Source organism: Georgenia sp. EYE_87 (assembly GCF_023148685.1).
Lineage (GTDB): Bacteria > Actinomycetota > Actinomycetes > Actinomycetales > Actinomycetaceae > Georgenia.
Genome location: NZ_JAHXNL010000005.1, coordinates 1 through 113278, shown reverse-complemented (window position 1 = coordinate 113278; position 113278 = coordinate 1). Strand labels below are relative to the sequence as shown.

Below are 113278 nucleotides of genomic sequence, written 5' to 3'. Positions count from 1 at the left end.
CTTGCCGAGCTCCAGGCCAAGAACGAGGGCTCTGGCGTGCTGTTCAAGCTCAAGCATGATCCGCGCGTGACGCGGGTCGGACGTATCCTGCGGAAGTTCTCCCTCGATGAACTACCCCAGTTCTGGGACGTCCTCACCGGCAGCATGAGCGTTGTCGGGCCGCGCCCACCTCTCGCCCGCGAGGTAAAGGAGTACGAGTCCCACGTCTACCGCCGACTCCTGACGAAACCGGGCATCACGGGTCTGTGGCAGGTTAGCGGGCGATCCGACCTGTCGTGGGAGGAGAGCGTGCGGCTCGACCTCCGCTACGTCGAGAACTGGTCCATCAGCGGCGACATCATCTTGATCCTGAAGACTGTCCGGGCAGTACTGCGCCCGGACGGGGCGTACTGATCTCACGCAAGGGTTCCCGCCCCCAGCGAATTAGGGCGTGCTTATGGCACGTCCGCCTGGACGAGGGTGCCGACACCGTGGCCGCGGAGACGGCCCTCGTCTGCACGGACGAAGACGGCGTCGCCACAGGCTAGGACCGTGGAGTCGTACTCCGACTCGAGCTCGATGTTGCCGTCGAGGCACAGGAGGATGCGCGGCCCACGCCCGGGCAAGGGGCGGCCTCGACCGTCCGTGCCGTCGAGCGTGGTGACCGCGAGCTCGAAGTCCTCGACCGGTGCGTAGAACATGTGCGTCGCGCCGTGGAAGGTCTCAGGAGCGATGCGGATCGGCGGCGCGGCCACGTAGTCGACGCACTCGAGCATCTCCGCGACGTCGATGTGCTTGGGCGTCAGACCCGCGCGCAGGACGTTGTCCGAGGCTGCCATGACCTCCACGCCGAGTCCCGAGAGGTACGCGTGCACGCCGCCGGCCGGGACGAACAGGGCGTCGCCGGGCTGGAGCGTGACGGGGTTGAGCAGCAGGGAGACGACGACGCCCGGGTCGCCGGGGTAGGACTCGGCCAGGTGGACCACGGTCTCGTCCGCGCGCGGGGACGGTGACCAGTCTTCGAGCCGGCGGGCGCAGGCGTTGGCGACGGCGTGGACCTGATCGGGGGATGGGCTGGTGGCGGCGTCGAGCAGATGCGTGAAAGCGGCCCGGACACCGTCCGCCGTCGGGTCGGCCCGCAGCATGGTGTAAAGGTGCTGGGCGAGCGGAGCGTCGAGGCCGGCCAACAGCTCGGCGGCACGGCGCGGTGCACGGAACCCGCACATGGCCTGGAATGTGGTGAGCGCGTAGACCAGCTCGGGCTTGTGGTTGGCGTCGCGGTAGTTGCGGTGCGGGGCGTCGAACGGGATCCCCGCCGCGTTCTCGGCGACGAAGCGCTCTAGGGCCCGCTCGCGGGTCGGGTGCACCTGGAGGGACAGCGGCTGGGCCGGGGCGATGAGCTTGAGCAGGTAGGGCAGCTGAGCGCCGAACCGTGCGGCGACGTCCTCGCCGAGGGCTCCGACGGGGTCGGCGGCCACGTGGGTGCGGAGGTCGCCGTCGCCGTCGGCGTCCGCCAGGTTGGCCGGGGCGTCGGGGTGGGTGCCGAACCACATCTCGGCCACCGGGCCGCCGGGCGGTTCGGTCTGCAGCAACGACGGGATGGCGTCGAGCGAGCCCCACGCGTAGTCCCTCGCCACGCCTCGAATGCGCTGCACGACGTTCCCCCTCTAGCGATCTGGCCTCCAGTCATGCTAACCGGACGAGATCGTCCTCTTTCGGCCCCGATCGCGAGGCGCCGCACACTTCCGGCCGCCGGTTCCCAGAAGTTGCGACTCAGATCTCGTCCTGCCCGACGATTTTCGTCCGTAGGATCGGGGATGTGCCGGACGCCGCCTAGCGGCTGCGGCGCCCACCCCCTGACTTGCAGGCGAACTGGCCTGTGCGTGCCCCTGAGGAGTTTGACGTCCGGATGATCATCGCGGTTGCGGCAGTCCGCGCCTTCGGCCGTCGGGCGTTCGCCACCTCGGCCGCACTGCTGCTGTGCGCCCTCGCTACTGTCGCCCTCTCCGTCCCCTCGTCCGCCGTCGTGGTCCAGGGCGGCGAGGCGGGGAGCGTCGCGGGCGCCGAGGCGTCCGTGGTGACTACCGGGCTGACCACCGGGCCGACGGAGGCTCGCCTCGTCGTCGGGAGCCCCGCTTCCGTCGGCTCGGGTGCGGCGGCCATCGTCGGGGGAGCGGTGCTGCTCGCGGCCGGCGCCTACACCGTCGGCCGGTGGCAGCAGGACCAGCGCCTCGCCGCGCAGTCCGTCACGTGGGGGCCTTCCTTCACGGACAGGGCCTGACCTCTCCAGCCGTCCGACGGGCTCGAGCTCACGGAGCAGCGGCGATCAGAACGGGCAGCGGCCCGCGAGGATGGTCCGGGCATTCCGCTGGTCCGCCGGGGTGACGGTGACCCACGGCTTCGTGGTCCCCTGGAGCGCGTCGGCGAGGGCGTTCGCGAGCGGCTCCAGGCGCGGCAGGTCCATCCGCCCGCAGGCTTTGTACTGCAGCGAGTGACCCACCTCGTGCCAGGCGGTGTGCTCCTTCCTCGCCGTCGACCAGCCCGCCATGCGGGTGGGGGAGATCCAGATGTACGAGCGGTCGAGGCCGTAGCAACCGGCGGCGGTGGGGGAGCACCTCTCGGGCCGTGGCGAGTAGCGCACCGACATGCCATAGGCGGCGGCGATGCGCTCTGTGCCGTTCCTGGGCGCCGTGATGGCGTCGCGGCGGCGGATCCCCAGCGAGTCCTTTCCGTCGCCGTCCCAGTCGCCGACGATCGGGGCGTCGCCCGGCCGGCCGTACGTGGCAGTGAAGTGCGGTGGGCCCGTCTTCAGGATGTTCCGAACGTAGTAGGTGGCGCCACGAGGGATAGCGAAGGTGTCCTTGCCGTCGCCGTCCCAGTCGCCCACCAGGATGGTGTCGCTCGCCCGCCCGTAGGTGAGGGTGAGCTCGGGTGGGCCCGTGAGGCGGTTCTTGACGTAGAAGACGTTGCCGCGGCGCACGGCGAAGGTGTCCTTGCCGTCGCCGTCCCAGTCGCCGACCAGGACGACGTCGCCGGGGCGTCCGTAGGTGATTCTGCGGTCCGCTCTGGTGGCGCACGGTGTGTTGCTGATGGCGATGGTCCTGCCGCGCCGCACGGCCAGGGTGTCGGTGCCGTCGCCGTCGAAGTCGCCGACGAAGGTCTCGTCGTTGACCCGGCCGTAGGCCTGGTTGCAGCGCCCCAGCAGGTACGTGGCGCCGCGGCGGACCACCACGGTGTCGCGGCCGTCGCCGTCGAAGTCGCCGGTGTAGACGCGGTCGTAGTGGTTGCCGACGACGACGGTGCGGTCGTGGGCGGCGTCCCAGCCGTTGTTGAGCAGGTACGTCCTGCCCGTCGGACCGCGGGTGACCGGGTTGCGCGCCGCGGGATCGTCCACCGAGCCGCCGCGGAACGCGGCGACGGGCCCGGCGAGGCCGAGGAGTATGGCGGTGGTGGCGACGACGACGCCGAGGATTGTCGGTAGCGGCCGCCGTGCTGCGTGGTGCTCCATGGCACCTCCCGGTCCGCGCTGGTGCGGGCCCGGAGGGCAGGGCCCGCACCGTCAGGGAACCGCGGGACCCGGGTGGGCGGCGACCCCTGTCGCGGGGACATCGCGGATGATCGTGCGCCGGCCAGCAGGGTGAGTGACGTCACCCTCCTGAGGCGTCCGGTTCGAGGGCGAATGCTTCCCGGTGTTAGGTGCCGCAGCCCGTGGAGGTGATCGTGAAAGCGTCCTCGGCCGGGCCCGGGGTCATCCGGGTCAGGAGCTCGCCGGGCAGGCCCGAAGCCAGCGTGATGTCGTAGCCGAGGGTCACCGACTCGCCCGGGCCCACCCGCACCGTGTGCGCCCCGACGGCAAGGTCCTCGTGGACCTGGGGCAGGTAGCTCGCGTCGTCCGCCGACGACCGGGCGTCCGTGATGGCGCCGCCGGTGGGGGCGTACACGGTCACCGTCGTCTCCATCGCGCCCTCCGGCACGTAGTTGCCGCCGCCGGTCACGTAGTCCGGGAGGCTCGCGACGTCGTCGGGGACGTCCGAGCCGACGGCGACCTCGAGGGTGAGCTGGCGGGCGCCGTCGGGTCCGCAGTCCGTGGTGACCACCTCGGCCGCGACGCGCTGGTAGTACCCGATCTTCGCGCCGTTGCGGTCGTTGAGATAGACGCCGAGCACGGGGGAGGTGCCGGTGTTCCCGCGCAGCTCGCCGCCCAGCTTTGTGCCGGCGAGCAGGCGCTGCTCGTCCTCGTGCGCGGACCAGACCAGCAGTCGGCCCTTGTCCGCGGCGGCGTCGAGGGCCTCGATGGTCGCCTTCGGGTCCACGTCGCCGCCGACCACCTGCTCGAAGATCGTCGCGGCCGCGGTCTCGAAGAAGGCGTCCTGGTCGGCGGGCTCAGGGAAGCGGGCGTAGACGTCGCTGAGGAGCACCTTCGCGGTGTTGTCGGCGGTGAGCTGCTCGCCCCCCGGCAAGGTGACCGGTCCGGTGACCGCGAGCAGCCGCTGGAGGGCGACGGGATCGACCGAGAGCACGCCGTCGACCTCCGTCCCGGTCTCCACCCGCCACATCTCGCGCGCGAGTTCGGCGATGCGCGGAAAGTCGGGGGTAAAAGTGACGTCCTGCATGTACTGGCCGAGCAGCGGGCTGTACAGGCCGAGCTCGGGATCCGTGAGCGGCAGCACGGGCTCCTCGTAGGGGCCGAAGTCGCTGGCCGGGCGCTGGCCGACCAGCTCGACGGCGCCGCCCGCGGCACGTAGGTGCACCACGGCGCCCGGGATGCCGCCGGTGGCGCGCGGTTCGGCGTTGTTCTGCACGAGCAGGAGGTAGTCCCGTGGGCCGTCCGAACCCATCATCGCCGGCACCAGCCGGGCGGCGCGGGCGGCGGTGTCGCTCAGCGCCCGCATGGTGTCCACCTCCCGGGCGAGGCGGGCGAGCGGCTCACGCAGCGGCTCGGCGAGCGCGGCGGCGTCGATGCCCTTCACGCGCGAGTCGGCCGCGGCGAGGGCCTGCGCCGCGGACTCCAGCCGCGGGGCGGCCCCCGCCAGCGGGGCGACGTCCACACGCCCCTCCACCGGCGCGAGGCTGGCCGGGTCGACGACGGCGACCACCCCGAGCAGATCCTCGAGCGGGCCGGACGCGAGCTCGTCGGCGACGACCGACACGGTCTGCACCGCCTCGACGTTGGGGCCGAGGCCGGGCACCCGGCCGGCCAGCCACCAGTGCGGGCCGTGCAGCGCCTCGCGCGCCGCGGCGGCGTCGGCCCGCATCCGCGTGGCCGTCTCCCCGGCGCCGTCGACGTCCCCGGCCACGACCCGCTCCTGCAGCACCCTCGTCCCCTCGGCCACGGCGGTCAGCCGCGCGTAGGCGGTCCGGGCGTCGAGCGCGAGGGCGACGCCAGTGACCACCGTCAGCGCGAGGAGGGCGACGGCGGTCCACACGACCGGGCGTCGGCGACGGCGAGGGCTCTGGCGACGGGGTGCAGGACTCTCCGGCGGCATGGCGACCTTTCTCAGGGGCACGGCACGCAGGCCCCCGCGAGCGTTCGCGGGGGCCTGCGCCGTCTGTGGGTCAGGAGTCGAGCGAAAGGCGCCGGCGCGCGACGAAGAACGCACCCGCGCCCGCCACGAGCAGGCCACCGGCCCCGAGAACCACCGGGTCGATGCCGGCCGGGGTGGTCATGTTTCCGGCGGCAGCGGTCGATGCGGCGTCAGTGGACGCGGTCTCCGCCGTGGCGGCGTCGGCGGTGGTCACTACCGCCTCCTGCACCGTCCGGCCGTCGGCGTCGAGCGCGGCGAGCTTGTAGGTACCGGCCTCGTTGAGGGTGACGTCGAAGGTGGCGACGTCGCCCTGCACCTGCGGCGCGAACGCCTGGGCGCCCGCGACCTCGATGCCGTCGACGACGACGCTGCTGCCGTCGGCGGTGACGAGGATGACCTGCAGGGTGACGACCGAGCCGGCCTCCGGTCCGGAGATCGTGATCTGGAACGGCACGCCCGGGGTCACCCGCGGCGGCACGTTGATGTCCTGGCCCGGACCGGGGTAGCCCCCGAAGCGCGGCGAGGAGTGGCGGTCGTGCCAGGGACCCTTCGGGTCGTTGCCGGGCTCTGCGAAGGCGGCGGTCGGAGCCGCGACGATCGCAGCGGCGACCGCTGCGGTGGCGATTGTTCGGCGAATCATCTGTCCCCCAGATATTCGTGATTCGGGCAGGAAGCCGGGCGCCGTCGGCGGCCCGGTCGTCTCGACGGTAGGCCCGGCGGGTCGCCACGCGACAGCCCTAAGGGGCGATAAACGTCCGAATTCACCGACTGTTCACCCGGAGCTCCGTCTCAACCGGTCGTCACCGGTAATCGTCCCCACGCGGGTGGGTCGTAAGGGCGCCGACCTGGGTGGGGCAGGGCGATGGGGCACCACCGTGTCGCCGCGCGGGGTTACGTTGGCGGTATGCCGAAGGTGAGCATCTACCTCCCCGACGAGCTCTACCGCCGGGCGCGCGAGAGGGGCATATCCCTGTCGGCCGTGGCGCAAGAAGCCGTCGAGCGCGCACTGGGCGCCTCCGACGTCGCCGACTGGCTTGCCCGCGAACGTGCCAGGCCTCCGCGCGCTCGGCGGCACGTCGACGTTGCCAGCCTCAAGGACGAAGTGCACGGGGAGTTCGGCGCCTAAAGCGCTGCGAGGTCGCTGCCCGCCCGTGGCGCACCGCGCAGCAGCGGAGTCAGGCGGGCGTGATCACTCGGAGCCCCGACGCCGCCCCCGCGAGCGCCCGGGCCAGCCGGCGGTCGAGCGTGACCAGGTCTGCACCGATCAGCTCAGCGAGCGCGACGTAGGTGGCGTCGTAGGCGGAGAGCTTGTCGCGCAGCTCCCACACGCGCCCCAGGAGCGGCTCGCCGGGCCACCGTTGCGCCGGCAGGTCCGCAAGATCCTCGAGCGCAGCGGCGCCACGCTCGGCCGTGAGCTCTCCGCGCCGCACCCAGGCACGCAGGACGGAGACCGTCTCGACCGCGCACAGATGAGGTAGGTGCACGCTCGCACCGCTCTGGCCCAGCAGATCCGCGACCGCTCGGCCCGGGGCGCTCGCCACGAGGTACTCGGCCAGCGCCGAGGCGTCGAGCACGACACTATCGGTGCCCGTCGGCGTCGCGCTCGTCCCGGAGGATGTCCGCTGCCCGCGTCGACGGGCCCGCACCGCCCCGAAGCCGGACCCGCTCGGACAGCTCCGCGATCGTCGGCTGTCGGGCGGACTGGATCAGCTGCGCCAGCGCGTACTCGGACAGGCTCTGCCCGGCCGCTGCCGCGCGCACCTTGAGCGTGGTCCTGACGTCCTCGGGCACGTTCCTGATCTGCAGCGTGGCCATGCACATCACGGTACGCGCATGCACAGTGCATGCCACGCCGGAGGGGGCGTTCAGGCGGGCCTTGGGAGGCTGATCGTGCGTACAACGACCGAGGCGCCGGAGGATCCCCTCCGGCGCCTCGTCTCGTGACGGCCCTACGGCCGCCGGTCAGTTCAGCGGATCTCCCACGTGGCCCGCTCGGCCTCGTCGAGGGAGAACAGCGGCTCGATGGCGAAGCTGCCGCCCTCGATCGCCTCGGCCGGGACGTCCAGGCACACCTGGTAGTCCGCCGCGTCGCCGGTGGTCAGGGCCGGCACGTTGACCACGGAGTTCGGTTCGATGGCCATGCAGGTGCCGTCGTCGTACTCGGCGCCGTCGGCGCCCTGAAGGATGTAGGACAGGTCCATCCAGGGGTTGCCCTCCTCGGTGCCGTTGTAGACGACGGAGACCTCGGCCAGGACGTACTGCCCGTCCGGTGCGGGGTTCGTCGCGTCCGCCGCGGCGATCGCCTCGTTCGCGTCGAGGTCCAGGCCGGTGACGGCGATCGTGTAGTCGCCGACCTCGGCGGCCTCGCCGAGGGGCAGGGCGCCGCCGGCCGCGGCGGCCGGCTCCTCCGTGTCGACCGTCTGCTCGTCGGCGGTCCCCTCGGACTCGGCCGGCTGGACGGCGGGCGCGACGGCGCTCTCGGCGCTGTTGATCGCCTCGTCGATCGCCACGCCGAGGAAGACGTTCACGACGATGGAGAGCACGAGCGAGATCCCGCCGAGCACGGTGCCGGCGATGGCCATGCCCTTGCCGCCGGCGACGCCGCGGTTGGCCTTGCGCAGCGCGAGGACACCGAGGACGACGGCGGCGATCCCGCCCAGGATCGATACGAAGTTGACCACCGGGACCCAGGCGAGCACGAACGAGATGATGCCGACGACGAGCGCGGCGATCGCCAGCCCGCTCGACGGGCGCTGGCCGCCGGGGAACGGGGCCTGGCCGGGGTAGCCCTGCGCGTACGGCTGGGCGGGGGCGTAGGGCTGGCCGGACGCGTAGGGGTTCTGCTGCCCCTCGGCCGGTGGCACGTACGACGGCTGTCCGGACGCGTACGGGTTCTGCTGGTCCTCGCTGGGCGGGACGTACGACGGCTGGCTGCCGGCCGGGGGCGGGGGGATCGGAGAAGACATGGGGGTCCTTCGTGAGAGCTCTGGGGGTGAGCGGCAAGATGCCGCTTCGGCAAGTTTACCGACACCGTCGTCAGGAAGTTCACGCTGGACGCTGTCGAGGCCGCACCGGGTCGTGCGGGTCAAGGTGAAGTCTCGGCGAGGAGCCGCTCGACGCTCCCGAGGAGCAGTTCGAGCGAGCCGGGCATGAACGGCCCCGGCGAGCCGTAGTACCGGTGCGCGTCGGTCACTTCGTACCCGCCCGCGTCGTACTCCTCTCGCGGCGGCAGATAGCCGGGGCAGCCGTTCGAGTAGCCGGCGACGAGGGCGACGACCCCGGGGGATGTCCGCTCGACCGCCTCTCGCGCGGCGTGGGCGGCCGCGGCGAACGGCTCACCCGGCAGCGTGACGACGACGGCGGGTCCCCACCGCAGGACGGTGACCCTCACTGGGCAGGGCTCGGGCGCCGGCTCGTGCTGGCGTGCGGCCCAGTCGATCCACGTCGTGAGCAGGGCCACCGTCGCGGGGTCCGCGGTGCGGCGCTGTGCTCGCCAGGTGGCGAGATCGGACCCGAGGGCGTCGTACCCCGCCACGTCGTATGCGAGCGCCACGTCGGAGCTGCGGGCGTCGACGTGCCCGGTGCTCCGCCCGAGCTCGGCCCGCAGCACCGCGTCGGCGATCACCGTGCCGACCCGTTCACACTCCTTGAACGTCCGGTCCGGGGTCGGGGTCGTCGAGATCGACGCCGCGGCGGTGTGGCCGGTGTTCGCGTCGCCCGCGCAGCCGGTGAGGAACAGCACGGGAGCCCCGGTCGCCTCGCCGACCCGACGTCGTAGCACGCCGGGGTAGTCGGCGGTGATCAGTGTGTTGTCCGCACCCAGGACGACGGGGTGGCAGGCGTAGGACACCACGGTCGCCAGAGCCGCGCCCCCCTCGCGCTCGAGCCGGACCACCGGGAGGGCGTGGTCGACCGGCCCGCCGGGCCGACGGCGGTTGCGCGCGACCCCGGGTGCCGGGGCGTACCCCGCGCGGATCGTCACCGGAACTTGGGTCCGCCGAGCCTCCGCCACGGCGTCCGCGCACGCGTCGACCACCCGGTCCCACCACAGCTCGTCCCGCGGATGGCCGAGCCGCCCGCGCATGCTCACCGGCCCGCCGTGCGTGTGCGTGGCGTGCACCACCACCCGGTCCTCCGGCAGCGGGCACCGCGCCCGGATCGTGGCGCAGTCCTCCTCGTGCAGCCCGATGACGTCGACGCTGACGACCGCCGTGTCCCCCACCACCACGGCCTGGACCAGCAACGGGTCGTGCACGCCGGTGGCAGCCGAGGTGCGGGCGGCGAAGCCCGACATGCGGCATCCGGCCGCCGGTGTGACGTCCCGGACAGCGACGCCCGCCGTCAAGGGCGACCGACTGCGGCGCGCGCGGCTCCGTGGTCCTGCCGTCATGCCACCATCCCTCGTGCGACCACCTGCCGCAGCGTCAGCGAGTGGTCGCCGGGGGAGAGGTCGAAGAGGACGAGATCGGCCGACGCGCCGGGCGCGAGGCGCCCGCGCCCAGGGACGAGACGGCGCGGGTTCGTCGTCGCGAGCCGTAACGCGTCCGCGAGCGGGAGCCCGGCGAGACGGCAGACCTCCGCCACGCCGTCAGCCAGCGATCGGGCTGCCCCCGCCAGGTACGGCGTCCCCGCCACGCTCAGCCGGCCGTCCTCGGAAAGCTCCACGCGCCCTCCGACCGGCGTCTCGTACGCGCCCGCCGGCAGACCCGCCAGGGCGACCGAGTCCGAGACCAGGAACGACCGGTCCAACCCCTTCGCCCGGAGCATCACCGTCAGGGTGTCCGCGGGCAGATGATGGCCGTCGGCGATGAACCCAGCCGTGAGCCGGTCCTCCGCCAGCTGTGCCCAGATGTAGTTAGGGTGCCGGGGCAGGACGGCGTGCGCACCGTTGCCCAGGTGCGTCGACAGCGTCGCGCCGGCGTCGACGACCGCCCGGATCTGCTCCGGGCTCGCGTGCGTGTGGCCGACGGCGACGACGACGTCCGCGGCGACGAGAGCCTCGGTGTACTCCACCGAGCCGGCATGGTGCGGCGAGATCGTCACGACGCCGACAAGTCCGTCCGCCGCCGCCTGCCAGCGCCGAAACTCCTCAACATCCGGCGGGCGGACATGCTCGAGCGGGTGGGCGCCGCGCGGCCCGTCCTCCGGGCTGATGTGTGGGCCCTCGAGGTGAACGAACGGGATGGCGTGGCGCGTCGCGGGGTCCCGCCGTCGGGCCTCGGCGACCGCGCGGAGCGAACGCTCGAGGTCGGCCTCGGAGGCGGTGACGACGGTCGGGACGAACGTCGTCGTCCCCGCCCGGGCGAGGGCGCCGGCCAGAGCGACGACGTCGTCGGGCACCACGTCCGGACCGTTGACGTCGTGGCCGCCGAAGCCGTTGACCTGGAGGTCCACGAGGCCGGGGGCGATCCACGGCAGGTCCTCGGCGGGTTCGGCGGAGGTGCGGACGTGGGCGATGACGCCGTCCTCGACCTCGACGACCAGCCGACGGCCTGTGGCCGGGTCCCGGCCGGCGTACTCGTTCACAGCGACCGCACCCGCCCGCGGAAGCGAGCGAGGAAGCGGGCGTTCGCCTCGTCGCCGCCCGGCGCGTTGCCGCTGCGCCACACCGGCGGCTCGACGCCGCGGGCCACCAGCGCCTCGACCGTGGCGAGGGTGAGGCAGTTGAGGACGTACGCGTTGGCAAAGGTCGAGACGGCGGCGATGCGCTCCGAGGCGCCGGGCACCTCCATCACGGCGTCACCCACGGGCACCTTGCAGTCGATGGCGACGTCGACGAGGTCGTGCAGGTTCGCACCCGTGGGGTGGCGGGCGGGGTGGTCCGGGGCCGTCTGCTCGGCGTGGCTGCGCGAGCTGATGCCGACGAGGGTGACGTCGCGCTCCCGGGCGGTGAGCGCGGCGTCGATGAGGGCGGCGTTGATGCCGTAGGCGTTGACGAGGACGAGGAGGTCGTCCGGGCCCAGGTCGCGGTCCTCGATCACGACGCGGCCGTAGCCTGGCGTGCGTTCCATGGCCATGGACCGCAGGGCTCCGTTGGAGAGCATGGTGCCCTCGTCGAGAACGGCTGCGATGTGCATGAGGCCGCCCGCGCGGAAGAACACCTCCTGCGCGGCGAGGTTGGAATGGCCGCCGGGCCCGTAGACGTGGATCAGCCGGTCGGCCGCCACCTGGTCCGCGAGGAGCTCCGCGGCCCGGCGGATGTTGGCAGACTCCTCGGCGAGTATCCGGTCGAGGTGGGTGTCGATCCTGGCCCGGTAGGCGGCGAAGGTCGGGTCCGTCACGAGGTGACCTCCGTCGCGGGGGAGGCGCCGGCCGGGGTCGCGTCGGTCGCGACCACCTCCGGGCGCGGTGCCGACTCGACGTCGACGTACAGGATCACGTCCGGGTGGGTGCGCAGGGCGGTGGCTGGGTGTGCGGCGGAGATCGGCTCGGTGAGGGCCTTCTCGACGGCGTCCCGCTTGGCGGCCCCGGGGACGACGCAGAACAGCCGGTCCGCGGCAAGCAGGCGCGGGATGGTCAGGGTGACGGCCCGCTCGGGGACGTCCTGCAGGGCCGCGAAGCACTCGTCGTCGACCTGCTGCTGGCGGCAGGCGTCGTCGAGCTCGACGACCTTGACGTCGAGGGGGTCGGCGAGATCGGCGACCGGCGGGTCGTTGAACGCGAGGTGGCCGTTCTGACCGATGCCGAGGCAGACGATGTCGATCGGGGTCTCGGCGAGGAGGCGCGCGTACTCGGCCGCCGTGCGCTCCGGGTCCTCACCGGGCTCGATGAGGTGCACGGCCTGGAACGGCAGGTGGTCGAAGAACGCGGCGCGCAGCCACATCGAGAAGCGCTCCGGCGCGCCCTTGGGCAGACCGAGGTACTCGTCCATGTGGAAGGCGACCACACGGGTCCAGTCGACGCCGTCCGCGACGCGCAGCGCGTCCAGCATCTCGCGCTGGCTGGGCGCGGCGGCGAAGATCATCCGTACCCGGTCCTGGCGGGCCAGCCTGCTGCGCAGCTCGGCGGCGACGTCCTCCGCCGCGGCCCGGCCCAGGGCGGCCCGGTCGTCGAAGACGCGCAGGCGCGGTCCCCGCCTCGTCGTGGTGGTCATTTCTCCTCCTGGAGCTCGGGGCCGGCGTGCTCGAGCTCGGTGAGGAGCAGGAGCGCGCGGGCCACGTGGAACGGGTCCTTCACCGGCAGGGCGACGGTCTTCTCCAGCGGGGCGCCGGTGCGGTCGCGGATCTGGGTCCACTCCCGTCCGGGCCCCTCGGGGAAGGTCGCGAACGTGTAGTCGTGGACGCGGTCCGCCCACGCCTTCATGGCCGGGTCGTCGGTGACCTGCGCCAGCAGGCGGGTGGTGTAGAGCGCCTCCGCGTGCGGCCACCACAGCTTGGTGTCCCAGGTGGCCCGGACGAGGCTCTCGTAGGGGTCGGGCGAGGGGGTGCCGCCGGCCAGCGGCGCGCCGCGCGGCTGGCCGCCGTCGACGTCGGTGTAGCGGAACAGCCCGCCGTGCTCCTCGTCCCAGCCGGTGCGCAGCGCCCGCCCGGCGATCGGCACGAGGCCGGCCGGGGCGGCGAGCGGCCCGTCCAGCAGGTCACGGGCGTGGTGGAGGAACCACAGCGCCTCCAGCGTGTGCCCGGGCGTGCGGTGCCGTGCCAGGAGCGTGTCCTCCTGCCCGGCGGGCATCTCGACGACGTCGTCCCCGCGCAGGTGGTGCTCGATGATCTCGGCGGCGGCGGCACGGACGACGCCGGCCGCCTCGGCGGCGCCGGTCGCCCGGAACACCTGCTCGCCGACACCGACGAGGATCATCGGCAGGCCGAGCGAGCGATGCCCGGCGGGAACGGGGTAGGGCTCGGAGCGGAACGAGCCGTCCTCGATCCGCTCCGCCGAGCGCAGCAGCGTGACCAGTGCAAGGTCTCCCCAGCCCTCACCGTCGTCGAGCGTCGCGGCACCGGCCCAGCCCAGCGCCGCGAACAGGTCCGCGAAGACGGACGTGTGCAGCCCGCCGTCGGTGACCGGCTCGAACGGGGTGCCCTCACGGTCGGTGACGAACGCCGTCGTTCCGTCCGGGAGCAGGGCGTGGTCCCGGACGAACCGTGCCGCTCGGAGGCTCTGCTCGGCGTACGGGCCGCCGTCGACCCGGAGGCGGTCGGACGACTGGGCGACGGCGGCCGTCAGCCACGCCCAGCGACCTTGCGACCAGGTGTACTTGTCGTGGGAGACCAGGCGCGTGCCGGCGTTGTCCCAGCACGTCAGGACGCCGCCGTGGTCGGGGTCCGGCCCATGGGCCATCCACCAGGCCAGGACGTCGTCGACGAGGTGGTCGCGGTAGGGCGGCACGTCAGGCGGTCCCGGTCCGCACCGTGTCCGACGGCGGTGTCCTCCCGGAGTCGTCCGACGCGTCCTCAGCCGGGTCCACCGCGATGGCGTCGACGAGCTCGTCGGACTCCTCGTTCTTCCAGGGGAGCACCAGACCGATGAGCATGAAGACGATGATCGCAACCACCACGGGACCGCCGACCTGTACGGCGGTGAGCTGGTCAGGGGCCAGCTGGGTGAGCGCGTCGTCGACGACGTACCGGGTCAGCACGAAGACGAGCAGGCCGACCGCCCACGACGAGATGGCGGCCAGCGGTCCGCACCGCTTGAAGGCGGGCAGCAGGCCCAGCAGCATGGGGATGGCGATCGGGCCGACCAGTCCGCCGAACCACAGAATGATCAGGCCGAGCACCCCGCCGAAGCTTTCCGCTGTCAGGGCGATGACCATGCTCAGCGCGATGAACGTGAACACCGAGATCCGACCGATCGTGAGCTCGGTCCTGGTGCTCATCGCCTTCCCGCGCCGCCACACCGCGGGGATGATGTCCCGGGTGACGACGGCGGAGATGGCGTTCGCGTCCGAGCCCGTCATCGCCATCGTGTGGGAGAAGATACCCGCGAGCACGAGGCCGACGAGCCCGGCGGGCAGCAGTTCCTGCGTGATGAGCGCGTACGCCTGGGAGGTGTCCTCGAGGCCCGGCAGGATGATCGGCGCCGCCCACATCGGGAAGAACATCACCAGCGGCCAGACCAGGTAGAGGGCGGCCGAGAGGAGAGCCGCGCGGCGGGCGGTGCTGCCGGTCGGGGAGGCGATGAAACGCTGCGCCAGGTTCCAGGTGCCGCCGTTGTAGGACATCGTGTTGATGAGCAGGTAGACCATGACGAACAGGACCGTGTACTGACCGTTGAAGAAGCTCGCGTTCCCCTCGGGCAGGTCGCCCCACATGGTCCACACCGTCGAGACGCCGTCGAGGGTGACCAGGACGGTGACGAACATGACGATCCCGGCGACGAGCTGAATGACGAACTGCCCGAAGTCCGTCAGGGCATCGGCCCAGAGGCCGCCTATCGTGGAGTAGACGAGCGTGATCCCGCCGGTGAGCAGGATGCCCACCGGCAGGGACACCCCGGCGAAGACGTTGAGCAGGATGGCGGTGGCCACCCACTTCGCGCCGACGTCGAACACCTTCAGAGCGGTGCCGCTCCAGGCGAGAAGCTGCTGGGTGGGCAGGTTGTAACGGATCTTGAGGTACTCCAGCGGGGAGATGATTCCAAGCCGCTGGCGAAGCCGCGGCCAGCGGGGCACGAAGACGAAGGCGCCCAGCAGCATCGCGAAGGTGATGCCGAGAGCCCACCACACGTAGAGCACGAAGCCTTCGTCGTAGGCGATCGCGGCGTAGCCGACGAACACGGCGGCGCTGTAGCCGGACATGTGGTGCGAGATCCCCGACAGCCACCAGGGCATCTTCCCGCCGGCCACGAAGAAGTCGCGGGAGTCGTGGATGCGGGACTTCGCCCACACCCCGATCGCCACCATGACGAAGAAGTAGCCGCCGAGCACGAGCCAGTCGAGAACATCCATCGTCCTGCACCTCCTCTGTATGGGGGCGCCACGTTGCGTCCCCGTGCCCGGGATCCTCACGTGCAACCGTTTGCACGTCAAGTGTGTCGCTCTTTAGAGTGCCCGTGTGGCTCGAAGAGGCGGACGACCGAGCGCCCCGACGCTGAAGATGGTGGCAGCCGCGGCCGGCGTCTCCGCGTCCACGGTGTCGCGCGCCTACTCCCATCCTCACCTGCTGCGGCCCGACACCGTCGACCGCGTGCGAGAGATCGCCGACGAGCTCGGCTACGTGCCGCACTACCCGGCTCGTGCGCTTAGTACAGGACGGCTGGGCACCATCGCCGTCGTCGTCCCGGACATCGCGAACCCCTTCTTCCCGCCGGTCATCAGAGCGGTGGAGGCTGCGGCCGGACGGCTGGGTGTGAGCACGCTCCTGGCGGACACCGACGAGGAGCCGCAGAAGGAGGCCGACCTCCTCCTCGCGCTGCAACGGCGTACCGATGGCGTCGTCCTTGTCTCCTCGCGTCTGCCGGAGGCGACAGTGCGGGCGCGCTCGCTCGTCCACCCGCTGGTGCTGGTGAACCGGGACGTCGAGGGCGTGCGACGGATACTCATCGACACGGCAGTCGGCATGCGGGAGGCGATCGACCACCTCGCCGGGCTCGGCCACAGGCGACTGGCGTACGTTGCCGGGCCGGCGTCGTCGTGGTCGGACAGCGAGCGGCGCCGTGCGCTGACCGCACGTGCACGGGAGCTCGGGGTCTCGCTGAGCGTCTCGGGTCCGCACCGCCCCGAGCACGAGGAGGGCCGCGCCGCCGCCGCCCAGGTTCTGCGGACCGGGGCGACAGGGGTGATCGCGTTCGACGACGTGCTCGCCCAGGGCATGCTCGCTGGGCTCCTCGAGGCCGGAGTCGCCGTTCCGCGCGACGTCTCGCTCGTCGGTTGCGACGACATCCTGGCCGTGCGCACGGTGCCACCGCTCAGCACCATCCACGGGCCGAGTGCCGAGGCCGGGCGTGCCGCGGTCGACCTGCTGCTGGCACACATCGACGGCGCCGGCGAGGACGACGCCGCGGCAGCGGTCAGCATCTCGGCCCATTTCGTGCACCGGGCCAGCACCGGGCGGGCACCACGCCGAGCGTGATGCCCAGGGCCAGGGGGCACCGCCCATGTCCGGAACCGTCGTGAGTGGTCCCGGGCCCTGCGGATAGACAAGATGCCGCTTCGGCACGTTTACCGACGTCGCTGTCGGCCACCCGTCACCTCCGCCCGCATCTGGGTCCCGTCAGGGGATTGGCGGGGGTGGAGTCAGCGTGTCTCGTAACACCGACGTTTCGGACTTGTATCTCTTGGAAGACGTTTGACGGAAACCCTTGACCGCAAGAGACGAAGGTCCTAGGTTCGGGGCATGAGAGGGCGTTATCAGGCTCTGATAAGCAGCCCTCGGCTTCATTCCTGAGGTCCGGAGGAGAACTCGTATGGTCTCGAGCGGTATTTCGGCGCACGGCGTAGAGATGAGATATGGGCGCGGGGCGGGTCCTCTCATTCTGGAGAATCTCGACATCGAAATCGCTGCGGGCAGTTTCGTCACGCTCCTCGGGCCATCCGGTTGCGGCAAGAGCACCCTGCTCAAGATTCTCGGCGGCATCCTCGAGCCCACGGCCGGTTCGGTTCAGATCGGCGATACCGAGGCCGGGGCCGCCGTGAAGAACCGCCAGATCGGCCTGGTTCCTCAGCGTCCCGCCCTGCTGCCCTGGAAGACGGCACTGCAGAACGCGGCGATGCTGCGCGAGATCGCCGGCGGCGGGCGGGGTCGTCAGGTCCAGGTGGCAGCGGAGGACGCTCTGCGTCTGGTCGGCCTCGACCACGCGAAGGGAAAGCTCCCGCACGAGCTGTCTGGTGGGATGGCGCAACGTGTCTCGATCGCGCGGGCCCTCGCCATGGATCCGGCGATTCTGCTCATGGATGAGCCGTTCGGGGCACTGGATGCGATCACCCGGGACGAGATGAACGAGAAGCTCGCCGAGATCTGGGCGAGCACCCGGAAGACCGTCGTCTTCGTCACCCACTCGATCTCTGAGGCGATCTTTCTCTCGGACGTGGTCCATGTGATGGGCGTCAACCCCGGTCGGGTGGTGGAGACGGTCGAGATCGAACTGTCTCGGCCCAGGACCCGCGACGTCTTCGACGCCCCGCTGTTCGCCGAGTACTCGAGCCACCTTCGCGACCGGCTCGAGCCCAGGGTGGCGGCCTGACGTGGCGGCGACGACCGAAGACCCGAGACTGACCACTGGAGACCCCGACATGGCAGTAGTCGAGACCAAGAGCCCTGCACGGTCCGCGCAGGGTGCCCGTATCGAGACCAGTGCGTTCGCGGCGTGGCTGTCCCGCACCTGGCCGAGCGTCATCGTCTTTTTCGGTGCTTTCCTGGTGTGGGAGCTGCTGGTCGAGCTTCTCGACGTCTCGAGCTTCGTCATCGCGAAGCCGTCGGAATTCATCTCTGAGGCGTGGATCTCCCGCGAGATGCTTCTCGCCGCGATGTGGGTGACACTCCAAGAAATTGTCTACGGATTCCTGATCGGCGTCGGTGTGGGTGTGCTGCTCGCCGTTCTTATTGCGCGGTTCCAATTTCTCGAGCGAGCGATATACCCGCTTGTGGTCCTGTTTCAGGTCGTACCCAAGGTGGCGTTAGCGCCGATCTTCATCCTGTGGTTCGGCTACGGGCTTGCGCCCAAGCTCCTGCTGATCGTCGTCATCGTCTTCTTCCCCATCACGCTCAACATGCTCGTCGGCCTGAAGAGCATCGATCAGGACCTTCTGCTGCTGATGAGGTCTGTGGGCGCCAGCCGCAATCAGATCCTTACGAGGATCCAGATCCCCACCTCACTGCCGTACCTCTTCGCAGGCCTGCGCATCGGCATCACGTTCGCAGTCATCGGAGCCGTGGTGGCGGAGTTCGCCGGCGCGGCGGACGGGCTGGGGTACCTCATCCAGTTTGCGTCCACCCAGCTAGACACCCCGCTGATGTTCGCCGCGCTCACGATCATCTCGCTCCTCGGCCTCGCCCTCTACTACGGCATGTCACTCGCCGAGACCGCTCTGCGCACGAGGTTCCCGCACATCCAGTCCGACAACGTCGTCGCCTGACCCACCAGCCAGCCTCATCGAAGGAGTTCAACCATGTCCGCATTCAGGAAGTCTCTGATCCTGGGAACCTCGGCCGTCTCGGTGCTCGCACTGGCGGCCTGTGGCTCCGAAGCCTCGAGCGCCGACGGCGGCAGCACCGCCGCCGGTGAGCTGGACGAGGTCACGGTCCAGCTCGACTACACGATCCGCGGGAACCACGGGATGTTCTACGTCGCCGACGAGCTCGGCTACTTCGAGGACGAGGGGATCGACGTCACCGAGATCAACACCGGGAGCGGCTCGCCCGACGCCCTTCGGCTCGTCGGGACCGGGGGAGCGGACTTCGGGTTCGCGGACCTGCCCTCGCTGGTGACCGCGCGGACGCAGGACGTGCCGGTCAAGGCGCTGGCGGCCGTGAATCAGGTGTCGCCGCTGGGGGTGTGCACCCTCAAGGAGAACACCGAGCTGAGCTCACCGGCGGACCTGGTCGGCCTGCGGATGGGCGTCCACCCCGCGGGATCGACCTACATCTTCTACCAGGCCCTTCTCTCGGCCAACGGCATCGATCGCGAGCAGGTCGAGGAGGTCACGGTCACTCCGCCCTACGAGAACTACCTCATCCAGAAGCAGGTCGACGGGGTCATCTGCTACGTCGACGCAGAGGTCCCGATCCTCGAGGATGCCGCCGGAGGCGAGGGTTCGCTCAGCATCCTCCTCGGCTCGGAGGCGGGTTACGACGCGTACGGATCGGGCCTGTTCACCACCGACGAGATGCTCGAGAGCGACCCCGACCTCGTGCAGCGCTTCACCAACGCCTACCTCAAGGCCTTCGAGTACGTGAACGAGAACCCCGAGGAGACCGCGGAACTTCTCACAGGGGTCAGCGCGGAGCTCGAGGGCAAGCAGGAGCTGTTCACGCGCCAGCTCCAGGCCGACATCGACAAGACGTTCTCCAGCCCCACCACCGAGGAGAGCGGTCTCGGCGCCATGGACGAGGAGATGTGGCAGTCGACCATCGACATCCTCGCCGCTCAGGGAGTCCTCAAGGGCGAGCCGCCGGCTGCGGCTGACGTCTACGACCCCACGTTCGTGGACGCCTACCACTCCGAGAAGTGATCCGGCCTCCCCGACCTGCAGAAGGAATCGATGACGATGGCATCTCAAGTTGAGTGGAACGGCCGGCACGCGGAGGTTGCCGGAGCGGGTTTCGCCGGTCTGACTGCGGCGGCCGCGCTGGCGCAGCGCGGTTGGACGGTGCGGGTCCACGAGAAGGGGCACGAGCTTCGCGAGCAGGGTGCCGGCATCGTGCTGTGGCACAACTCGCTGCGAGTCCTGGACGCGCTGGGCGCGACCGACGCGGTCATGGCGGACTCGATGACGCCCCCGTTCTACGAGACCCGCGTGCAGGGAACGAGCGTCTCGCACGAGGACTTCGGAAACCTGCCGTGGCGGACCATGACGAGGCCGCACCTCTACAAGGTGCTCCTGGACGCGGCGCTCGCCGCCGGCGCCGAGATCAGCACGGACAGCGAGGTCGTCGCGGCGGATCCTCGCGGGACGGTCACCCTCGCCTCCGGTGAGGTGCGCCGGGCCGATCTCGTCGTCGGGGCCGACGGAGTCAGGTCCAACGTGCGCGACTCCATCGGGTTCGAGCAGGAGCGATGGAAGACCCGGGACGGGATCACCCGGTTCCTGGTCCCACGGCACAAGGCGGAGCTCGGCCCCGGCGAGTGGGACAACGTCATCGACTTCTGGAACCTCGAGCCGAGATATCTCCGGGTCCTCTATGTCCCGTGCAACGACCGGGAGCTCTACATCGCCCTGGGCGCGCCCCGGGCGGACGAGCAGGGCAGTCGCACACCGATCGACCTCGACCTCTGGACCTCGGTCTTCCCGGAGCTGACGCCGGTCCTGCGGTCCGCGGCGGTGGCGCCGGACCCGAAGTACTACGGCTACCAGACGACGAAGCTCGAGCACTGGTCGGCGGGGAGCGTCGGCCTCGTCGGGGACGCGGCGCACGCCATGTGCCCCGCTCTGGCGCAGGGCGCCGGCTGCGCGATGGTCAACGCCTACACGTTGGCCGTCGCGGCGACAGAGGCGGCCGACGGCGAGCTCGAACAGGCGTTGGTCGACTGGGAGCGTCTCGAGCGCCCGTACACCGACCGCTGCCAGCAGCGGTCCGCCGACTACGCCGCCACCCGTGGCATGGCGCAGGGCAATCAGTTCACGACCGAGAACCTGGAGACCGCCTTGTACGACCCCACCGATCCCACCCGGCACGCCCTGGCTCGAGGAGCGGCCCGATGAGCGCGCTCGCCGACTTCCAGATCCGCCGCTTCGTCGGCTTCGTCGAGGAGATCTGGCACGACGGCGGCCCCGTGCCCGCCGAGCCGCTCGTGAAGGCAGCCGCCGGCGTCGTCATCAAGAACCCCTTCGCCGGGACGTACGTCGAGGATCTCTCGACCCTGACGGGGAGCAGCCCCGCTCTGGGGACGGAGCTCGGTCGGCGCGCCGTGGCACTCCTCGGCGGGCGGGCCGTCGAGAGCTACGGGAAGGGCGGCATCACCGGCCTCGCGGGCGAGCAGGAGCACGTCGTCGCCTGCATCACCACCGTCTTCGGCAACGCCTTCCGCGAGGCGGTCGGTGGCGGTTCCGCCTGGATCTCGTCCACGACCAAGACGGCCGCGGCGGGCGCCTCCCTGGACATCCCGCTCGCCTTCAAGGACGAGGTCTACGTCCGCTCCCACTACGACACCGTGACGCTGCGGGTCGAGGACGCCCCACGGCCGGACGAGCTGCTGCTCTGCGTCGCCGTCGCCAGCGGCGGGCGGGTGCATCAGCGCGTGGGTGGCATGACCGCCGCCGAGGCACGCCGAGAACTCGCCGCGACGGGCGCCTGAGGGCCTCTCTCAACGACAAGACGAAAGGACAGACGTGACTCACAGCGACGTCATGTACAGCCAGGACGACTCCATCGAGAACGTCCTCGAGAACCTTGCGCGCGCGCACCGGATCCTCGAGATGGAGGGCCATGGCGACATGTCGATGGGCCACCTGTCGTACCGCGACCCGCACGGTCGTGGCATCTGGCTCAAGCGAGGGAACCTCGGCATGGAGGAGGTCCGTGGCGCGGACTTCATTCTCATCGACTTCGACGGCAACGTCCTGGAGGGGCAAGGGCTGCGGCACCTGGAGTGGCCCCTGCACACCGAGATCTTCCTCGCCCGTCCCGACGTGAACTTCGTCGGGCACTCCCACCCCTTCTACACGACCGTCTTCGCCTCCACCGAGGCGAAGCTGGAGGCGTACAGCAACGAGGGTGTGTGGTTCGCGGAGCACGGCGTCCCGCGATTCACCCTGACGAGCAACATCATCACCACCAAGGAGCTGGGCAAGGCCCACGCCGACGCACTCGGAGAGGCGGAGGCCCTTCTGCTCCGCAACCACGGCGCGTCCTACGTCGGTCGCACCCTCAAGGACCTGACCCTCGGCGGGATCTTCCTGGAGAAGGCGGCGAAGTTCCAGCTCACCCTCGCCACGTCCGGACTCCCACACCAGCCGCCGAGCGACGAGGAGACCCAGGAGAAGATCGAGACGATCTATCCGGAACGGGCGAGGAACAACTTCTGGATGTACTTCAACCGCAAGCTCGACCGCGTCGAGGCCGGGGCCTGAGCCCCGCACGCACCGCTCCTCAACCAGTTCACGAAAGCGAGTCACCCATGAGCATTCCCACCATCAGCGCGGTCATCGGATCGGGCAGCATGGGCCCGGGCATCGCAGCCCTGCTGGCCCGGTACGGATCCCAGGTCCGCCTCAACGACATCAGCGAGGAGGCCCTGGCCCGGGCCGAGCAGGTGTGTGCCGGTGCCACCAAGGCTCTGGACGCGCTCGACGTGCCCGTCGTGCCGGGCGGGTCGGTGACCTTCGAGCTCGACCAGGCCACGGCCCTCGACGGCGCCTCCCTGATCATCGAGGCGATCCCGGAGCGGATCGACCTCAAGAAGACCGTGCTGCAGCAGATCGAGGCCGTGGTCGCGGAGGACGCGATCATCGCGACCAACACCTCCGGCATCCCCATCTCGGACATGGCCGTCGCCATGGCGCACCCTGAGCGCTTCATCGGGATGCACTGGTCGAACCCGCCGCATCTCATCCCGATGATCGAGCTCATCAAGGGCGACAGGACCACCGACGAGGTGCAGGACACCCTCATCGAGATCGTGGAGGCCTTCGGCTACGAGGCCGTTGTCGAGAAGGAGAAGGCCGGCTTCATCGAGAACCGGGTGTTGTACGCCGTCCTGCGCGAGTGCCTCGCACTGCTCGAGGAAGGAGTTGCGACCCAGCGCGACCTCGACACCTGCGTGAAGTGGGGCGTCGGCTACAAGCTCGCAGTCATCGGGCCCATGCGGCTCGTCGACATGGCGGGGCTCGACATCTACGAGGCCGTCGCCAGCTACCTCAACTCCGACCTCTCCAACGAGACCGGGGTCTCGGAGCTGGTGACCCGGCTGACGAAGGACAAGAAGCTCGGCATGAAGACGGGGCAGGGCCTCTACGAGTACAACAACGGTGAGGTGGCCGAGAAGCGGGCCGACATCGTGCAGGGCCTCATCACTGTTCGCAAGGCTCTCTCTGCCATCAAGCCCGTCTGAGTGCCATGACTCGAGGACTGAGGCTGCAGCAGGCGGGTGCGATCCGGATCTGCATCCGGGATGCCGGCGACGGTCCGGCGGTGGTGCTGCTGCACGGCACCACCGCCAACCTCGGCGTGTGGGACGCCGTCGTCGAGATTCTCGGCACCGACGTCCGGACCATCGCCGTCGACCAGCGGGGTCACGGACGAAGTGACAAGCCGTCCAGCGGCTACGGGATGAACGAGTACACGCACGACCTCGTTGAGCTCGTCGAAGCGCTCGACTGCGGCCCCGTGGTCGTCGTCGGCCACTCGCTGGGGGCCCGCAACGCCGTCGTGCTCGGGGCGAGACGCCCGGATCTGGTCGCCGGCGTCGTCGCGGTCGACTACACGCCGTTCGTCGAGCCTGAGGTTCTCGACGATCTCCAGGCGCGGGTGGCGGGGGGCGACAGGCACTTCGCCACTCGAACCGAGCTCATGGAGTACCTCCGTGACCGATACACGCTCATTGCCGACGACGCCGTCCGACGACGCGCCGACTACGGGTACGTCGCCGACGAGCGGGGACTCAGACCCCTCGCCGCGCCAGGTGCGATGGAGCAGACCGTGGACGGTCTGCGCACCGATTTCCTGGAGGAGGCTCGGACGATCGGCGTCCCGGTGACGCTGATCCGAGGCCAGCTGAGCCGCATCGTGTCCGACCAGGCGTTCGCCCGGACCCGGACGCTTCGCCCCGACTTCCACGCTCTCGAGCTGCCAGGCGTCGACCACTACGTCCCCGAGGAGCGGCCCGACGTCGTCGCCGAGGCGGTCGCTCAGATGCTCGCGCGAACACCGGCAAGTCGCACAAGCCGGCCGGTCCCGACCAGCCAATCCTGAACCCGACGAACGAAGGACAGACATGCCCCTGAACATCAAGGACCTAGCCATCAGCTCGCCCGACATCCACGCCGGCGAGCGGGTGCCCGACAAGCACGCCGCCGACCACGGCAACGCCGAGCCCACGCTGACGATCAGCGGCGTACCAGAAGGCGCCGTCGAGCTGGCCGTCATCGCCCACGACCCAGACGCGCCGCTGCCCCACGGCTTCACCCACTGGGTTCTGTACGGGCTGGAGCCCACCGACGGGACCGTGAACGGGTCGCACCGGACCGGCCCCAATACGATCGGTGAGAGGGCGTACTCGGGACCGCAGCCGCCTCCGGGCCATGGCGTGCACCACTACTACTTCTGGGTCTACGCCCTCGACCGGCCGGTGAAGGGCGAGCCCACTCGCGAGGAGTTCCTGACGGAGTACGCCGACAGCATCATCGAACAGAACAGGTTCGTCGCGACCTACTCGTCCTGAGTCACGCCGCGATCAGCCGGAGGGAACACCTGGGAGGGGGACCGGTGTCAACACACAAGGGGCGCACGCCCGGGGTGGACAGCGCTCGACGCGTGCTGAACGTGCTTCTGCTCTTCGGGGCGGAGAAGCCGGAGCTGACGGTGGAGGAGATCGCCGAGCGGGTCGACATCTCGGTGCCGTCCGCGTACCGCTTCCTCTCCCTGCTCCGAGAGCTCGATCTCGTCGAGGAGAACGGGAGCAACACGTACGCCCTCACGCCCAGGGTGTTCGCTCTCGCCTCCAGCGCGGAGCGTGCGTTCAAGCTGGGGCCGGTCCTCCGACCTGTGCTGCAGGAACTCTCCGCCGAGACCGGCGAGGCGGCTCTTGTCATCCGCCGGGTTGGCGATCACGCCACCTGCGCGGAGCTGGTGCAGATCGAGCACACGATCAGGTTGTCCTTCGTGCCGGGTCAGATCATGAGCCTGCACCGTGGGGCAGGGCCGAAGGTTCTGCTCAGCAGCATGGGGCGAGAGTGGGCAGCGCACTACCTCGACCGTGTTCGACCGGACGCCACAGCGCAGTCGCGGAAGAGCCTCCTGGACGAGCTGACCGTCATCGAGGAGCAGGGCTGGTCGATGAGCTCGGCAGAGGTCGACGAGGGGGTGTGGGCCGTGGCGGCGCCGGTGAGGGCGGGCGGACGGACGCTCGCCGCGTTGTCGGTCGCGGGGCCGCAGTACCGGATCGACGATGCGCGGGCGAAGAGCATCACGGAGGCCGTGATCGCCCACGCGACCGCGGTGTCCCAGAGGCTGACGCGCGGCTAGCCGCCGGGGAAGCGCGGCCCGTGCTTCCCCCTATGCAGAAGGGGGCAGGTGACTGTGGCTGACAACGCACAGGAGTACATCGACGACATGGCACGCAAGCGTGGCTACGTCCTCGACTATCACAAGGTCATGGCCAAGCAGGACTTCGAGGTGCTCCAGGCGGCCAACGGACTGGTGTCGGCGGCCTATCTGGACGAGCGCACCCTCGACCGGCGGACCAAGGAGCTCATCTTCATCGTGAGCCTGACCGTGATGCGAGCGTCGAAGGGGCACATCCAGAGCCACATCAGGGTGGCGCTCGACCTGGGGGTGACAGCGCGGGAGATCCTCGAGGCGATCGAGATCGCGCTTCCCGAGGCGGGGATCGTCGCCTTCCAGGTCGGGTTCGAGGCGTGGCAGGAGGTCGTCGGCGCGGACGGCCTGGAGCCGACGGTCACCGCGCACCAAGGTGGACGCGGGTGACCAGCGCGATGGTCGAGAGGGCGTCGTCCGAGCGGACGGACCGGTGACGGCTACGCCGTCGCCCCGGCCCTCTCCCGAGACCTGAACTGGGACGGCGACATCGCCGTCCGCGCGCGGAAGACGCGGTTGAAGTGCGTGACGTTGGCGAACCCGACCGCGGCGCTGATCTGGCTCACCGGGTCCTCGGTCTCCTGCAGGAGCCGCTCGGCCCGGCCCACGCGGAGCCCGTTGACGTAACCGATGATCGTCGTGCCGGTGTGCTTCTTGAACTCGCGCGACAGGTAGAACGGGCTGATGAAGAACCGCTCGGCGAGCGTCGTGAGGTCGATCGGCTCGGCGTAGTGGTCGTGCAGATGGTGGATGACGTCGGCGATCCGGCCCTCGCGCGGCGCCATCCGGGCGTCCCGGTGCTCGCCCCGGAGGAGCTTGACGAGCAGCTGGGTGATCAGCAGCCGCATCTCCTCCTGCGAGCCGTCGCCCAGCACGTCCTGCGTGGCGAGGAGCTGCTCGACCACCTGGCTCACCCCCCGCAGGCCCGGCCCCTCCGGCCGGACGACCGTGACCGGGGCCCGGATCGCGTCGAGGACGTGCGGGTAGAGGACGGCCTCGGGGGTGAAGTACAGGACGACCCGCTGGAACGGGACGCCGTCGTCGGCGTACGAGAAGTGCTCGACCCCGGGCGGGAAGACGATGAGCTCGGGCGGCTCGATCCGGTAAAGGGTGTGGTCGGCCCAGTGGTACCGGCTGCCCGCCTCGAGGTAGTAGATCTCGAAGTAGTCGTGCCGGTGGGGCCGCATCATGTTGTCGTCGACGCCCCGGATCCGGGCCACGGCCACGTCGCGGCCGCTGGCCATGAGATCGCCTGCGAAGTCCAGCATCTCTCTTCCCTAGTTTCCTGAGCGTCGGGCCGGGGCGGTCCGGCGGGCTGCGGGGTCGCAGCCCGCCGGCCGGGTCCGTGTCTCACCGCACAGCTGGCTCCCGCCTACGCTAACGCGGCGTGGCGACGGACGCGCCGTCACCCGAGCAGGCCCATCCATCCCGGTATCCCGAGGGAGAGCGCCGGGACGAACGTGATGGCCAGGAGCAGCAGGACGAGGCCGACGAAGTACGGGACGAGCCTCGGGACGACCTGCTCGATCGTCACCCCGCTCACGCCGCTGGCGACGAAGAGCACGGAGCCGACCGGCGGGGTCATGGTGCCGATGCACATCGCCAGGATGAGCACCATGCCGAAGTGGACCGGGTGCATGCCAAGCTCGGTGGCGATGGGCAGGAAGATCGGGGTGAAGATGAGGATCGCCGGCGTGATGTCCATGAACGTCCCGACGACGAGGAGCACGGCCACCATCAGCAGCAGGATGATCGCCCTCGAGTCGGCCACCGAGAGCAGGGCGTCCGTGATCGCCGCGGGGATACCGGTGTAGGCCATGACCCAGGACATCGCGGACGACGCGGCGATGAGGAACATGACGACGCCGGTCGAGACGACCGTGCGGACCACGACCTCCTTGAAGTCGGTCCACGACATGCTGCGGTAGACGAGCGACAGGACGAGGCAGTAGAGCACCGCGGCCCCGGCGCCCTCGGTGGCGGTGAAGACGCCGGCCACGATGCCGCCGACGACGACGATGATCAGCAGCAGGCTGGGGATCGCCCGCAGGAGGACCAGCGCGGCCTCGCCGGCGCCGGCGCCCCGCGTCGTCGCGTACCGGCGCTTGCGTGCGTAGAGGTAGGTGATGAGCATGACGACGAGGCCCATGAGGATGCCCGGGACGTAGCCGGCCATGAACAGCGCCGAGACCGACACGCCGCCGGCGACCGTCGAGTAGACGATGGCGGCCGTCGTCGGCGGGATGAGCAGCCCCGTCGACGCGGAGGCGATGTTGGCGGAGGTGCTGAAGGCCGGGTCGTAGCCCTCCTTCTTCTGCCGCTCGTGCAGGGTGCCGCCGATGGCGGCGGCCGAGGCGACGGCGGAGCCGGAGAGGGACCCGAAGAGCATGTTGCCGAGGATGTTGGTGTGGGCGAGCGCCCCGGGCACCCGGCCGGCGACGACGAGGGCGAGGTCGACGAGCCGTCTCGCGATGCCGCCGTTGTTCATGATGTTGCCGGCAAAGATGAACAGCGGCACGGCGAGCAGCGAGAAGCTCTCGATGCCGACGTTCATCTGCTGGCCGACGATGTAGGTCGAGTCCTCCCACGGCAGGAAGACGAGGGCGGTGAGGAAGGAGGCGACCCCGAGCGCGACCGAGACGGGGATGCCCGTGAAGAGCAGGACGAAGAACGCGCCGAACAGGACGGCGACGGCGGTGAGTGCATCCATCAGTCGGTTCCCTCCGTCTCGACCAGGGGGGCCCCGGCGAGGTCTTCCCAGATGTTGAGCACCTGCGCGGCCGCGATCGCGAGCCCGGCGATCGGGCCGATCGCGTAGACGAGGCCGCGCGAGATACCGAGCAGGGCCGAGTAGTCGTTGCGCGCGCTGAGCGCGAGCATCGTGCCGCCGACCACGAGGACGAGGACGGCGAAGAGCAGGACGAGGACGTCGGACCCGATCACCAGCCGTCGCCGCACGGTCGGCGAGAACTTGTCCCGCACGAACGCGAGCGCCATGTGCTTGCGGTGGAGGAACGCGTAGGCGGCGCTGATGAAGGAGGTCCAGATCAGCGCGTAGCGCACGAGCTCCTCGGTGAAGGCGGCGGGGGTGCCGAGGACGTAGCGGGTGAAGACCTGGTAGAGCACCAGGAAGGTCATGATGACGAGCAGGGTGCCGGCGAACCAGACGAGTACGGCGCCGAGCGCCCCTCGCACCCGGTCCAGACGTTCGTGCGTGGTCATGGGGGTCCTCACTTCCTTGCCGACTCGATGACGGAGAGGAGTTCCGCGACCTCGGGGTACTCCTCGGCGTACCGGTCGACGACCGGCCGGGTGGCCTCACGGAAGGCGTCGGTGTCCACGTCGGTGACGAACTCGACGCCCATCGCCTCGGCGTCGACCACCGACTGCTCGATGCTCTCCGCCCACAGGGCCTTGTGCTCCTCGGTCGCCGCCCGGGCGGCGTCGGAGACGAGCTCCTGGTCCGCGGCGTCGAGCCGCTGCCAGGCGTCGCTGCTGATGACGAGCATGTCGGGGATCCGTGTGTGCTCGGTCAGGGAGAACGACTTCGCGACCTCCCCGTGGGCGCTCTGGGTCAGCACGGTCTCGTTGCTCTCCGCGCCGTCGATCAGGCCGGTCTGCAGCGACGTGTAGGTGTCGCCGAACGCCATGACGATGGGCGCGACGCCGAGCTCCTCCATGAAGTCGGTCTGCGACCGCATGTCCTGCACCCGGATCTTCATGCCCCGCACGTCCTCGGGGGTGCGGATCGGCGTGCTGGCGGTGTAGAAGGACCGGGCGCCGGAGCTGAAGTACGTGAGGCCGACGAAGCCGTCGTCGACGGTGGAGCGGAAGTACTCGGCCATCTCGGGCGAGTCCATGACCTCGTAGTACTCGTCCTCGGACTCGAACACGTACGGCAGGCCGAACGTGTGGTAGCCGGGGTCGTAGTTCGCCAGGCCGGGCGCGCTCACCCGCGTCATGTCGACGATGCCCTGGTTGAGCTGGCCGAGCACCTGCGTCTCGGACCCGAGCTGGCCGTTCCCGTACATCCTGACGACGATCCGCCCGCCGCTCTGCTCCTCGAGGTCCTCGGCGAACGCGGTGAGGGCCTGGGAGGTGACGTGGCGGTCGTTGAGGTTGTGGGCCAGGCGCAGGACGAGCGGGTCGTCCGCGGTGGCCCGGGCGCTCGTCATCGACGAGATCCCCGAGCTCGGCGCGCAGGCCGCGAGCGCCGCCGCGGTCAGCATCGCCGCGGCGGAGCTGATCAGTACCTTCTTCATTTCCATGCTCCCTTACATGCCGATCATGTCGAAGGGCTCGAACGAGATGGTGACGGCGAGATCGCCGTCGGGGTCGGGCAGTCGGACGAGGACGGACCGGGTGGTCTGCTCGTAGTGCCAGCCCACCTCCGCGGCGTCGAAACGCTCGCGGTAGAGGATCTGGGGGATGCGCTCGCCGTCGACAGCGACCCAGTGCGGGGCCCGGTCCGTGTTGACGACGTCGAGGAGCAGCCTCCGGACGGTGCTGCGGTAGTCGCCGCGGCGGGTGAGCCGGAGGACGACCTGCTCGCCGGCGGTCATGCTGACCTCGGTCTCCCGGAACGCCCCGCCCTCGTGGGCGCGGGTGAGCCCGTCGTCCTCGTACAGCAGGAAGTGGCCGTCGCGGTCGGCGGCGCAGACCAGGCGCAGGTCGGTGACCTCGTCGCGGGTGAGGCTGTCGAGCTGGTTGGCGGCCAGCGGGACGATGCCGCCGCCGCGGACGAAGAGCGGGATCGAGCCGAGGTCGACCGGCACCTCGACGGTCTGCCCGCCCTCGAAGCGCTCGCGGGTCCACGCGTCGTAGAAGACCTCGCCGGCGGGGACGCGCACGGAGCGGGTGGTCGCGCCCGGGGTGAGGACGTTCGCGACGAGGAGGGAGTCCCCGAGCATGAACTCGGTGGCGTTCTCGTCGGCGGCGGGGTCGGCCTGGAAGGCGCTGACGAGCGGCTCCATGATGGGCAGGCCGGTGCGGTGCGCGCGGGCCATGAGCGAGTACAGGTAGGGGAAGAGCCGGTAGCGGAGCTTGATGGCGTCGCGGATGTAGGACGTGTGGTCGCCGTACATCCAGGGCTCCGTGACGGTGTTGTCGGAGTTCACCGAGTGGATCGAGAAGCGGGGCTGGAAGATGCCGTGCTGGACCCAGCGCACGAGGAGCTCGGGCTCGGGTCCCGGCCCGTGGAAGCCGCCGATGTCGCACCCCTGGTTCGCGACCCCGGACAGGCCCATGCCGAGGATCGTGGCGATGTTGTCCTGGAGCGTTTCCCATGACGTCGAGTTGTCGCCCGCCCAGGTCTGGGCGTAGCGCTGGATGCCGGCGTGGCCCGCGCGGCAGACGATGTAGGGGCGGGCGTCCGGGTCCTTCTCGGCGACTGCGTCGCGGGTCACGTGACACATGAGGTTCGCCATGACCGTGCGGACGCGGCCGATCGTCGCGCCGGCGCCGTCGAAGTCGCAGCGGGAGTCCTTGTCGATGATCCCGTCGTACTCGCAGTTGTCGTTCCACACCGACGTCGTGCCCTTGTCCAGCACGTCCTCGGTCAGCCAGCGCTTCCAGGCCTTCCGGGCGGCGGGCTTGGTGAAGTCGACGAACCGGCCCGGCCCGCCCCACCAGGCGCCGGCGGCAGGGCCGTCGCCAGCGCACTCGGCCGCGTCGGCGCTGCGCCGGACGAGGACGCCCTCGGCCACGAGCTCCTCGAGGCGGGGGTGGACGTCGAGCACGGCGGGCTTGACGTTGGGGGAGACGGTGATGCCGCGCTCGGCCATCGCGGCGAAGAAGCCCTCCGGGTCGGGGAAGCGGCGGTCGTTCCAGGTGAGGACGCACCGTTTCGGGCCGGTCTCTGTCTCCTGGGTGGTGTAGCCGGAGGAGAGCTGGAAACCGTCGACGGGGATGTCCTCGGCCCGCGCGATGTCGATGAAGTCGGTGATCGCCCGGTCGCTGTCGGCGTCGAGCTCGGCGTAGTACATCGAGGAGGCGAGGTAGCCGAGCGCGTACTTCGGCAGCAGCGGCGGCCGGCCGGTCAGCGTGGTGTAGCGCCGGACGACGTCCCGGATCGCCGGGCCGGCGATCAGGAACAGGTCGATGTCGCCGCCGTCGGTGCGGTAGCGGCTGTGCGGGGCCCAGTAGTTGCTCTTCTCCCGGCCCAGGTCGAAGTCGCACTCGTAGGTGTTGTGGTAGAAGTAGCCGACCGCCTTGCGGCTGGCGCGGTTCAGCTTCAGGTAGAACGGGATGTGCTTGTACAGCGGGTCGGTCTCGCGGGAGTTGTAGCCGAGCGCGTCCTTGGGGCTCATCGTGATGAGCTTCTGGGCCTTGTTCAGCGCCCCGGTCGTCTCCCCGAAGCCGTAGAAGCCGTCGTCCGGGGTGATCTCGCTGGTGTGCAGCCGGCGGCGGTTCGAGTCCTCGAGGTAGCCGAGGCCGACGACGTCCGCGTGGAGCAGCGTCCCCTCGTCGTCGTAGACGCAGATCCGGAACGGGTCCTTCTCGATCTCGACGCGCAGGCGCCCGCCGGTCACGGTCGCCCTGTCGTCCCGGTCGTCCAGCTGGACGACCGGCGGGGTGACGCGGGTGCGTTCGGATCCCATGAAGCCGTCGAGCCGGTCGGGCCAGGCGGTGGTGACCAGCGTGTACGACTCCTCGGCGAAGTCCCCGTCGAAGCCGGCGCGGATGCGGAGGATGTCCTCGGTCACGAGGATCAGGCGGATCTCCACGCCGTCAGTTCGGACACGGACCCAGCCGTCGGCCAGCTCTACGTCCACGACTCTTGTGGTCACACGCACGGGCGATCATTCCTTCGTCGGAGGTACGGGCCGGGGCAGGTCAGCGCTGACAACGTTCACGTCGTCGTAACCGGCTTCCAAGACCCTAGGAAGATCACCGGGGCGCCCGCTTGATCGAAATTGCCGTTCAGGGGCCCAGGCTTGACGGATCTTGCCCTTGTCCGTGATGTCTGCACAGCAGAACGAAGTTCTTGCACTCAGAACCGGCCGGTCGTACGTTCGGCACACCGGTCCGCGCGGACCGACGCCGACGGCGTGACGGGCAAGGGTGCCAGGGGAGAGACATGCGACAGACGGATCAGGGGCTCCCGGAGTCCGACCGGACGATCGTCACCGCGCTGGTCGACGCCAACCGGATCCTGGTGGCGCGCGGGGTGCTGGATGCCTTCGGCCACGTCAGCGCCCGGTCCGCCGCCGACCCGGACCGCTTCTACCTGGCGCGCAACATGGCCCCCGGCCGGGTGACGTCCGAGGACATCCAGGCCTTCACCCTCGACGCGCAGACCGACGACCCCCGCCCGAGCTACCTCGAGAAGTACATCCACGCCGAGATCTACCGGGCCCGTCCGGACGTCACGGGCGTCGTGCACAGCCACTCGCCGGCGGTCATCCCGTTCGCCGTCACCGACCGGCCCCTCCGGCCCGTGCTGCACATGGCCGGGTTCCTCGCCGACGCCGTGCCGGTCTTCGAGATCCGGGACCACCTGGGCGAGGATTCGGACCTGCTCATCCGGGACGCGCGGACCGGGGCCGCGCTCGCCGACGCGCTGGGCCCGCACGCCGTCGTCCTCATGCGCGGCCACGGCTCCGTCGCGGTCGGGGACTCCCTGCCCGACGCGGTCTTCCGCGCCGTCTACGCCGAGGTCAACGCCGGCATCCAGGCGGCCGCCACCCAGCTCGGCGCGGTCACCTACCTCACCCCGCAGGAGGGCGCGGCGGCCTGGCGCACCAACAGCTCGCAGGTGGTCCGCGCCTGGGACGTCTGGCGCGAGGAGGTCCGCGTCCCGTAGGCCCGCACCGCCGTCGTCACCCCCGCGTCGGCCACCACTCCCACCACTCACCGAGGAGCCCACCGTGAATCGATCCATCCCCGTCACCGCCGCCGGTCTCGTCACGCTCGCGCTCGCGCTCGCCGCCTGCTCGGGGGACGACGGCGCCACCCCGGCCGCCACCGAGGGAGCCGGTGGCACCGGCGCACCGCAGGACGGGCTCACGCCGGTCCTCATCGGCACCCAGCCCATCGTCGACTCCGCCCCGCTCTACCTCGGCAAGCAGGAGGGCTTCTTCGAGGAGGAGGGCATCGACCTCGAGATCGAGTCCGCCGGCGGCGGCGCCGCCGTGGTCCCCAGCGTGGTGTCGGGCACCTACCAGTTCGGGCGCGGCAACCTCCTCTCGACCATGCTCGCCGTCGAGCAGGGCCTGGACCTGAGGTGCATCGCCAACGCCAACTCCACGGCGGGCGAGCCGGACATCGGCGCGGTCGTGGTCACCGGTGACTCCCCGATCCAGAGCGTCGCCGACCTCGGCGGCAGGACCGTCTCGGTCAACACCCTGGAGAACATCGGCGACACGACGATCCGGACCGTGGTCGACGAGGCCGGCGGCGACGCCGCCGCCGTGAAGTTCGTCGAGGTGCCGTTCTCCGAGGCGCCGGCCGCGCTCGAGCTCGGCCAGGTGGACGCGGCGTGGATCCTGGAGCCGTTCCTCACCGAGGCGCTGGACAGCGGGGCCCGCGTGCTCTCCTACAACTTCTCCGAGTTCCACCCCGAGCTCGACATCTCGTGCGTCTTCACCACCCAGTCGCTCATCGACGAGGACCCCGAGCTCGTGGAGAGCTTCCGCACGGCCATGAACCGGTCGCTGGAGTACTCCCAGGAGAACCCCGACGCCGTGCGGGAGATCGTGGGCACCTACACCGAGATCGAGCCCGACGTCCTCGAGCGCATGACGATCCCGGTGTTCCGCCCCGAGTTCAGCCGCGAGGCGGCGGAGCTCCTCGGGCAGAAGGCGGTCGAGTTCGGGACGCTCGACGAGGAGCCCGACCTCGACACGATCCTTCCCTGAGGCGCCCGGTGAGCAGACTGCAGCTGTCCTTCGCGGGCAGCAGCTGCGACCGTTTCGCCGCCCTGCGGGACGGGTCCGTGCAGCCCGAGGGGATCGACCTCAACGTCATCGACCTGCCCGTGGAGGAGATCTTCTACCGCCAGCTCACGAACCACGAGTTCGACCTGAGCGAGATGAGCCTGTCCTCCTACGTCCTCAGTCTCGAGCAGAGCGACCCGGGGCTCGTGGCGATCCCCGTCTTCCCCTCCCGGTACTTCCGTCACCAGACGATGTTCGTCAACGCCGACAGCGGCATCCGCCGGCCGGAGGACCTCGCCGGGCGCCGGGTGGGGGTGCCGGAGTACCAGATCACTGCGGGCGTGTGGCAGCGCGGGATGCTCCAGGACGAGTACGGCGTCGACCACCGGTCGCTGCGGTACGTCACCGGCGGCGTCGAGCACGCCGGGCGGACCGAGAAGATCAGCCTCGACCTGCCGCCCGACGTCGACCTCACGGCGGCGCCGCAGGGCCGGACGCTCTCGGACCTGCTGGTGGCCGGCGAGATCGACGCGCTCCTCACCGCGCACGTCCCCGAGGTCTTCTACTCGAGCGAGAAGGTCGTCCGGCTGTTCGGCGACTACAAGGCGGTGGAGCAGGACTACTTCCGCCGCACCCGCGTGTTCCCGATCATGCACGTCGTCGCCCTGCGGCGTGACGTCTACGAGCGCCAGCCCTGGATCGCCCGGTCCCTGATGAAGGCGTTCGAGGCCTCGCTCCGCCGGGCCCACGACGCGCTGATGTACCGCAGCTCCCTCGCGGTCATGCTGCCCTGGCTCGCCGACCACGTCGAGGAGACCCAGGCCGTCATGGGGGAGCGGTACTGGAGCTACGGCCTGGAGCCGAACCGGGCTGTCCTGGAGACCTTCCTCCGCTACTCCCGGCAGCAGGGCCTCGCGCGGCGCGACTGGCGGCCGGAGCAGCTGTTCGCCCCGAACGCCGAGAGCGCCACGCTCATCTGACCCCGTCAGATCGACGCGGCCAGCCTCTCGGAGGCGAGCCGGAGCAGCGCGACGTGGTCGTCCGTGCGCTCCGGCGACGTCCGCGAGAGCGGCGCCGCGACGCTCAGGGCCGCGACCGATGACCGCGACGACGGCAGCACGGCGACCGCCACGGAGGCGACGCCCAGCTCGACCTCCTCGCGGTTGCGGGCGAAGCCGGCGCCGCGGACCTGCCGCAGCGACTCGAGCAGCGCGGCCCGGCTCCCGAGGGTCCGCTCGGTCAGCTGCTCGAGCTGGGCGGGGTAGAGCGACAGCACCGACTCGTCCGTCAGCGTCGAGAGCATCGCCTTGCCGAGGCTGGAGGCGTACGCGGGCGTCAGCTTGCCGACGCGGCCGCTGACGCGCAGCAGCGCGGGGCTCTCGACGCAGTCCACGTAGAGCACCTCCGGTCCCTGCAGGGTGCCGAGGTGGACGGTCTCGCCCGTCTGGCGCGCGAGCTGCTCCAGCACCGGCCGGGCCGCCGTGCGCAGGTCGAAGGTGTCGGCGACGGCGGAGGCGATGTTGAACAGCTCCGGGCCGGCCCGGTACGCGCGCGTGCGGTCGTCCTGGACCGCAAAGCCCCGGTAGAGGAGCATCGCCATGAGCCGGTGCGCGGTGGAGTGGCCGACGTCCAGGTGCTCCCGCACCTCGGACAGGGTCAGCTCGCGCCGGTCCTTGAACAGCAGGAGCACGCGCAGCGCGCGGTCGATGCCCTCGATGGGGTAGAGCGGGGCGGCGCGCTCCGGTGTCTGCACAGCAGACAGCCTAGCCCGGGCGCAGAACAGCGGTCCGGGGGGACGACGTCGTCCCAAAACTCGGCCCGGGCGGCCCGGCCGGGACTACGTTTCTCCCCACTGCCACGAGCAGTCGCCCAGCGCGACGCTGGGTCTGTATCTCGACGAGGAGAGGCAATGGACCACAACGCTCTGTCCGCCCACAAGGCGATGCTCGGCACGGAGGTGAGCCGGCGGCGGCTGCTGCAGCTCGCCGCCCTGGGGGCCGCGGGCACCGCGCTGACCGGCGCGCCCGCGCACGCCGCACCGCCCGCGGACAAGCACACCTACCGGCTCACCGTGCTGGGGACGACCGACACCCACGGCAACGTCCTCAACTGGGACTACTTCAAGGACGCCGAGTACGACGACGGCGCGAAGAACGACATCGGCCTGGCGAAGATCTCCACGCTGGTCGCCGCGATGCGGGCCGAGCGCGGCGCGGGGAACTGCCTGCTGCTCGACGCCGGCGACACCATCCAGGGCACGCCGCTGTCCTACTACTACGCCAAGATCGACCCGATCACCGGCGGGCACGTCCACCCGATGGCCGCGGCGATGAACGCCATCGGCTTCGACGCCGCCGCGATGGGCAACCACGAGTTCAACTACGGCCTCGACGTGCTCGACACCTTCGACCGGCAGCTGAACTTCCCGCTGCTGTGCGCCAACGCCGTGGACTGGAACACCGGCGAGACCGTCTACCAGCCCTACAGCCTGCACACGATCAACCCCGAGGGCGGACGCAAGCTCACCGTCGGCGTGCTCGGGCTGGTCACGCCCGGCGTCGCCATCTGGGACAAGGCGATCGTCGAGGGCAAGGTGCGCTTCCCCGGCATCGTCGAGCAGGCGAAGGTCTTCGTGCCGCGGATGAAGGCGGCGGGCGCGGACATCGTCGTCGTCTCCTGCCACTCCGGGCCGAACACCTCCAGCTCCTACGGCGACGCCCTGCCCTACCCGGAGAACGCCTCCACCCTGCTCGCCGAGCAGGTGCCGGACATCGACGCCATCCTCGTGGGCCACGCGCACCTGGAGATCCCGCAGCGCTTCGTCACCAACGCCCAGACCGGCAAGCAGGTGCTGCTCTCGGAGCCGCTGCGCTGGGGCATGCGGCTGACCGTGATGGACCTGGACCTGGTCAAGGTGCGCGGCCGGTGGCAGGTCGGCGCCGCCGGCGCCCACCTGCTCAACGCCAACACCGTCCCGGAGGACCCGGCGATCGTCGCCCTCCTCAGCGGCGACCACGCCACCGTGCGCGGGTACGTCAACTCGGTGATCGGCACCTCCGCGGCGGCGATGTCCGCAGCGACGTCCCGCTACGAGGACACCGCGGCGATGGACTTCGTCAACCACGTCCAGTCCGCCGAGGTGGCTCGGGCGCTCGCGGGCACGCCGGAGGCGGCGCTGCCGGTCCTGTCGATCTCCGCGCCGTTCAACCGGGCCGCGGCGATCCCGGCGGGGGAGGTGACGGTGCGGGACGTGGCGGGGATGTACATCTTCGACAACACCCTGCTCGGCATCGTGCTCACCGGCGAGCAGGTGCGCGCCTACCTCGAGTTCTCCGCCCGCTACTTCAAGCAGGTGACGGGCGCGGGGCCGCACGCGCCGGACGACATCACCAACGCCGTCACCGCCACCGCGCCCAGCGGCACCCCGGACTACAACTACGACACCATGGCCGGCTACACCGCGCGGCTGACCTACGACATCGACATCGCCCAGGCGCCCGGGGCACGGGTCAAGAACCTGCAGTACGACGGCGCACCCATCGACCCGGCACAGCGGTTCGTCATCGCCATCAACAACTACCGCCAGTCCGGCGGCGGGAACTTCCCGGGCGTGACGACGGCGCCGGTGGTCTACAACGCCCAGCAGGAGATCCGGCAGCTGATCATCGACTGGGTGAGCGCGCAGGGGCAGATCGACCCGGCGACGTTCTCGACGATGGACTGGAAGCTGACCGCCGACGACGTGCCGGTGGAGGTCACGGGAGCGTGACGCCCGGGTCGACCCGTCGGCGTCCAGGACGTGGTGCCCTGGACGCCGACGGCGTCGCTGCCTTTCTGCGACTCGGGACTAGACGGCGGACACCTCGTCCAGAACCTCGACCTCCCTCAGGGCTGCCGTGCCAGCCACGAAGGTGGTTCCGCGGCCTTCGGGCAGAACGGTCCGGCGCAGCACCACGTACACAAGCGGCGTGAGCACCAGCGTGATCACGAACCCGAGGACGAACACACCGGTGACAAGGAGCAGGTAGGACGTCCCGAATCCGACGGCGACGGCGATCAGCCCAGCCCAGTTCATGCGCTCCACACGGTCTGTCGGTGCCGCCTGCTGGCGGCGCAGCACGTAGAAGTCCGTGATCACAAGTGCGGCGAGGGAGAACGTTGCGATGCCCAGTGCGCCAAGGAACTGAGCCAGGAAGCCGAGAATCCCGCCCCAGACGGCGACGAGTGCGATCGCGTTGCCGAGCAGCACCATCAGGATGCGGCTCACCTTGCGGCCGAGGAGCGCGTCAACCAGGTTCGTCAGCGACAGCGAACCGGCGTAGACGTTGATCACCTGCGCCTTGACCTGTGCCGCGTACATCACGAGGAAGCCCACGACCCCGGCGAGCAGGATGAAGTAGGCGCCGGCGTTGGTCTCGGCCAGGAAGCGCACCTTCTCCGCCGTGCCGGCACCGGCCTGCGCAGCGGCGACGCCCGCGTTCGCCGGGTCCTCGAGGAACCGTGCGACCACGGTGTCGCCCGCCTGGTAGAGCAGTGCGCCCAGCGAGACGACCCCGAAGTTGACGATGACATTCCCACCGACGGCCATGATTCGCACGTCCCGGCTGGTGCGGGCGTACCGGGCGAAGTCGGCCCCCGTGAGGGCAAGCGCCCCGGCCATGCCAACCATGGTGGCGAGCACCCCCATGATCTCGGCGGGCCCCACGTGCTCGGGCTGGACCGCGAAGACCTGTCCGACGCCGAGATCGGAGCGGCTGAACGCGAGGAAGCCGACCACGACCATGAGGGCGCCGGCGATGAGGGTCAGGATCAGCGAGGTCTTCTGCACGAGCTTGACCCCGAACAGCGCCAGCAGGATCCACAGCACCGTGAGGGCGCCGTAGATGCCGATGGTGTTGGCGACGGTCGGCGCCCATCCGAGCATGAACAGTGTCCCGTTGTAGAGCAGGACGTTCTCGAGTGCGAGGAAGCTGAGGATCATCCACGCGAACACGAATGACGCAAGGGCCGAGCCCGTCGCACCGAGGCCGTGGAACCGGGTGGTGACGGTGGAGGACATTCCGGTGCTCTGGCTGACCCGGCCGGTGAGGCTCCCGACGACGGAGCCGAAGACGGCGGAGACGACGGACATCGCGATGGCCCACTTCACGCCGACGATGTAGCTGGCCGACCCGCCGATCAGCAGCATCGCGAGAGTGGTGCCGACGCCGGCGGTGTTGGAGAGCAGCGACCAACCGCCCTGACGTTCTTCGTCTGCGACGGGGTTGAGGACGTTGTCCTCCATCTGTGCGCGGAGAGTGGTGCTGTTCTGTCGCTCGGAGCTCATGATTCTCCCTTGAATTCGGCTCGGTGGGCAGGCTCGACCGGGGCACGTGGGATCGCGCCCGTCCGGTTGGGTGGGTGGCGCCCTGAGTCGGCGCCGGGTGTGGCGGGCGGGCCGGAGCCCGCCCGCCGTTCGCCTCAGGCGGTGACCGCTGAGCTCCCGGTCACGATGCGCGCCCGCATCTCCTCGGCGCGGCTGCGCAGATAGAGGACGAACGATCCGGTGACGTCGACAACGGCGTCGTACTCGTCGAGGACGACGATGCTCGTCGTGCCGAGCTCGATGATGGCGGGACCGGCGACCTCGTCGCCGGGCCGCAGGTGCTGCCCCGCGTAGACGTCGGCCTTGACCATCCGCCGCTGAGCGGGCGACCAGATCTCGCGCGTGCCGATCAGCGCCGACTCGTGCGAGGCGCCGCCCCACGTCTGGTCGCCGCTGGAGCCGGCCACACGGCCGGTGGCCGAAAGCCGGATGTTGAGCACCTCGATCGGCATCTCGTCCGTGTGGTAACCGAACTGGACGTCGTGCAGGCGGTGGAACTCCCGTGCCGCGGCCGTCAGGTCAAACCTGTTCAGGGCGCCCTGGGGCAGCGGAACGTTGATCTCGAACCACTGTCCCTTGTAGCGCATGTCGAGGGACGGGGAGTACTCGATGCGCTCGTCCGTCACGCCCTCACCGTGCAGCGTGGTGCGGCCGCGCTCGGCCATGGAGCGCCAGATCCCCGTCAGCTCGGCGGAGTCGATGTCCGCGAGGTTCCAGCGCTGGCTCTGGACGAAGTCGTGCTTGAAGTCGCACACGAGCATGCCGGCCGCGCAGAAGATCGAGGACTCGCGCGGAACGACGAGCAGGGGGATCTCGAGCTCTCGCGCGATGGCGGCGGCGTGGACGGGACCCGCACCGCCGGCGACGACGATCGGGAAGTCCCGCGGGTCCAGGCCACGGCGCACGGTGATCTCGCGGACGCCGGCGGCCATTGAGACGTTCACGACGTCGTAGATGCCTGCCGCGGCCTGGGTGGCGTCCAGGCCCAGCGGCTTGCCGATCTGCTCGGCGATCGCCTCGCGCGCCGCGTCGACGTCGAGGCTCATCCCACCGCCCAGGAAGCTCGACGACGAGATGTAGCCGAGGACGACGTCGGCGTCCGTGGTCGTGGGCACTGTTCCGCCACGACGGTAGGAGATGGGTCCAGGTACCGCCCCGGCGCTCTGCGGACCGACCCGGAGCATGCCGCCGTCGTCGACCGAGGCCATGCTGCCGCCTCCGGCGCCGATGGTGTGGATGTCCACCATCGGCAGGGCGATGCGCCAGCGGTCGATCGTGCCGTCGGTCATGACGAGCGGGCGGCCGCCCTCGACGATGGCGGCATCGAAGCTCGTCCCGCCCATGTCGACGGTCAGGCAGCGGTCCCAGCCGTGCGCCGCGACCTCGAGCAGTCCGGCGGTCGGTCCCGAGGCGGGACCGGAGAGCAGGGACAGGGCCGCGCGGGCGCTGAGCTCCTCCGGGGTCGCGACGCCGCCGTTGGACTGCATGAGGAGCAGGACCCCACGGAACGAGGCTTCCTCAAGGGTGGTGGTCAGCACGCGGATGTACTCGCGGATGATCGGGCCCACGTAGGAGTTCAGGACCGTGGTGCTCGTGCGATCGTAGTAGCGCGCCTGCGCAAGGAGCTCCGAGCTCCGGGTGATGTAGGCATCGGGCAGCTCCTCCTCGAGGATCTGAGCGGCCCGTGTCTCGTGCCGCTCGTCCGTGTAGGAGTGCATGAACGAGACCGCGACAGCGCCGATTCCCTTCTCGCGGAAGGTGCGGGCGGCCTGTCGCACCACGTCCTCGTCGAGGGCGGTCACCTCCTCGCCGCGAACGGTCAGGCGGCCGGGCACTGGTGCCGTGTCCTCGCGGCTGACCAGTGGCGCGGGAGCCTCGAGGCGGTTGTCGTACGCCTCCTCACGCGTGCCATCACGTAGCGGCAGCACGTCGCGGAAGCCCTCGGTCACGAGCAGCCCGGTGTGGGCGCCGCGGCGCGTCAGGAGCGCATTCGTGGCCACCGTGGTCCCGTGGACGATCGTGTCCACGCCGGCGAGGAAGTCCTCGACGGTCTGCCCCAGGTTCTCGGCGATCTCCCGCAGGCCCTGGGTGACCGCACGGGCGGGGTCGGAGGGGATCGAGGAGGTCTTGTGGACGATCCGGTTGCCGTCGGGCCGGACCACGAGGAAGTCGGTGAACGTGCCGCCGACGTCGATGCCGATTCGGATACCCATCAGTTCTGCTCCTTCTCAGCGCCACGCACCGTGGCGGTGGCGGACTCGTCCAGCTCCAGCGTCTCGGGGTGCACCACGACGCCATACGCGTCGGCTGCTTTGTCGGCCGACAGCAGGCCGGCGCGGACCTCGTCGGCTACGTCGTCGGCGTCGCGCTCGAAGGGGTCGCCGTAGCCGGCGCCGCCCCCGCACCAGGAGCGGATCACCGTGCCCGGAGGCAGGTCGACGATCTCCTTCGAGCCCCACTCCTTCGTGGTGCCGTCAGGGAACTCCAGCAGCATGCGGTTCAGGCCGGCGTCGTGACCGCCGTACAGGCCCAGGCCCGGGGTCGCGCCCTCGGCCTCGATGTCCTCACCCATCGTCACGCCGTGGGCGTGGACGCCGTCGCTGCGCCAGGCGGACCTGGTGCCCAGGCCACCTCGCCACTGACCCGGACCCGCGGAGTCCGTCAGGTACTCGTGGTACTCCATGAAGTGCGGCGAGGTGATCTCGAACATCTCGGGGTCGGCGGAGCGCATCTGGCCGGCGGTGCCGGAGAAGCCCAGAGCGTCCCAGCCGTGAGCTCCGCTCATGGCGCCTGGGCCGGTGCGCTGGAACACCGTGAGGGTGACGTACGGCTCGCCGGTCGCGGGGTCGGTGCCGTGCAACGCCGTCGTCATGTACTTGGCCCAGCCAGCGGTAACACGGTCGGGCAGCGCCTCGGCGAGCGCGCTCATGACGCACTCCAGAATCTCGTCGCTCATCTGGTTGCCGAAGATCGTCGCTGCCGGGAACCGGGGGTTGAGCAGAGAGCCCTCGCGGAAGACCGTGCGGATCGGGGCGAAGAGCCCCTCGTTGGTCGGGATCACGACGCCGCCGGCGGCCACGAGCATGAGGAACGCGATGCGCACCGCACCCGACGCCGACGCCGGCGGCATGTTGGTGAAGCCGGGCGCCTGGTCGTCCGTCTCCGAGAAGTCGAAGGTGATCTCCTCGCCCGCGATGGTGATCTCGCACGCGATGCGGTAGCGCGCGGTCGGGTCGATGCCGTCCGAGACCATCTCGCTCTCGCCGCGGTACACGCCGTCGGGCCACCGGCGGATCTCGGCCCGGACCTGACGCTCCGAGCTGTCGATGACGTACTGCATGTGGGCGTCGAAGCGCTCGCGGCCGTAGCGGGCGACGAGCGCCTGGACGTGGCGCCGGCCGATCTCGCAGGCGCCGACCATCGCCTTGACGTCCTCCATGACGAAGTCGAACCGGATGTTCGCCGACACGAGGTCCCACACGTCCTTGCGGACGAGCCCGCTCTCGTAGATCTTCGCGGGCGGGATGCGGAAGGCCTCCTGCCAGACCTCTCGGGCGTTGGGGTCGTAGCCGCCGGCGGTCATGCCGCCGACGTCGGCCAGGTGGCCCTTCGACGCGGACCAGGCGATCAGCTCGCCGTCGTGGAAGATCGGCATGTAGATGCCGGTGTCGGCGTTCTGGTTACCGCCGGTGAAGACGTCGTTGTGGATGATGACGTCGCCCTCGTGGATGTCGTCACCGAAGTACTCGATGATGTAGTCCAGCGGTGGGCGAGCGCCGAAGGCGATGATCGCGGCGTACTCCGCCTGGGCCAGGGTGCGACCCTTTGCGTCGAAGATGACGGTGACGAGGTCGCCGATCTCGTTGAAGATCGGCGAGCGCGACGAGCGCATTAGCAGGGTCGCCATCTCCTTGGAGATCGCGTCCAGCCGCCGCTGGAGGACCGAGGCCAGGATCGGGTCGACCCCGGGTGTGGTGGTGGTCATGAGCAGCCCTTCAGGAGATCGTGTGGATGGTGACGGGGTGACGGGAGAGCGCCTTCGCTCCGCCGTCGTCGATGACGAACGTGTTGGCCATGTACCCCATGGCACGGGTGGTCTCGTCCCACAGCGTGGGGTGGATGGTCAGGACCATGCCGGACTCCGTCGTCGTGACCGCGCCGGCCTTGCCGGAGTCCTGGACGACGTCGAGGCCGACCCACGGCTCCTCCAGGACGTCCATGCCGAGTCCGTGCCCGGACCAGTACTCGGACCGGGCGCCCTGCGCCTCGACGGCCGAGATGACCTCGCGCTGGACGTCCCCGAGCGGGGTGCCCGGCGTGAGGGCGGCGCGTGCCGCCTCCATCCCGAGGGCCACGGCGTTCCCGATGTGCCCGACGGCGTCGCTGGGCGGTGCGAAGGTCACCATCCGGGAGAGCTCGACCCAGTAGCCGGACGGGCCGACGATCTCGTAGGAGAACGTGAAGACGTCGTTGACGCCGAGCACCCGGTCCTCCGGCTGGCCGAAGGTGGCGCGCGCGGTCTCGCCCCACTGCTCCGCATACATGGTGAGGAAGAGCGGGTCCTGCCCGCCGAGCCGGGACCCGACGTGGAACATCTCGGCGGCGACCTGCTGCTCGGTCATCCCAGGGCGGGCGACCTCGAGCAGACGGTCGAAGCAGGCGTCGAGGATGTAGGCGCCCTCCCCGGCGGCGCGGAGCTCGGCCGGGCTCTTGATCGCGCGGACCCGGTCGAACAGCGCCGAGGCGTCCTCGAACGTGCTGGTGGGCAGCGCCGTCGTGACAGCGAGGTAGTCCTCGACCTTCATCACCTGACCTAGGCCGACGATGCCGACCTTGAGGTGTGTGCCCTTGGAGGAGAGGATCTCCGCGAGCCCCGACCCGAGGTTGTACGGGAAGCGGTAGTCGCTGACCCACCGGGACGCCGGCCGCCGGTCCGCCTCGAGGTTCTGGGGAAGCACGACGATCGGCTCCTCGCCGGCGAACATCACGGCGTAGCCGTAACGGTGGCAGAGGTTGTAGTTGGAGATGTAACGGAGGCTTCCCTTGTGGCCCCGGTAGTCGGCGGCCGCGAACAGCAGGGCGTCGTAGCCCTCGCTCTCCATGGCGGCGTGAAGACGGGCCCAACGCAGGTCTCGTTCCGCGAGGGACTGGATGGGATTGTCCGGGAGGGTGGAGTGTGGCGCTGCGAGCGCGGTGTCGATAGCCATGGGGTGACGTTAGGAAGCGATGTGACCTGGAGCACACGTCGTGTCCGGCATCGCTGGACACCAGATACGGACAGACCCGCCCGAAGCCGTCAACCTCGGCGCCCGCCGGGCGTGAAAGACGGCAGGAACCCGAGCCCCCGTGAAATCGCCTCGGCGGTCCGGCGCACCGCCAGCCCGATCTCGTGGGTGCGGGCCGGCGTCATCAGCGTTCGTGCGTCGCCCGTGCCGATGGCCCCGACCACCTCGCCGTGCTGGTCGAGAATGGGGGCGCCGACGCTGCGGAAGCCCTCCTGGCTGATGTTGGAGATGACGTAGCCGTGGCGCAGGAAGTCGCGGGACGCGTCGGTGAGGGCGGTGAGGCTCTGCTCAGGCAGGTCACGCGCGTGCTTCTCGCGGGCAGCCTCTGGGAGGGCGGCGTAGACGGCCATGCCGCAGGCGCTCGTGTGAAGCGGCCAGTGCCTGCCGGTCTTGTTCTGGTTGGGCAGCCGGCGGCCGTTCTGCAGGCGGAGCAGGTAGACGATCCCGGTGGGGACGTACTGAGCGACGTGGATCTCGGTGCGGGTGTTCGCCAGGATCGTCGAGGCAGGGCCGACGGCGGCGTCGATGAGACCGGTTCGCTCGATCACCTGACCACCGAGCATCGCGAGAGACCGCCCGAGCTGGTATCCCTCGACGTCGTGGATCTCGAGCAGGCCCGTCTCCACGAGCGTCTGGCACAGGGCGTGACAGGTGCTGCGCGGGATTCCGGTGGCGGCCGCGAGCTCTCGAACCGTCAGCACCTGGTGCTCGCGGTTGAACGCCTGGAGAAGAGCGGCGGCCTTGGCGACAGAGCGCACGCTTGCCGTCATGGCACCTCCAGCGACCGCGACGACCGCGCCGTCCTCGGCGCAGGCTTGGGAGAATGGTAGGCGAAGCGAGGTGGCCCGGTATCTGCGTGACCGAGGCTGATCACCGGCGCGCCGCCACGGCACGACGGAGGCCCCCGAACCAGGAGCGGTTCGGGGGCCTCGGGGTCGGGTGGCCCGGACGGCGGCAGTTGGGGTGCCGTCCGGGCCGCCCGCGTCAGCGGCCCGCGGGTGTGCGGACGGTGACGGTCTCCTGCAGCGTGATGTTGTCGGAGGAGTTGCCGACGTAGACGTCGAACTCACCCTCCGGCGTCGTCCACGCGTCGGCCTCGGCGTCCCACACGGACAGCGGGTGGTTGCTGGCGGCGGGGTCGATGGTGATGGAGACGTGCTGCTTCTCGCCCGGCTTCAGCTCGACCTTGTCGAACCCCACGAGGCGCTTGGGCGGCTGGTTCGCCGACTCGGGCAGGCCGAGGTAGACCTGCGGGACCTCGGCGCCGGCGACGTCGCCGGTGTTCTCCACGAAGAACTGGACCTTGATGGCCTTCGTGCCGTCCTGGACCTTCGGCGTCACCGTCAGCTTCGAGATTTCGAAGTCGGTGTAGGACAGGCCGTGCCCGAAGGAGAACTGCGGCTCGACGTCGTTGGCGTCGTACCAGCGGTAGCCCATCTCGCGGCCCTCCTCGTAGCGGACCACGTCCACGGTGAGGTTGCCGCGCGAGTTCCGCACGCCGTCGAGGTCGAGGCCGGGGTAGGCCGCCTCGTTGCCCGCGGTGGGCGTCTCGTCCACCGACGCCGGGTAGGTCACCGGCAGCTTGCCGGAGGGGTTCGCCAGACCGAACAGCAGGTTGGCGACGACGTTGCCGTCCTCCTGGCCGGGGTTCCAGGCCTCGAGGACCGAGGGCACCTCGTCGAGCCACGGCATGAGGACCGGGTCGCCGTCCTTGAGGACGACGGCGGTGCTGGCGTTAGCCGCGGCGACGGCGGAGATCAGCGCGTCCTGGTTGTCGGGCAGGTTGAGGATCGGCTTGTTGTCGGCCGTGAGCTGGTCGCGGCCCTCGGCCGTGACCAGGCCCGCCATGACGACGACGACGTCGGCCTCCGAGGCGGCGGCGACGGCGGCGTCGAGGTTGCTGAGGTCCTTCTCGACGGTGACCTTGTTGACGGTCGCGTCCGAGCCGAGCTCGGCGAGGGCGTTCTCGAGGCCCTCGAGCGCGTCGACCGTGTAGGTCGGGACGACGCGGGAGCTGCCGCCGCCGCCGGCGACGGCCTGGTCGACGTAGGTGCTCTGCCCGATCAGCGCGATGGTGCCGACCTCGGCGTCGAGCGGCAGGAAGTCGCCCTCGTTCTTCAGCAGCACGGAGGTCTGCTCGCCGATCTCGCGGGCGACCTGGCCGTTCTCCGGGCTGATCGGGGCGCGGGTGATCGGCCGGTCGAAGATGCCGTACTTGAACATCTGGGTGTAGCGGCGGTCGAGGGCCTGGTCGATCGTGGCCATGGTCAGGGACCCGTCGGCCAGCGCGGCCTCGATGTTGGCCATCGTCATGTAGCGGCCGCTCTGCATCTCGAGGTCCATGCCCGCGTTCAGCGACGGTGCGGTGGAGTGCGTGGCGCCGAAGTCCGACTGCACGTACCCCTCGAAGTCCCACATGTCCCGCAGCACGGTGGTGAGGGTGTAGTCGTTCTCGCACGAGTACACGCCGTCGATCTTGTTGTACGAGCACATGATCGAGCCCAGGTCGCCGTCCTTGACGGCCATCTCGAACGGCAGCAGGTACAGCTCGTGCAGCACGGACTCGTCGACCTCGACGCTGACGTTGCCGCGGTCCTTCTCCTGGTCGTTGAGCACGTAGTGCTTCGCCATCGCGATGACGTCGTTGTCCTGGACACCCTTCACCTCCGCGGCCGCGATCACGCCGGAGAGATAGGGGTCCTCACCGAAGTACTCGAAGTTGCGGCCGCCGTTGGCGATGCGCGCGAGGTTGATGCCGGGCGCCTCGAACTCGTGGAGGCCGAGGGTGCGGCTCTCCTGGCCGGCGAGATCGCCGAACTGGTAGGCGAGGTCGGGGTCGAAGCCCGCGGCGAGGGCGAGGGCGACCGGGAGGGCCGTCGCCGGCTCCTGCGGCGTGCAGTCGCCGTAGCCGACGCCGACCGGCCCGTTGGTGATCCGGAACGTCGGGATGCCCAGCTCCGGGATGCCGGTGACGTTGCGGAACGTGCCGTAGCCGCCCGAGGAGTTGGTGCCGTTGCACTCGGGGAGCAGCTCCGGGGTCGGCGCGGAGCTGCCGTGCAGCTGCTGGACCTTCTGCTCCAGCGTCAGGGCGTCGACCAGCAGGTCGGAGCGCTGCTCGGGCGAGAGCGAGGTGTCCATCCACGGCAGCTCGGCCGTGTCGGACGCCTGCGTGGTGGGTGCCGTGACGGTGTCGGCGACGGCGATGCCGGCCGCGCTCAGCGTGAGCGGCACGGCGGCGGCGATCGCGAGCAGCCCCCGGCGCCGCGATCTGGTTCTGGCGTTCATCAAGTGGTCCCCTCTGACCTTCGTTCACGCATGGGGCGGCAGCGCCCGCATGCCTGGTGGCACCCGTCGGCGCGAGCCGGGCCCGGTCCCCCCGGGGTTACGGTCGCGATACGTCGGGTGCTGTGGGTCACCATCCTCGGCCTGGCGAACCGTGGCCACCGGTTGCCAGTTGTTGCCCGGCGGATTGGCGCCGATGTCAGTCGTAAAAGCACTCCGCCGGCGACGGTTCCCGGCCAGAATTCCAGCGGGGCCACGGTGCAGGCCGTCTTCGCTGCCCAAATGGCGCCAGTAGAGCCACCCACGGCCTCGGCCACGTCACGAAAGGAGCCGGGCGCCGAACCGCCCGGACAGCACATGAAGCGAACCCACATCTCGGCCGCGGCGGTCCTCGCCGTCGCGGTCGTCGGGGGCCTGGCCGCCCCCGCCTCGGCAGTCGTGACGGAACGGCTGACCATCCAGGTGCGCGTCACCCACGACGACGGCACCGGCGTCCTCGAGGACCCGTCGCTGGTCGCGCCGATCGTCGTCGACCTCGACGACGCGCCGGTCCCGGCCGCGGTCGCCACGACCGTGGCCGAGGGCGGCACCGCGCTCGAGGAGGTCATCACCTTCGTCTACGACCTGCCCGAGGGAGCGTCGATCTCCCTGCCCGACGAGGTGCCCGGCTACCTCCTGAGCCACGACGGCACCGGCGTCGACGGCGACGGCGACGGCTCGTGGGACGGTGAGACCTGGTCGGTCAGCTACGACGACGTCGCCCCGACCGTGCGGCTCGCGCTGCGGATCGACGACCTCGCCTGGTACGACCCCGCGGAGTTCTCCATCAGCGTCGGCGGCCAGGCCTCCGAGCCGGTCCTGACCGGTGAGAGCGTCGACGAGGCCGACGGCCTGTACGGCTGGTACGTCTCGCGCGAGTGGACGGTGGACGCCGGCCACCTCGACGTCACCGTCACGTACCCCGAGGGCGACTACGAGCTCCGGCCCGCCGGCCCGAACGAGGACGGCGGTCCGGTGGGCCTCGCCGAGGGTCTGGACCTGGCGGCGGGCTCCCAGCAGTCCTACGAGCTCGAGCTCGTGTACGTCGGCGAACCGTTGGAGGAGCTCCTCACCCCCGGCACCCCCAAGGCGCCGGTGTACAAGGGGCGCAGCACCCGCACGGTCGCCAGCATCGAGATCCCCGAGGTCGAGGGCATCGACTACTACGTCTACCTCGTGGAAGAGGACCGGTGGTTCCTCGCTCACCATGGGTCGTACTGGGTGTCCCAGCTCGGCGCGACCTTCGAGAACCCGTACGTCGTCGTGGCCGCGGAGCCGCAGTACGGCTACGACTGGCCGGTGCTCACGGACGACCTCCCGGAGGATCTGTTCTGGATCATCGGCGTGGACCCGGCGATGACGCTCCTGACCCCCGCGGCGCCGCCGGCGGAGCCGAGGTACGGCTTCTTCCTCAACGACGCGTGGACGGCCAAGGCGAACCACCTCTTCCAGTACGGCCGCCACACCGATCAGGTGCTGGTGGGGGACTGGGACGGCGACGGCTCGGACACGATCATGGTCCGCCGCGGCAACCTGTACTACGTCAACAACAAGCTCGGCGGCGGCGAGGCGGAGCGCGTGTTCGCCTACGGCCGGGCGGACGACGTCGTGCTCGTCGGCGACTGGGACGGCGACGGGAAGGACACCCTCGCCGTACGGCGCGGCAGCGCCTACCACGTGAAGAACGACGTCTCGTCCGGCCCGGCCGACCGCGTGGTCGTCTACGGGCGGGCGGGTGACGAGGTGCTGGTCGGTGACTGGGACGGCGACGGCGACGACACCCTGACGGTGCGCCGCGGGAGCATCTACCACGTCAAGAACTCGATCGCGGCCGGCGCGGCGGACCGGGTGGTGCCCTACGGGCGGGCGACCGACGCGGTGGTGGTCGGTGACTGGGACGGGGACCGGACGGACACCTTCACGGTGCGGCGCGGGAACGTCTACCACGTGAAGAACACCCTGGGCGGGGGCGCGGCCGACCTGGTGCTGGCCTACGGCCGGGCCGATGACGTGGTGCGCGTGGGCGACTGGGACGGCGACGGCGAGGACACCTTGGGGGTCCGCCGCCTGCCCTGACGGCTGGCGAACGACGGGCCGGCCCCATCCGTACGGACGGGGCCGGCCCTCGGTGTGTCGTGGTCAGGTGGCGCAGCTCGCCCCGGCGCCGGTGACGCGCTGGACCAGCCCGAACGTCACCGCGGCCAGCGCCACGGCCGCCATCGTGGGCTGCAGCGGCGCCGAGCCGAGCAGCCAGGCGGCGCCCAGGACGGTCATCGCCGACACCGCCGCGCACGGGGTGCACCCCACGTTCGGCCGCCGCCCCTGACCCGGCAGAGGCAGGTAGGTGGACAGCGTGGCCGCGCCGACGACCGACGTCACCGTCACGAGCGCCGTCCACGCCGGGGCGGCCAGCGGCGTCCAGCCGCCGCCGGTGGCGACGAGGGCGGCGAAGAGCGCGGGCGCGAGCACCGCCGTCGCGACGGTCCGGCGGCGCGGCCAGGGGACCTTGGGAGTGGGCCGTGACGTCACCAGGGAGAGCGATTCGGTGGGGGTGGCGTTGGGCGGGCTCGCTTCCGCGGCCTGCTGGTGACTGGTCGCCTGGCGCTGCTGGGCAGCCGTCTCGGCAGGCTGCGGCGTCCGTCCTCCGTCCTCGGCGGGCAGGGCCTCGGCGCGCCCGTCCACGGCGGCGGCGAGCTCGTCGAGCTCGTCGACGGCGCCGTCGAGGTAGGCCTGCCAGGCCGGCGACGACGCGGCGGACTGCCCGCGCCGGGCCACCCAGCGCTCGCGGACCGCGCTGACCGCCGCGGCGGCCGCCGGGCCTGCGGCCGGGTCGTGCGCCGGGCCGCGCAGCGTGCGCTGGACGTCCGACAACGCGGAGACGGCGCCCTCGAGGTACTTCACCGTCGGCCGCGGCTCGCCCGAGCGCGACAGCGTGCACAGCGAGGCGTTCCCCGCGGCCGCGGTCAGACGTTCGACGGCGACCTGCCGGCGAGCCCGCACGAGCTCGGCGAGGTCGGCCTCGCCGGCCGCGCCCGGCGACGACGTGCGCGACGACGACGTACCCGACGACGACCTACCGGGCGGGGTGGTCAGCGGCAGGTGCATCGCTGCGTGGGCTCCACGTCGGCCATGACGGCGTCGACGTGCATGCCGCAGCCGGTCCAGGTGACCTTGCCGCAGCGGTTGCATCGGGCGGGGCTGCACATGGGGGACTCCTTCGGTGAGGTCGTGGTTACGGTCGCCAGGATACCCCAGGGGGTATAGCGTCTGTCCAGCACGACTGTCGGCGCCGCGCCGCTCGCCGGCCTGCGCGCCAAAGCTCGGCGGTCTTTGTGTCGCCGCTCGGCAGCCCGGTGTGCCGTCATCCGGCGGCGACTGCCGGACCCACCTCGGCTGCGGGAATGCGCCGGGCGAGCCGGTCGTTGTAGGCTCCCGAAGACATACCCCCAGGGGTATCGACCAACCGGAAGGAACCAGTTCATGGCCGAGGTCTCCATCGACCAGTTCACCGCCGCCCGGGCGGACGGCGCCCTCGTCGTCGACGTCCGCGAGCCGGCCGAGTACGTGGAGGGCCACGTCCCCGGGGCGCTGCTCGTCCCGCTCGGCACGGTCCCCGCGCGGGCCGGCGAGCTGCCGACGAACCAGCCGGTGTACGTGATCTGCGCCAGCGGCAACCGCAGCCTGCGCGCCGCCGACTACCTCGAGCGCGTGGGCGTCGACGCCCGCTCCGTGCAGGGCGGGACGAAGGGCTGGATCCGTGCCGGCAACCCCGTCGTCACCGGCTCGCACGCCGACCTGTCCTGACCACCGACAGCCCCGACACCGACACCCGACCCCGTCGCGAGCACCCGCCGCGACCACCCGGAAGGACCCACTGATGGCCACCACGATCATCTCCATCGAGACCCCGTCCCTCGGCGACCGCAGCTACCTGGTCCACGACGGCGAGGTCGCCTTCGTCGTCGACCCCCAGCGCGACATCGACCGCGTGCTGGGCGCCGCCGAGAAGGCCGGCGTGCGCATCATGCACGTCTTCGAGACCCACATCCACAACGACTACGTCACCGGCGGCTACGCCCTCGCGCAGCAGACCGGCGCCGAGTACCACGTCAACGCGGAGGACGACGTCTCCTTCGAGCGCAGCGGCATCCGCGACGGCGACGTCGTCGAGGTCAGCCCCGAGCTGCGGGTGCGGGCCATGCACACCCCCGGGCACACCTTCACCCACCTGTCCTACGTGCTCGACGGGGAGGACCCCGCGGTGTTCTCCGGCGGCTCCCTGCTCTTCGGCTCCACCGGCCGCCCCGACCTGCTCGGCGAGGCCCACACCCACGAGCTCGCCCGCCACCAGTACAGCTCGGCGCGCAAGCTCGCCGCCGAGCTGAGCGACGAGACCAAGGTGATGCCGACCCACGGGTTCGGCAGCTTCTGCGCCGCCACCTCCGCCGGCGGCGACACGACCTCCTCCACGATCGGCCAGGAGCGCCTCATCAACCCGGTGATGTCCCAGGACGAGGAGGACTACGTCGCCGACACCCTCGCCGGGCTCGACGCCTACCCCGCCTACTACGTGCACATGGGCCCGGCAAACTCCGCCGGCCCCACCGCCGCCGACCTCTCCGAGCCGGAGCGGGCCGACAAGGAGCAGCTCCGCCGTCGACTCGAGGCGGGGGAGTGGCTGGTGGACCTGCGCAACCGGACCGCCTTCGCCGCCGGCCACGTGCCCGGCACGTTCAACTTCGGCCTGGACGGCCAGTTCGCCACCTACCTCGGCTGGCTCATCCCGTGGGGCACCCCGGTGACCCTGCTGGGCGAGAGCCCCGAGCAGGTGGCCGAGGCCCAGCGCGAGCTCACCCGCATCGGCATCGACCGCCCGGCCGCGGCCGCCACGGGCCGCCCGGAGGAGTGGACCGACGCCCCGCTCGCCGCGCTGACCACCGCCAGCTTCGCCGACCTCGAGCAGGTCCGCCACCACCGCACCGTCACCGTGCTGGATGTGCGCCGGGCCAGCGAGTGGCGCGAGAGCCACATCGACGGCGCCGTGCACATCCCGATCCACGACATCGTCACCCGCATGGACGAGGTGCCCCGGGGCGAGGTGTGGATCCACTGCGCCAGCGGCTACCGCGCCTCCATCGCCGCGTCCCTCGTGGCCGCCACCGGGCGGCGCGTGGTCGCCGTCGACGACAGCTTCGCCAACTCCGCGGCGCCGGCCGGCCTGCCCGTCGTCTCCGACCAGGCCCCCGCCTCGGCGTGAGCCCGGCCCTGCTCGCGCTCGCCGTCCCGCTGGGGGTCGTCGTCGGGATCACGGTCGGCGCCCTCGGCGGGGGCGGGTCCATCCTCACCGTCCCGGCCCTGGTCTACGCCCTGGGCCAGGACCCGCGGACCGCGACGACGGCGTCCCTCGTCATCGTCGGGGTCACCACGCTGATCGGGATGGTCCCGCACGCGCGGGCCGGCCGGGTGCGGCTCGGCCAGGGTGTGGTCTTCGGGCTCCTCGGGGTGGGCGGCGCCTATCTCGGCTCGCTGCTCTCCGCGAGCGTCGACCCGGACGTCCTGCTCGTCGCCTTCGCCGGGCTGATGTTCGTCGTCGCCGGGGTGATGACCCGACGACGGCGCTCGGCCGCCCGCGCCCGGGCGGCCGGGCGTGAGCAGCCCGAGGCGCGGACCAGCCCGATGCTCACGCTCCGCCCGTTCCGGTGCGACTGCCGGGCGGCGGGCACCCTGCTGCTCACCGCCACCGGGGTCGGCCTGCTGACCGGGTTCTTCGGGGTGGGCGGCGGCTTCGCCGTCGTCCCGGCGCTCGTGGTCGTCCTGCGCCTGCCGATGCCCGTGGCCGTGGGCACCTCGCTGGTGGTCATCACCATCAACAGCGCGAGCTCGCTGGTCTCCCGCCTGGGCCAGGACGTCACGCTCGACTGGGCGCTGGTCGGGGTGTTCACCGCGGCGGCCGTGGTCGGTAGCCTCGTCGGGGCCCGCATCACCTCGCGGGTGAGCCCCGCGCGCCTGAACCTCGCCTTCACGATCCTGCTGGTGGCGGTCGCCGTGTACACGGCCGCCAGCAGCATCCCGCAGCTGTTCTGACCCGCAGCGGTCCCGACCCCGCAGTCTTCTGAGCCCCCCCCGCTCCTCTGAGTCCCGCCGCTCCGGAAAGGACACGCCCCGTGACCACGACCACCTCATCCCGGGCCGTCGGCCGCGCGCGGCTCGGCCGGGCCGAGAAGCGCTCGCTCGCCGGCATGGCCGCCACCGTGCTGCTGCTCAACGTCCTCGGGTGGGGGGTGCTGCTCCTCGCCGTCGCCCCGCAGCGGCTCACCGTCGGCAGCGCCGGGGTGTTTGGCGTGGGCCTCGGCGTGACCGCGTTCCTCCTCGGGGTCCGGCACGCCTTCGACGCCGACCACATCGCCGCGATCGACAACACCACCCGCAAGCTCGTCGGCGAGGACCGCCCCGCGCTGAGCGTGGGCTTCTGGTTCTCGCTCGGCCACTCCAGCGTCGTCTTCGGGCTCTCCCTGCTCCTCGCGCTCGGTCTGCGCGCTGTCGCCGGCCCGGTCGCCGACGGCGGCTCCTCCCTCCAGCAGACGCTCGGCCTGGTCGGCTCCGTCGTCGCCGGGACGTTCCTCATCCTCATCGGGCTGCTCAACCTCGGGTCGGTGCGGGGCATCGTGCGGGTCTTCCGCGAGATGCGCGGCGCCGCCCTCGACGAGCGCGAGCTGGAGCGGCTGCTCAACAGTCGCGGCGTCATGGCGCGCCTGCTGGGCCGATTCACCCGGCGCGTGACGAAGCCGTGGCACATGTACCCGGTGGGGCTGCTCATGGGGCTCGGGTTCGACACCGCCACGCAGGTGGCCCTGCTCGTGCTCGCCGGCGGCACCGCGGCCCTGACGCTGCCGTGGTACGCCATCCTCGTGCTGCCGGTGCTCTTCGCCGCCGGGATGAGCCTGTTCGACGCCGCCGACGGCGTGCTCATGGCCCGCGCCTACGGCTGGGCCTTCCTGGCCCCGGTACGCATGGTCTACTACAACCTCACCGTCACGGTGCTGTCCGTGGTGGCCGCGCTCGGCATCGGCTCGGTGGTGCTGCTCCAGCTCCTCGCGGAGCACGTCGAGCCCACCGGCGGCGTGCTCGGGTGGGCCGCGGGCCTCGACCTGGGAAGCGTCGGCTACGCGCTGGTGGCCGTGTTCGTCGGCGCCTGGCTGCTGAGCCTGGCCGTCTGGCGCCTCGGCCGCGTCGAGGAGCGCTGGGGCGCTCCTGGCACCCCCGCCTGACGCGCGAGTCGCCGCCGCCCACCGGGTGCCGGTCGGCGCGACCCCGGGCCGGGGCGGATCAGGGGCCCGTCTGCGCGTCGGCGTAGGCGGCGAGCACGTCGGCGGTGTCGCCGCCGCGGTGCAGGAACTGCTCGTCCAGCAGCTGCGCGAGGTCGTCCAGGGCCCGCCCGAGCGTCCGCGCGGCCAGCCGGACCTCCGCGTGCTCGGAGCGCTCGCCGGCGCACGCCAGGTCGTGGGCGTACCGCACGGTGACCGCGAGCGTGGCGTCGGGCTCCTTCTCCTGGAAGTAGAAGGTCTCGGCGTACTGGGTCAGGTCCACCCGGGCGTGGACGACTGCGGTGGCGAGCCCGTCGAGGATCCGGGCCCCGGCGGGGGCGCTGAGCCGGTCGAGGCTGTCGAGCGTGCCGGCGTCGCGCAGGAACGCCAGGCGCAGGGCGAGCGCCCGTCGTCGGGTGAGCGCGGGATAGACCTGCAGCACCCAGGAGACGACGGCGGTGAGCAGGGCGAACCCGATCAGCGCCTCGAGCGGGGCGAACAGGCGAAGCCACGGGTTGGTCGGGACGATGTCGCCGAAGCCCAGAGTGGTGAGGGTGACCAGGGAGAGGTAGACGGCGTCCACGAACTCCCCGCGCAACGGGTCCAGCCCCGACGCGAAGTTGAAGCCGCCGGGCAGGTGCGGCCAGAACACCAGCGCTCCGCCCAGGCCCACCAGCACCACCCACGCCAGCAGCACGGTCACCATGGCCAGCGGCCCGCCCAGCTGGCGCAGGCGCGGGCGGCGGCGCCGCAACAGCCGCCACACCAGCGCCATCACCGTGTGGCCGAGCCGCCCCTGCCCGCTCGGGTGCCACAACGTGTGGAAGACGTCCCAGAGGGCCGTCCCGATCAGGGCGGCGCCGAGCACCGACCACCAGATCATGGGCCGCTCCTCCTCCGGTGCTGGGGGTGGGCAGCGCGTCGGCCGCCGTCGGGCAGGTGGGTCGGCCCGCCGCGGGGCGAGGGACCTCCGCAGCAAACTACCTACCACCCCGGCCGGCAGCCACGGCGCAGCTTCGGCCGACGCGGGGACGTCGTGGGGTCCTTTCCAGGGCCCGCACGGGCAAGGTGTGTTTTTCCCTCAGTTTGAGCGGCGAGGGTGAGGTGAGAGCCCGGCTCGCGCCACTCCCGCTCGGCTGACCCGCGCGCTCCATGCTGCACTCTTGCGAGCCAGGCTCACGCGACTCCCGCTCCGCCATCGCGAACGCTCCACGCTGCACTCCTGCGAGCCACGCTCGCGTCGTTCCCGCGGGCCTGATATTCGCCGAAGAACATACCCCGCCCGGACGTCGTCGCCCGGGGCTGTCTCCTGGTGCCGCCCGGACGTCGTCGCCCGGGGCTGTCTCCTGGTGCTGCCCGGACGTTGTCGCCCGGGGCTGTCTCCTGGTGCCGCCCGGGCGCCGCCGCTGGCCAGACGCCGCGACAGACACAGCCGGGGGGTGCGGCCGGTGCGGCGCGCGTCCACCCGACAAGCGCCGCCCGGGCGGGGTCCCGGTCCGGGCGGAGCTTGCCTGCGGAAAACGCCGCCCGGACGGGGTCCGGGCCCGAGCGGCCCTCATGCAGGTAGACGGCTCAGAAGGCGACGACCACCTTGAGCGGGTCGCCGTCGCGCTCGCGGACCACGCGCAGCGCCTCGGAGATGTCCTCGAGCGGGAACTCGTGCGTCACGAGCTCCTCGCCCTTGAGCCGGCCCATCTCGGCCAGCGCCACGGCCCGTTTGACGTTGTTCCCGCCCTCGCCGCGGGTGGTGTACATCGTGACGTCGCTGCGCACCACGGCGGTGAGGTCGAACGTGACGGGCTCCGGGTAGAACGCGACGAAGAGGATCTTCCCGCCGCGCCGCACGGTCTCGACGCACTGCTGCGGGGTGGCGGTCGCGCCCGAGGTCTCGATGACCAGGTCCGCGCCCCCTCCGGTCAGCTTCTTCACCTCCGCGACGGCGTCGGTCTCGCGGCTGTTGATCACGTGGTCGGCGCCGAGCTTCTTGCCCATCTCGAGCCGGCTCGGGCGGGTGCCGACGAGGATGACGTTCCGCGCCCCCAGCTGCTTGCACGCCTGGACCGTCATGAGGCCGACCGGTCCGGGCCCGAAGACGACCACGTCGTCGCCGGCGATGTACCCGCCGGTGGCGTCGAGCCCGTACAGCCCCGTGCCGGCGGTCGTGATGAGCACGGCGTCCTTGAAGGAGACGTTGTCCGGCATCTTGTACAGCGAGGCCACGTTGTGCAGCGCGTACTCGGCGAACCCGCCGTCCGTCGTCATGCCCGAGGCGCGGTGGTTCTTCTTGCGGTTCCCGTAGTTCAGGCAGGCGGTGTACAGCCCCACGAGACAGTTGTCGCAGCGTCCGCACCCGTGGTGCGCCTCGATGCAGACGCGGTCCCCGGGCGCCACCTCGTCCACGGTCTCGCCCACCGCGACCACCGTGCCGGTCCACTCGTGGCCGGGGGTGTACTCGCCGTACGGGGGAGTGCCGGGGAAGTGGCCGTCGTAGATCTTCAGGTCGGTGCCGCACATGCCGCACATGGCGACCTTCACCAGCACCTCGTCGGGGCCCGGGCGCGGGACGGGCTTGTCCACCACCCGCATGTCGCCGGGCCCGAACAGCACGGCGGCGCGCATGCTCTCGGGGATCTGCTCGTCGGTGCGCCGCCCGGGGGCGGCTGACGTCGTGGTCATGTTTTCACCTCACGGCGGTGGGGGCTCCCACCATGTCGGTCAGGGTCTGCGCCGCGGTCACGGCGAAGGTTTCGTCGTTGATGGACAGGTCGAGCAGGGTCAGGGGGATGTCGCTCCGCAGGCGGGCCCCCAGGACGTCGATCAGCGCCTGGTTGATGGCGGGGTCGTGCAGGACGCCGCCCGGGCTGCCCACGTGGGACCACCCGCGCAGCGGGACGAGGACGGCGACCGGGCCGGTGGCGGCGTTGAGCCGCTCCGCCATGAGCTCGCCCACGGCGGCCAGCTCCTCCGCCGTCGTCCGGACGTTGGTGTTGTAGGGGTTGTGGACGTGGGTGGGGCGACCCCGGTACGCCTCGGGGATCTCGTCGACGCCGCCGAAGCACAGGTACTCCAGCCCCCCGGGGACGACGACCTGCGGGATGCCCATCTCCCCGGCCGCGGTGAGGCGACCGGGCCGGACCGGCGCGTAGATGTCCCGCGGGTGCAGCTCGCCGAGCAGCTCGTGCGTGGTCATGTCCAGCACGGCCTGGAGCGTCCCCTGCCGGATCAGCCGCTCCATCGCCGACCCGCACGCGCCGGAGGCGTGGAACGGCACGATCTCGTAGCCCTGCTCCCGCAGGGCGGCCACCGCGCGGACGACGGCGGCCTCGGTGTTCCCGAACGCCGTCACCGCCACCGCGGTGGCCCGCGGCCGGGCCCGGGCCCGGTACCGCGCCGCGGCCCGCGCCATGGCCACGATGCCCGCGGCGCAGGTGTCCAGGATCGACGTCGTGACGATGTTGGGCCCGCCGAGCAGGTCCGCCACCGAGAACTGCATCGCGATGTCGGAGTCCATGACGTACTTGCGCACGTTCCCCGACGCCACCGTCGAGATCAGCAGCTTCGGCGCCCCGATCGGGACGGCCCGCATCGCGATGGAGGCCACCGCGGTGCCCTGGTTGCCGCCGACCCCGATCATCCCGTCGAGGCGTCCGGCGTCGTACCACCGGGTCAGGTGGGCGGCCGCCCCCGCCCCCATCGCGGCCATCGCCTCGTCCCGCGGGCCGGCCCGCAGCCCCGGCACGTCCCGGCCCGCGGCCGCGGCGACGGCGGAGGCGGGGACCGTCGCGACCGGGTCGTCCGCCGGGCTGAGCCCGATGTCGACGACGACCGCCTCGCCGTCGTTGTCGATGATGCGGTCCCGGAGGAAGACGGCCTCCTCCCTCTTCGTGTCGAGCGTCGCCAGGACGGCGACGACGGGGGCCGCGGCCACGTCAGGCGTCCTCGGCCAGCGGGGCGAGGTCCTCGGCCAGGCGGACGTGGTCGTGCGGCGAGAGGGCCACGGCCTGCGCCGCCAGCAGCGCGACGCGGGCGTTGTCCTCCAGGTACTCCGTCCGGTAGTGGGCGGTCCGCAGGTCCGGCCCCACCGCGATGGTCCCGTGCTCGCGCATCAGGGCCACCCGCAGCTCCGGGTCGGAGAACAGCTCGGTGATCTGGTCGGCCAGCTCCTCCGAGCCGGCCGGGAGCAGGTCCACCAGGGCGATCCGCCGCAGGTGGCCGCGGGCCGCCGTGTGGACGACCGGCGGCACCCGGTTGGCGACGGCGAACGCCACCGCGTAGGGCGGGTGCTGGTGCACGACCGCCCCGACGTCGGGCCGCGCCCGGTAGATCGCCGAGTGCCACCGCCACTCCTTCGAGGGCTGCCGCCCGGGCTCCAGGACCTCGCCGTCCAGCGTCATCACGACGGTGTCGGCGGTGTCCATGTCGCCCTGGCAGCAGCCCGTCGTCTTGATGAGCAGCAGGTCGGTGCCGGGGATGCGCAGGCTGTTGTTCCCGCTCACGCCCGGCACGAGGCCGCGCTCGTAGGCGCGGCGCGAGATCGCCACGAGCTCCTCCCGCAGCAGCCGGAGCAGCCTCGGGTCGACGGCGTCGAGCGGGCTCTGTCCTGCCATGACGCACCTCCTCGTGAGTCGGGCGACCAGGTCTCAGGCCCGCTCGGGGTAGTCGCTGAACGTCACGTTCACCTCGAACTTGCGCACCTCGTCGACGTAGGCGCCGAGGTGGTCGGCCATCCGGTCGAACATCGCCAGGCCCTTCTCCTTGGTCGCGCGGAAGGGGTTACCGATGGTGGCGGTGTCGGAGTACTCGTGGTGGTCCATCGGGACCCAGATGTTCTCCGAGTTCTGGAACTTCACCGTGCCGGTGCCGTCGATCTTCGAGAACGACCCGCCCATGTAGGCCGGGGCGTGCGCCCGGTCCTCGACGGCGCGGTCCATGTGGACCAGCCCGTCCGCCGTCGCCATGAGGCACGAGGTCTCCAGCTCGGAGGAGTGCCAGCCCGGGGTCTCCTCGGGCGGGTTCTCGAAGAGGTCCTGGACGACGTTGGCCTCGCGCTCGGTCGGCGTCTTGTAGAAGGAGATGTAGGCGCCGGTCTCGTAGCGCAGCTGGCGCATGACCTCGTCGATGGGCTTGGTGTTGGACCCGTGGTGGCTGACGAAGATGACCTTCTTGACGCCGTGGTAGATCAGGCTGCGGGCGACGTCGTTGAGCACCCGGCGGTAGGTCTCGGCCTTGAGGGTGATGGTCCCGGCGCCCTCCTCGTTGCGGCCCATGTGGTGCGGGGAGTACCCGAACGGCTGCAGCGGGGTGAACAGGACGTCGTGCTTCTCCGCGGCGCGGTAGACCACCTCCATGGTGACGTAGCTGTCCGTGCCCAGCGGGATGTGCGCGCCGTGCTTCTCGGTGCTGCCCATCGGGACGAGGACCGTGTCCTGCCCCGGCTCCTGCAGCCGCTCCGCGACCTCGGAGAACGACATCCCGAGAATGTTGTGCTTGCGCTCGTTGTTCGCGTCGGTCTTGGCGTAGTCCTTCGTGGACATGTGAATCTCCTCGTAGATGTGTCGTCGTTGACTCACGGGAGGTCGCCGCGCGCGGTCACGTGCGCCGCGCGCCGCAGCTCTCCCTGATGACCATCCGCGTGCGGACGCGGAGGTGCTGGGGCCGCCTGGGGCGACCGGTTCCGTCGAGCACGAGGCCCATGGCCTCCGTGCCGAGCCTGTGGGCGGAGACCGAGACGGTGGTCAGCGCCGGTCTGAGGTACTCCGCCATGGGGATGTCGTCGAAGCCCACCAGGGCCACGTCGTCCGGGACGCGCAGCTGCATGTCCCGCAGCGCCGCCAGCGCCCCGATCGCCATCCGGTCGCTCGCCGCGAAGATCGCCGACGGCGGGGCGGAGAGGTGCATGAGCCGCCGGGTCGCGTCGTACCCGCCGGCCTCGGTGTAGTCGCCGTTCTGGACGTACTCCGCGCGGTGCTCCACGCCGGCCTCCTTCAGCGCCCGCCGGAAGCCGCGCAGCCGCTCGTCCGAGGCGCTGGAGCCGCGGTGGCCGGCGACGAAGCCGATCCGGCGGTGGCCCAGGGCCAGCAGGTGGCGCCCCACCTCCTGGCCCGCCTCGGCGTTCTCCACGCGGACCGTGGAGAACCGGCGGGTCGCGCGCCCGATCATGACCACCTCGGTGCCGTACGCCTCGAGGTCGCGGTCCTGGAGGACCACCTCGTCGCCGCCGCCGATGACGGCCAGCGCGGCGACCCGCTTGGCGAGCAGGGCGTCGATGCTGGCCCGGGCGCGGGCCGGGTCACGGTCGGTGCTGCAGGAGAGGACCTGGTACCCCCGTGCGGTGGCCACGTCCTCGATGCCGCGGGTGACCTCCGGGTAGTAGGGGTTGGACATGTCGGGTGCGACGACGCCGACGAGGCGGCTGTTGCGCTGCGTCAGGCCCTTGGCCATGCCGTTGGGGCGGTAGTTGAGCCGCTCGATGGCTGCGAGGACCTTCGCCTTGGTCTCAGCCCCGATGGGGTAGTTGCCGCCGGAGGCGACCCGGGAGACCGTGGCGACGGAGACGCCCGCCTCGGCGGCGACGTCCCGGATGGTCGCAGGCATGTTTTCCTCGCAGTTTCTGTAACCGGTTTCTACGAGGCTGACCGTAGTCACGTGCCGCGCCCGGTGTCAAGGTCGCTCGGGGTCAGCCGCGTCAGCGCCCGCCCGTAGACCGGGTCGGGCGCGAGGTGGCGCAGGTCCTCCATCAGGCAGTCCGCGAGGCTGCGCAGGGGGAGCGAGACCGTCTGGTCGGGCGCGCCGGGCAGGCGCAGCGTCGCCGTCGTGCCGTCCGGCTCGCGCCGGAGCGTGACGGCGCCGGCGGCGGTCTCCACGCCCACCTCGGAGATGCTCCGCGAGGGCAGCTGCCGGGTCTGCACCGCGCAGCCCAGGCCGCTCGCCAGCCAGCCGGCGACCAGGTCGACCGTCGGCCGCAGGCCCTGGCCGGCCACCCACGCCCGGCGCACGCCCTCGGTCGGCAGCAGGTCCAGCGCGGCGGCGAGCAGGGCCCGCCACGGCGTGCTGCGCGCCCAGGACAGGTCCGTGTCGCCGGGGGAGTAGGCCCCGGCCAGCGCGCGGATGGTGGCCGGTGGGTCAGCGGTGGCCAGCGCGTCGGTGATCCGGCGCACGGCGAGCGCACCGACCGGGTCCCGGGCCGGCACGGGCGGGGGCGCCGCCGGCCACCAGGCGACGGTCGGGGCGTCGGGCAGGAGCAGTGGCGCCACCAGGGTGTTCGTGGCGCCGGCGGCCCGTCCGCCCGCGCGGAGCACCACGATCTCGCCCGCCCCGGCGTCGGCGCCGACGCGGATCTCGGCCTCGAGCCCGTCCGGAGCGCCGGGGTCGGTGACCACGGCGACCACCCGGCTGGGGTGCTCCATGGACGCGCTCCGCGCCGCGGCGAGCGCGTCGGCGAGGCTCTCCTCCGGCGTCGTGATCACGAGGGAGAGCGCGTGGCCGAGGGCGACCGCACCGCCCTCCTCGCGCAGCCGGACCAGGGTCGCGGCGACCTCGTTCGAGGTGGTCCGGGTGAGGGTGGTGATCATGTCGGTCTCCCGCTGTCGGGCCTCGTCATGCTTGACACCTGCCTAGGAGATGCGTCACGGTGATGTAACCGGTTAACTGTAACCGTGTGCTCCGGGTCCGGCAGCACGGCCGGCCCCAGGCGACGACGGAGACGCAGGAGGAGCCTTGACCTACAGCCTCGAAGTTGAAGACGTCCACGTCCGGTTCAAGCAGAACGTCATCATCGACGGGCTCTCCCTGACGGTGGAGGACGACGAGTTCGTCAGCATCGTGGGGACGTCCGGCTGCGGGAAGACCACGCTGCTGCGCTCCATCGGCGGCCTGCTGCCCCAGGCCCGCGTGGGCCGGATGACCCTCCACGGCAAGGAGCTGCGGACGCCGGAGCCGCGGGCGGCGATGGTCTTCCAGCACTTCGGCCTCTTCCCGTGGAAGACGGTCGAGCAGAACATTCGCTACGGCCTCGACGTCCAGGGGCGGGCCGACGGCATGGACGCCCGGGTGGACGAGCTGCTCGACATCATGAGCCTGTCCGACGCCCGCAAGAAGTACCCGTACCAGCTCTCGGGCGGCATGAAGCAGCGCGTGGGCATCGCGCGCGCGCTGTGCCTGGAGCCCGAGCTGCTGCTCCTCGACGAGCCGCTCAGCGCCGTCGACGCCATCACCCGGGAGATCATGCAGCGCGAGGTGCTCGGCATCATCGAGCGCGAGACCCGTACGGCGCTCCTGGTCACCCACGACCTCGACGAGGCGATCATCATGTCCGACCGCATCATCGTCCTGGGCGGGCCGCCGGCCCGCGTCATGCTGGACGTCCGCTCGCCCATGCCGCGCCCCCGGAACATCGACTCGGTGCGCAGCCACCCCGAGTACATCCCGCTGCGCAGCCAGCTGTGGGACAGCCTGCAGTCGGGACGGGAGGCAGCATGAGTGCCACCACCCCGACCACACCGCCGGACCGCCGGCACGACCCGCTGGCGCAGGTCCCGCCCCAGCGGGAGATCCAGGCCCGCCGCACCCTACGACTGCGGACCCTGACCAAGAACCAGCGGCGCGCGGTGCGGTACGGCTCGCTGCTGGTCATCCTCATCGCCTGGGAGATCTACGGCCGCAGCGTCAACCCGATCGTCTTCACCTACCCGACGGCGATCGTCCAGGCGTTCTTCGACATGATCGCGGACGGCACACTGGTCGACGCGCTCGTGGACACGCTCGTCGTGCTGCTCATCGGCTCGGTCATCGGCGTGGTCTTCGGGGTGGCGCTCGGCCTCGTCGCCGGGCGCAGCGACGTGGCGCGGCAGATCCTGGACATCCCGATCAACGCCCTCTACGCGCTGCCCGCCGTCGCGCTGATCCCCGTGATCGTGCTGTGGTTCGGCTTCGGGGACTCGGCGAAGATCTTCGTCGTCGCCTTCTTCGTCTTCTTCCCGGTCGTGATCAACACCCAGCGCGGCGTGGCCGAGGTCGACCCCGAGCTGCTGGAGGTGACCCGGTCGTTCTGCTCCAGCGAGAGCCGCGTCTGGCGCGACCTGCTGCTGCCGGGGGCCCTGCCGTTCATCTTCACCGGCATCCGGCTGGCGATCGGCCGTGGTCTGGTCGGCGTGATCGTCGCCGAGTTCTTCACCGCGATCTCCGGCCTGGGCAACCTCATCGTCACCAACGCCAACACGTTCGAGACGGCGCGTGTCTTCGTCCCGATCGTCATCCTCTCGCTCATCGGCGTGGTGCTCACCGGAGCGCTCGGCGCCGTCGAGAAGGTCCTGGCGCCCTGGCGCCGCGACCAGTGAACCGCCGGGACGTCCTCCCGGCACGGACGGACGTCCCGGACCGACAACCACGAGGAAGTGGATCCCATGATGAACCAGCTCGGGCGACGTCGTCGCCCTCTCATCGCGACAGGCGTGCTCCCGCTCCTGGTCGCCCTCGCCGCCTGCGGCGGGGACGACGGCGGGGCCGAGCCCGGCGGGGGCGCAGGCACCGGTGGCGGCGGCGGCGAGACGACCACCCTGCGCATCGCCATGCCCACCAGCACCACCAGCTTCGCCAACTCCGACGTCGCCGTCGCCGACGCGATGGGCTACTTCGAGGAGGTCGGCCTCGAGGTCGAGATCTCCAACCTGCGGTCCGGGTCCTCGGTGACCACCGGCGTCGTCGGCGGGGAGTTCGAGGTCGGCGGGTCGAGCATAGAGCCGGTCATCAACGCCTTCGCGGGCGGCGGCGAGATCAAGGTCATCGGCAGTTACACCGACCGCCTCGAGGTCGAGATGGTGGTGCCGGAGGAGATCCAGTCGCCGGAGGACCTCCAGGGCAAGCCGGTCGGCATCCAGGAGGTCGGCGCCTTCCGCGAGGTCATGACTCGCATGGTGCTCGAGGACGCCGGTCTGACCGCCCAGGACGTCCAGTACATCTCCGTCAACGCCAACGCCTACATCGGCGCCCTGGTGCAGGGGCAGATCGTCTCCGCGATCCTCCACCCCGAGCAGGCCCTCGAGGCCGCCAACCAGGACGCCGGCCTGCACTCGCTGGTGAACCTCTACGAGGTCGAGCCGGACTACTTCTACGGCGTGTACTTCGTCGACGCCGGGTGGCTCGAGGAGAACCAGGAGGCGGCGCAGGGGTTCGCCACGGCGATCACCAAGGCGCACCGCACCATGTACGACGACCGCGAGGCCGTGGTGCCGGTCATCGCCGAGGCCACCGGGTTCGAGGAGGAGGTCATCGACGGCGCCTGGGAGGTCTACATGGAGCAGGTCCAGGCCTACCCCAGGAACGTGGGCCTGGAGGAGGACCGGCTCCAGTACACGGTCGAGCGCATGCAGGAGCTCGGGACCCTGCGCGGCGGCGCCGCCACCGACCTGACCGAGCTGGTGGACCGCGGGCCGATGGAGGCCGCCGTGGAGGAGCTGGGTGAGGTCGAGGAGCGTTCGTGACCGGTGCGGCGCCGGGCGGCCCGACCGCGGGCGGCCCGGCTCCGGGCGGTCCGGCTCCGGACGGTGACGACGCTCCGAGCGGTGACGCCGGACCTCGGCTCCCGCGGGCCGGCCCGCGGCTCGGCGTCGTCGCGGACGACTACACCGGCGCCGTCGACGTCGCCGCCACGCTGAGGGAGGCGGGCGCCCGGGTCGAGCTGCACCTCGGGGTGCCGCCGCTGGAGCGGGCGGGAGCGGACGGCGACGTGGTCGTCGTCGGGCTCAAGACCCGCTCCGTGGAGGCCGGCGCGGCGGCCGAGGCGTCGGTGGCCGCCGCCCGCTGGCTGCTGGACGTCGGCGCCGCCCGGCTGTTCCAGAAGTACAGCTCGACGTTCGACTCCACGGACGCCGGCAACATCGGCCCCGTCGCCGACGCGCTGTGCGCCGAGCTCCGCCGTCGGGGGAACCCGCCCCCGGTGGTGCTGTTCTGCCCCGCGGTGCCGCGCTACGGGCGGACGGTCTACCAGGGTCACCTTTTCGTCGGGAACCGGCTGCTCTCCGAGGCCGGGATGCACCCGCTGACGCCCCGCACCGACGCCGACCTGGTCCGGCGCCTCGCCCGTCAGACGCGGGAGGGCGTCGGCCTGCTGCCGCACCAGGCGCTGACGGGCGGTGCCGACGGCGCCCGGGCCGCGCTCGACCGGCTCGCCGCCGCCGGGGTGCGGTACGTCGTCGCCGACGCGGTGGACGACGCCGACCTCGCCGTCCTCGGGCAGGTCGCCCGGGCGCACCCGCTGGTGACGGGGGCGGCGGGAGTGGCGACCGCGCTCCTCGACGCCGTCCGGCCGGGCCCGGACGCCGGGCATGCCACCTCGCTCCCGTTCGTGGAGCCCCGGCCGGGCGAGCACCCGGTCGAGGCCGCGCCACCCGGTTCGCCGCCGGTCGACCGGCCGCCGGCCGACCTGCCCGGTGCGCTCCTCGCAGGGAGCTGCACCGCCGAGACGCTCGAGCAGGTGCGCCGCTTCGAGGACCGCTGGCCGGTGCTCCGCTTCCGGCCGACGGAGGTCGCGACCGGCCGCGACGTCGTCGGCGAGGCGCGCAGCCTGGCGGTGGATCACCTGGCTGACGGGCCGGTCGGGGTGGTGGCGAGCGCACCCCCGGACGTGGTCCGGACCGAGCAGGAGGCGCTCGGCCGCGACCGGGCCGCCGTGCTCGTGGAGCGGACGCTCGGGGAGGTCGCCGAGGCGCTGCTGACGCTCGGGGTGCGCCGGCTGGTGACGGCGGGCGGGGAGACCTCGGGCGCCGTCGTCGAGCGGTGCGGCATCACCCACGGCACCGTGGGCGCCGCCGAGGCGCCCGGCGTCGCCTGGCTGCGGGTCGACGCCCCCCGGTGGGGCGACCCTCTGTGGGTGCTGCTGAAGTCGGGGCCGCTGGGGGACGAAGACGTCCTCGTCCGAGCCCTGGGCCCCGAAGCTCGGTGATCGGTCAGGCCGGCCCCGGGCGGCTGGTGCCCTCGAGGGCGGAGCCGTCGCCGAGCTTCTCCGCCGGGATCACGCTGAGCGTCCCGTCGCTCTCGAGGACGATCGCGCCGACGGCGGACAGGTCACCGGATCCGCTGGACCGCACGGCCTGTCGAAGCTCCGCGAGTGTCAGGCGCTGCCCGCGCATCGCGTCGTGCAGCGGCTCACCGTCGCGGAGGACGACAGTCGGTTCCGCCGTCATGACCGTGCGCGAGCGCGGCCAGCGTGACGACGTCCAGGTCATTGCGAGCTGCAGCAGGGCCAGGAGCGCGAGCGCCGTCACGCCCTCGCTGAACGAGACTTCCGCACTGAGCACGATCGTGGCCAGCGTGGAGCCCAGCGCCACGGTGACGACGAGGTCGAAGGCGTTGAGCTTGGCCAGCGACCGCTTGCCGGTGAGCCGCAGGACGAGCACCAGGACGCCGTAGGCGGCGGCCCCGACGAGGAGCACGCGGGTCAGGTCCTGCCACGAGTCGAACCACATGAGCTCTCTCCTGGGCTGCTTGTCGGGGCACCGGCGCTGGACGGAGCCGGTGGTGGGTCAGTGCCGGCCGGTGGGTGCGGGTCCCTCGCGCTGCGCCGGGTCCGCATGGGAGCCGTCGTCGTCCTCCGCAGGTGCGCTCGAGCGGGCGTACAGCTGGCGCCCGGGGGAGGAGGTCACCCCGAAGGCCACCACGCTCGTCGCGATGGCGAGCGTGCCGGCGGCGAAGAATGCCGGGTCGGTGACGCCCTCGTCGACGCTGTGCGCGACGTAGAAGATCGAGCTGGCGCCCATCGGGCCGAACCAGCCGAGAAAGGTCGCCTCGGAGCGGCGCAGGGCGGCCGGTCGGGCCAGCGCCAGCACCGCGGGCAGCCGGCGCCCCACGAGGACGATCAGGACGAACGCGATCGCCGGGGCACCGAAGCGTGCCCACTCCTCCCACGGCAGGACGACGCCGAGCAGGAAGAACAGCGGGAGGCACAGGTACCTGTTCACGGCCTCGTCGATGCCCTGCTGCGGCTCGCGCTCGTCCCCGGTGACCATGGCGTTGTAGACGGTGCCGGCGACGAACACACCGAGGATCCCATCGGTCCCGGCCGCCCGGCCCAGGCCGAGCACGGCGACGGCGAGCAGCGCGGTGAGGATGAGGTTCGGGCCCGGCTCGAGGTCGTCGTCCCTGGTGGCCGCGCGGACACCGAGCGCCGCGACGGCGCCAGCAACCAGGCCGATGCCCGTCCCCCCGAGCACCTCCCAGGTGAGACGGCCTGCCTCCGCGCCTGGTGTGGTGGCGGGCAGGACGACGGCGAGGGCGACGCCGACGAGAGGCAGGGCGAGGCCGTCGTTCAGACCGCTCTCGACGCTGAGCGTGTGACGCAGACGCGCGGGGAGGTCCCGCTCGGCGGGCCGGCCGGACACGATCGAGCCGGCGAGCACCGGGTCGGTGGGGCACAGAGAGGCGCCCACCAGGGCGGCGAGGGCCAGCGGGAGGCCGAGCACCAGCGCGGCCGCCCCGGAGATCATGGCCGTCAGCGGCATGACGACGGCCAGCAGGACGAGCACGGGACGGACGACCGAACCGAGCTTCGCGGCGGGGAAGCGGAGCGCGGCCCCCATCACCGACACCGCGACGATGAGGCGGCTGAGCTCGAGCAGCACGAGGTCCCGCACCGGCGCGCCGGGGTCCACCACCCCGAGCGCGTAGGGGCCGAGGACGACGCCGAGCGCGAGCGCCAGCAGCGGCTCCGAGAGCGGCAGGCTACGCATGGGGCGACTGACCATCGCCAGCGCGAGACCCAGAGCACCGACCACGCCGTAGGTCAGGTGCAGCTCGGTCACGTCGATGTCCTCCCCGGTGTGGCGACGGCGGTCCCGTTCGCGGGAATGCTTTCCCGCCCCGGGCACGGTCACGCTATCCACGGTCGCCGGGAGTTGCACCCGGGTGCCGCGTCCGATGCCGCATCGGGTGCTTCCGCCAGAGGACGAGGGCGTGAGGGCTCTGCCCTCCGGTCCTTCTCCACCACGCGTCCCGTGCGGGGCTCGGACGCGCATGGTCACGGGCCGTGGAGGATGATTCGGCCGAGAGCAGCGCCCGACGACGAGAGGCTGTCGATGACCGAGGGAACCAGGACCGAGGAACCCGCAGCCGAGGAGCTCCGGACGCTGCTGGTGCTGGGCGCCAGCGGTGACCTGGCAGGGCGGTTGCTGCTGCCCGGTCTCGGGCGCCTGCTCGCCGGCGGGCGTGCGCGAAGCCTGCGCCTGGTCGGTGCGGGCATCGACGACTGGGACCAGGAGCAGTGGATCGCTCGCCTCCGGGAGGCGTTCGCGGTCGCGCCGAGCATCGAGGTGGCGCCGTGGGAGGCGTTCGCGCCTGCTGGCGCCGAGGAGCCAGGGGCCGACACGTTGCGACGGCTGGAGCAGGAGTCCGTCTACCTCCAGGCGGACGTGGCCCGGGCCGAGGATCTGCAGCGGGTGCTGGCGGCGTGCACCCCGCCGGTGGCGATCTACTTCGCCCTCCCTCCCGCGGTGACCGAGCGGGCCTGCCTCGCCCTGGAGGAGATCGGGGTGCCGCAGGGCACCCGGCTCGTCATGGAGAAGCCGTTCGGGACGGACGCCGAGTCCGCCCGCCACCTCAACGAGGTCGTCGCCCGGTTGGTGCCGGAGGAGCAGGTCCACCGGGTGGATCACTTCCTCGGGAAGAGCACGGTGCTCAACATCCTGGGGTTCCGGTTCGCGAACCGGATCTTCGAGCCCGTCTGGAACGCCTCGCACATCGCCCGAGTGGACATCGTCTACGACGAGAACCTCGGCCTGGAGGGACGTGCCCGCTACTACGACACCTCGGGTGCGCTCCGGGACATGATCGAGAGCCACCTGCTGCACGTCCTCGCGCTGGTGGCGATGGAGGCACCGGCCACGCTGGGACAGCGCGACGTGCGGGACCGGATCGCCGAGGTGCTGCGGGCGACACGGGCGGGGGAGCCGGAGCAGCACAGCCGACGAGCCCGGTACGGCGCCGGCCGCATCGGGCCCCGGGAGCTTCCTGCGTACGCGGAGGAGGCTGGGGTCAGCCCGGAGCGGGGCACCGAGACGCTCGCCGAGGTGACCTTCTTCGTCGACAACTGGCGCTGGAGCGGCGTGCCGTTCCGGCTCCGGTCGGGCAAGGGCATCGGCGCGGCCCGGAAGGAGGCCGTCATCACCTTCCAGCATGTCCCGCACCTGCCCGTCGGCCTCACCGGCCCGTCCCACCCGGCGCGGCTGCGCCTCGGCATGGGGCCCGAGCGCCTCGACCTCGAGATCGACATCAACGGTTCGGGAGACCCTTGGCAGCTCGACCGGGTCGCCCTGTCGACCACGTTCGGTCAGGGGGAGCTGCCCGCCTACGGCGAGGTCCTGGCCGGGGTCCTCGAGTCCGACCCGATGCTCTCCGTGCGGGGCGACGTCGCGGAGGAGTGCTGGCGCATCGTCACCCCCGTCCTCGACGCCTGGCGCGACGGTCGGGTTCCGTTGGAGGAGTACCCGGCCGGCAGCGACGGCGCCTGAGGCGCCCCGGCCCGAGAACGACGCGTGCTAGCGCGCCGCTCGGCGGGCGGTCACCGTCCCGATCTGCAGGCCGGCCGTGAGGACGTGGCGTATCGCCACGACGACCGCTGCGGTGAGGAGGCGTTCCCACTCGGGGTCGACGCTGAGCCGCAGCAGACCCGCGGCGAGGAGGAAGTCCAGCAGGACCTTCACCGCCGGCCGCAGGCCGGCGACCGCCCCGATCGGGAAGCTGAGAAGGACGCCGGCGCAGGCGACGACGAGCGCTGCGGCGTCGAGAAGGGCGCTCATGGCACCGCGGGGTCCTCCCGCTCGGTGCGCTCCTCTCCGGTGTCCTGCCCGAGCTCGCGACGTTCTTCCTTGAGCTCTCGCGCGAGGAAGTAGTTCAGGGCGGTGCGGATCGTGGCCACGGCGGCGAGCTTGCCGATCTCCTCGAAGGTCGGCGCGACCGCGGTGGTGAGGATGTCGCTCGCGGACCGCAACCGGTCAGCCGGTGGCGCACTGGCGTTCGGCGGGTTCTTCGTAGTCGGGGACGGGGCGGGCCGCAGCCTCCTCCGCGGTCGTGGCGAGGCCGTTGCGCTCGATGTCCTCGATGAGCCAGTCCATCTCGAAGATCTCGCGCCGCTGCGCCTCGCTGATCCCGACCGCGAGCTCGCACACGCGCACGTCCTGGATCCCGGCACGCTCGGACCGGGTGATGGCGAGGGAGTGGTGAGGGATCATGGCGCTCATGAAGGCGGTGTCATCCACGGTGGTCTGGCTGCGGTCCAGGTAGGCGCCGCCCGCGAGGAGCAGGACGCTGACCGCGACCACGGCGACGTTCGCCCTGGTGTTCTTGTACATGTTCAGCATCCACGCGAGCATGACCAGCCCCATGGCGCCGCCCATGGTGATGGCCATGAAGATCCGGCTCTGGCTGAAGCGCACGTGGCTCCACTCCCAGGAGCCGACGAACATCACCCAGAACATGACCACCATGCCGGTCAGGAGCATCGCCGCGAAACGCAGGTACATCTTTCTGCCGTGCGACTTTCTGTCGTGCGACCCGGACGTTCCGTGGTGCTGGTTCTGGCCCTCGTCGTCGTCGCTTCGCACCGCTCAGACTCCCTTCTCGCTCCGTCTCAGACCCCAGCGAGTGTGCCCGTCCGGCGGGTGGGACGCATCGGGAGGAGCTCGGTCGGGCTGACCGTCAACGCCCCGGTGATCCGCTCGACCCGGGTGCCGACGACGACGATGTCGCTCAGGGATGCGGGTCAATCAGGGTTCGCGGACGTCGCCCACTCCGCCCGGTAGTCGGGGTGGTCGCTGTGCACGGCGGCCAGTGCCCGGACGGTGGGGCAGGGGAAGCCGGCGGTGGTGTCGGCGACGTTGCCGCACGTCAGGCAGCCGTGGAAGCCCCAGATGTCGGCCGCGCCACGGTGGAGCTCGACGATCGCCCGGACCGCCCGGAGCTCCGCACGACGGCGGCCGGTGCCCTCCTCGCCCAGGGCGGCCTCGGTACCGGCCTCGGCCCCGTCGAGCGCGGCCCGCTCCTCCGCGAGTCGGGCGAGGAGAAACTCCGTCACGTCCACGGCCCCATCGTCGCAGCCGCCAGGGCCGCCCGGAGGCTCGGCAGGCCAGGACAGGGGATGAGCGCCACCCCCGGTTTTGCGGTGTACGGAAAAAGCAACCTAGAGGGTTGCGGTGCGTGCAAAGGCTCCCCTACCTTCATGCCACGCAGCAACACGGGACCAAGGTCCGTTCCCGTTCCCCGTGCACGTACCCGTTCCCGCCCACACCCGCGCCGGTGGATGGCGCGCGGCCGGGCGCGCCGGGGGCGGCTCCACGTAGCCGTCGCCCGGAACCGCGCCCTCCGACTGCTCACGTCCCCCCCGCCCGCTTCCAGAGCTGATCGTTCGACGAAGGAGTCCCGTTGAGTCAGACGCTGACGACCCGGCACGAGCCCGCCCGGCCGTCCACGGCCCCGGGCCATACCAGCCCTGAACGAGCGCGCACGGCGCAGCGCGCCGTCGTCGTCGGCGCGTCCAGCGGGATGGGCGCCGCGGTTGTGGCCCGCCTCACCGACGCCGGTCACGCCGTCGCCGCCCTCGACCTCGCGACCGCCACCTGGCCGCAGGACTCTCGCGCCGTCCACCGCGGCTCCGTCGACGTGACCGACGCCGACTCCGTGGAGGAGGCGGTCGCCGAGGCGACGCGGGAGCTCGGAGGCCTGGAGATCGTCGTGAACTGCGCCGGCGTCCTCGGTCCGGTCGAGCCGACCCTCGAGACGACGCAGGACACGTTCCAGCGGATCGTCGGCCTCAACCTCGGCGGCGCCTTCGCCGTCACGCGCGCCGCGCTCGCCCGGATGGTGCCGGCCGGCTACGGCCGGATCGTGCACGTCGCGTCCATCGCCGGCAAGGAGGGCAACCCCCAGATGGCGGCGTACTCGGCCTCCAAGGCCGGCGTGATCGGCATGGTGAAGTCGATCGGCAAGGAGTACGCGGCGAGCGGCGTCACCGTCAACGCGATCGCCCCCGCCTCGATCGAGACGCCCCTCATCGCCGGCATGACCGCGGAGCGTCAGGCGGTGCAGCGCTCGCTCATCCCGATGGGGCGCTTCGGCACCGTCGCCGAGGTGGCCGCGCTCGTCTCCTACATCACCTCCCCGGACGCCTCCTTCACCACCGGGTTCGTCTACGACCTCTCCGGCGGGCGGGCCGACTACTGACCGTGGCCCCGTCCGCCCGATCCCCACGTACCACTCCCCAGGAAAAGGACCAGTCAATGACGACGACCAGCGTCAGGCCCCCCACCGCGCCGGCCCCCAGCAACGGGCGCACGACGAACCAGGGCAAGCGCTCGTCCCTCGCCGGCTTCTTCGGCGGCGCGCTCGAGTACTACGACATGTACATCTACGCCTCGGCCTCGGCCCTCGTGTTCAGCCGGGTGTTCTTCCCCGACGCCGGGGCCACCGGCCTGCTGCTCTCCCTGGGCTCCTACGGCGTCGCGTACCTCGCCCGCCCGCTTGGCGGCTTCCTCGCCGGGCACTTCGGCGACCGGCTCGGCCGGCGGAACGTCATGATCGCGACGCTGCTCGTCATGGGCATCGCCACGTTCCTGATCGGCTGCCTGCCCGCCTACGACAGCATCGGCATCCTGGCTCCGTTCCTCCTCGTGGTGCTCCGGCTGTTCCAGGGGCTCTCGGTCGGCGGGGAGGCGGCCGGTTCCACGTCGCTGACGCTCGAGCACGCGCCCGAGGGCAAGCGCGGGCTCTACACGTCCTGGATGATCAACGGCATCTGGGTCGGGTACATCCTCGCGACCTTCGCCTTCCTCGCCGTGGCCGCGCTGCCCGAGGAGCAGATGCTCTCGTGGGGCTGGCGCGTCCCGTTCTGGTTCAGCGCCGTCATCGTCGTCTTCGGGCTCATCCTGCGCCGCACCATCGAGGACCCGGAGGTGTTCGTCGACAGCAAGGAGAAGCAGAAGACCCGCGTGCCGGTCGGCGAGCTGCTGCGCCACCAACCGCTCGACGTCGTCCGCGTCATCTTCGCCGCCTTCCTGATCGTGATCAGCTCGGTCGTGCCGGTCTACGGCCTCACCTACGCCACCAACGTGGTGGGCATCGAGGCGAGCGTCATGCTCTGGACCGCCATCTTCGGGTACGCGACCGCTCTGGTGACCCAGCCGTTGTTCGCCAGGCTCAGCGACAGCATCGGCCGCAAGCCGGTGCTGATCGTCGGCAACCTCATCGGTGCGGCGGCGGTGTGGGAGTTCTTCTGGGCGGTCGGCGAGGCGAACGTCCCGATGATCTACCTCGGCATGTTCCTCTGCATCACCATCGCCTTCGGCGCCACGAACGCCGTCTACCCGGTCTTCTTCAGCGAGATGTTCAACGTCCGCTTCCGGGTCAGCGGGATGGCTATCGGCCTCCAGCTCGGCATCGTGCTCACCGGCTTCTCGCCGTCGATCATCCAGGCGCTCTCCTCGGCGAACGGCGACGCCTGGTGGCCGGCGGCGGCCCTGACGAGCGTCGCCTGCGTGATCTCGGCGATCGCCGTCGCCACGGCGCGTGAGACCCACAAGGTGCCGCTCGACCAGCTCGGCGCACGCCACCTCTGAGCTCCGAGCACGGACGACGCCGGACCGAGCGCGGTCACGGACGCCGTCGCACCTGAGTACGGCGCGGACCACGCCGGACCGCGTGACGCCGTGCCTCCTCGCAGACGCCGGCCGGCCGACCTCCTCGGCCGGCCGGCGTCCGCGCGTTACGACGACGAGCGGTCAGTCTGCGCCCGTCCGCGCGTACGACGACGAGCGGTCAGTCTGCGCCCGTCCGCGCGCCGCGACGGGGCGATCGGTCAGCGCCGGGAGTGCGGGCGATCAGAGCAGCAGGGCCTCGGCGGTCTCGTCGGCGGTGCGCACGAGCGCGCCGGCAAACTTGGGCAGGTCCGCCTTGGTGAAGCGCGCGATCGGCATGGCGATGCTGAACGCGGCGCGCTCGCCGTCGATGACGCCGATCGAGACGGCGAAGGCGGCGACGCCGGCCTCGCTCTCCTCGAAGTTCGTGGCCACCCGCTGGCGGCGGACCTTCTCCAGCTGCCGGTGCAGGTCCTCGAGGTCGACGTTCATGTCGGCGCCGCGGGCGCCGCGCATCGCCACCTGGTAGCGCGCGTCGACGTCCTCGCGGGGGAGCGTGGCGAGCATGGCCTTGCCCGCGGAGGTCTGGTGCGCCGGCAGCCGGACGCCGACGCGCAGGCCGAAGCGCAGCGGCTGCAGGTTCGCCTCCACGCCGTCGAGGTGGTGGATCTCCGTGCCGACGAGGGTGGCCACGTGGACCGTCTCCCCGACGCGCTCGAACAGCCGCTCGAGATGGGGACGCAGGCGCGCCCGCAGGGGCGGGATCTCGCGCGCGGCACCAGGCCGGAGCAGTTCGGGCCCGGGCTCGTAGCGCTTGCGCTCGCCCTGGGTGGCGAAGCCGTCGCCGACGAGGGTGACGAGCAGTCGCTGAGCCGTCGAGGGGTTGACGCCGAGGGCCTTGGCGGCCTCCGTGACGCTGAGCGACCCCTTCTCGCCGAGGAGTTTCAGGAGCACGAGAGCGCGGTGGACCGACTCGACCCGGTCAGGCACGTCATTGCGTAGCACGCAATAACTCTACAGGGTCTTGCGCGGGACGCAAGTGCATGTCTACCTTCGTGCCACAGCAGAACGCGGGACCAAAGTCCGTTCCCGCTCCTGAGCACGTCTGCACAGCACGACGCACCTGCCGCCGGGCCCGCCGAGCCGCCACCCCTGGCTCGAGCGCCGCCGGCCGCAACGTCGTCCGTCGCTCCACCCCAGTCCTGTCTCCCGCTGATCGTCCGACGAAGGAGTCCCCGATGAGTCAGACCGCCTCGCCGCGTACCAAGCGCCCGCTGCGCCCGACGACCTCCGCCCCGCCCCAGGCCAAGCGCGCCGTCGTCTCCGGCACCTTCGGCTCCGCCCTCGAGTGGTTCGACTTCGCCGTGTACGGCGCCATGGCGGCGACCGTGTTCCCGGCGCTGTTCTTCAACGAGATGGACCCCGCGATGGGGATCCTCGCCTCCTTCGCCACCTTCGGCGTCGGCTTCTTCGCCCGCCCGCTCGGCGGCATCGTCTTCGGCCACCTCGGTGACCGGATCGGCCGCCGCAAGGTCCTGCTCACCACGTTCATCTCTATGGGCGTCGCCTCGCTGATCATCGGCCTGCTCCCGCCGTACTCGGCGATCGGCCTCGCCGCGCCGCTGCTGCTCGTCGTCATGCGGTTCATCCAGGGCTTCGCGCTCGGTGGTGAGGCCACCGGCGCCCAGCTGATGACGATGGAGCACGCCCCGACCGACCGCCGCGCCTTCTACGGCGCCCTCATGGCCATGGGCTCACCGGTCAGCCAGGTGGCGGCGAACCTCATGCTCGCCGTGCTCTCCGGGGTGCTGAGCGAGGCGGCCTTCCTCTCCTGGGGCTGGCGCGTGCCGTTCCTGCTGAGCATCGCCCTGGTGGCCGTCGGCATCTACATCCGCCTCAAGGTCGAGGAGACGCCGGTCTACCAGGAGGGCATGAAGGAGCTCGCGCAGGAGACGACCAGCCCGGCCGTGGTCATCCGCACCCACTGGGCGACGATGCTCCGGCTGATGCTGGCGTTCTCCCCGATCGTCCTGACCTTCTACATCGTCTCGGTCTTCGGCATCAGCTACCTGACCACCCACGGGTTCACCCGCAGCCAGACCTTCACGATCATCATGATCTCCAACTTCCTCTCGGTGATCGCGATCTGGTGGGGCGGGCGCCTCGCCGACGTCTACGGCCGCCGCAAGATCCTCATGGTCGGCTCGATCGGCACGCTCGTCGCCGCCGTCCTGTTCTTCGCGGTCGTGGACCTGGGCAGCTTTCCCCTGACCCTGGGCATGGTCGCCTTCGCCCTCGTCACCGCCCAGTTCGGCAACGCCGGCCAGGGGGCCCTGTTCGCCGAGGCCTTCCCGACCCACATGCGCTACACGGGCTCTGCCCTCTCGCTGACCGGAGCCAACCTCATCTTCGCCGCCCCCGCGCCGTTCATCGCCTCCTGGCTGACCGGGCTCAGCGGCGGCAGCACCATCACCATCACCATCTTCTGGGTCGTCACCATCGCCGCCGCCATCGTGAACATGCTCCTCATGGGCGACGGCCGGACGCTCGAGGGCGGCACGCACCGCTTCGGCCGGTACCTGAGCGCCGACGAGACGCAGGCCGAGGAGGCGTCGGCGCGCGCCACCGCTCCCGCGACCGCACCCACCGCACCGGCGGGGGTGGCCCGATGATCGTCGAGCAGCGCACCTACGTCCTGCACACCGGCGCCAGCCTGGCCGAGTACCTGGACGCCTACGAGAACATCGGCCTGCCGGCCCAGAAGCCGATCCTCGGCGGGTTCCTCGGGTACTTCGTCACCGAGTTCGGCACCCAGAACGAGCTGAACCACTTCTGGGCCTACGACGACCTCGAGGACCGCCGGGCCCGCCGGGCCGAGCTCGCGAAGAGCGAGCAATGGCAGCAGTGCCTGTCCGTCATCCGGCCGATGATCATGACGATGGCGAACAAGATCATGTACCCGACGACGTTCTCGCCGATCAGGTCGCTGCCCGTCACCGTCACCGACGCCGACACGGCGTTCTCCGAGAACTGAGGACACACATGGGAACCGTCACCGAGACCATCACCGCCGAACCGTCAACCCTCGCGACGCTCACGCGGACGGCGATCGTCACCGGCGGCGCCGGGGGCATCGGCAGCGCCATCAGCCACCGGCTCGCCACGGCCGGCTACGCCGTCGTCGTGGCCGACGCCGACGCCGACGCGGCCGAGCTCACCGCCGCCACGCTGCCCGGGGTCGACGGGGCCGAGCACCGCGGCTTCGCCGGCGACCTGACCGAGAGCGCCGTCAACCGCGACCTCGCGCAGTTCGCGGCCGACGGGAGCCCGATCGGGGTCATCGTCAACGCCGTCGGCATCTCGCCCAAGCGCAACGGCCGGAAGATCCCGTTCTTCGAGCTCACCGACGAGGAGTGGAACCAGGTGATGGCGGTCAACGTCAGCGCCCCGTTCTTCCTCATCCGGGAGGCGTACCGGTACATGCCTACGGACGGGACGGCGAGCATCGTCAACCTGCTCTCCATCACCGCCAAGCTCGGCGCCGGCGGCGCCCCGGACGCGGCCTTCCCGCCGTACCTGCCCTCCACGGTCGTCTACGCGGCGTCGAAGGCGGCCCTGCAGAACCTCACGGCCAGCCTCTCCCGCGAGCTGGCCGGCCACCGGATCCGGGTCAACGGCGTCGCCCCCGGCTTCGTCCAGACCCCGATGATGGGCGAGGTGCCGCCCGAGGGGCCGCTCCTCGACCAGGTCCCGATGCGCCGGTTCGCCCGGCCCGAGGAGATCGCCGACGCCGTCGCCTTCCTCGTCTCCGACCAGGCCTCCTACATCACCGGCACGAGCCTGGACGTCAACGGCGGCTGGCTCACCTGCTGACTCCGGCTTCTGCTCGCCCGACGGAACCGCCGGGCACCCCGCTACCTCCCTGCCACCGGCCGGGGCGCGCCCTGAGCGCCCCGGCCCCCCAACCCCTCGAAAGCGAGAGTGACGCCATGTCCATCACCGAGCACTCCTACGATCTGGTCGTCGTCGGCTCCGGCATCGCCGGGCAGTCCGCGGCGACGACGGCGGCGGAGGCCGGCCTGCGGGTCGTGCTCCTGGAGAAGACGGAGAAGCTGGGCGGCTCGTCCGCGATGAGCGGCGGCTGGTTCGCGTTCTCCGGGACGCCGGAGCAGGCCGAGCTCGGCATCGAGGACTCGGCCGAGCTGTTCCTGCAGGACATGCTCGAGGCCGGGGAGCACCTCAACGACCGGGCGCTGCTGGAGGCCTACCTGGCCAACCAGGACAGCACGTACCGGTGGCTGAAGGACCACGGGGTCGAGTTCCGTGAGGTGGAGATCAGCTCGGGGATGTCCGCCCGGCGCGGCCACAACTCGGTGATCAAGCAGGTCCTGGCCACGCTGCACCGGGATTTCACCGTGGCCGGGGGCCAGACCCGGCTCGAGCGGCGTGCGGTGCGTCTGGTCCGCGAGGACGGCCGCGTGACCGGCGTGGTCACGTCCGGCCCTGACGGGACCGAGGAGCTGTACACCGGCCGCGGCGGGGTGGTGCTGGCCACCGGCGGGTTCTCCCGCGGGACGGACCTGCTGAAGATCTTCGCCCCGGAGCAGCTGGCTGCCATCCCCTACGGCGGGAAGGGCAACACCGGCGACGGGCTGAAGATGGCCTGGAAGCTGGGGGCCGGCCTGGCGGACATGTCCTTCGTGTCCGGGACCTACGGGTCTCACCCAGAGACGGGGGAGGAGTTCCACGAGCTGCTGACCGCGTACTACATGGGCGCGATCATCGTGAACACGAACGGCGAGCGGTTCGTGGACGAGTCGCTGGACTACAAGACCCTGGGCCGCGTGGTGCTCGACCAGCCCGAGGGCCTCGGTTTCGAGATCTTCGACGCGAAGGTGCGGGCGAAGTCCCACCGCGGCATCCCGCTCAAGGACATCGACACCCTCGAGGAGATCGGCCACGTGTTCCGGGCCGACACGGTCGAGGATCTCGCCGAGGTCGCCGGGATCGACCCGGCCGCCCTGGCCGGGACCGTCGCCCGGTACAACGCCGCGATCGCCGGCGAGGGCACCGACGAGGTCGGGCGCACCAACCTGTGCAACGGGCAGGGTGACCTGCTGCCGATCGACACGGCTCCGTACTACGCCTACCCGGCCAAGTCGCTGATGACGACGACGTACTGCGGCGTGACCATCGACCCGTCCGGCCGGGTGGTCGACGTCGACGAGGACGTCATCGACGGCCTGTACGCCATCGGCGAGGTCACCGGCGGCTTCCACGGCGCCGCCTACATGACGGGCACCTCGCTGGGCAAGGGCGCCGTCTTCGGCGGCATCGTCGCCCGGCACGTCGCCGACGAGCTCGGGGCCGACGACCTCGACACCGACGTCGAGCCCGCCGGCGAACGCCCCGCCGTCCCCGTCCCCGTCGCCTGACCCGCACAGTTTCGCGCATCTGACCACACCTGATCGCCGCGGGCCCCGGCCCGCGGCGTCGAAGGAGACAAGCAATGACTCACCACCACCGTGAGGTCGACGAGGTCCGGACCGCCGACGTCGTCGTCGTCGGGTCGGGCGTGTCCGGCTCGGCCGCGGCGATGACCGCGGCCCGGGCGGGGGCCCGCGTGGCCCTCCTCGAGAAGCAGGAGACCTTCGGCGGGTCGGCCGCCCTCTCGGCGGGGATGTTCTGGACCGCGCCGAGCGTGGACGCCTACCGGGCACGCATCCCGCTGGGCGACCTCGCCCTGGGCACCCGGCTGGTCGAGGACTACGAGGACGCACTCGCCGAGCTGCGCGCCTCCGGGGTCCGCGTGGCCGACGAGCCCAAGCGGGACATCATGACCTTCGGCGTCGGGTACTCCACCGACATCAGGGCGATCCTCGCCTGGTGCCGGGCCGAGGTCGTCGCCGCCGGCGGCGAGGCCCGCACCGGGACCGCCGTCGTCGAGCTCCTCGACGACGGACGGACGGTGACCGGGGTGGTGGCGCGCGAGGCCGACGGGCGCCTGGTGCGCTACGACGCCCCCGCCGTCGTCCTGACGACCGGCGGGTTCCAGGGCGCCCGGGACGAGCTGACGCGGCACATCGGGCCGAACGCCGACCGGCTGCTGCTGCGCTCGAACCCGGGCAGCGTCGGCGACGGGCTGCGCCTCGCCCGGGCCGCCGGCGCCGGCGGGACGACGGCGATGAGCACCTTCTACGGCCACCTCATCGGCCACCCCGTCAACCGGTTCGAGCCGCAGGACTTCCTGCCGTCCTCGCAGTACTACTCGGGCTCGACGGTGTTCGTGAACCTGCGCGGCGAGCGGTTCGTCGACGAGACGCAGGGCGACGAGCTGCTCAACCAGGCGGTGACGTTCCAGCCCGAGGCGCGCGGCGTGCTCATCTTCGACGACCACGTCCGCCGCACCGAGGGCACCGAGGAGCCGTTCCCCGGGCTGGGGACCATCGACCGGTTCGCCCTGGCCGTCGAGGCGGGTGCGACCCACGCCGTCGCCGACACGCTCGAGGAGCTGGTCGACGCCGTCGCCTCCTGGGGCATCGACCGCGGCAACCTCGCCGCCACCCTCGAGCTGTACACCGAGGTGGCCGGCGCGGGCGGGGGAGTGGCCCGCGGCATCCCGGTCGCCTCCGGGGCGCGGGCGCCGCAGACCGGGCCGTTCTACGCGCTCATGGTCCAGCCGTCCATCACCTTCACCTTCGGCGGGATCCGCACCAACGCCGACGGCGAGGCCCTGGACCACGACGGCCGCCCGGTCCCCGGCCTCTACGCCGCGGGCGCCGACATCGGCGGCCTGTCGAACTACGGCTACGCCGGCGGGCTCGCCCCCGGCTACATCACCGGGCGCTGGGCCGGCGCCTCGGCCGCGGCGCGGGCCGTGGGCACTGCGGCCGCCGCGGAGGGCCGCTCGGCCGATCCCGTGGAGGGCCGCCCGGCCGCCGCCACCCGCGCCCTGGCCGGCGCGCACCGCTGACCGGCCACATCAACCACCACGACGACGAGGAAGTCACATGATCTACACGGCAGATGTTCTGGTCATCGGCGGCGGCGGGTCCGGCATGAGCGCCGCGATCTCGGCGGCGACGTCGGGGGCCTCCGTCATCATCCTGGAGAAGTGCGCGGAGGTCGGCGGGTCGACCGCCATGTCCGTGGGCTCGTTCACCGCCGCGAACACGTCGTACCAGTACCGGGCGGGCGTGAACGACAGCATCGACCTGTTCGTGGAGGACATGAAGGTCGCCAACGGGGAGTTCGAGGCCCGGGAGAACAAGGAGCTGCGCCGCATCCTGGCGGAGAACGCCGGGCCGACGGTGGAGTGGCTCTCGAGCATCGGGGTCCAGTTCCTCGGCCCGACGCCGGAGCCGCCGTACGAGAAGCCGCGCATGCACAACGTGCTGCCGAACTCCAAGGCCTACCGCGAGGCGCTGCTGCGCGAGTGCCGCAAGCGCGGCGTGGCGATCTACACCTCGATGCGGGTGGACGGGCTGCTGCGCAACGCGGCCGGCGAGATCATCGGTGCGTCCGCGAACGGGCAGAACTACTTCGGCCGGCGCGGCGTCATCCTGGCCACCGGGGACTACTCGGCCTCCACCGAGCTGAAGGCGAAGTACGTCGGCGAGGCCGCGGCCAAGGTGCCGCCGGTGAACCCGAACAACACCGGCGACGGGTTCTACCTGGGCACCGAGGCCGGCGGGGTCATGATGCAGATGGACCGCCTCTACGAGGGGCTCCGGTTCGCGCCGTCGACCCGGCCCGACCCGATCAAGATGCTGCCGTCGGTGCCCGGGCTGACCAGGCTCATGCGGGTGGTGGTCGAGCGGCTGCCGAAGAGCCTGCTCGCCTACGTGATCCGCGGGGCGCTGACGTCCTGGATCGGCCCGAACAACACCATGTACGCGGCGGGCGCGATCCTGGTCGGCCCCGACGGGCGGCGGCTGGCGAACGAGGACTCCGACAAGCTGATGGCCCGCGCGGTCGCGGCGACGGAGGCCAACACCGGCTACATGATCTTCGACGCGCGGGTCGCCAGGAAGTTCTCCGCCTGGCCCAACCCGGTCTCGACGTTCCCCGGCGTGGCGTACGCCTACGTCCAGGACTACAAGCGGTTCCGCCCGGACGTCTACCACCAGGCCGCCACCCTCGAGGAGCTGGCGACCAGCCTCGGGATCGAGCCCGCGGCGCTCACGGCGTCGGTGGCGCGGTGGAACGAGCAGGTGGGCGCCGGGGCCGACCCCGAGTTCGGCCGGGAGCGGCTCGGCGAGGGCGTTACCGAGGGGCCCTTCTACGCCCTCGGCCCGATGAACGCCTACGTCACCCTCGCCGACGGCGGTCTCGCGGTGGACAACCAGCTGCGGGTGACCACCGAGGACGGCGAGGTGGTCCCCGGGCTGTGGGCGGCCGGGTCCACCGGGCAGGGCGGTCTCCAGCTGCTCAACCACGGGCTGCACATCGGCTGGGCGATGATCTCCGGCCGACTCGCGGGCCGGCACGTGGCCCAGGCGCAGAACCGGGTCGACCTCAAGGTGGCCGAACCGGTCCTGAGCCGCTGACGGCATGGACGCGACCGAGGCGAAGGACCGGCGCGACGGGCTGGCGGCGGCTCTCGTCAGCTACGTGACCTGGGGCTTCTTCCCGCTCTACCTCCTGCTGGTCTGGGACGTCCACGCCCTCGAGGTCGTCGCGCACCGAGTGGTGTGGGCCGCGGCGCTGATGCTGGTGATCGTCGCCGTCACCCGTCAGCGGACGGCGCTGCTGCGGGTCCTGGCCGACAGGAGCTCGCGCCACCTGCTCGGCCTGGCGTCGCTGCTCATCGGCGTCGTGTGGTTCTTTTACGCCTACGGCGCGCTGACGAGCCGGGCGGTGGACGTCGCGCTGGGCTACTTCGTCTGCCCGCTCGTGACGGTGCTCCTCGCGGTCACCGTCAACCGCGAGCGCCTGCGACCGGCGCAGTGGGTCTCGGCCGGCGTCGGGGCCGTCGCGGTCCTGGTGGTCACTCTCGGGTACGGGTCGTTCCCGTGGATCTCCGTGGTCGTCGCGGTCGCGTTCGGCCTGTACAGCCTGGTGAAGAACCGGGTCGGGCGCGGGGTGAGCCCCAGCGTCGGGCTGACTGTGGAGTCGATGCTGCTCGTGCCGCTCGCCGCGATCGTCATTGTCGCGATGTCGATGACCGGCACGGCGACCTTCGCCGTCAGTGGGCTCGACGCCACGGACCTGTTCCTGGTGCTGTCCGGCCCGATGACGATGTTCCCGCTGCTGCTCTTCGCGGCGGCCGCCAACCGGCTGCCGCTGTCCCTGCTGGGAAACCTGCAGTACCTCAACCCCGCGCTGCAGCTCGTCTCCGCGGTGCTGGTGCTCCAGGAAGACATGCCGCTCGCCCGGTGGGTCGGGTTCGCCCTGGTGTGGGTCTCGTTGCTGGTGCTCGTGGTCGACGGCGCACGCGCGCGGGCCCGCGCGCGGCGGCTGGAGCCGGTGGGCTGAGGACAGAAGTGCCGGAGGCTGGGCCTCCGGCACTTCTGCCTTCCGGCGGCTGTCGCGCACCGGAGGGTGCCGCGCCCGGTCCTGCCGTGCACAGGACCGGGTCGACGGCTGCACTGAGAGCGAAGCCGACCGGAGAACCGGTCCCCCGAAGCTCTACCTGCTCAGCACGACTTCAGGTGGCCGACGCCCACCACGCCTGTGCCGCCGTCGTCTATTGAATCGGCTCCACGGCCTCGTCGCCCAGGAAATCGGTGACGAAAAGTTGGAAATTGTCGCCGGGAGCCTTCTTCATGTGGTTCTTCCGGGATGTCGGACGGCACCGGGCGCTTCGGCGGTTGGCCCCGGGGGTTGGCGGGGCCGTTCGTGCCGCGCCCCGGCCCCCGGGTCTGGTCATCTTCTTCCCAAGAACGGGCAAGGCGCTACGTTTTCGGGCGGCCGGAAAAGGACATGGCAGGTTGTGGCCGTGAGGAGGACAGCGCGGTGACGAGCTGCGCCGTCGGCGGGCCTTCGTACCCCGCGCCGAGCGCCTCGGCGGGCCTGGCGTCCCGCAGGATGACGACGGTCAGCGCCAGGGCGACCAGCATGAAGACGACGGCGACGACGACCCAGAGCACGTCGTGACGGCCAGGTGGCTCGGGGGAGTGGCGGGGCGGTGCCATCGCGCTCTCCTCTCCGCCGGATCGTCGGGGTGCCGGACCCGGACGCCCCCGCTGAGCCGAGTATCCACCCGGAACCGGGCCGGGGGCGCCCGACGGTGGCGCGGGCGACGTCGCCGTGACGACCCCGGCGGCGCGGTCCCCGGGGTGCGCAGTCTCACCCCGTTAGGACTGGTAATTAGCAATGCTAATGACCTAGGGTAACTAGCAGAATGAACAACATCGCGCCGAACCCCCGCTCCGACCGCCGCCCCGATCTGGCGACCAACCTGCGCATCGCCGTGCTGCGGCTCTCGCGCCGGCTGCGCACCGAGTCGACGCTCGAGGTGACCGAGGCGCAGCACTCCGTGCTGTCCGCGCTCTACCACCTCGGCCCGATGACGGCCGGGAAGCTTGCCGAGCACGACCACGTCCAGCGGCCCTCCATGACGCGCACGATCGCCTCCCTGGAGGAGCGCGGCCTCGTGACCCGGGGTAGCGACCCCGCCGACAAGCGCTGCGTCGTCGTCACGACGACCGACGCCGGCAACGAGCTGGTCAAGGAGATCAAGCGGCGCCGCAACGCGTGGCTCGACAAGCGCCTGGCCAAGCTCACCCCGGCCGAGCGGCAGGTGGTGGGAGAGGCCGCCACGATTCTGCGAAGGATGGTGGAGGAATGAGTCGGACCTTCTACTCGCTCAGGTACTTCAACTACCGGCTCTGGTTCGTCGGTGCCCTGATCGCCAACGTCGGCACCTGGATGCAGCGGGTCGCCCAGGACTGGCTCGTGCTGGCCATCCTGCCCAACGGCTCCGGGTTCGCGGTCGGCATCGTCACCGGGCTGCAGTTCCTCCCGATGCTGGTGCTGAGCCCGTTCGCGGGGCTGCTCGCGGACCGGCTGAACCGCCGCAAGATGCTCATCGCGACGCAGGGGTCGATGGGGGTGCTCGCTGCGGGTCTGGGCGCCCTCGTGCTCACCGACACCGCGGAGCTGTGGCACGTCTACGTCTTCGCGTTCCTGCTCGGGGTGGCGGCGGCGCTGGACTCGCCCGTGCGCCAGACGTTCGTGGCCGAGATGGTCCCGGCCGCCGACCTGCCCAACGCCGTCGGGTTGAACTCGACGTCCTTCAACGCCGCCCGGCTCATCGGGCCGGGCGTGGCGGGCCTGCTGATCGCCGCCGTCGGGCCGGGCTGGGTCTTCGTCATCAACGCCGTCTCGTTCGGGGCGACGATCTTCTCCCTGACGCTCATGCGCACCCGCGAGCTGCACCCCATGCCGCACACCCGGCGGGGGAAGGGCCAGGTGCGCGAGGGCATCGAGTACGTGCGCCGTCGCTCGGACATCCTGACGATCCTCGTGGTGGTCGGCGTGGTGGGGGCGTTCGGCCTGAACTTCCAGCTGACCTCCGCGGTCATGGCCCGCGAGGAGTTCGGCCTGGGCGCCGGGGAGTACGGGATCCTCGGCTCGATCCTGGCGATCGGCTCCCTCACCGGCGCGCTGATGGCGGCCCGCCGGCGGAACCCCCGGGTGGGCCTGGTGATCGCGGCGGCGCTCGCCTTCGGCGTGACGACGGGCGTGCAGGCGCTCATGCCCACCTACGAGCTGTACGCCCTGCTGTGCATCCCGGTCGGGTTCTTCTCGCTCACGATGATGACCGCGGCGAACACCACGGTGCAGATGTCCACCGAGCCCGCCATGCGCGGGCGGGTGATGAGCCTGTACATGATGGTCTTCCTGGGGACGACGCCGATCGGCTCGCCGATCGTCGGCTGGGTGGCCGAGGCGTGGGGCCCGCGCTGGTCGGTGGGCGTCGGCGCGATCGCGTCGGTGCTGGTGGCCGTCGTCGCCGCGCTGTGGGCCAAGCGGTCCTGGCACGTGACCGTGCACTACTCGCTGCGCAGCCGGCCCCACCTCGTCCTCGTGGGTCCGCGCGAGCGGTCCGTCCAGCACGCCGAGCGCGAGGAGCGCGACCGCACCCGGGCGGCGCTCGGTGCGCAGGAGGCGCGGCAGGGGAGCGAGACGGCGTAGGGCCTACGGCACGTCCGCCTGGACCAGGGTGCCGGTGCCGCGCCCGCGGAGCGCGCCCTCGTCGGCCCGCACGAAGTAGGCCTCGCCCCGCTCGAGCACGGCCGAGTCGGTCTCCGAGGTCACCTCGATCCGCCCGTCCAGGCACAGCAGCACCCGCGGGCCGCGGCCGGGCAGCGGGTGGGCCGGGCCGCCGTTCACGTCGGTGAGGGCGGTGACGGCGAGCTCGAAGTCGTCGACCGGGGCGTAGAAGACCCGGGTGGCGCCGTGGAAGACCTCGGGGGCGATGCGGATCGGCGGCGCGGCGACGTAGTCGACGCACTCGAGCATCTCGGGGACGTCGACGTGCTTGGGCGTCAGGCCCGCGCGCAGCACGTTGTCCGACGCCGCCATCAGCTCCACGCCCAGGCCCGCGAGGTAGACGTGCACCCCGCCGGCCGGCACGAACAGCGCGTCGCCCGGCTGGAGCGTGACGGGGTTGAGCAGGAGCGAGACGACGACGCCCGGGTCGCCCGGGTAGGCCTCGGCGAGCCTGACCACGGTGTTGTCCGCGCGGGGCGACGGCGAGCCGTCCGCGAGCCGGCGCGCGCAGGCCCGGGCGACCTCCTGGACGGCGTCGGGAGAGGGGCGGGTCGCGCCGTCGAGAAGCCACGTGAACGCGGCGCGGACCCCCTCGGCCGTCGGGTCGGCGCGGAGCGTGTCGTGCAGGTCCTGGGCGAGCGGCGCGCCGAGGTCCGCCAGGAGCTCGGCGGCGCGGCGCGGGGCGCGGAAGCCGCACATCGCCCGGAAGGTGGTCAGGGCGAAGACGAGCTCGGGCTTGTGGTTCGGGTCGCGGTAGTTGCGGGTCGGATCGTCGAGCGCGATCCCCGCCGCCGACTCCGCGGCGAAGCGCTCCCGGGCGCGCTCCAGGCTGGGGTGGACCTGCAGGGAGAGCGGCTTCGCCGGGGCGATCAGCTTGAGCAGGTACGGCAGCTGGGGCCCGAAGCGCGAGACGACGTCCTCGCCGAGCGCGCCGACGGGGTCGGCCGCGATATGGGTGAGCAGGTCCGGACCGGCCTCCCCGAAGACCGCCTCGAGGCGCGCGGGGGCGTCCGGGTGCGCGCCGAGCCAGAGCTCTGCCACGGGGCCGCCGGGGGGCTCGGTGCCCAGCAGGGCGGGGATGGCGTCGGGCGAGCCCCACGCGTAGTCGCGTTCGACACCGACGATCCGCTGCACCCCAGCCCCTTCCGATCCTGTCCCGGCATCATAGGGAGCCCGGGAGTCCGCGAGGTGACAACGAACGCTCCGGTGCCGCGGACGGGTGGAGTGACGTCGGTCTCGTCCGTCCGCGGTCCGGCGGCCCGATCAGACGGTCGGCCGGATCAGGACGGTGCGCCGGATCAGGACGGTCGGTCGGATCAGGGCGGTCGGTCGGATCAGGGCGGTCGGCCGGATCAGAACGGGCACTGGCCCGCGAAGATCCGCTGGGCGTTCTGGCGGTCGGCCGCGGTGCCGGCCGTGGGTGCCTTGCGCGGGTCCTCCAGGAGCTGGGCGAGCGCCTCGGCCATGCCAACCCCGCCCGGCAGGTTCAGCGTGCCGCACGCCTTGTACTCCAGGGCGCGGCCGATCTCGAAGCGGGCCATCTGCTCCACCCGGGAGGTGGGCCACTCGGCCACCGCCTTCTCGGAGATCCAGAGGTAGGGGCGGTCGATGTGGAAGCACCCGTTGGCGGAGGGGCGGCAGGTGTTGTACTTCAGGGCGTAGCGCACCGACATGCCGTGCGCTGCGGCGAGCCACTCGATGCGGTTCGTCGGACGCTCGATCGCCTCCGGCCTGCGCAGTGCCGGGGTGTCGTTGCCGTTCGCGTCCCAGTCGCCGACCAGCACCGTGTCGGCGGCGCCCGCGAACCGGATCACGCGGTCGGCCTGCTCACCCTCGGCCATCTGCAGCTTGACGTGGTAGACGTTCCCGCGGCGCAGGGCCGGGCCGTCGACGCCGTCGCCGTCCCAGTCGCCGATCAGCACCGTGTCCGTAGCCCTCCCGAGCGTGAACACGCTCTGGGCGGGGCCGCCGGCGGGGGAGTTAGTCACGTGGAACTCGTTGCCCCGGCGCACGGCGAGGGTGTCGCGGCCGTCGCCGTCCCAGTCGCCGACGAGCACGACGTCGCCCGGTCTCCCGTAGGCGAAGGACCGGTTCGGGCGGCTGCTGCACGGGGAGTCGGTCACGTGCACGACCCTGCCGCGACGCAGGGCGAGGGTGTCGCGGCCGTCGCCGTCCCAGTCCCCGACGAGGACCTCGTCGCCGGTGGTGCCGAACTGCCACTGGCAGACGCCGGTCTTGTACACGTTGCCGCGGCGCCACCCGATCTCGTCCACGCCGTCGGCGTCCCAGTCCCCGACGAAGGTGCGGTCGTAGTTGTTGCCGGCCGTGATCTCCTGCTCCGGGTCGACGTCCCACCCGTTGTTGAGGAGGTACTTCCGCCCGGTGGGGCCGTCCGTCACGGGATTACGGTCGCTGGGGTCGTCCACCTGGCCGCCGCGGAACGCAGCGGCCGGCACCGCGGCGGACACCAGGGCGGTGGCGCACACGGCGACGACGGCGAGGAACCGCCGCCCCTGGCTGATGAGCTGTCCACGCATCGCCGCACCTCCGCCGCTCCCGCTGAGGCACCAGGGAATCGCTGCGCCAGGCGGCCCGTCGCGAGACGCTCGCCTGATCCGGGACGAACGCGTGGGACCGCACGGGGTGGGACCGGGGTGAGGCACCGCCCGGCCGACCGCCGCTGCGCTGGCCGGCGGGGTTGCGCGCCGGTGCGCCGCGTCGCTGACGACAAGAGTTTTCTGGCCGGTTCCCGCGTGGCGGGTGTCCTGCGCGGCTGGCTCGCACGGATCGCGGGGACGGCGCGCCGGCGAGCCTGTCGGGCGTTATGTGGGTCCGGCTCGCACGGATCGCGGGGGACTGCGCGCCGGCGAGCCTGTCGGGCGTTAAGCGCTCCTGGCTCGCACGGGTCGCGCCGCGGTGACACTCGCCGAAAAAGTCATGTCGCTCGAGTCATGACGCTCGATGTGAAAGGGCGTCCGACCTCCGAACGCCCGGCGACGAGGTCCGGACGAGCCGCTGCCGGGCGGGCGTCGTGGGGTCCGGACGAGCCGGTGTCGGCGTCGTCCCCCGGGTCAGGAGTCGGCGAGCTCCGCCCAGACGTGCTTGCGGGGCGTGCTGTTGGAGTCGACGTACCAGCCCCACCGCACGGACAGCATCGAGACGATCAGCAGGCCGTTGCCGCCCGGCCGCCCGGGCACCGGCGCCTGCGGCCGGGGCGCCTGGTCCGCACGCCCGTCCGCGACGTCGACCAGCCAGCCCGCCGGCAGGCGGTGCAGGCGCACCACTCCTGGCTTCACCCCGTACTTCAGGGCGTTCGTGGCCAGCTCGGTGGTGACCAGGGCGAGGTTGTGGTGGGTGGCCGCGTCGGCGTGCCCGTCGGCGTTGAGCACGGCCGACCGCCCCGCCGCCTCGGTGACCGAGCGCCGCAGCGCGGGCAGCTCGTCGGCGTCGGTGAACTCCCACCGGCCCGCCGGGCGCGCCGACCTGACGTCGGGCTCGAGGCCCGTCGCCGGGGGCGTGCTGTCGGGCTGACGGTCGGTGCGCATCTGTCGGTCCATGATGTCGGTCTCTGGCGGTCCAGGCTCTCGTGACGGCGTCATGTGGGTCCTGCTGCTTCGAGCGTACGTGGGGGTCGGGCCGAACGCCCTCCGAACGGGCGGAAAGTCCGGAATCTCAGGGTTCCGCGCCGTGCCGTGCGGTGTCAGACGGCGTCGCGCCGGTCGCTGAGCCCGACGAGGTCCGAGCCGGGCTCGCCGTCGGGAAAGCCGGGGTCGGTCGCGACGATGTCCATCACCTCGTCGAGGCGGGTGACCTCGAGCAGGAAGGTCACGAAGTCGGGGGGCTCGATCAGGCGCGGCCGGGTGGCCGAGCTCGCCGCGAGCTGGACGAGCTTGCTCAGGCCGCTGGAGTCGAGGAAGGTCACCTCGCGCGCGTCGACGTCGACGGGCAGCCTCAGAGCGAGGACCTCGTCCACCGCCGCGGACAGCTCGTCCGCCAGGCTCATGTCGACCTCGCCCGACAGCACCAGGCGCGTCCTGGTCGCGGAGGTACGTACGGTGACCTGCCCGATCGGCTCGCTCATGCCACTCCCTGCTGTTCTGGTGGCCCGTCCGGACCCGGTCAGTCCGTTCACCTTAGGGGCATGGTCCTGATCGCGAAAATGTTCGGCCGCCGCGGGCCAGCCCCAGCCACGTGCCGGGCCGTACCCTGGCGTGCCATGAGCTACGGCAGCGACCTCTACGAGCAGATCCTCGCCGAGGAGGCCGAGCTGCGCCTCGACTCCTTCGGCCTTGACGACGCCTGGGTGCTCGGTGCGCAGATGCGCCGGGCCGCCGCGGAGCGGAGCCTGCCCGTCGCCATCGGGATCGTCCTCGGGCAGCAGCGCGTCTTCCACACGGCGCTGCCCGGCTCGTCAGCCGACAACGACGAGTGGCTGGCCCGCAAGACCGCCGTCGTCCTGCGTTACGGCCACAGCTCGCTCGCCGTCGGGGAGCAGTTCCGCGTCCAGGGCAAGGACTTCGACGTCGACGGCCGGCTCGACACCGCCCGGTTCGCCGCCCACGGGGGCGTCTTCCCCCTCGTGCTGCGCCGCGGCGGGTCGCTGCTCGGCGCGGTCGGGGTCTCCGGGCTGCCGCAGCGGGAGGACCACGCGTTCGTCGTCGAGCAGCTGCGGGCCTTCGCCGCGGCGTAGCCCGGCCGACTCAGTCCTCGTGCCCGAAGATGAAGTGCTTCGCGTGCGCGACGGCCTTGCGGAACGCGTCGTTGCGCAGCGCGCCCTGCTCCTCCGTGAGCGCCCCGCCGGCCTCGACGTACTCCGTGACGCCGGGGCGCAGCACCCAGATGTCCCCGGCGGGCGGCAGGTAGAAGACCCCGAAGGAGCGGTGCCGGCCGTCCTCGTCGGCCCAGATCGGCACGACCGCCACCGCGGCTCCGGTGTCGACGTTGATCCACTGCGCCCGGGGGCGGGGCTGCTCCTCGAAGAACACGCCGGGGTCGAGGAACGGGGCGGAGCCCTTGCCCCACTTCTCCTCGAAGCGCTCGTGGAAGATCGGGAACAGTGTCGCGTCGTACCGACGCCAGCTGGTCATGGTCCTCTCCAGTGAGTGACGGACGGATGGCAATGTAGATAGCACCGGCCGCCCGCCGTCGCCAGCGTTCCGCGCCCGGAACCTGGTTCGGTGGGCGGACATCGCGGGCGCGCGCCAGACTGACGCCATGGCCGATCCCCGCTCGCTCCTCGTCCTGGCGAACCGGGCGGCGGGCTCGGCGCAGGACGCCGCCGTCGACGCCGCCCTCGCGGTGCTCCGTGCCGGCGCGGAGGTCGAGATGGTCGTGCAGGAGGGGCCCGAGGAGACCCGCGAGGCGCTCCGCGGCGCGGCCGGTCGGGAGATCGTCGTCCTCGGCGGCGACGGGTCGGTCCACTCCTGCATCGACGCCCTCGTGCGGCTGGAGCTGCTCGCCGGTGTCGGTCCGGTCTCGGTCATCCCGCTCGGCACCGGCAACGACCTCGCCCGCGGCCTCGGCCTCCCGCAGGACCCGGAGGAGGCCGCGCTGGTCGCCCTCCAGGGCGTCCCGCAGCCGATGGACCTCCTGCTCGACGACGAGGGCGGCGTCGTCGTCAACGTCGTCCACGCCGGGGTCGGGGCGGAGGCCACGGCCGGCGCGGAGAACGTCAAGGGGGCGCTCGGCACGGCCGGGTACGCGCTCGGCGCAGTCCGGGCGGGCATCTCGACGACGGGCTGGTGCCTGCGCGTGAGCGTCGACGACGCCGTCGTCCACGACGGCAGCGAGCGCCTCCTCATGGTGACGGTGGGACTCGGCAGCTCCATCGGCGGCGGCGCGCGGGCCGTGCCCCAGGCCGAGCAGGGGGACGGGCTGGCCGACGTCGTCCTCGTCTCGGCCACCGGGCCCCTCGCCCGGGCCTCGTTCGCCCTCCAGCTGCGCAGCGGGAACCACGTGGGGCGGGAGGACGTGCGTACCCTGCGTGGTCGGAAGGTCGCGGTAGAGGCCGTCGACGACGGGAACGCCTTCCGTGTCAACGCGGACGGCGAGGTGGCCGGCCCGATGCTCTCCCGCACCTGGACGCTCCTGCCGCGGGCGTGGTCCTGCCGGGTGCCCGCCGGGTCCCGGGCCGGGGACTGACCCGCCGCTCTCAGGACGTGGCCGCGGCGACGGCGGGATCCCGCCAGACCACGGCCGTGCCGTCCAGGACCACGGTGCCCGCGTCGTCGGTGATGCTCGTGCGCAGCTCGGTGACGGGCTTGTCGGTGCGCACCGCCGTCACGACCACCTCGGCCGTGATCGTGTCCCCGGGCCGCACCGGCGCCCGGAAGGACCAGTCGGTGCGGAGGAAGACCGACCCCGGCCCGGGCAGGTCCTGGGCGACGACGGCGTTGAGCAGCCCCGAGGTGACCCCGCCCTGCACGACGATCCCCCCGAACCGGCTCGCCGCGGCGAGCTCCGGGTCGGTGTGCAGCGGGTTCCGGTCCCCGGTCATGCGGGCGAACAGCTCGATGTCCTCCGAGGTGACCGTGCGGGTGCGCCGGGCGCTGTCGCCCACGTGGAGCTCCATGCCCGCACCCTGCCCCGCCGGCCTTCCCCGCGCCTTCCCGTCGGCACCGCGGCCCGGCCGTCCCGGGAAGGTCGGGGGAAGGTCCGCTTCCTAGCGTCGTCTCCCGTCATGACCCGACGACGAAGGAGTACGACATGACGACGACCAGCCACGACCGCACGGCGATGAACGGGGTCGACGTACCCGTCCTGTTCGCCACCGTCGACGCGGTGCGGGACCAGCAGGAGCTCGCCGAGTTCCAGTTCCGGGCCCGCAACGAGTGGGTCAGCGGCACCCACAACCGCAGCACGATCCAGAACTTCTACGGCGCCGGCCAGGAGGACGCCACCCGGACCGCGGGCTTCGTGATCGACGCTGACCACCCCGCGGTGCTCGTGGGGCAGGACAACGGGCCGACCGCCGTGGAGTACCTCCTGCACGCCATCGCGGCGTGCCTGACCCACGGGATCGCGAACATCGCGTCCGCGCGCGGGATCGAGCTGCGCCGGGTGGCGTCGACCGTCGAGGGCGACATCAGCCTCCTCGGCATGCTCGGTATCGACACCGGGGTCAGGAACGGCTACCGGCAGATCCGCGTGCACTTCGAGATCGAGGGCGACGCCTCCGCCGAACAGCTCGAGGCCGTCGTGCGCCGCTCGCAGGACCGCTCCGCGGTCTACGACGTGCTCACCAACGGCACTGACGTCGTCGTCGACGTCGACGCCCACGAAGCTGCCTGACCGGCCGACCGACCCCGCGCGGGCGTGGCGGCGTCGCCACGCCCGTGCCACGACAGGAGAGAACATGCTGACGACCACGGTCGTCGTCATCGGCGGAGGGCAGGCCGGGCTGGCCGTCAGCCGCCTGCTCACCGAGCTCGCCATCGACCACGTGGTCCTCGAGCGCGGTGAGGTCGCCCATCGGTGGCGCACCCGCGGCTGGGACAGCCTCACCCTGCTGACGCCGCGGTGGTTCAGCCACCTGCCCCACTGGCGGTGGGCCGGAGCCGACCCCCACGGCTACATGAGCCGGTCCGAGGTGATCGGGTACCTCGAGGACTACGCCAGCTCCTTCGCGGCGCCGGTGGCCGAGCACACCGAGGTGCTCAGCGTCACCGGCGGCCTCGGGCACTTCGTGGTGAGCACCACGACCGGCTGCTGGCGGGCCGACGAGGTGGTCCTGGCCACCGGGCACAACGCGTTCCCGAACGTGCCCGACGTGGCGGCGGGGCTCGGCGACCGGGTGCTGCAGGTGGCCGCCGACGACTACCGCCGGCCGGGCGACCTGCCGCACGGCGGGGTGCTCGTCGTCGGTGCCTCGGCCTCCGGGGCCCAGATCGCCGACGAGCTGGCCGGCGCCGGGCGTGAGGTCGTCCTGGCGGTGGGCCACCACACCCGGGTGCCGCGGCGCTACCGAGGCCGCGACATCGTCGACTGGCTGAGCCGGACGGGAGCCATGGACCGGCCACGGGCCTCGCTGCCCGATCCGGCCGACCCGCCGCACGAGCCGTCGATGCAGCTCGTGGGCCGGGACGAGGTGCGCGAGCTCGACCTGGCGAGCCTCCAGGCCGGCGGCGTCGTCCTCGCCGGGCGTCTGACCGCGGCCGACGGCGACCGGGTCACCTTCGCGCCGGACCTGCCGTCCACGACGGCGCTGGCCGACCACCGCCTGCGTCGGCTCCTGGGCCGGATCGACGCCGTCGCCGACCGTCTCGGCGCGGAGCCTGCCAGCGAGGACCTGGTCCGGCCCGCCCGCACGGAGGATGCCCCCGTCCGGCTCGACCTGCGTGCCCGCGGCATCTCCACGGTCGTGTGGGCCACCGGCTACCGGCGCGCGCACCCGTGGCTGCACCTGCCGGTGCTCGACGCGGACGGTGACGTGGTCCACGACGCCGGGCGCACGGACGTCCCAGGCCTGTACGTGGTGGGCGCCGCCTGGCAGACCCGACGCAGCTCGGCTCTCCTCGGCGGGGTGCGCCACGACGCCGCGATCATCACGGCCGACATCGCGGCCCGGCACCGGGTGCTCGTCGGTGCCGACGCGCTGGTGGGGGCGCAGCAATGAGGTGGGACGTGATCGTGGTCGGGGGCCGGGTCGCCGGCGCGGCCACCGCCATGCTGCTGGCACGCGCGGGCATGCGGGTGCTGTGCCTCGAGCGGACCCGGCTGGGCAGCGACACCCTCTCCACCCACGCGCTCATGCGCGCCGGTGTGCTGCAGCTGAGCCGCTGGGGTCTGCTCGACGCCGTGGCCGCCGCGGGTGTGCCGCCGGTGCACCGGGTGGTGTTCCACTACGGCGGCGACGCGACCACCGTCACGCTGCGACCGGGCGCCGGGGTCGAGGCCCTGTACGCGCCGCGCCGCACCTTCCTCGACGCCCTGCTGTCGCGCACCGCCGTGGCCGCGGGGGCGCGGGTGGAGCACGGCGCCACCGTCACCTCGCTGCTGCGCGGGGCGGACGGCGCCGTCACCGGCGTGCGCGTGCGCCGCCGCGACGGGGTCCGGGATGAGCACGCGCCGCTGGTGGTGGGCGCCGACGGGCTGCGGTCGCTGGTGGCGGCCGAGGTCGGCGCCGCGGTGCGGTGGCAGGGACGCGCCGTGGCCCGCTGCACCTACGGGTACGTCGCGGTGCCGGCCGCTGGGTACGAGTGGTACTACGACGAGGGCTGCGGGGGTGGCCTCATCCCCACCAACGACGGCCTCACCTGCGTGTTCGCCGCCTCGGCGGACGCCGCGGCAGCCGCCGACGCCTCCGCCGACACCGACGCCTCCGCCGACGCCGGCGCCGCGACCGCGCGTCGGGGCGCGCGGGCGGGGACGCCGCCCGGCGCCGACCCGTGGGCCGGGACCCCGCTGCCGCCGGCACTCGCCGACCGGGTCGCCGGGCTGCCCGTCGTCGGCCGGCTCAGGGTCACCCGCGGCGTTCCCGGCTTCCTGCGGTCCGCCGCCGGGCCGGGCTGGGCGCTGGTGGGCGACGCCGGTGCCTGGAAGGACCCGATCAGCACCCACGGCATGACCGACGCGCTGCGGGACGCCGAGCTGCTCGCCCGCGCGGTGCTGGCCGCGCCCGGACCGGGCGCGGAGCAGCGGGAGTCGCTGGCGGCGTACGAGATGGCCCGCGACCGACTCACCCTTCCGATCCTCGAGGCCACGGAGCCGCTGGCGGGATTCCGGTGGGACCTGCAGGAGGTCCAGGGGTTGCTCCGGGGGCTGGCGGCGGCGATGGCCGACGAGATCGACGCGCTGCTCGCCCTCGACGGTGCCGCGGTGTGACGGTCCGGCCCGGCGCCGGCAGACCGGCCTCCTCTTCCTGACCCCGTCGCCCTCGACGTAGCATGCAGGTGCGAATCGAGGTGACGGTGGGCGTCAGGATCGCGCTGCTCGGTGGCTTCTCGGTCGAGGTGGACGGGGAGCAGGTGCCCCGCGCCTCCTGGTCCCGCCGGCCCGCCGCGCACCTCGTGCAGCTCCTCGCCCTGACCCCCGGCCACCGCCTCCACCGCGAGCAGGTCATGGACGCGCTGTGGCCCGACGCGGACGTCGCCTCCGCCGCGCCGCGGCTGCACAAGGCGGCGCACTACGCGCGGCGCGGCCTGGGCAGTCCCGACTCGGTGGTCCTGCACGACGACCTCGTCGAGCTGTGGCCCGGCGCCGACCTGGCCGTCGACGCCGAGACGTTCGAGCACGCCGCCACCGACGCGCTGTCCCTGGGGGACCCTGACGCCTGCGGAGGTGCCGCCGAGCTCTACGCCGGTGACCTGCTGCCGGAGGAGCTCTACGAGGAGTGGGCCGAGGAGCCTCGTGAGCGGCTGCGCACCCTGCGTCTCGACCTGCTGCGTGCCGCCCGGCGCTGGGCCGCCGTGGTCGACGCCGACCCCGCCGACGAGGACGCCCACCTCCATCTCGCCGTGGACGCGCTCCGGGCCGGCGACGCGGCGGCGGCCCTGCGCCAGTTCGAGCGGCTCGAGCGAGCCCTGCGTCGCGAGCTCGGAGCGGCGCCGGGCCCGAGGGCGCTCGCCCTGCGGGAGAAGGCCCTCGCGATGTTCCGCGGCTCCGCCGTCGGCCCGGCCAAGGACCCCGACCTGGTGGGACGGGAGCAGGAGCTGGCCCGGCTGGACCGGCTGCTGGATGCGGTCCAGCGCGGTCGTGGGCAGGTGCTCTTCGTCTCGGGCCCGCCCGGGATCGGCAAGTCGGCGACGTTGGTCCGGCTCGAGCGCGGGGCGGCGGCCCGCGGCATGCGGGTGGGCACCGGCCTGGCGGCTCGGACCGCGGCGGACTGGCCCTACGCCCCGGTGCTCGAGGCGCTCTCCGCCGTGTGCCGGCACCATCCCGGGCTCCTCGACGGGCTGCCGGACCCGTTGCGCGACGAGATCGAGCGAGCCATGTCCGGTCGGCAGCAGCAGTGGGACGGCGCCGGCGGGCACCAGCGCCTGTACGTGGCCGCCGTCGAGCTGCTGCGGCTCGCCGGCGCCGGCAACGGTGCGGTGCTGACGATCGACGAGGCCGACGAGGCCGACGTCGCCAGCTTGCGACTGCTGCACCAGCTCGCCCGCGCGACGGCGGGGGAGAAGGTGCTCATCGCCGTCGCCCACGGCAGCGCGCCCCCGCCGGCGCTCGCGCAGATGCGCGCCGCCCTGCTCGCCCGGGACCAGGCCACCACGCTGGACCTGCGGCCCCTGTCCCGTGCAGCCTCGCTGACCCTGGTGCGCCAGCACGTGGACGACCCCGCACTCGCGGACGCTCTGGTCGAGACGGGCGACGGCGTGCCGTTCGCCCTGGTCGAGACCGCGCGCGCCGCCGCCCGGGGGGAGAGCGACCCGTGGCGCGCGATCCTCGAGCCGCGCGGCGTGCCCGCCACCGTGCTCGACACGCTGGCCTGCGCGGCGGTCCTCGGCACCGAGTTCGACACCGACGAGCTGGCCGCCGTGGCCGGCCTGGACGACGACGGCGTCAGCGCGGCCGTCCGGGCCGGGGTCGCGCACGGGCTGCTCGTGCGCACCGCCACCGGGCTGGCCTTCCGGCACGCTCTGCTGCGGGATCGCCTGCGCGCCCGTCTCGACGGCCCCGCGTACCGGGCCGTGCAGCTGCGCGCCGCCCGGGCGATCGAGGCCACGGGCGGCTCGCCCGCCCGCGTCGCGCACCACCTCATCGAGGCCGGTCGCGCGGAGCAGGCGGTGCCCTGGGCGCTGCGTGCCGCCGAGACCCGGGCGGCGCTCGGCGCGTACCGCGACGCGCTCGCCCTCCTCGACCGGGTGCGCGCCGCTGCCACGGGGCAGGACCGGGCGAAGCTGCTCGCCCTGCGGGCGGCGCTGCTCAGCGCTGCCGGGCACCCGGACGCCGTCGACGCGCACCGCGAGGCCCTGGCCCACGCGACCGACCCGGCGGCGGTGCGCGAGCTCCGCACCAACCTGTCCAAGGCCGCGATGGTCGGCGGCGACCTCGAGACGGCGGCGCTCGCGCTGGAGGGCCTCGAGGTCGACGGGCGCGACCAGCGGGCCGACGCCGAGCTTCTCATCGCCCGCGCGCACGTCCACCTCTTCTCCGGCGAGCTCGACGCGGCCCGCCAGGACGCCGAGCTCGCCAAACGCCGGATCCTGCTGGCCCCTGGCTCACCCACCGCGGCGTTCGACCTGGTGGCGTTCGAGGCGCTCCTCGCGCACTACGACGGGGAGTTCTTCCACCGTCTGCACGCCGAGCTGCGCCGCGGGGCAGAGCGGCCGCAGCTGGTCACGGGGATCTTCGACTCCCACCTGTGCGTGGCTGAGTACGTCCTGTACGGACCGACGCCGTACGAGGAGGTCATCGCGCTCGCGGACTCGCTGCGAGAGTCGGCCGAGAGGTCCGGGGTGCGTCGCGCCGCCGCCTTCGCCGCCACGCTCGGCGGGGAGGCGGCCCTGCTCCAGGGGAACCTCGAGGCCGCCGAGCGGCGGCTGACCGAGGCCGTCGAGCTCCACCACGGCATCGGCTCGCTCGTGGGAGAGTCCCACTCGCTCCAGCGGCTCGCCGAGGTCCGCATGCTCACCGGCGACCGCGCCGCCGCGCGTCGGCTGCTCGCGCGGTCGCTCCCGCTGGCGCGCTGGTCGCACATGGCCCGCTGCCTGCTGCCGCCGATCTACGGGACCCAGATCGAGCTCGCCGCCGGCGACAGCCAGGTGGCGGTCGCCGAGGAGGCCGTGGCCGCCATGGGGGCGGACGACCACTGCTTCTTCTGCTCGATCATGCTCGACCTGCCGGCCGCCCGGGCCTACGCCGACGCCGGGGACCTCCCGGCCGCCCGGCGCCACCTCGAGGCCGCGGAGCTGTCGGCGGCACGCTGGCACAGCATCGGCTGGGACGCCGCCGTGCTGGAGGCCCGCGCGCACCTGGTCGCCGCCGAGGGCGACAGGGCGGCCGCCGCGGGACTGCGCGCCCGCGCGGCCGACATGTTCACGCTGGCAGGCCAGGAACGGGACGCACGTCGCCTGCGCCACGGCGCAGCCGGCGAACCGCGAATCGCCTGAGCCGCCCGGCGGCACCGTCCGCGTCTCGAGGCGCACCCTCCCGACGGCGCAGGCGCCGGTCCGCTCTGTCCTCACGCTCGCGCCGCAGCGCGAAGGCCACGTCCTCCGGGTAGCCGACGAACTCGTGCGCCATCGCCCGGTTCGACAGCTCGGCCGCGACCAGCAGCTCGGGTCCCATCCTTGGTGCCTCCATGCTCGTCCACCGCGTCGATGCGGCTGCCGCCACCGTCGGCGGCTCGACGAAGGTAGAACACCGGTCCTTCCCCGAACCTTCCGCGGATCCGCCCCGGCGAGGGAGCGGCAGGAGCGGGCGCGACGGCGGACGGAAGGTTCCGGCAACCACGCTCGGTGTCGGCGCGTGCAGCCGCCGGGGGTGCCCGGTTCGAGGGGGCATCGCGCAGCACCACCACTGAGCTCCCGCGGGCCTGAACGTGGCGTCAGCGTTTCTGTGAGCCGTGTCACCGACCGGCGGTACGCTCGGCACATTCACCGACGTCCCCGTCCGGTCCGAAACTCCGGCGGGACCCAGCAGAAGGATCACCGCATGCGCCGTGCACTGACCGGGCTCGCCTCCCTCGCCGCCCTGACCATCGCCGCGATCCCCGCCGCCCAGGCCGCGGGTCCGCAGATCGGGGTGAACGTCGTCCTGAGCACCGATCTCACGCCGCGGATCGAGCGGGAGCTGCGGGCGTTCGGCACGATCAACGAGACGTACCCCGAGATCGACGCGCTGACGATGAAGATCGCCGCCGCGGACCTCGACGACGTCCAGGCGCTGCCGTTCGTCAAGGCGGCCAACGAGGACGTGCAGTTCGTCGGCAAGCCGGTGGCCCCGTCGCCGTTCCGGAGCACCGTCGACGGCATCGCGACCTGGAACACGGACCAGATCGACGTCTACGAGCAGGGCTCCCCGGACGTCCGCGAGGTGTCGCAGACCGGCGAGAGCGTCTACGTCGCGGTCCTCGACACCGGTCTGCACTCGAGCTGGCCGCAGTACTTCGGCACCGAGGCGATCGCCGCCGACCTCGGCATCGCCTTCGGCGGCGGGGGCGGCGAGAAGGGGAGCGTCTCCTCCCAGCCCAACAAGTGGTCCACCGACCAGAACGGGCACGGCACGCACGTGACCAGCTCGATCCTGGGCTACAACCTCGGTGGGGTCCCCGTCGGCGGCGTCGCCCCCGAGGCCACGGTCATCCCGGTGAAGGTGCTCAACCAGAACGGCTCCGGCTGGTCCTCCATGGTGGCCGCCGGCATCGACTACGTCACCGACCTGAAGGTCTCGGGCGCACTCGGCGACTCCCCGGTGGTCATCAACATGTCCCTCGGCGGTCCGACACCCGACGCGCTGACCGAGGCCGCTGTCGCCCGGGCCGTCGCCAACGACGTGCTGATCGTCGCCTCGGCCGGCAACAGCGGCGAGGCCGGCATGGGTTACCCCGGTGCCTACGAGGACGTCATCTCCGTCGCCGCGTCGGGCTGGACCGGGCAGTGGACCTCGGGCTCGTGGTGGAACACCGGCGACGTCGCCGAGCCGACGTCGGCCGAGGACGCCTACATCGCCGATTTCTCCTCCCGTGCGCTGGAGGGCCAGGACCTCGACATCGCCGCCCCCGGCTCCTGGGTGGTCGGTCCGTACCAGCTGAACTCCCAGCTCAGCTACTACTTCCTGAGCGGCACGTCGATGGCATCCCCGCACGTCGCGGGCGCCGTCGCCCTCATGCTCGAGGCGAACCCCGGCCTCACGCAGGCCGAGGCCGAGGCTGCCCTCGAGGCGACGGCGGTGCCGCTCGCCGCCGGGTCGCGCCAGGTGCTGGACCCGACCGGCAACACGACGACCGTCACGTGGGGCGCGGACGCCACCGGCGCCGGCCTCATGGACGTGCCCGCCGCCATCGCAGCGGTCTCCGGGGCGGACGTCGCCGAGGAGTCCCCGGTCACCACCAACGGCCGGAACTCCGCCCCGGGCCGCAACCGCTGACAGCTCGTCCCCTCAGCGGCGTCACCCCGCGCAGCGTTCGTCCCCGTAGCGAGCTCGTGCCCGCACCAGCTGTGTCGCGCACAGAGCTCACGCCCGCGGCGAGCCCGTCGCGGCTTTGGAACGGCCAACGTCTGCCGGCCCCTTCCGGGGCCGGCCGACGTTGGCCGTCAGAAGTTGCACGTCACCGGACGCGCCGCCAGTGAGCTCCGCGATCGCCCGCATGTGCGCATGCGGGTGCTGGTGCTCGTGCGCGTGCTCGTGCTCGTGCTCGTGCAGGCGGCAGGGGTGGCGTGCGCCATCACCAGCCGGACAAGGTCACTTTTCGGCCGACTTCCAGCGGCACGGGAACGGCGCCTGCCGGGGTGGCGCCGGTCCCGCGGTAGTGACATCCGCGGGCGGCGCAGGACTTGTGCGCGTACCGCTCACACCGGTCGGGCTGTGCTTGCAGGCGTGAGGGAGGACGAACCGGTGCGCGCCGGGCTGGCACCGATCGTGCGGAACTCACACACGACAAGAAAGTGTTGTCGTCCGGGGAGCAAACGGCTGCCCGAACCATCCGGGACCGTTCGGCTAGAGCGGCCCGAACACCCGGTCCGCGATCATCTCGCCGATGGGCAGCGCCGACGTCGCCGCGGGCGAGGGGGCGTTGGCCACGTGCAGCTGCCTGGGTGTCTCCCGGAGCAGGAAGTCGTGGACGAGGGTGCCGTCGCGCAGGACGGCCTGGGCGCGGATCCCCGTCGGGTGCGGACGAAGGTCGGACAGCCGGAGCGAGGGACAGTACCGCTGGCACCGGGCCAGGTAGCCGCGCCGGCTCAGGGAGCTCGCGACCTCGACCGCACCGGTGCGCAGGTTCCTCCGCGCCAGCTTCCACATGCCGGGGAACGCGGCATAGTCCAGCACGTCGGTCAGGGAGGCCTCGCTCCGGCGGTACCCCTCGCGCGCGAGGCCGAGGACGGCGTTGGGACCCACGGTGGTGCGACCGTCGATCGTGGGGCTCAGGTGGACGCCCAGGAACGGCAGGTCCGGGTCGGGCACCGGGTAGATCAGGTGCCGGACGATCCCTGCCCGTTCCGGGGGCAGCTCGTAGTACTCGCCCCGGAAGGGCACGATGCGGAAGTCGACGTCCAGGCCGGCCGCCCGGGCGAGCCGGTCGGCCTGCAGGCCGGCGCACGCCACCACTCGGCCCGCCCGCAGGGTGCGGCCGTCGGCTCGGACCTGGACGCCGTCCTCGTCCTCGCGGATCGCGGTGACCGCCGCCCGGGTGACGATCTGCCCGCCCGCCGCGCGGACGTCGTCGGCCATGGCGCGCGCGATCTGCCGGTAGTCGACGACGGCGGTGGCCGGGACCAGAAGGGCCTCCCGTCCGGCGACGTTCGGCTCGAGCTCGCGCAGGCGGGCGGCGGAGACCGGCTCGACGTGGATGCCGTTCTCACCGGCACGCTCGCGCAGCCCCGCGAGTCGGGACACCTCGACGTCGTTCGTGGCGACCACGAGCTTGCCGACGGCCCGGAACGGGATGTCGTGCGCGGCGGCGAACTCCTTCGTGGCCCGCTCGCCCGCGCGGCAGAGCCGGGCCTTGAGCGAGCCGGGGGCGTAGTAGAGGCCGGCGTGGATCACCCCGGAGTTGTGACCGGTCTGGTGCGTGGCGACCTCCGCCTCCTTCTCCAGCACGACGACCGTGGCGCCGCGGCGCTGGAGGGCCATGGCCGTGGACAGCCCCACGATGCCGCCGCCGATCACCAGGCAGTCGTGCACCGAGCCACCTCCTTCATGTGTGTCGGGTGCCGTGCGGGCGGGTTGCCGGTCCGAGCCGGTGCCGGGCGGGCGGGTCGGGCCGTGCGGTCCGACGTTACGACGTTCTCCGGCGGTCGGAGGCAGACTTCCTGCGGCGACCGCCCGTCGGGTCTGCCAGGCTCGGTGTGCCGACGCCCGACGCCCCGACGAGAGGATCCTGGTGCCCACCTCGGTCTACGTGCTGCTGCCTGGCATCGTGGGCAGCGTCCTGGAGAAGGACGGCAAGGACGTCTTCGGGCTCACCGTGGGTGCCGGGCTCCGCGCACTCTTCAGCGGAGGCCGCAGCATCCAGGACCTCAGGCTCGACCCCACCGAGACCGGGGAGGCCGACGACGGGGTCACAGCGACCCGGATCGCGGCCGACGCCCACCTCATTCCCGGGCTATGGAAGATCGACGGGTACACCGCCGTCGGGAACTACCTGAGGCGCCGGCTCGGCGCCGTGCCGGGGGAGACGTACTTCGAGCTCCCCTACGACTGGCGTCTGGACAACCGGGTCGCGGCCCGGCGGCTTCGCGAGTCCGCCGCCGGCTGGCTCGCCGCCCAGCGGGCGAAGGACCCGGACGCCCGGCTGGTGCTGGTGGCGCACTCCATGGGCGCACTCGTCGCGCGCTACTTCCTCGAGGTGCTCGGCGGCTGGCGGGACACCCGCGCGCTCATCACGTTCGGAGCACCCTTCCGCGGCTCGCTGAACGCGCTCGACCAGCTCTCCAACGGCGCCCGCAGGGCGCTGGGGCTGGTCGACCTCACCGAGCTCGCCCGCTCCCTGCCGTCCGTGCACCAGCTCCTGCCGATCTACCCCTGCCTGGATGACGGCTCGGGGACCCTGCACCGACTCACCGAGCTGGCCGCCCCCAACCTCGACCCGCTCGCCGTCGCCGCGGCACGGGCGTTCCACCAGGAGATCGAGGACGCCCGGGCGGCGAACGCCCTGCTCGACGACTACGTGACCGGCGGCTACCGCCTCCACCGGGTGGTCGGCATCGAGCAGCCCACCAGCCAGTCGGCCCGCATCACCGGCGAGGGCGTCGAGCTCCTGCGCACCTACGAGGGTGACGACCTCGGCGGCGACGGCACCGTCCCGCGCGTCTCCGCCACCCCGCTCGAGCTCGTCGACGACTCGGGCGCGATGTTCGCCGGCACCCGGCACTCCTCGCTGCAGAACGCCCCCGCCGTGCTGACCCAGATCGGCGGCTGGACCTCCGGCGTCGACCTCGGCCGCTTCCGGCTCGCCCCGCCGCACGTGCGCCTCTCCGTCGACCTCGCCGACGTCTACGCCGCCGACGAGCCGGTCCACCTCACCGTCACCCCGACCGCGGCCGCCGGTGAGCTCACCGCGACGCTCGAGCACCTCGGCGGGCCCGCCGGCGTCGCCGCACCCGCGGGCCCCGTGACCGTGGCGCTCGGCGCCGTCGACGGGACGCGCGAGGTGGAGATGCCCCATGCGGGGCCGGGGGCGTACCGCGTGACGGTGCGGGGGACACCGGCCGTCGAGCCGGTCAGCGACCTGCTGGTGGTGGCCCCGCGCTGAACACCGAGCGACCCTATCCTGCGCTCCGGCCAGTTCTCCTGCGCGCGCCCGATCGCCTCGCGGAGAGGCGCGACCCCAGCCTGGCGTCGACCTTCGTCCGGCGCCGGTGCCGGCGCTCGACCCGCCAGGACCGGAGCAGGCGGCGGAGCCCGCCGGCCGCGCGGCGCAGCGGGTTCGCCCTCAGCACCCGGACCGGGACGGACGGCGACGTCGTCCCGCGCTCGTGCGCGGCGACGGCCTCGAGGTAGGTGCTCAGGTCCCCACCGAGGTCCGGGTGGTGCCGCCGCGCGATCCGGCGCAGCGCGCGCCGTCGCTCGGCGTCACCGGAGCTCGGCGCCCCGTCAACGGACACGGGGCTCGGAGCGGCCGGCGGGAGCCACCTTCACGCGGATACGACACTCGAGGTCCTCGCGCCCGGTGCTGCGCAGCGCCTGGGCCGCGACCGCGTCGCACGCGCGGGCGATCTCGCGCAGATCGGCGTCGGGCCGCACGGTCGCGGTCAGGGCGAGGACGAGGCGTCGACCCTCGTCCACGACTTTCCCCCCGGCGCCGGTGACGGCCGGCGAGCTCTCCGTGAGGGCGGCCGCGGCCGCGGAGGCGAGGGCGCCCGACTGCAGCAGCAACCGGCCGCCCCGGGCGTCGCCCCGGAGGCTGAGGTCGCCGATCCCGCTGCTCCGGAAGTGGGAGCCGAACCAGACCAGGGCCAGCAGCGCCAGCAGGATGCCGCCCACGCCGAGCGCCCACGGCCACAAGGGTGCGTCGGTGACCGAAAGGGTAAGGCCGAGGGAGAACGCCGTCGGTGACCACCAGCTCTGCGGGAGCAGGTCCAGGGTCCACGCGAACACCCAGGCGCCGCCGAGCACGAGCACCAGGGCGACCACAACCGTCACGGCCCGGTCGACGGCGAAGGTGCGCCGGTCCATCAGGCGTCACCTCCGCCTCTGGGGCGGGCCCGCAGCGTGACGCGCGGCGCAGGCGTGAGCAGCGTCAGGCGGTCGGCAAGTGCCGCCTCTACGGCGGGCCCGACGTCCCCGGAGGTGGTCTCCGCGGCGACGTCGATTCGCCGGCGTGAGGCACGGGCACGGGCGGACAGGACGCCGTCCTGGCGCACGGCGGTGGTGCGGGCGAGGCGTTCGACATCCGCCCACGTCAGCCAGACCCCGGTGGCGGCCTGGACCTGGACGCCTCGGCGTCGTCCCGGCTTGAGCGCGGTCCAGAGCAGGAGGAGCCCGAGCAGCACGGCGAGTGCGGCGAGGGCGGCCACCAGCGTGTCACGGCCGACGACCGCCCCATCGGTGAGGAACGTCGTCAGCGGTGGCTCGCCGCCAAACCGGCCGAGGAGAACGACCGCGTCGTAGATCGCGAGGGCGCCCAGTGCTACCAGTCCCAGCGCGAGGATCATGCCGACGATGCCGACGCCGGCGGGCCGGCGCGGCACCGGCGCCGCGCGCAGCGTGCGACCGGGGGCGCCTGCCGTGCCCTCGGTGCCGGGGACACCACCCTCGGTGTCCGCAGGTCTCGTGGTCTCCGTCGCGCTCATCGCACCCTCCGTCCCTCGTCCTGGGTCCGCTGCCCGGCTGTCAGGAGCGCGGCCACGGTGACGTTGACGCGGTCGACCGTCTTCCCCGTCGATCGCTGGAGGGTGTCGCGGACGTGGCGGCGCACGTCCTCGGCGACCTTCTGGGCGCTGGCCCCCCAGTCGACCGCGACCCTGACGCTGATGGTGAGGTGCTCGCCCGCGGTCTCCGCCGAGGCCTGGGGAAGCGTGGACGTGAAGGTCGACAGCACGTCCGGTCCGGGGGCGTGGCGGACGACCCCGGGCACCTCCAGCGCCGTGCGGGCCGCAAGCTGTTCGACGACCTTGTCGGCGATGGTCGTCCGGCCGTGCGGCGGCTCGCCGGCGAGGACAGCGGTGTCCTCAGCCACGGCTGCCGCGGAAGAGTGACGGGACGTCGACGTTGCCGTCGAGCTGGGCTCCGATCGCCAGACCGACCAGGCCCAGGACCAGGACCAGGAGGAATCCGAAGAAGCCCCCCACGACGGCGGCGATGCCCAGCAGGAGGCCTGCGAGCAGACCGAGTGCGCTCTTGCTCATGTTCTTTCCTCCGATAGTTGTCGCTCGTGGCCCGTCGGCCCCGGCGCGACCTCCGGCGTCGCTCGGGCGGCGTCCTCGACGACGACGACGTCGTCGATCGTGACGTCGACGGGGCTGCGCGTCAGGCCGGCCAGGGCGGCGCGGATGTCCCGGGCCGCCTCGTCGACCGTGGCGGGGTAGACGACCGCGGCGTGCACCTCCACGCGGTCGGTCCGGACCCGGATGCCGGAGATCCGGCGTCCCGGCAGGTGCGTCCCGACGGCGGAGCCCTCGTGCAGACGCACCGAGGGAACGGCCCGGACGGCCGCCGCCACGGCATCGGGGTCCGGCACGGGTCCGCTCATCGCACGCGGGCCTCCTGGGGCTCGTCGGCCGCGGCCTCCTCGTCGTCGCCCGGGATGTGGATGTCTCCCACGTGGACGTTGACCTCGGTGACCTCGAGCCCGGTCATGCGCTGGATGGAGGACATGACGTTGCGCCGCACCCCCTCGGCGACGTCGGCGATCGCCATGCCGTACTCGACGACGACGTCGATGTCCGCGGCTGCCTGCCGCTCACCGACCTCGACGCTGACGCCCTGCGCGTGGGTCTTGGCGCCCACGCGTTCGCGCACCGCTCCCATGGCACGGGCCGTGCCGCCGCCGACGGCGTAGACGCCGTCCACCTCACGGGTGGCGATGCCCGCGATCTTCGCGACGACCCCGTCGGCGATGCTCGTGCGGCCGTGCTCGGTGACGAGCGCGCTGGGCCCGCCGGATCTCTGTGACACGTCTCTGCCGGCGCCGCCGCTCTGCTGGCCGGGTGGGTTGGAGCTTGTCTGCGACATTCTGATGACCTCCGTTGGTTCGGAATGCGTAAGGCCACGATCACTCGGCGTTGTCACACCCGCAACAGGAGACGTGAGCCAGGCCACATGCTCTGGCGCGGAGGGAACCGGCCCTCGGCGCGAGCAGTCGTCGCCAGGCCCCCCGACCGCGGGCGGGCCGCGTGCGCCAGGTCTCGGGATCCCGAGATGCCGTATCGGCCGGGGTCATCGACAATCGAACCCATGACTGTCGTGCTCGCCGCCCGTTACGAGCTGGACCGACGGCTCGGCCGTGGCGGGATGGCGGAGGTGTGGCGGGGCCGTGACCTCGTTCTCGGCCGACGCATCGCCGTCAAGACGGTCAGCGTCACCGACGCCACCGATGTCACTCTCGGGGACCGGCTGCGCCGCGAGGCGGTCGCCACCGCGGCGCTCGACCACCCGGACATCGTCACCGTCCACGACGCCGGCGTCGACGGCGACACCGCGTTCCTCGTCATGGAGCTCGTCGCCGGGCGGAACCTCGCCGCGGTCCTGGCCGACGGCGCGCTTCCCCTGGCGGAGGCCGTGCGCATCGGCGGACGGGTCGCCGGGGCGCTCGCGGCCGCCCACGCGTCAGGCATCGTGCACCGCGACATCAAGCCGGCGAACATCATCGTCAAGGGCGACAAGGTCACCGTCGTCGACTTCGGCATCGCCGCCATCGAGTTCCAGGCGGTCACGTCGCTCACCGCGCCGGGCACGACGCTCGGCACCGCCGAGTACATGGCGCCCGAGCAGGCACGGGCCGAGCCCGCGACGTCCGGCACGGACATGTACTCCTTCGGGTGCCTGCTGACCGCGCTCGTCGCCGGCCGGCCGCCGTTCACCGCCGAGCAGCCGGTGGCGGTCCTGCACCATCACGCCTTCATCCAGCCGCCCCGCCTGCGCCGCCTCCGCCCCGACGTGCCCGAGGAGCTCGACGCCCTCGTCGGCGCCCTCCTCGACAAGGACCCCGCGGCCCGCCCGACGGCCACCGAGGCGCACGTGCGGCTCGCCCGGATCGCCGAGGCGCTGAGCCCGACGCCGGCGGTGCGGGCGACCGTGGCGGGTGCCGTCGTCGTCGACTCGCCCCCGACCGCGGCGAGCCCCGTGATGTCCTCCACCGGCGAGTCCACCGGGATGCACGCGACCGCCCGTGCGACCGCCGCGCACGGCGAGGGCAGCGACGCGACCGCCGCGCACGACGCGTCCACCGGTGCGACAGCTGTGCACGACGAGACCGCGACGGCGGCCCTGAACGGCGTGTCGACGGCGACCTTCGCCGGTGTCTCGACGGCGACCCTGGCGGCGCGCACGACCGCGGTCGACGCACCGGCTCCGGAACCGGTCGGGCGCGGTGCCCGGACGCGAGAGGAGCCTTCCGCACCGGAGCCCGCACCGGTCAGACAGCGGGGATCGTCCGGGCGGCGTCGTCGCCGCGTCCTGGTCGGCGCGGCCGCCGCCGTCGCCGCGGGCATCGTCGCGTTCTCCGCCACGGAGGGCGGCGCGTCCCGCACTCCGGAGCCGGTGGCGAAGCTCCTGTTCTCGCCCGGGAAGGTGCTGGTGGCGGACGCCGAGGTGACGGCGGAGCCGGTCGCCACGGCCGTCGCCTCGCCGGCCCCCACCGAGGCCCCGACCGTCACGGCGCCCAGCGCCGCCCCCGTCGCCCCGGCCCCGCGGCCCGCGGAGGAGCCGGCCGACGCCCCGGTCCAGGAGGCGCCGGGCGTCACCGGGAAAGGCCAGGGCCAGGGCGGGGACAACCCCGCCGCCGAGAACAACGGCAGGACCGGCAAGGGCCAGAACAGCAACAGCGGCAAGGGCAGGTGACGCGACGGCGGCGCGGGCAACTCCCGCCGCGGCGACCTCAGCCGAGCCGCTCCACCAGGTAGTCCACGCACGCGGTCAGCGCCCGGACGTCCTCGGGGTCGATCGCCGGGAACATCCCCACCCGCAGCTGGTTGCGGCCGAGCTTGCGGTACGGCTCCGTGTCGACGACCCCGTTGTCCCGCAGCTGCGCGGCGAGCGCCTTCGCGTCGACCGAGTCCGCGAAGTCGACCGTGCCGACCACGGGGGAGCGGTGCGCGGGCTCGGCGACGAACGGCGTCGCGACCTCGCTCGCCTCGGCCCACTCGTAGAGGACGGCGGCGGACCGGACGCTGCGCCCCGCCGACCACCCCAGGCCGCCGTTCTCGTTCAGCCAGTCCAGCTGCTCGGCGAGCATGACGAGCGTCGCCACGGCCGGAGTGTTGAGGGTCTGGTCCTTGCGCGAGTTCTCCACCGCGAGCTGGAGGTTGAGGAAGTCCGGCACCCACCGGCTCGCCGTCACCTTCTCGATCCGGGCCGCCGCGGCGGGGGAGACGACGGCGATCCAGAGCCCGCCGTCGGAGGCGAGGACCTTCTGCGGGGCGAAGTAGTAGACGTCGGTCTGCGCGAGGTCCACCTCGCGCGCCCCGGCGATGGAGGTGGCGTCGACGACGGTGAGCGCCGTGCCGTCGCCGATCCGCGCGACTGGGGAGACGACGCCCGTGGAGGTCTCGTTGTGCGGGTAGGCGTAGACGTCGATGCCGTCGGCCGGCTCGCAGACCGCCAGGGCGCCGCCGGGGGCGGTGCGGATGTCGGAGGCGCCGAGGAACGGCGCGCGGTCGGTGGCGGTGGCGAACTTGTGCCCGAACTCGCCGAAGTCGGCGTGCTGGGCGCGCTCACGCACGAGGGAGAACGTCGCCGCGTCCCAGAAAGCGGTGGAGCCGCCGTTGCCCAGGACCACCTCGTACCCCTCGGGCGCCCCGAGCAGCGCGGCCACGCCCTCCTTGACCCGGCCGACGAGGGAGCGCACCGGCGCCTGCCGGTGGGAGGTGCCGAGCAGGGTCTGGCCGAGGGCCGCGACCATGTCGGCCTGGGCGGGCCGCACCTTCGACGGCCCGCAGCCGAAGCGGCCGTCGGCGGGCAGGAGGTCCGTGGGGATGGCGATCGTCTCCATGGTGGGTGATCCTCCCACCGCCGCGGTGCCGGGCCCGTCCCGGTCCACGCAGCGGCACGGCCGCCGGACACGCCCGGCCCGTGACCGCACCGCGGACCTCACGTGTCCAACGGCACACGCCCGCGGGGCCTCCGGCCCGGGCCAGGACGCCCGCCGATCTCTAGCATGGGGACCACGAGCGACATCAGCGCCGGGCGACAGCCGCGCTGGTCCGGCCCGGTCGAGGCCTCCTGAAGCCGTCGACCCGGACGCCGAGCCCGTCACCGATCAGGACCGGGGGCGCAGCCGTGCGCCCGGGACGACGAGCGACCCCGTCGCAGGGGTCTGGAGGCAGAACATGACCCCGAAGCACCTGGCCGAGGCCGCCGAGCGCGCCCTCGAGACCGCAGTGACCACCGTCTCGGTCGCGAGCATCGTCGACCACACGCTCCTCAAGCCGGGGTCCACCGCAGACGACGTCGCGGCCCTCGTCGCGGAGGCCCGTCGGCTGGGCGCGTACTCGGTCTGCGTCTCCCCGAGCATGCTGCCCCTGAGCGGCACCGGCGACGTCAAGGTCGCCACCGTCTGCGGCTTCCCCTCCGGCGCGCACCACGCCGAGGTCAAGGCCGCGGAGGCCGCCCGCTCGGTGGCCGACGGCGCCGACGAGATCGACATGGTCATCAACCTGGCGCTGGCCACCACCGGCCGCTTCGACGAGGTCCGGGCGGAGATCGCCGCCGTGCGTGCCGCCGCGCCGGCCCCGGTGGTGCTCAAGGTGATCATCGAGTCCGCGGCCCTGACCGACGAGCAGATCGTCGCCGCGTGCGAGGCCGCCGAGGCCGCCGGCGCGGACTTCGTCAAGACCTCCACCGGTTTCCACCCGGCCGGCGGCGCGTCCGTGCACGCCGTCGAGCTCATGGCGCGGACCGTGGGCGGGCGCCTCGGCGTCAAGGCGTCCGGGGGCATCCGCACCACCGAGGCCGCGCTCGAGATGATCGCGGCCGGCGCCACACGTCTCGGCCTGTCCGGGACGGCGACGGTGCTCCAGGGCCTGTCCGACTGACCTCGGCTCAGCCGGCCCCCTCTGGGCCGCCCGGCCGGAGCTCGAGCATCCAGACGTTCAGGCGCAGCAGGACCCCGCGGAACTCCTCCTCGGCCGCGCCCCTCAGCCGGAACCCGGCGCGGGCGCACACCCGGTTCGACGCCTCGTTCTCCACGCTCGGGAAGGCGGCGAGCAGCGGGTGGACGCCGTGCTCCTGCGCGTCGGCGACCACCAGCCCGACGGCGGCCGAGGCGATCCCGCGGCCCTGCCGCTCGGGCAGGATGAACCAGCCCGTCTCGTGCACGTCATCGTCGCGCCACCGGCTCGACCACCAGCCGATGCCGCCCACGGCCTCCTCGCCGGCGACGACGCGGTACATCCGTGCCTCCCCGGTCTCCCAGTTGCGCAGGTACTTCGCGTGGCGCTTCTCCACGTCCTCCGCAGTCTCGGCCGCGCCGAGGAAGCGGGTCATCTCCGCGGTGTTGGCGCGGTGGAGGAGCCAGAGGTCGTCGGTCTGCCAGGGCTCGATCCGTACGGCGTCCATGAGTTTCTCCTATGTCAAGCCGCTGCCGCGTAGGCGGTTGCGGCGGCGGTCGACTGGTTGTTGTGCTTGTTTTTCAGGGTGTTGTAGACGACTCGGGCGAGTCGCCTCTTGAGGCAGCGCAGGGCCTCG

At 72.0% G+C, this 113278-nt stretch carries 107 protein-coding genes (1 of these 107 cut by a window edge); 50 read left to right on the top strand and 57 right to left on the bottom strand.

Annotated features, from left to right (window positions below; genetic code table 11):
• Window positions 1-393, top strand: partial view of a sugar transferase gene (locus KZX45_RS09670; protein WP_248257632.1) — the end only. The gene continues 1092 nt to the left of window position 1, outside the view; only the last 393 of its 1485 coding nucleotides appear in the window; its start codon lies off the left edge, out of view; its stop codon occupies window positions 391-393.
• Between the two features lie 41 nt (window positions 394-434).
• Here the strand turns inward: KZX45_RS09670 and manA (KZX45_RS09665) are convergent, their stop codons facing one another.
• Window positions 435-1634, bottom strand: a complete 1200-nt coding sequence (manA, locus tag KZX45_RS09665) for a mannose-6-phosphate isomerase, class I (RefSeq protein WP_248257528.1) — start codon at window positions 1632-1634, stop codon at window positions 435-437.
• A gap of 254 nt (window positions 1635-1888) precedes the next feature.
• Between manA (KZX45_RS09665) and KZX45_RS09660 the strand changes: the two genes are divergently transcribed.
• The gene (locus KZX45_RS09660; RefSeq protein WP_248257527.1) at window positions 1889-2260 is read left to right on the top strand and encodes a hypothetical protein; all 372 of its coding nucleotides are present in this window, start codon (window positions 1889-1891) and stop codon (window positions 2258-2260) included.
• Between the two features lie 45 nt (window positions 2261-2305).
• On the opposite strand, the gene KZX45_RS09655 is transcribed toward KZX45_RS09660, so the two are convergent.
• The 3 genes from KZX45_RS09655 to KZX45_RS09645 form a co-directional block, all read right to left on the bottom strand.
• Window positions 2306-3487 carry a VCBS repeat-containing protein gene (locus tag KZX45_RS09655; RefSeq protein ID WP_248257526.1) on the bottom strand — a complete coding sequence of 394 codons (1182 nt, stop codon included), beginning with the start codon at window positions 3485-3487 and terminating at the stop codon, window positions 2306-2308.
• A gap of 184 nt (window positions 3488-3671) precedes the next feature.
• Complete coding sequence (locus KZX45_RS09650) at window positions 3672-5405, bottom strand: DUF4012 domain-containing protein (protein ID WP_248257525.1); 1734 nt, start codon at window positions 5403-5405, stop codon at window positions 3672-3674.
• Window positions 5406-5535: 130 nt separating this feature from the next.
• On the bottom strand, window positions 5536-6144 hold the full coding sequence (locus KZX45_RS09645; protein WP_248257524.1) for a hypothetical protein: 609 nt from the start codon (window positions 6142-6144) through the stop codon (window positions 5536-5538).
• Between the two features lie 264 nt (window positions 6145-6408).
• Here KZX45_RS09645 and KZX45_RS09640 point away from each other — a divergent pair, with 264 nt between their 5' ends.
• Window positions 6409-6630, top strand: coding sequence for a CopG family transcriptional regulator (locus KZX45_RS09640; protein WP_248257523.1), 222 nt, complete (start codon window positions 6409-6411; stop codon window positions 6628-6630).
• Between the two features lie 49 nt (window positions 6631-6679).
• On the opposite strand, the gene KZX45_RS09635 is transcribed toward KZX45_RS09640, so the two are convergent.
• From KZX45_RS09635 to KZX45_RS09595, 9 genes are all read right to left on the bottom strand, one after another.
• Window positions 6680-7078 carry a type II toxin-antitoxin system VapC family toxin gene (locus tag KZX45_RS09635; RefSeq protein WP_248257522.1) on the bottom strand — a complete coding sequence of 133 codons (399 nt, stop codon included), beginning with the start codon at window positions 7076-7078 and terminating at the stop codon, window positions 6680-6682.
• Window positions 7079-7082: 4 nt separating this feature from the next.
• Window positions 7083-7319 carry a hypothetical protein gene (locus tag KZX45_RS09630; protein ID WP_248257521.1) on the bottom strand — a complete coding sequence of 79 codons (237 nt, stop codon included), beginning with the start codon at window positions 7317-7319 and terminating at the stop codon, window positions 7083-7085.
• A gap of 152 nt (window positions 7320-7471) precedes the next feature.
• On the bottom strand, window positions 7472-8470 hold the full coding sequence (locus KZX45_RS09625) for a DUF4190 domain-containing protein (protein WP_248257520.1): 999 nt from the start codon (window positions 8468-8470) through the stop codon (window positions 7472-7474).
• Window positions 8471-8589: 119 nt separating this feature from the next.
• Window positions 8590-9798 (bottom strand): hypothetical protein, encoded by a 1209-nt coding sequence (locus KZX45_RS09620; RefSeq protein WP_248257519.1) that lies wholly within the window; start codon window positions 9796-9798, stop codon window positions 8590-8592.
• Between the two features lie 92 nt (window positions 9799-9890).
• Window positions 9891-11030 (bottom strand): N-acetylglucosamine-6-phosphate deacetylase, encoded by a 1140-nt coding sequence (locus tag KZX45_RS09615; protein WP_248257518.1) that lies wholly within the window; start codon window positions 11028-11030, stop codon window positions 9891-9893.
• Window positions 11027-11785: a sugar isomerase domain-containing protein gene (locus KZX45_RS09610; RefSeq protein WP_248257517.1), complete on the bottom strand. Its 759-nt coding sequence runs from the start codon at window positions 11783-11785 to the stop codon at window positions 11027-11029. Before KZX45_RS09610 ends, KZX45_RS09615 begins: the two co-directional genes overlap by 4 nt.
• Complete coding sequence (locus tag KZX45_RS09605) at window positions 11782-12597, bottom strand: glucosamine-6-phosphate deaminase (protein ID WP_248257516.1); 816 nt, start codon at window positions 12595-12597, stop codon at window positions 11782-11784. Before KZX45_RS09605 ends, KZX45_RS09610 begins: the two co-directional genes overlap by 4 nt.
• Window positions 12594-13829 carry an AGE family epimerase/isomerase gene (locus tag KZX45_RS09600; protein WP_248257515.1) on the bottom strand — a complete coding sequence of 412 codons (1236 nt, stop codon included), beginning with the start codon at window positions 13827-13829 and terminating at the stop codon, window positions 12594-12596. Before KZX45_RS09600 ends, KZX45_RS09605 begins: the two co-directional genes overlap by 4 nt.
• A gap of 1 nt (window position 13830) precedes the next feature.
• Window positions 13831-15390: a sodium:solute symporter family protein gene (locus KZX45_RS09595; RefSeq protein ID WP_248257514.1), complete on the bottom strand. Its 1560-nt coding sequence runs from the start codon at window positions 15388-15390 to the stop codon at window positions 13831-13833.
• A 106-nt stretch (window positions 15391-15496) separates the two neighbouring features.
• On the opposite strand from KZX45_RS09595, the gene KZX45_RS09590 reads away from it, so the two are divergent.
• The 12 genes from KZX45_RS09590 (at window position 15497) to KZX45_RS09535 (ending at window position 25744) form a co-directional block, all read left to right on the top strand.
• Window positions 15497-16513, top strand: coding sequence for a LacI family DNA-binding transcriptional regulator (locus tag KZX45_RS09590; protein ID WP_248257513.1), 1017 nt, complete (start codon window positions 15497-15499; stop codon window positions 16511-16513).
• Between the two features lie 334 nt (window positions 16514-16847).
• Window positions 16848-17624 carry an ABC transporter ATP-binding protein gene (locus KZX45_RS09585; protein WP_248257512.1) on the top strand — a complete coding sequence of 259 codons (777 nt, stop codon included), beginning with the start codon at window positions 16848-16850 and terminating at the stop codon, window positions 17622-17624.
• 49 nt (window positions 17625-17673) lie between these two features.
• Window positions 17674-18516 carry an ABC transporter permease gene (locus KZX45_RS09580; protein ID WP_248257511.1) on the top strand — a complete coding sequence of 281 codons (843 nt, stop codon included), beginning with the start codon at window positions 17674-17676 and terminating at the stop codon, window positions 18514-18516.
• Between the two features lie 33 nt (window positions 18517-18549).
• A complete protein-coding gene (locus tag KZX45_RS09575) occupies window positions 18550-19611 on the top strand; it encodes an ABC transporter substrate-binding protein (protein ID WP_248257510.1) in 1062 nt (353 codons plus the stop codon).
• A 36-nt stretch (window positions 19612-19647) separates the two neighbouring features.
• Window positions 19648-20802: an NAD(P)/FAD-dependent oxidoreductase gene (locus KZX45_RS09570; RefSeq protein WP_248257509.1), complete on the top strand. Its 1155-nt coding sequence runs from the start codon at window positions 19648-19650 to the stop codon at window positions 20800-20802.
• Entirely contained in the window at window positions 20799-21395 is a 597-nt protein-coding gene (locus tag KZX45_RS09565; protein WP_248257508.1) for an amino acid synthesis family protein, read from the top strand. Before KZX45_RS09570 ends, KZX45_RS09565 begins: the two co-directional genes overlap by 4 nt.
• A gap of 34 nt (window positions 21396-21429) precedes the next feature.
• The gene (locus KZX45_RS09560; protein WP_248257507.1) at window positions 21430-22170 is read left to right on the top strand and encodes a class II aldolase/adducin family protein; all 741 of its coding nucleotides are present in this window, start codon (window positions 21430-21432) and stop codon (window positions 22168-22170) included.
• 47 nt (window positions 22171-22217) lie between these two features.
• A complete protein-coding gene (locus KZX45_RS09555; protein ID WP_248257506.1) occupies window positions 22218-23150 on the top strand; it encodes a 3-hydroxyacyl-CoA dehydrogenase NAD-binding domain-containing protein in 933 nt (310 codons plus the stop codon).
• 5 nt (window positions 23151-23155) lie between these two features.
• Window positions 23156-24010, top strand: coding sequence for an alpha/beta fold hydrolase (locus tag KZX45_RS09550; RefSeq protein WP_248257505.1), 855 nt, complete (start codon window positions 23156-23158; stop codon window positions 24008-24010).
• 22 nt (window positions 24011-24032) lie between these two features.
• Complete coding sequence (locus KZX45_RS09545; RefSeq protein ID WP_248257504.1) at window positions 24033-24479, top strand: YbhB/YbcL family Raf kinase inhibitor-like protein; 447 nt, start codon at window positions 24033-24035, stop codon at window positions 24477-24479.
• Window positions 24480-24523: 44 nt separating this feature from the next.
• Window positions 24524-25282 (top strand): IclR family transcriptional regulator, encoded by a 759-nt coding sequence (locus KZX45_RS09540; protein WP_248257503.1) that lies wholly within the window; start codon window positions 24524-24526, stop codon window positions 25280-25282.
• 54 nt (window positions 25283-25336) lie between these two features.
• The gene (locus KZX45_RS09535) at window positions 25337-25744 is read left to right on the top strand and encodes a carboxymuconolactone decarboxylase family protein (RefSeq protein WP_248257502.1); all 408 of its coding nucleotides are present in this window, start codon (window positions 25337-25339) and stop codon (window positions 25742-25744) included.
• A 50-nt stretch (window positions 25745-25794) separates the two neighbouring features.
• Here the strand turns inward: KZX45_RS09535 and KZX45_RS09530 are convergent, their stop codons facing one another.
• From KZX45_RS09530 to KZX45_RS09510, 5 genes are all read right to left on the bottom strand, one after another.
• Window positions 25795-26622, bottom strand: a complete 828-nt coding sequence (locus KZX45_RS09530; RefSeq protein ID WP_248257501.1) for an AraC family transcriptional regulator — start codon at window positions 26620-26622, stop codon at window positions 25795-25797.
• Between the two features lie 137 nt (window positions 26623-26759).
• Window positions 26760-28064 carry a TRAP transporter large permease gene (locus KZX45_RS09525; protein WP_248257500.1) on the bottom strand — a complete coding sequence of 435 codons (1305 nt, stop codon included), beginning with the start codon at window positions 28062-28064 and terminating at the stop codon, window positions 26760-26762.
• Window positions 28064-28576, bottom strand: a complete 513-nt coding sequence (locus KZX45_RS09520; RefSeq protein WP_248257499.1) for a TRAP transporter small permease — start codon at window positions 28574-28576, stop codon at window positions 28064-28066. The genes KZX45_RS09525 and KZX45_RS09520 overlap by 1 nt, the downstream gene beginning before the upstream one ends.
• An 8-nt stretch (window positions 28577-28584) precedes the next feature.
• The gene (locus KZX45_RS09515; protein WP_248257498.1) at window positions 28585-29616 is read right to left on the bottom strand and encodes a TRAP transporter substrate-binding protein; all 1032 of its coding nucleotides are present in this window, start codon (window positions 29614-29616) and stop codon (window positions 28585-28587) included.
• A 12-nt stretch (window positions 29617-29628) separates the two neighbouring features.
• The gene (locus KZX45_RS09510; RefSeq protein WP_248257497.1) at window positions 29629-32142 is read right to left on the bottom strand and encodes a TIM-barrel domain-containing protein; all 2514 of its coding nucleotides are present in this window, start codon (window positions 32140-32142) and stop codon (window positions 29629-29631) included.
• Between the two features lie 290 nt (window positions 32143-32432).
• On the opposite strand from KZX45_RS09510, the gene KZX45_RS09505 reads away from it, so the two are divergent.
• The 3 genes from KZX45_RS09505 to KZX45_RS09495 all read left to right on the top strand — a co-directional run bounded on the left by KZX45_RS09505 (window position 32433) and on the right by KZX45_RS09495 (window position 35210).
• Window positions 32433-33158 carry a class II aldolase/adducin family protein gene (locus tag KZX45_RS09505; RefSeq protein ID WP_248257496.1) on the top strand — a complete coding sequence of 242 codons (726 nt, stop codon included), beginning with the start codon at window positions 32433-32435 and terminating at the stop codon, window positions 33156-33158.
• A gap of 64 nt (window positions 33159-33222) precedes the next feature.
• The gene (locus tag KZX45_RS09500) at window positions 33223-34212 is read left to right on the top strand and encodes an ABC transporter substrate-binding protein (protein ID WP_248257495.1); all 990 of its coding nucleotides are present in this window, start codon (window positions 33223-33225) and stop codon (window positions 34210-34212) included.
• 8 nt (window positions 34213-34220) lie between these two features.
• Window positions 34221-35210 (top strand): hypothetical protein, encoded by a 990-nt coding sequence (locus tag KZX45_RS09495; protein WP_248257494.1) that lies wholly within the window; start codon window positions 34221-34223, stop codon window positions 35208-35210.
• A gap of 5 nt (window positions 35211-35215) precedes the next feature.
• Here KZX45_RS09495 and KZX45_RS09490 read toward each other — a convergent pair whose 3' ends face one another.
• Window positions 35216-35983 carry an IclR family transcriptional regulator gene (locus KZX45_RS09490; RefSeq protein ID WP_248257493.1) on the bottom strand — a complete coding sequence of 256 codons (768 nt, stop codon included), beginning with the start codon at window positions 35981-35983 and terminating at the stop codon, window positions 35216-35218.
• A 156-nt stretch (window positions 35984-36139) separates the two neighbouring features.
• On the opposite strand from KZX45_RS09490, the gene KZX45_RS09485 reads away from it, so the two are divergent.
• Window positions 36140-37999, top strand: coding sequence for a bifunctional UDP-sugar hydrolase/5'-nucleotidase (locus tag KZX45_RS09485; protein WP_248257492.1), 1860 nt, complete (start codon window positions 36140-36142; stop codon window positions 37997-37999).
• A gap of 78 nt (window positions 38000-38077) precedes the next feature.
• On the opposite strand, the gene KZX45_RS09480 is transcribed toward KZX45_RS09485, so the two are convergent.
• The 6 genes from KZX45_RS09480 to KZX45_RS09455 form a co-directional block, all read right to left on the bottom strand.
• Window positions 38078-39556, bottom strand: coding sequence for a cytosine permease (locus tag KZX45_RS09480; RefSeq protein WP_248257491.1), 1479 nt, complete (start codon window positions 39554-39556; stop codon window positions 38078-38080).
• 134 nt (window positions 39557-39690) lie between these two features.
• On the bottom strand, window positions 39691-41808 hold the full coding sequence (locus KZX45_RS09475) for a hydantoinase/oxoprolinase family protein (RefSeq protein ID WP_248257490.1): 2118 nt from the start codon (window positions 41806-41808) through the stop codon (window positions 39691-39693).
• Complete coding sequence (locus tag KZX45_RS09470; protein ID WP_248257489.1) at window positions 41808-43580, bottom strand: hydantoinase B/oxoprolinase family protein; 1773 nt, start codon at window positions 43578-43580, stop codon at window positions 41808-41810. The genes KZX45_RS09475 and KZX45_RS09470 overlap by 1 nt, the downstream gene beginning before the upstream one ends.
• Before the next feature lie 10 nt (window positions 43581-43590).
• A complete protein-coding gene (locus tag KZX45_RS09465; RefSeq protein ID WP_248257488.1) occupies window positions 43591-44802 on the bottom strand; it encodes a Xaa-Pro peptidase family protein in 1212 nt (403 codons plus the stop codon).
• Window positions 44803-44891: 89 nt separating this feature from the next.
• Complete coding sequence (locus KZX45_RS09460) at window positions 44892-45650, bottom strand: IclR family transcriptional regulator (protein ID WP_248257487.1); 759 nt, start codon at window positions 45648-45650, stop codon at window positions 44892-44894.
• 214 nt (window positions 45651-45864) lie between these two features.
• A complete protein-coding gene (locus tag KZX45_RS09455; RefSeq protein ID WP_248257486.1) occupies window positions 45865-48165 on the bottom strand; it encodes a beta-glucosidase in 2301 nt (766 codons plus the stop codon).
• 354 nt (window positions 48166-48519) lie between these two features.
• On the opposite strand from KZX45_RS09455, the gene KZX45_RS09450 reads away from it, so the two are divergent.
• Window positions 48520-50277, top strand: coding sequence for a hypothetical protein (locus KZX45_RS09450; protein ID WP_248257485.1), 1758 nt, complete (start codon window positions 48520-48522; stop codon window positions 50275-50277).
• A 63-nt stretch (window positions 50278-50340) separates the two neighbouring features.
• On the opposite strand, the gene KZX45_RS09445 is transcribed toward KZX45_RS09450, so the two are convergent.
• Window positions 50341-51306: a hypothetical protein gene (locus tag KZX45_RS09445; RefSeq protein WP_248257484.1), complete on the bottom strand. Its 966-nt coding sequence runs from the start codon at window positions 51304-51306 to the stop codon at window positions 50341-50343.
• Between the two features lie 375 nt (window positions 51307-51681).
• On the opposite strand from KZX45_RS09445, the gene KZX45_RS09440 reads away from it, so the two are divergent.
• The 4 genes from KZX45_RS09440 (at window position 51682) to KZX45_RS09425 (ending at window position 55469) form a co-directional block, all read left to right on the top strand.
• Window positions 51682-52005: a rhodanese-like domain-containing protein gene (locus KZX45_RS09440; RefSeq protein ID WP_248257483.1), complete on the top strand. Its 324-nt coding sequence runs from the start codon at window positions 51682-51684 to the stop codon at window positions 52003-52005.
• A 73-nt stretch (window positions 52006-52078) separates the two neighbouring features.
• Entirely contained in the window at window positions 52079-53458 is a 1380-nt protein-coding gene (locus tag KZX45_RS09435) for a rhodanese-like domain-containing protein (protein ID WP_248257482.1), read from the top strand.
• Window positions 53455-54285 carry a sulfite exporter TauE/SafE family protein gene (locus KZX45_RS09430; protein WP_248257481.1) on the top strand — a complete coding sequence of 277 codons (831 nt, stop codon included), beginning with the start codon at window positions 53455-53457 and terminating at the stop codon, window positions 54283-54285. Before KZX45_RS09435 ends, KZX45_RS09430 begins: the two co-directional genes overlap by 4 nt.
• Before the next feature lie 80 nt (window positions 54286-54365).
• Entirely contained in the window at window positions 54366-55469 is a 1104-nt protein-coding gene (locus KZX45_RS09425; protein ID WP_248257480.1) for a HoxN/HupN/NixA family nickel/cobalt transporter, read from the top strand.
• 58 nt (window positions 55470-55527) lie between these two features.
• Here KZX45_RS09425 and KZX45_RS09420 read toward each other — a convergent pair whose 3' ends face one another.
• The 7 genes from KZX45_RS09420 to KZX45_RS09390 all read right to left on the bottom strand — a co-directional run bounded on the left by KZX45_RS09420 (window position 55528) and on the right by KZX45_RS09390 (window position 63076).
• The gene (locus tag KZX45_RS09420) at window positions 55528-56388 is read right to left on the bottom strand and encodes a potassium channel family protein (protein WP_248257479.1); all 861 of its coding nucleotides are present in this window, start codon (window positions 56386-56388) and stop codon (window positions 55528-55530) included.
• Between the two features lie 689 nt (window positions 56389-57077).
• Window positions 57078-58181 carry a zinc-binding dehydrogenase gene (locus tag KZX45_RS09415; protein ID WP_248257478.1) on the bottom strand — a complete coding sequence of 368 codons (1104 nt, stop codon included), beginning with the start codon at window positions 58179-58181 and terminating at the stop codon, window positions 57078-57080.
• A gap of 4 nt (window positions 58182-58185) precedes the next feature.
• A complete protein-coding gene (locus tag KZX45_RS09410) occupies window positions 58186-59433 on the bottom strand; it encodes a Tm-1-like ATP-binding domain-containing protein (RefSeq protein ID WP_248257477.1) in 1248 nt (415 codons plus the stop codon).
• Window position 59434: 1 nt separating this feature from the next.
• Window positions 59435-60112 carry a class II aldolase/adducin family protein gene (locus KZX45_RS09405; RefSeq protein ID WP_248257476.1) on the bottom strand — a complete coding sequence of 226 codons (678 nt, stop codon included), beginning with the start codon at window positions 60110-60112 and terminating at the stop codon, window positions 59435-59437.
• 33 nt (window positions 60113-60145) lie between these two features.
• A complete protein-coding gene (locus tag KZX45_RS09400) occupies window positions 60146-61039 on the bottom strand; it encodes a creatininase family protein (RefSeq protein WP_248257475.1) in 894 nt (297 codons plus the stop codon).
• Window positions 61040-61094: 55 nt separating this feature from the next.
• Window positions 61095-62099: a LacI family DNA-binding transcriptional regulator gene (locus KZX45_RS09395; RefSeq protein WP_248257474.1), complete on the bottom strand. Its 1005-nt coding sequence runs from the start codon at window positions 62097-62099 to the stop codon at window positions 61095-61097.
• A gap of 47 nt (window positions 62100-62146) precedes the next feature.
• A complete protein-coding gene (locus KZX45_RS09390) occupies window positions 62147-63076 on the bottom strand; it encodes a glucose-6-phosphate dehydrogenase assembly protein OpcA (protein WP_248257473.1) in 930 nt (309 codons plus the stop codon).
• A gap of 145 nt (window positions 63077-63221) precedes the next feature.
• Between KZX45_RS09390 and KZX45_RS09385 the strand changes: the two genes are divergently transcribed.
• The 4 genes from KZX45_RS09385 (at window position 63222) to KZX45_RS20250 (ending at window position 67443) form a co-directional block, all read left to right on the top strand.
• A complete protein-coding gene (locus KZX45_RS09385) occupies window positions 63222-63983 on the top strand; it encodes an ABC transporter ATP-binding protein (RefSeq protein ID WP_248257472.1) in 762 nt (253 codons plus the stop codon).
• On the top strand, window positions 63980-64840 hold the full coding sequence (locus tag KZX45_RS09380; protein WP_248257471.1) for an ABC transporter permease: 861 nt from the start codon (window positions 63980-63982) through the stop codon (window positions 64838-64840). The genes KZX45_RS09385 and KZX45_RS09380 overlap by 4 nt, the downstream gene beginning before the upstream one ends.
• A gap of 66 nt (window positions 64841-64906) precedes the next feature.
• The gene (locus KZX45_RS09375) at window positions 64907-65983 is read left to right on the top strand and encodes an ABC transporter substrate-binding protein (protein WP_248257470.1); all 1077 of its coding nucleotides are present in this window, start codon (window positions 64907-64909) and stop codon (window positions 65981-65983) included.
• The gene (locus tag KZX45_RS20250) at window positions 65980-67443 is read left to right on the top strand and encodes a four-carbon acid sugar kinase family protein (protein ID WP_248257469.1); all 1464 of its coding nucleotides are present in this window, start codon (window positions 65980-65982) and stop codon (window positions 67441-67443) included. Before KZX45_RS09375 ends, KZX45_RS20250 begins: the two co-directional genes overlap by 4 nt.
• Window positions 67444-67447: 4 nt before the next feature.
• On the opposite strand, the gene KZX45_RS09365 is transcribed toward KZX45_RS20250, so the two are convergent.
• Together KZX45_RS09365 and KZX45_RS09360 are read right to left on the bottom strand one after the other, a co-directional pair.
• The gene (locus KZX45_RS09365) at window positions 67448-67966 is read right to left on the bottom strand and encodes a DUF421 domain-containing protein (protein WP_248257468.1); all 519 of its coding nucleotides are present in this window, start codon (window positions 67964-67966) and stop codon (window positions 67448-67450) included.
• Window positions 67967-68023: 57 nt separating this feature from the next.
• Window positions 68024-69298: a cation:proton antiporter gene (locus tag KZX45_RS09360; RefSeq protein ID WP_248257467.1), complete on the bottom strand. Its 1275-nt coding sequence runs from the start codon at window positions 69296-69298 to the stop codon at window positions 68024-68026.
• Between the two features lie 273 nt (window positions 69299-69571).
• Here KZX45_RS09360 and KZX45_RS09355 point away from each other — a divergent pair, with 273 nt between their 5' ends.
• Window positions 69572-71002 carry a glucose-6-phosphate dehydrogenase gene (locus KZX45_RS09355; RefSeq protein ID WP_248257466.1) on the top strand — a complete coding sequence of 477 codons (1431 nt, stop codon included), beginning with the start codon at window positions 69572-69574 and terminating at the stop codon, window positions 71000-71002.
• 27 nt (window positions 71003-71029) lie between these two features.
• On the opposite strand, the gene KZX45_RS09350 is transcribed toward KZX45_RS09355, so the two are convergent.
• From KZX45_RS09350 to KZX45_RS09335, 4 genes are all read right to left on the bottom strand, one after another.
• Complete coding sequence (locus KZX45_RS09350; RefSeq protein WP_248257465.1) at window positions 71030-71290, bottom strand: DUF1622 domain-containing protein; 261 nt, start codon at window positions 71288-71290, stop codon at window positions 71030-71032.
• Window positions 71287-71481 (bottom strand): DUF1622 domain-containing protein, encoded by a 195-nt coding sequence (locus KZX45_RS09345; RefSeq protein WP_248257464.1) that lies wholly within the window; start codon window positions 71479-71481, stop codon window positions 71287-71289. The genes KZX45_RS09350 and KZX45_RS09345 overlap by 4 nt, the downstream gene beginning before the upstream one ends.
• A 4-nt stretch (window positions 71482-71485) precedes the next feature.
• Window positions 71486-72013 (bottom strand): DUF305 domain-containing protein, encoded by a 528-nt coding sequence (locus tag KZX45_RS09340; protein ID WP_248257463.1) that lies wholly within the window; start codon window positions 72011-72013, stop codon window positions 71486-71488.
• 239 nt (window positions 72014-72252) lie between these two features.
• Window positions 72253-72570: a DUF6221 family protein gene (locus tag KZX45_RS09335; protein ID WP_248257462.1), complete on the bottom strand. Its 318-nt coding sequence runs from the start codon at window positions 72568-72570 to the stop codon at window positions 72253-72255.
• Between the two features lie 341 nt (window positions 72571-72911).
• Here KZX45_RS09335 and KZX45_RS09330 point away from each other — a divergent pair, with 341 nt between their 5' ends.
• Both KZX45_RS09330 and KZX45_RS09325 read left to right on the top strand, forming a co-directional pair.
• Complete coding sequence (locus KZX45_RS09330) at window positions 72912-73709, top strand: SDR family NAD(P)-dependent oxidoreductase (RefSeq protein ID WP_248257461.1); 798 nt, start codon at window positions 72912-72914, stop codon at window positions 73707-73709.
• Window positions 73710-73765: 56 nt separating this feature from the next.
• Complete coding sequence (locus KZX45_RS09325) at window positions 73766-75100, top strand: MFS transporter (protein ID WP_248257460.1); 1335 nt, start codon at window positions 73766-73768, stop codon at window positions 75098-75100.
• A gap of 261 nt (window positions 75101-75361) precedes the next feature.
• Here KZX45_RS09325 and KZX45_RS20245 read toward each other — a convergent pair whose 3' ends face one another.
• The gene (locus tag KZX45_RS20245) at window positions 75362-76123 is read right to left on the bottom strand and encodes an IclR family transcriptional regulator (protein ID WP_248257459.1); all 762 of its coding nucleotides are present in this window, start codon (window positions 76121-76123) and stop codon (window positions 75362-75364) included.
• A gap of 233 nt (window positions 76124-76356) precedes the next feature.
• Here KZX45_RS20245 and KZX45_RS09315 point away from each other — a divergent pair, with 233 nt between their 5' ends.
• The 7 genes from KZX45_RS09315 (at window position 76357) to rarD (ending at window position 84595) form a co-directional block, all read left to right on the top strand.
• Window positions 76357-77790 (top strand): MFS transporter, encoded by a 1434-nt coding sequence (locus tag KZX45_RS09315; RefSeq protein ID WP_248257458.1) that lies wholly within the window; start codon window positions 76357-76359, stop codon window positions 77788-77790.
• A complete protein-coding gene (locus KZX45_RS09310) occupies window positions 77787-78152 on the top strand; it encodes an NIPSNAP family protein (protein WP_248257457.1) in 366 nt (121 codons plus the stop codon). The genes KZX45_RS09315 and KZX45_RS09310 overlap by 4 nt, the downstream gene beginning before the upstream one ends.
• Window positions 78153-78160: 8 nt before the next feature.
• Window positions 78161-78991, top strand: a complete 831-nt coding sequence (locus KZX45_RS09305; RefSeq protein WP_248257456.1) for an SDR family NAD(P)-dependent oxidoreductase — start codon at window positions 78161-78163, stop codon at window positions 78989-78991.
• A gap of 116 nt (window positions 78992-79107) precedes the next feature.
• Entirely contained in the window at window positions 79108-80553 is a 1446-nt protein-coding gene (locus KZX45_RS09300) for an FAD-dependent oxidoreductase (RefSeq protein WP_248257455.1), read from the top strand.
• 74 nt (window positions 80554-80627) lie between these two features.
• Window positions 80628-82091, top strand: a complete 1464-nt coding sequence (locus tag KZX45_RS09295) for an FAD-dependent oxidoreductase (protein WP_248257454.1) — start codon at window positions 80628-80630, stop codon at window positions 82089-82091.
• 37 nt (window positions 82092-82128) lie between these two features.
• A complete protein-coding gene (locus KZX45_RS09290; RefSeq protein ID WP_248257453.1) occupies window positions 82129-83667 on the top strand; it encodes an FAD-dependent oxidoreductase in 1539 nt (512 codons plus the stop codon).
• 4 nt (window positions 83668-83671) lie between these two features.
• A complete protein-coding gene (gene rarD, locus KZX45_RS09285) occupies window positions 83672-84595 on the top strand; it encodes an EamA family transporter RarD (RefSeq protein ID WP_248257452.1) in 924 nt (307 codons plus the stop codon).
• A gap of 419 nt (window positions 84596-85014) precedes the next feature.
• Here rarD and KZX45_RS09280 read toward each other — a convergent pair whose 3' ends face one another.
• Window positions 85015-85254, bottom strand: coding sequence for a hypothetical protein (locus KZX45_RS09280; RefSeq protein ID WP_248257451.1), 240 nt, complete (start codon window positions 85252-85254; stop codon window positions 85015-85017).
• A 209-nt stretch (window positions 85255-85463) separates the two neighbouring features.
• Between KZX45_RS09280 and KZX45_RS09275 the strand changes: the two genes are divergently transcribed.
• Window positions 85464-85910: a MarR family winged helix-turn-helix transcriptional regulator gene (locus tag KZX45_RS09275; RefSeq protein WP_248257450.1), complete on the top strand. Its 447-nt coding sequence runs from the start codon at window positions 85464-85466 to the stop codon at window positions 85908-85910.
• Window positions 85907-87259 (top strand): MFS transporter, encoded by a 1353-nt coding sequence (locus KZX45_RS09270; protein WP_248257449.1) that lies wholly within the window; start codon window positions 85907-85909, stop codon window positions 87257-87259. Before KZX45_RS09275 ends, KZX45_RS09270 begins: the two co-directional genes overlap by 4 nt.
• 3 nt (window positions 87260-87262) lie before the next feature.
• Here KZX45_RS09270 and manA (KZX45_RS09265) read toward each other — a convergent pair whose 3' ends face one another.
• The 4 genes from manA (KZX45_RS09265) to KZX45_RS09250 all read right to left on the bottom strand — a co-directional run bounded on the left by manA (KZX45_RS09265) (window position 87263) and on the right by KZX45_RS09250 (window position 91418).
• A complete protein-coding gene (manA, locus tag KZX45_RS09265) occupies window positions 87263-88471 on the bottom strand; it encodes a mannose-6-phosphate isomerase, class I (protein ID WP_248257448.1) in 1209 nt (402 codons plus the stop codon).
• A gap of 218 nt (window positions 88472-88689) precedes the next feature.
• Window positions 88690-89874, bottom strand: a complete 1185-nt coding sequence (locus tag KZX45_RS09260; RefSeq protein ID WP_248257447.1) for a hypothetical protein — start codon at window positions 89872-89874, stop codon at window positions 88690-88692.
• A 534-nt stretch (window positions 89875-90408) separates the two neighbouring features.
• Window positions 90409-90882, bottom strand: a complete 474-nt coding sequence (locus KZX45_RS09255; protein ID WP_248257446.1) for an ATP-binding protein — start codon at window positions 90880-90882, stop codon at window positions 90409-90411.
• A gap of 155 nt (window positions 90883-91037) precedes the next feature.
• Window positions 91038-91418, bottom strand: coding sequence for an STAS domain-containing protein (locus KZX45_RS09250; RefSeq protein ID WP_248257445.1), 381 nt, complete (start codon window positions 91416-91418; stop codon window positions 91038-91040).
• A 135-nt stretch (window positions 91419-91553) separates the two neighbouring features.
• Between KZX45_RS09250 and KZX45_RS09245 the strand changes: the two genes are divergently transcribed.
• Window positions 91554-92027, top strand: coding sequence for a heme-degrading domain-containing protein (locus KZX45_RS09245; RefSeq protein ID WP_248257444.1), 474 nt, complete (start codon window positions 91554-91556; stop codon window positions 92025-92027).
• 10 nt (window positions 92028-92037) lie between these two features.
• On the opposite strand, the gene KZX45_RS09240 is transcribed toward KZX45_RS09245, so the two are convergent.
• Window positions 92038-92424: a hypothetical protein gene (locus tag KZX45_RS09240; RefSeq protein ID WP_248257443.1), complete on the bottom strand. Its 387-nt coding sequence runs from the start codon at window positions 92422-92424 to the stop codon at window positions 92038-92040.
• A gap of 127 nt (window positions 92425-92551) precedes the next feature.
• On the opposite strand from KZX45_RS09240, the gene KZX45_RS09235 reads away from it, so the two are divergent.
• Window positions 92552-93478, top strand: a complete 927-nt coding sequence (locus KZX45_RS09235; RefSeq protein WP_248257442.1) for a diacylglycerol kinase family protein — start codon at window positions 92552-92554, stop codon at window positions 93476-93478.
• Between the two features lie 10 nt (window positions 93479-93488).
• Here KZX45_RS09235 and KZX45_RS09230 read toward each other — a convergent pair whose 3' ends face one another.
• Window positions 93489-93908, bottom strand: coding sequence for a MaoC family dehydratase (locus tag KZX45_RS09230; protein ID WP_248257441.1), 420 nt, complete (start codon window positions 93906-93908; stop codon window positions 93489-93491).
• A 134-nt stretch (window positions 93909-94042) separates the two neighbouring features.
• On the opposite strand from KZX45_RS09230, the gene KZX45_RS09225 reads away from it, so the two are divergent.
• The 5 genes from KZX45_RS09225 to KZX45_RS09205 all read left to right on the top strand — a co-directional run bounded on the left by KZX45_RS09225 (window position 94043) and on the right by KZX45_RS09205 (window position 102361).
• Complete coding sequence (locus KZX45_RS09225) at window positions 94043-94627, top strand: OsmC family protein (protein ID WP_248257440.1); 585 nt, start codon at window positions 94043-94045, stop codon at window positions 94625-94627.
• A 64-nt stretch (window positions 94628-94691) separates the two neighbouring features.
• Window positions 94692-95951 (top strand): NAD(P)/FAD-dependent oxidoreductase, encoded by a 1260-nt coding sequence (locus KZX45_RS09220; protein ID WP_248257439.1) that lies wholly within the window; start codon window positions 94692-94694, stop codon window positions 95949-95951.
• 8 nt (window positions 95952-95959) lie between these two features.
• Window positions 95960-97159 carry an FAD-dependent monooxygenase gene (locus KZX45_RS09215; RefSeq protein WP_248257438.1) on the top strand — a complete coding sequence of 400 codons (1200 nt, stop codon included), beginning with the start codon at window positions 95960-95962 and terminating at the stop codon, window positions 97157-97159.
• 68 nt (window positions 97160-97227) lie between these two features.
• Complete coding sequence (locus tag KZX45_RS09210; RefSeq protein ID WP_248257437.1) at window positions 97228-100383, top strand: AAA family ATPase; 3156 nt, start codon at window positions 97228-97230, stop codon at window positions 100381-100383.
• 544 nt (window positions 100384-100927) lie between these two features.
• Window positions 100928-102361, top strand: coding sequence for a S8 family serine peptidase (locus KZX45_RS09205; protein WP_248257436.1), 1434 nt, complete (start codon window positions 100928-100930; stop codon window positions 102359-102361).
• 570 nt (window positions 102362-102931) lie between these two features.
• Here the strand turns inward: KZX45_RS09205 and lhgO are convergent.
• Window positions 102932-104116 (bottom strand): L-2-hydroxyglutarate oxidase, encoded by a 1185-nt coding sequence (gene lhgO, locus KZX45_RS09200; RefSeq protein ID WP_248257435.1) that lies wholly within the window; start codon window positions 104114-104116, stop codon window positions 102932-102934.
• Between the two features lie 199 nt (window positions 104117-104315).
• Here lhgO and KZX45_RS09195 point away from each other — a divergent pair, with 199 nt between their 5' ends.
• Window positions 104316-105686 carry a hypothetical protein gene (locus tag KZX45_RS09195; RefSeq protein ID WP_248257434.1) on the top strand — a complete coding sequence of 457 codons (1371 nt, stop codon included), beginning with the start codon at window positions 104316-104318 and terminating at the stop codon, window positions 105684-105686.
• Window positions 105687-105699: 13 nt separating this feature from the next.
• On the opposite strand, the gene KZX45_RS09190 is transcribed toward KZX45_RS09195, so the two are convergent.
• Genes KZX45_RS09190 through KZX45_RS09160 form a run of 7 tightly spaced genes read right to left on the bottom strand, consistent with a single transcriptional unit; the run spans window position 105700 to window position 108550 of the window.
• The gene (locus KZX45_RS09190) at window positions 105700-106038 is read right to left on the bottom strand and encodes a hypothetical protein (protein WP_248257433.1); all 339 of its coding nucleotides are present in this window, start codon (window positions 106036-106038) and stop codon (window positions 105700-105702) included.
• Entirely contained in the window at window positions 106028-106609 is a 582-nt protein-coding gene (locus KZX45_RS09185; RefSeq protein WP_248257432.1) for a hypothetical protein, read from the bottom strand. Before KZX45_RS09185 ends, KZX45_RS09190 begins: the two co-directional genes overlap by 11 nt.
• A complete protein-coding gene (locus KZX45_RS09180) occupies window positions 106609-107226 on the bottom strand; it encodes a DUF6286 domain-containing protein (RefSeq protein ID WP_248257431.1) in 618 nt (205 codons plus the stop codon). The genes KZX45_RS09185 and KZX45_RS09180 overlap by 1 nt, the downstream gene beginning before the upstream one ends.
• Window positions 107223-107612: an Asp23/Gls24 family envelope stress response protein gene (locus KZX45_RS09175; RefSeq protein WP_248257430.1), complete on the bottom strand. Its 390-nt coding sequence runs from the start codon at window positions 107610-107612 to the stop codon at window positions 107223-107225. Before KZX45_RS09175 ends, KZX45_RS09180 begins: the two co-directional genes overlap by 4 nt.
• Window positions 107605-107781, bottom strand: coding sequence for a DUF2273 domain-containing protein (locus tag KZX45_RS09170; RefSeq protein ID WP_248257429.1), 177 nt, complete (start codon window positions 107779-107781; stop codon window positions 107605-107607). The genes KZX45_RS09175 and KZX45_RS09170 overlap by 8 nt, the downstream gene beginning before the upstream one ends.
• Window positions 107778-108125, bottom strand: coding sequence for a hypothetical protein (locus KZX45_RS09165; RefSeq protein WP_248257428.1), 348 nt, complete (start codon window positions 108123-108125; stop codon window positions 107778-107780). Before KZX45_RS09165 ends, KZX45_RS09170 begins: the two co-directional genes overlap by 4 nt.
• Window positions 108122-108550 (bottom strand): Asp23/Gls24 family envelope stress response protein, encoded by a 429-nt coding sequence (locus tag KZX45_RS09160; RefSeq protein ID WP_248257427.1) that lies wholly within the window; start codon window positions 108548-108550, stop codon window positions 108122-108124. Before KZX45_RS09160 ends, KZX45_RS09165 begins: the two co-directional genes overlap by 4 nt.
• A gap of 279 nt (window positions 108551-108829) precedes the next feature.
• Here KZX45_RS09160 and KZX45_RS09155 point away from each other — a divergent pair, with 279 nt between their 5' ends.
• Window positions 108830-110434 carry a serine/threonine-protein kinase gene (locus tag KZX45_RS09155; RefSeq protein ID WP_248257426.1) on the top strand — a complete coding sequence of 535 codons (1605 nt, stop codon included), beginning with the start codon at window positions 108830-108832 and terminating at the stop codon, window positions 110432-110434.
• Window positions 110435-110471: 37 nt separating this feature from the next.
• Here the strand turns inward: KZX45_RS09155 and serC are convergent, their stop codons facing one another.
• The gene (gene serC, locus KZX45_RS09150) at window positions 110472-111584 is read right to left on the bottom strand and encodes a phosphoserine transaminase (protein WP_248257425.1); all 1113 of its coding nucleotides are present in this window, start codon (window positions 111582-111584) and stop codon (window positions 110472-110474) included.
• 337 nt (window positions 111585-111921) lie between these two features.
• Between serC and deoC the strand changes: the two genes are divergently transcribed.
• Window positions 111922-112626, top strand: a complete 705-nt coding sequence (gene deoC, locus KZX45_RS09145) for a deoxyribose-phosphate aldolase (protein WP_248257424.1) — start codon at window positions 111922-111924, stop codon at window positions 112624-112626.
• 7 nt (window positions 112627-112633) lie between these two features.
• On the opposite strand, the gene KZX45_RS09140 is transcribed toward deoC, so the two are convergent.
• Window positions 112634-113149 (bottom strand): GNAT family N-acetyltransferase, encoded by a 516-nt coding sequence (locus KZX45_RS09140; RefSeq protein ID WP_248257423.1) that lies wholly within the window; start codon window positions 113147-113149, stop codon window positions 112634-112636.
• Window positions 113150-113278 lie beyond the last annotated feature (129 nt).

Coding starts and splice junctions, on each gene's coding strand:
- KZX45_RS09660 (WP_248257527.1), top strand. CDS start 1,889: ATGATCATCGCGGTTGCGGCAGTCCGCGCCTTCGGCCGTCGGGCGTTC.
- KZX45_RS09655 (WP_248257526.1), bottom strand. CDS start 3,487: ATGGAGCACCACGCAGCACGGCGGCCGCTACCGACAATCCTCGGCGTC.
- KZX45_RS09645 (WP_248257524.1), bottom strand. CDS start 6,144: ATGATTCGCCGAACAATCGCCACCGCAGCGGTCGCCGCTGCGATCGTC.
- KZX45_RS09640 (WP_248257523.1), top strand. CDS start 6,409: ATGCCGAAGGTGAGCATCTACCTCCCCGACGAGCTCTACCGCCGGGCG.
- KZX45_RS09630 (WP_248257521.1), bottom strand. CDS start 7,319: ATGGCCACGCTGCAGATCAGGAACGTGCCCGAGGACGTCAGGACCACG.
- KZX45_RS09625 (WP_248257520.1), bottom strand. CDS start 8,470: ATGTCTTCTCCGATCCCCCCGCCCCCGGCCGGCAGCCAGCCGTCGTAC.
- KZX45_RS09620 (WP_248257519.1), bottom strand. CDS start 9,798: ATGTCGGGCTTCGCCGCCCGCACCTCGGCTGCCACCGGCGTGCACGAC.
- KZX45_RS09605 (WP_248257516.1), bottom strand. CDS start 12,597: ATGACCACCACGACGAGGCGGGGACCGCGCCTGCGCGTCTTCGACGAC.
- KZX45_RS09595 (WP_248257514.1), bottom strand. CDS start 15,390: ATGGATGTTCTCGACTGGCTCGTGCTCGGCGGCTACTTCTTCGTCATG.
- KZX45_RS09585 (WP_248257512.1), top strand. CDS start 16,848: ATGGTCTCGAGCGGTATTTCGGCGCACGGCGTAGAGATGAGATATGGG.
- KZX45_RS09580 (WP_248257511.1), top strand. CDS start 17,674: ATGGCAGTAGTCGAGACCAAGAGCCCTGCACGGTCCGCGCAGGGTGCC.
- KZX45_RS09575 (WP_248257510.1), top strand. CDS start 18,550: ATGTCCGCATTCAGGAAGTCTCTGATCCTGGGAACCTCGGCCGTCTCG.
- KZX45_RS09570 (WP_248257509.1), top strand. CDS start 19,648: ATGGCATCTCAAGTTGAGTGGAACGGCCGGCACGCGGAGGTTGCCGGA.
- KZX45_RS09565 (WP_248257508.1), top strand. CDS start 20,799: ATGAGCGCGCTCGCCGACTTCCAGATCCGCCGCTTCGTCGGCTTCGTC.
- KZX45_RS09555 (WP_248257506.1), top strand. CDS start 22,218: ATGAGCATTCCCACCATCAGCGCGGTCATCGGATCGGGCAGCATGGGC.
- KZX45_RS09550 (WP_248257505.1), top strand. CDS start 23,156: ATGACTCGAGGACTGAGGCTGCAGCAGGCGGGTGCGATCCGGATCTGC.
- KZX45_RS09545 (WP_248257504.1), top strand. CDS start 24,033: ATGCCCCTGAACATCAAGGACCTAGCCATCAGCTCGCCCGACATCCAC.
- KZX45_RS09530 (WP_248257501.1), bottom strand. CDS start 26,622: ATGCTGGACTTCGCAGGCGATCTCATGGCCAGCGGCCGCGACGTGGCC.
- KZX45_RS09525 (WP_248257500.1), bottom strand. CDS start 28,064: ATGGATGCACTCACCGCCGTCGCCGTCCTGTTCGGCGCGTTCTTCGTC.
- KZX45_RS09520 (WP_248257499.1), bottom strand. CDS start 28,576: ATGACCACGCACGAACGTCTGGACCGGGTGCGAGGGGCGCTCGGCGCC.
- KZX45_RS09515 (WP_248257498.1), bottom strand. CDS start 29,616: ATGAAGAAGGTACTGATCAGCTCCGCCGCGGCGATGCTGACCGCGGCG.
- KZX45_RS09505 (WP_248257496.1), top strand. CDS start 32,433: ATGCGACAGACGGATCAGGGGCTCCCGGAGTCCGACCGGACGATCGTC.
- KZX45_RS09485 (WP_248257492.1), top strand. CDS start 36,140: ATGGACCACAACGCTCTGTCCGCCCACAAGGCGATGCTCGGCACGGAG.
- KZX45_RS09480 (WP_248257491.1), bottom strand. CDS start 39,556: ATGAGCTCCGAGCGACAGAACAGCACCACTCTCCGCGCACAGATGGAG.
- KZX45_RS09475 (WP_248257490.1), bottom strand. CDS start 41,808: ATGGGTATCCGAATCGGCATCGACGTCGGCGGCACGTTCACCGACTTC.
- KZX45_RS09470 (WP_248257489.1), bottom strand. CDS start 43,580: ATGACCACCACCACACCCGGGGTCGACCCGATCCTGGCCTCGGTCCTC.
- KZX45_RS09465 (WP_248257488.1), bottom strand. CDS start 44,802: ATGGCTATCGACACCGCGCTCGCAGCGCCACACTCCACCCTCCCGGAC.
- KZX45_RS09460 (WP_248257487.1), bottom strand. CDS start 45,650: ATGACGGCAAGCGTGCGCTCTGTCGCCAAGGCCGCCGCTCTTCTCCAG.
- KZX45_RS09455 (WP_248257486.1), bottom strand. CDS start 48,165: ATGAACGCCAGAACCAGATCGCGGCGCCGGGGGCTGCTCGCGATCGCC.
- KZX45_RS09450 (WP_248257485.1), top strand. CDS start 48,520: ATGAAGCGAACCCACATCTCGGCCGCGGCGGTCCTCGCCGTCGCGGTC.
- KZX45_RS09445 (WP_248257484.1), bottom strand. CDS start 51,306: ATGCACCTGCCGCTGACCACCCCGCCCGGTAGGTCGTCGTCGGGTACG.
- KZX45_RS09440 (WP_248257483.1), top strand. CDS start 51,682: ATGGCCGAGGTCTCCATCGACCAGTTCACCGCCGCCCGGGCGGACGGC.
- KZX45_RS09435 (WP_248257482.1), top strand. CDS start 52,079: ATGGCCACCACGATCATCTCCATCGAGACCCCGTCCCTCGGCGACCGC.
- KZX45_RS09420 (WP_248257479.1), bottom strand. CDS start 56,388: ATGATCTGGTGGTCGGTGCTCGGCGCCGCCCTGATCGGGACGGCCCTC.
- KZX45_RS09415 (WP_248257478.1), bottom strand. CDS start 58,181: ATGACCACGACGTCAGCCGCCCCCGGGCGGCGCACCGACGAGCAGATC.
- KZX45_RS09405 (WP_248257476.1), bottom strand. CDS start 60,112: ATGGCAGGACAGAGCCCGCTCGACGCCGTCGACCCGAGGCTGCTCCGG.
- KZX45_RS09400 (WP_248257475.1), bottom strand. CDS start 61,039: ATGTCCACGAAGGACTACGCCAAGACCGACGCGAACAACGAGCGCAAG.
- KZX45_RS09395 (WP_248257474.1), bottom strand. CDS start 62,099: ATGCCTGCGACCATCCGGGACGTCGCCGCCGAGGCGGGCGTCTCCGTC.
- KZX45_RS09390 (WP_248257473.1), bottom strand. CDS start 63,076: ATGATCACCACCCTCACCCGGACCACCTCGAACGAGGTCGCCGCGACC.
- KZX45_RS09380 (WP_248257471.1), top strand. CDS start 63,980: ATGAGTGCCACCACCCCGACCACACCGCCGGACCGCCGGCACGACCCG.
- KZX45_RS09375 (WP_248257470.1), top strand. CDS start 64,907: ATGATGAACCAGCTCGGGCGACGTCGTCGCCCTCTCATCGCGACAGGC.
- KZX45_RS09365 (WP_248257468.1), bottom strand. CDS start 67,966: ATGTGGTTCGACTCGTGGCAGGACCTGACCCGCGTGCTCCTCGTCGGG.
- KZX45_RS09355 (WP_248257466.1), top strand. CDS start 69,572: ATGACCGAGGGAACCAGGACCGAGGAACCCGCAGCCGAGGAGCTCCGG.
- KZX45_RS09350 (WP_248257465.1), bottom strand. CDS start 71,290: ATGAGCGCCCTTCTCGACGCCGCAGCGCTCGTCGTCGCCTGCGCCGGC.
- KZX45_RS09340 (WP_248257463.1), bottom strand. CDS start 72,013: ATGTACCTGCGTTTCGCGGCGATGCTCCTGACCGGCATGGTGGTCATG.
- KZX45_RS09325 (WP_248257460.1), top strand. CDS start 73,766: ATGACGACGACCAGCGTCAGGCCCCCCACCGCGCCGGCCCCCAGCAAC.
- KZX45_RS09315 (WP_248257458.1), top strand. CDS start 76,357: ATGAGTCAGACCGCCTCGCCGCGTACCAAGCGCCCGCTGCGCCCGACG.
- KZX45_RS09310 (WP_248257457.1), top strand. CDS start 77,787: ATGATCGTCGAGCAGCGCACCTACGTCCTGCACACCGGCGCCAGCCTG.
- KZX45_RS09305 (WP_248257456.1), top strand. CDS start 78,161: ATGGGAACCGTCACCGAGACCATCACCGCCGAACCGTCAACCCTCGCG.
- KZX45_RS09300 (WP_248257455.1), top strand. CDS start 79,108: ATGTCCATCACCGAGCACTCCTACGATCTGGTCGTCGTCGGCTCCGGC.
- KZX45_RS09295 (WP_248257454.1), top strand. CDS start 80,628: ATGACTCACCACCACCGTGAGGTCGACGAGGTCCGGACCGCCGACGTC.
- KZX45_RS09290 (WP_248257453.1), top strand. CDS start 82,129: ATGATCTACACGGCAGATGTTCTGGTCATCGGCGGCGGCGGGTCCGGC.
- rarD (WP_248257452.1), top strand. CDS start 83,672: ATGGACGCGACCGAGGCGAAGGACCGGCGCGACGGGCTGGCGGCGGCT.
- KZX45_RS09280 (WP_248257451.1), bottom strand. CDS start 85,254: ATGGCACCGCCCCGCCACTCCCCCGAGCCACCTGGCCGTCACGACGTG.
- KZX45_RS09275 (WP_248257450.1), top strand. CDS start 85,464: ATGAACAACATCGCGCCGAACCCCCGCTCCGACCGCCGCCCCGATCTG.
- KZX45_RS09270 (WP_248257449.1), top strand. CDS start 85,907: ATGAGTCGGACCTTCTACTCGCTCAGGTACTTCAACTACCGGCTCTGG.
- KZX45_RS09260 (WP_248257447.1), bottom strand. CDS start 89,874: ATGCGTGGACAGCTCATCAGCCAGGGGCGGCGGTTCCTCGCCGTCGTC.
- KZX45_RS09255 (WP_248257446.1), bottom strand. CDS start 90,882: ATGCGCACCGACCGTCAGCCCGACAGCACGCCCCCGGCGACGGGCCTC.
- KZX45_RS09250 (WP_248257445.1), bottom strand. CDS start 91,418: ATGAGCGAGCCGATCGGGCAGGTCACCGTACGTACCTCCGCGACCAGG.
- KZX45_RS09245 (WP_248257444.1), top strand. CDS start 91,554: ATGAGCTACGGCAGCGACCTCTACGAGCAGATCCTCGCCGAGGAGGCC.
- KZX45_RS09240 (WP_248257443.1), bottom strand. CDS start 92,424: ATGACCAGCTGGCGTCGGTACGACGCGACACTGTTCCCGATCTTCCAC.
- KZX45_RS09235 (WP_248257442.1), top strand. CDS start 92,552: ATGGCCGATCCCCGCTCGCTCCTCGTCCTGGCGAACCGGGCGGCGGGC.
- KZX45_RS09230 (WP_248257441.1), bottom strand. CDS start 93,908: ATGGAGCTCCACGTGGGCGACAGCGCCCGGCGCACCCGCACGGTCACC.
- KZX45_RS09225 (WP_248257440.1), top strand. CDS start 94,043: ATGACGACGACCAGCCACGACCGCACGGCGATGAACGGGGTCGACGTA.
- KZX45_RS09220 (WP_248257439.1), top strand. CDS start 94,692: ATGCTGACGACCACGGTCGTCGTCATCGGCGGAGGGCAGGCCGGGCTG.
- KZX45_RS09205 (WP_248257436.1), top strand. CDS start 100,928: ATGCGCCGTGCACTGACCGGGCTCGCCTCCCTCGCCGCCCTGACCATC.
- KZX45_RS09185 (WP_248257432.1), bottom strand. CDS start 106,609: ATGGACCGGCGCACCTTCGCCGTCGACCGGGCCGTGACGGTTGTGGTC.
- KZX45_RS09180 (WP_248257431.1), bottom strand. CDS start 107,226: ATGAGCGCGACGGAGACCACGAGACCTGCGGACACCGAGGGTGGTGTC.
- KZX45_RS09170 (WP_248257429.1), bottom strand. CDS start 107,781: ATGAGCAAGAGCGCACTCGGTCTGCTCGCAGGCCTCCTGCTGGGCATC.
- KZX45_RS09165 (WP_248257428.1), bottom strand. CDS start 108,125: ATGAGCGGACCCGTGCCGGACCCCGATGCCGTGGCGGCGGCCGTCCGG.
- KZX45_RS09155 (WP_248257426.1), top strand. CDS start 108,830: ATGACTGTCGTGCTCGCCGCCCGTTACGAGCTGGACCGACGGCTCGGC.
- serC (WP_248257425.1), bottom strand. CDS start 111,584: ATGGAGACGATCGCCATCCCCACGGACCTCCTGCCCGCCGACGGCCGC.
- deoC (WP_248257424.1), top strand. CDS start 111,922: ATGACCCCGAAGCACCTGGCCGAGGCCGCCGAGCGCGCCCTCGAGACC.
- KZX45_RS09140 (WP_248257423.1), bottom strand. CDS start 113,149: ATGGACGCCGTACGGATCGAGCCCTGGCAGACCGACGACCTCTGGCTC.